98 protein-coding genes, 2 tRNA genes and 4 pseudogenes (2 of these 104 cut by a window edge) are annotated in these 115,056 nt (G+C 70.3%); 61 read left to right on the top strand and 43 right to left on the bottom strand.

Translation table 11 applies throughout. From position 1 onward, the window contains the following. Positions 1–238, top strand: the end of a protein-coding gene (locus OG251_RS16500) for a hypothetical protein (RefSeq protein WP_326677903.1). Its footprint begins 1,097 nt before the window's first position; only the last 238 of its 1,335 coding nucleotides appear in the window; its start codon lies off the left edge, out of view; the stop codon is at positions 236–238. A gap of 61 nt (positions 239–299) precedes the next feature. Here OG251_RS16500 and OG251_RS16495 read toward each other — a convergent pair whose 3' ends face one another. The 4 genes from OG251_RS16495 to OG251_RS16480 form a co-directional block, all read right to left on the bottom strand. After that, entirely contained in the window at positions 300–719 is a 420-nt protein-coding gene (locus OG251_RS16495; RefSeq protein WP_326677902.1) for an SHOCT domain-containing protein, read from the bottom strand. A 1,093-nt stretch (positions 720–1,812) separates the two neighbouring features. Then, a complete protein-coding gene (locus OG251_RS16490) occupies positions 1,813–2,664 on the bottom strand; it encodes a helix-turn-helix domain-containing protein (RefSeq protein WP_326677901.1) in 852 nt (283 codons plus the stop codon). A 25-nt stretch (positions 2,665–2,689) separates the two neighbouring features. Further along, positions 2,690–3,220, bottom strand: a complete 531-nt coding sequence (locus OG251_RS16485) for a DUF6879 family protein (protein ID WP_326677900.1) — start codon at positions 3,218–3,220, stop codon at positions 2,690–2,692. Beyond that, complete coding sequence (locus tag OG251_RS16480) at positions 3,189–3,452, bottom strand: hypothetical protein (protein WP_326677899.1); 264 nt, start codon at positions 3,450–3,452, stop codon at positions 3,189–3,191. Before OG251_RS16480 ends, OG251_RS16485 begins: the two co-directional genes overlap by 32 nt. 190 nt (positions 3,453–3,642) lie before the next feature. Here OG251_RS16480 and OG251_RS16475 point away from each other — a divergent pair, with 190 nt between their 5' ends. Both OG251_RS16475 and OG251_RS16470 read left to right on the top strand, forming a co-directional pair. Next, a complete protein-coding gene (locus OG251_RS16475; protein ID WP_326677898.1) occupies positions 3,643–3,855 on the top strand; it encodes a hypothetical protein in 213 nt (70 codons plus the stop codon). A 295-nt stretch (positions 3,856–4,150) separates the two neighbouring features. Beyond that, entirely contained in the window at positions 4,151–4,444 is a 294-nt protein-coding gene (locus OG251_RS16470) for a hypothetical protein (RefSeq protein WP_326677897.1), read from the top strand. 137 nt (positions 4,445–4,581) lie between these two features. Here the strand turns inward: OG251_RS16470 and OG251_RS16465 are convergent, their stop codons facing one another. The 4 genes from OG251_RS16465 to OG251_RS16450 all read right to left on the bottom strand — a co-directional run bounded on the left by OG251_RS16465 (position 4,582) and on the right by OG251_RS16450 (position 12,375). Then, positions 4,582–4,821 carry a helix-turn-helix domain-containing protein gene (locus OG251_RS16465; protein ID WP_326677896.1) on the bottom strand — a complete coding sequence of 80 codons (240 nt, stop codon included), beginning with the start codon at positions 4,819–4,821 and terminating at the stop codon, positions 4,582–4,584. 660 nt (positions 4,822–5,481) lie between these two features. Further along, positions 5,482–6,831, bottom strand: a complete 1,350-nt coding sequence (locus OG251_RS16460) for a hypothetical protein (RefSeq protein WP_326677895.1) — start codon at positions 6,829–6,831, stop codon at positions 5,482–5,484. A 58-nt stretch (positions 6,832–6,889) separates the two neighbouring features. Further along, positions 6,890–7,729, bottom strand: coding sequence for a hypothetical protein (locus tag OG251_RS16455; RefSeq protein ID WP_326677894.1), 840 nt, complete (start codon positions 7,727–7,729; stop codon positions 6,890–6,892). Continuing rightward, positions 7,726–12,375, bottom strand: coding sequence for an AAA domain-containing protein (locus tag OG251_RS16450; protein WP_326677893.1), 4,650 nt, complete (start codon positions 12,373–12,375; stop codon positions 7,726–7,728). Before OG251_RS16450 ends, OG251_RS16455 begins: the two co-directional genes overlap by 4 nt. A gap of 526 nt (positions 12,376–12,901) precedes the next feature. Between OG251_RS16450 and OG251_RS16445 the strand changes: the two genes are divergently transcribed. Further along, on the top strand, positions 12,902–13,153 hold the full coding sequence (locus OG251_RS16445) for a DUF7660 family protein (protein ID WP_326677892.1): 252 nt from the start codon (positions 12,902–12,904) through the stop codon (positions 13,151–13,153). Positions 13,154–13,171: 18 nt separating this feature from the next. Here OG251_RS16445 and OG251_RS16440 read toward each other — a convergent pair whose 3' ends face one another. Further along, a complete protein-coding gene (locus OG251_RS16440; protein WP_326677891.1) occupies positions 13,172–14,290 on the bottom strand; it encodes an IS110 family transposase in 1,119 nt (372 codons plus the stop codon). Between the two features lie 747 nt (positions 14,291–15,037). Further along, positions 15,038–15,544, bottom strand: coding sequence for a hypothetical protein (locus tag OG251_RS16435; RefSeq protein WP_326677890.1), 507 nt, complete (start codon positions 15,542–15,544; stop codon positions 15,038–15,040). 766 nt (positions 15,545–16,310) lie between these two features. Between OG251_RS16435 and OG251_RS16430 the strand changes: the two are divergent. Continuing rightward, positions 16,311–16,736 (top strand): annotated as a pseudogene (locus OG251_RS16430) (tyrosine-type recombinase/integrase); the annotation flags it as partial. A gap of 71 nt (positions 16,737–16,807) precedes the next feature. Here the strand turns inward: OG251_RS16430 and OG251_RS16425 are convergent. The 5 genes from OG251_RS16425 to OG251_RS16405 all read right to left on the bottom strand — a co-directional run bounded on the left by OG251_RS16425 (position 16,808) and on the right by OG251_RS16405 (position 21,579). After that, positions 16,808–16,880, bottom strand: a tRNA-Arg gene (locus tag OG251_RS16425). Positions 16,881–17,187: 307 nt separating this feature from the next. Further along, entirely contained in the window at positions 17,188–18,630 is a 1,443-nt protein-coding gene (locus OG251_RS16420) for a sialate:H+ symport family MFS transporter (RefSeq protein WP_326677889.1), read from the bottom strand. A 332-nt stretch (positions 18,631–18,962) separates the two neighbouring features. After that, positions 18,963–19,661: an N-acetylmannosamine-6-phosphate 2-epimerase gene (locus OG251_RS16415; protein WP_326677888.1), complete on the bottom strand. Its 699-nt coding sequence runs from the start codon at positions 19,659–19,661 to the stop codon at positions 18,963–18,965. Continuing rightward, positions 19,658–20,623: an ROK family protein gene (locus tag OG251_RS16410; RefSeq protein WP_326677887.1), complete on the bottom strand. Its 966-nt coding sequence runs from the start codon at positions 20,621–20,623 to the stop codon at positions 19,658–19,660. The genes OG251_RS16415 and OG251_RS16410 overlap by 4 nt, the downstream gene beginning before the upstream one ends. Next, positions 20,620–21,579 (bottom strand): dihydrodipicolinate synthase family protein, encoded by a 960-nt coding sequence (locus OG251_RS16405; protein ID WP_326677886.1) that lies wholly within the window; start codon positions 21,577–21,579, stop codon positions 20,620–20,622. The genes OG251_RS16410 and OG251_RS16405 overlap by 4 nt, the downstream gene beginning before the upstream one ends. Positions 21,580–21,752: 173 nt before the next feature. Between OG251_RS16405 and OG251_RS16400 the strand changes: the two are divergent. After that, a pseudogene (locus OG251_RS16400) lies at positions 21,753–22,433 on the top strand (FadR/GntR family transcriptional regulator); the annotation flags it as partial. A gap of 156 nt (positions 22,434–22,589) precedes the next feature. Here the strand turns inward: OG251_RS16400 and OG251_RS16395 are convergent. From OG251_RS16395 to OG251_RS16385, 3 genes are all read right to left on the bottom strand, one after another. Continuing rightward, entirely contained in the window at positions 22,590–24,029 is a 1,440-nt protein-coding gene (locus tag OG251_RS16395) for an exo-alpha-sialidase (protein ID WP_326677885.1), read from the bottom strand. A 66-nt stretch (positions 24,030–24,095) separates the two neighbouring features. Then, positions 24,096–25,106 carry an acetylxylan esterase gene (locus tag OG251_RS16390; RefSeq protein ID WP_326677884.1) on the bottom strand — a complete coding sequence of 337 codons (1,011 nt, stop codon included), beginning with the start codon at positions 25,104–25,106 and terminating at the stop codon, positions 24,096–24,098. A 297-nt stretch (positions 25,107–25,403) separates the two neighbouring features. Next, positions 25,404–26,135 (bottom strand): FadR/GntR family transcriptional regulator, encoded by a 732-nt coding sequence (locus tag OG251_RS16385; RefSeq protein ID WP_326677883.1) that lies wholly within the window; start codon positions 26,133–26,135, stop codon positions 25,404–25,406. A gap of 169 nt (positions 26,136–26,304) precedes the next feature. Between OG251_RS16385 and OG251_RS16380 the strand changes: the two genes are divergently transcribed. The 6 genes from OG251_RS16380 to OG251_RS16355 all read left to right on the top strand — a co-directional run bounded on the left by OG251_RS16380 (position 26,305) and on the right by OG251_RS16355 (position 35,127). After that, positions 26,305–27,900: an ABC transporter substrate-binding protein gene (locus OG251_RS16380; protein WP_326677882.1), complete on the top strand. Its 1,596-nt coding sequence runs from the start codon at positions 26,305–26,307 to the stop codon at positions 27,898–27,900. Positions 27,901–28,112: 212 nt separating this feature from the next. Further along, positions 28,113–29,063: an ABC transporter permease gene (locus tag OG251_RS16375; RefSeq protein ID WP_326677881.1), complete on the top strand. Its 951-nt coding sequence runs from the start codon at positions 28,113–28,115 to the stop codon at positions 29,061–29,063. A 1-nt stretch (position 29,064) separates the two neighbouring features. Then, a complete protein-coding gene (locus OG251_RS16370; protein ID WP_442818341.1) occupies positions 29,065–31,230 on the top strand; it encodes a dipeptide/oligopeptide/nickel ABC transporter permease/ATP-binding protein in 2,166 nt (721 codons plus the stop codon). Then, positions 31,227–32,234, top strand: a complete 1,008-nt coding sequence (locus tag OG251_RS16365) for an ABC transporter ATP-binding protein (protein ID WP_326677880.1) — start codon at positions 31,227–31,229, stop codon at positions 32,232–32,234. Before OG251_RS16370 ends, OG251_RS16365 begins: the two co-directional genes overlap by 4 nt. Beyond that, positions 32,231–33,163, top strand: a complete 933-nt coding sequence (locus tag OG251_RS16360) for a dihydrodipicolinate synthase family protein (RefSeq protein ID WP_326677879.1) — start codon at positions 32,231–32,233, stop codon at positions 33,161–33,163. The genes OG251_RS16365 and OG251_RS16360 overlap by 4 nt, the downstream gene beginning before the upstream one ends. A gap of 149 nt (positions 33,164–33,312) precedes the next feature. Next, entirely contained in the window at positions 33,313–35,127 is a 1,815-nt protein-coding gene (locus OG251_RS16355) for a class I adenylate-forming enzyme family protein (protein WP_442818340.1), read from the top strand. 102 nt (positions 35,128–35,229) lie between these two features. On the opposite strand, the gene OG251_RS16350 is transcribed toward OG251_RS16355, so the two are convergent. Beyond that, complete coding sequence (locus tag OG251_RS16350) at positions 35,230–36,507, bottom strand: M6 family metalloprotease domain-containing protein (protein WP_326677878.1); 1,278 nt, start codon at positions 36,505–36,507, stop codon at positions 35,230–35,232. Positions 36,508–36,770: 263 nt separating this feature from the next. Between OG251_RS16350 and OG251_RS16345 the strand changes: the two genes are divergently transcribed. Together OG251_RS16345 and OG251_RS16340 are read left to right on the top strand one after the other, a co-directional pair. Then, on the top strand, positions 36,771–37,433 hold the full coding sequence (locus tag OG251_RS16345; RefSeq protein ID WP_326677877.1) for a TetR/AcrR family transcriptional regulator: 663 nt from the start codon (positions 36,771–36,773) through the stop codon (positions 37,431–37,433). 285 nt (positions 37,434–37,718) lie between these two features. Beyond that, complete coding sequence (locus OG251_RS16340) at positions 37,719–39,251, top strand: MFS transporter (protein WP_326677876.1); 1,533 nt, start codon at positions 37,719–37,721, stop codon at positions 39,249–39,251. Between the two features lie 42 nt (positions 39,252–39,293). Here the strand turns inward: OG251_RS16340 and OG251_RS16335 are convergent, their stop codons facing one another. After that, positions 39,294–39,806, bottom strand: a complete 513-nt coding sequence (locus tag OG251_RS16335) for a MarR family winged helix-turn-helix transcriptional regulator (protein WP_326677875.1) — start codon at positions 39,804–39,806, stop codon at positions 39,294–39,296. Between the two features lie 177 nt (positions 39,807–39,983). Between OG251_RS16335 and OG251_RS16330 the strand changes: the two genes are divergently transcribed. Then, complete coding sequence (locus tag OG251_RS16330; RefSeq protein WP_326677874.1) at positions 39,984–40,766, top strand: dioxygenase family protein; 783 nt, start codon at positions 39,984–39,986, stop codon at positions 40,764–40,766. A gap of 214 nt (positions 40,767–40,980) precedes the next feature. On the opposite strand, the gene OG251_RS16325 is transcribed toward OG251_RS16330, so the two are convergent. Together OG251_RS16325 and OG251_RS16320 are read right to left on the bottom strand one after the other, a co-directional pair. Then, positions 40,981–41,994 carry a questin oxidase family protein gene (locus tag OG251_RS16325; RefSeq protein ID WP_326677873.1) on the bottom strand — a complete coding sequence of 338 codons (1,014 nt, stop codon included), beginning with the start codon at positions 41,992–41,994 and terminating at the stop codon, positions 40,981–40,983. Between the two features lie 190 nt (positions 41,995–42,184). After that, a pseudogene (locus OG251_RS16320) lies at positions 42,185–42,379 on the bottom strand (GNAT family N-acetyltransferase); the annotation flags it as partial. Between the two features lie 156 nt (positions 42,380–42,535). On the opposite strand from OG251_RS16320, the gene OG251_RS16315 reads away from it, so the two are divergent. Then, on the top strand, positions 42,536–43,531 hold the full coding sequence (locus OG251_RS16315; protein WP_326677872.1) for a sigma-70 family RNA polymerase sigma factor: 996 nt from the start codon (positions 42,536–42,538) through the stop codon (positions 43,529–43,531). A 191-nt stretch (positions 43,532–43,722) separates the two neighbouring features. On the opposite strand, the gene OG251_RS16310 is transcribed toward OG251_RS16315, so the two are convergent. Continuing rightward, entirely contained in the window at positions 43,723–44,823 is a 1,101-nt protein-coding gene (locus OG251_RS16310) for a helix-turn-helix transcriptional regulator (protein ID WP_326677871.1), read from the bottom strand. A 61-nt stretch (positions 44,824–44,884) separates the two neighbouring features. On the opposite strand from OG251_RS16310, the gene OG251_RS16305 reads away from it, so the two are divergent. Continuing rightward, on the top strand, positions 44,885–46,525 hold the full coding sequence (locus tag OG251_RS16305) for an MFS transporter (RefSeq protein WP_442818339.1): 1,641 nt from the start codon (positions 44,885–44,887) through the stop codon (positions 46,523–46,525). Between the two features lie 225 nt (positions 46,526–46,750). Here the strand turns inward: OG251_RS16305 and OG251_RS16300 are convergent, their stop codons facing one another. Both OG251_RS16300 and OG251_RS16295 read right to left on the bottom strand, forming a co-directional pair. Then, the gene (locus OG251_RS16300; protein WP_326677870.1) at positions 46,751–47,497 is read right to left on the bottom strand and encodes a DUF6227 family protein; all 747 of its coding nucleotides are present in this window, start codon (positions 47,495–47,497) and stop codon (positions 46,751–46,753) included. A 266-nt stretch (positions 47,498–47,763) separates the two neighbouring features. Further along, on the bottom strand, positions 47,764–48,852 hold the full coding sequence (locus OG251_RS16295) for a P1 family peptidase (RefSeq protein ID WP_326677869.1): 1,089 nt from the start codon (positions 48,850–48,852) through the stop codon (positions 47,764–47,766). A gap of 282 nt (positions 48,853–49,134) precedes the next feature. Here OG251_RS16295 and pflB point away from each other — a divergent pair, with 282 nt between their 5' ends. The 8 genes from pflB to OG251_RS16255 all read left to right on the top strand — a co-directional run bounded on the left by pflB (position 49,135) and on the right by OG251_RS16255 (position 57,928). Next, complete coding sequence (gene pflB, locus OG251_RS16290) at positions 49,135–51,393, top strand: formate C-acetyltransferase (RefSeq protein ID WP_326677868.1); 2,259 nt, start codon at positions 49,135–49,137, stop codon at positions 51,391–51,393. A gap of 236 nt (positions 51,394–51,629) precedes the next feature. After that, a complete protein-coding gene (pflA, locus tag OG251_RS16285) occupies positions 51,630–52,424 on the top strand; it encodes a pyruvate formate-lyase-activating protein (protein ID WP_326677867.1) in 795 nt (264 codons plus the stop codon). Between the two features lie 92 nt (positions 52,425–52,516). Continuing rightward, positions 52,517–53,659, top strand: coding sequence for an MFS transporter (locus OG251_RS16280; RefSeq protein ID WP_326677866.1), 1,143 nt, complete (start codon positions 52,517–52,519; stop codon positions 53,657–53,659). Then, the gene (locus OG251_RS16275) at positions 53,656–55,980 is read left to right on the top strand and encodes a molybdopterin oxidoreductase family protein (RefSeq protein ID WP_326677865.1); all 2,325 of its coding nucleotides are present in this window, start codon (positions 53,656–53,658) and stop codon (positions 55,978–55,980) included. Before OG251_RS16280 ends, OG251_RS16275 begins: the two co-directional genes overlap by 4 nt. A 6-nt stretch (positions 55,981–55,986) precedes the next feature. Next, complete coding sequence (locus tag OG251_RS16270; protein WP_073725788.1) at positions 55,987–56,589, top strand: 4Fe-4S dicluster domain-containing protein; 603 nt, start codon at positions 55,987–55,989, stop codon at positions 56,587–56,589. Then, positions 56,586–57,287, top strand: coding sequence for a Rieske (2Fe-2S) protein (locus tag OG251_RS16265; RefSeq protein WP_326677864.1), 702 nt, complete (start codon positions 56,586–56,588; stop codon positions 57,285–57,287). Before OG251_RS16270 ends, OG251_RS16265 begins: the two co-directional genes overlap by 4 nt. Next, positions 57,284–57,661: a hypothetical protein gene (locus tag OG251_RS16260; RefSeq protein ID WP_326677863.1), complete on the top strand. Its 378-nt coding sequence runs from the start codon at positions 57,284–57,286 to the stop codon at positions 57,659–57,661. The genes OG251_RS16265 and OG251_RS16260 overlap by 4 nt, the downstream gene beginning before the upstream one ends. Positions 57,662–57,700: 39 nt before the next feature. Next, positions 57,701–57,928 (top strand): hypothetical protein, encoded by a 228-nt coding sequence (locus OG251_RS16255; RefSeq protein WP_326677862.1) that lies wholly within the window; start codon positions 57,701–57,703, stop codon positions 57,926–57,928. A 105-nt stretch (positions 57,929–58,033) separates the two neighbouring features. Here OG251_RS16255 and OG251_RS16250 read toward each other — a convergent pair whose 3' ends face one another. The 5 genes from OG251_RS16250 to OG251_RS16230 form a co-directional block, all read right to left on the bottom strand. Then, on the bottom strand, positions 58,034–58,717 hold the full coding sequence (locus OG251_RS16250; protein ID WP_326677861.1) for an RcpC/CpaB family pilus assembly protein: 684 nt from the start codon (positions 58,715–58,717) through the stop codon (positions 58,034–58,036). 293 nt (positions 58,718–59,010) lie between these two features. After that, entirely contained in the window at positions 59,011–59,955 is a 945-nt protein-coding gene (locus OG251_RS16245; protein ID WP_326677860.1) for an S-methyl-5'-thioadenosine phosphorylase, read from the bottom strand. Between the two features lie 85 nt (positions 59,956–60,040). Beyond that, entirely contained in the window at positions 60,041–60,388 is a 348-nt protein-coding gene (locus OG251_RS16240) for an FmdB family zinc ribbon protein (protein WP_326677859.1), read from the bottom strand. A gap of 66 nt (positions 60,389–60,454) precedes the next feature. Then, positions 60,455–61,735 carry an MFS transporter gene (locus tag OG251_RS16235; RefSeq protein ID WP_326677858.1) on the bottom strand — a complete coding sequence of 427 codons (1,281 nt, stop codon included), beginning with the start codon at positions 61,733–61,735 and terminating at the stop codon, positions 60,455–60,457. A gap of 350 nt (positions 61,736–62,085) precedes the next feature. Then, positions 62,086–63,681, bottom strand: a complete 1,596-nt coding sequence (locus tag OG251_RS16230; RefSeq protein ID WP_326677857.1) for a potassium/proton antiporter — start codon at positions 63,679–63,681, stop codon at positions 62,086–62,088. 276 nt (positions 63,682–63,957) lie between these two features. Between OG251_RS16230 and OG251_RS16225 the strand changes: the two genes are divergently transcribed. Further along, positions 63,958–66,702, top strand: coding sequence for a penicillin acylase family protein (locus OG251_RS16225; RefSeq protein WP_326677856.1), 2,745 nt, complete (start codon positions 63,958–63,960; stop codon positions 66,700–66,702). Positions 66,703–66,849: 147 nt separating this feature from the next. Here the strand turns inward: OG251_RS16225 and OG251_RS16220 are convergent, their stop codons facing one another. Next, positions 66,850–67,443, bottom strand: a complete 594-nt coding sequence (locus OG251_RS16220; protein WP_326677855.1) for a 5-formyltetrahydrofolate cyclo-ligase — start codon at positions 67,441–67,443, stop codon at positions 66,850–66,852. Positions 67,444–67,537: 94 nt separating this feature from the next. Here OG251_RS16220 and galU point away from each other — a divergent pair, with 94 nt between their 5' ends. The 12 genes from galU (at position 67,538) to OG251_RS16160 (ending at position 77,806) form a co-directional block, all read left to right on the top strand. After that, a complete protein-coding gene (gene galU / locus OG251_RS16215; RefSeq protein ID WP_326677854.1) occupies positions 67,538–68,440 on the top strand; it encodes a UTP--glucose-1-phosphate uridylyltransferase GalU in 903 nt (300 codons plus the stop codon). Positions 68,441–68,444: 4 nt separating this feature from the next. Continuing rightward, positions 68,445–69,755: a molybdotransferase-like divisome protein Glp gene (glp, locus tag OG251_RS16210; RefSeq protein ID WP_326677853.1), complete on the top strand. Its 1,311-nt coding sequence runs from the start codon at positions 68,445–68,447 to the stop codon at positions 69,753–69,755. A gap of 125 nt (positions 69,756–69,880) precedes the next feature. Continuing rightward, positions 69,881–70,381, top strand: a complete 501-nt coding sequence (moaC, locus tag OG251_RS16205) for a cyclic pyranopterin monophosphate synthase MoaC (RefSeq protein ID WP_326677852.1) — start codon at positions 69,881–69,883, stop codon at positions 70,379–70,381. Next, positions 70,378–70,989, top strand: a complete 612-nt coding sequence (locus tag OG251_RS16200) for a MogA/MoaB family molybdenum cofactor biosynthesis protein (RefSeq protein ID WP_326677851.1) — start codon at positions 70,378–70,380, stop codon at positions 70,987–70,989. Before moaC ends, OG251_RS16200 begins: the two co-directional genes overlap by 4 nt. Before the next feature lie 17 nt (positions 70,990–71,006). After that, a complete protein-coding gene (locus OG251_RS16195; RefSeq protein ID WP_326677850.1) occupies positions 71,007–71,627 on the top strand; it encodes a GNAT family N-acetyltransferase in 621 nt (206 codons plus the stop codon). 157 nt (positions 71,628–71,784) lie between these two features. Next, the gene (locus OG251_RS16190) at positions 71,785–72,993 is read left to right on the top strand and encodes a gephyrin-like molybdotransferase receptor GlpR (protein WP_326677849.1); all 1,209 of its coding nucleotides are present in this window, start codon (positions 71,785–71,787) and stop codon (positions 72,991–72,993) included. Positions 72,994–73,079: 86 nt separating this feature from the next. Next, positions 73,080–73,153, top strand: a tRNA-Ala gene (locus tag OG251_RS16185). A 279-nt stretch (positions 73,154–73,432) separates the two neighbouring features. Next, positions 73,433–74,632, top strand: a complete 1,200-nt coding sequence (locus OG251_RS16180) for a serine hydrolase domain-containing protein (RefSeq protein WP_326677848.1) — start codon at positions 73,433–73,435, stop codon at positions 74,630–74,632. A 37-nt stretch (positions 74,633–74,669) separates the two neighbouring features. After that, on the top strand, positions 74,670–75,131 hold the full coding sequence (locus tag OG251_RS16175) for a GNAT family N-acetyltransferase (protein WP_326677847.1): 462 nt from the start codon (positions 74,670–74,672) through the stop codon (positions 75,129–75,131). A gap of 57 nt (positions 75,132–75,188) precedes the next feature. After that, positions 75,189–76,007, top strand: a complete 819-nt coding sequence (locus tag OG251_RS16170; protein ID WP_326677846.1) for a PP2C family protein-serine/threonine phosphatase — start codon at positions 75,189–75,191, stop codon at positions 76,005–76,007. A gap of 156 nt (positions 76,008–76,163) precedes the next feature. Then, a complete protein-coding gene (locus OG251_RS16165; protein WP_326677845.1) occupies positions 76,164–76,949 on the top strand; it encodes an SAM-dependent methyltransferase in 786 nt (261 codons plus the stop codon). 56 nt (positions 76,950–77,005) lie between these two features. Continuing rightward, entirely contained in the window at positions 77,006–77,806 is an 801-nt protein-coding gene (locus OG251_RS16160) for an alpha/beta fold hydrolase (protein WP_326677844.1), read from the top strand. 33 nt (positions 77,807–77,839) lie between these two features. Here OG251_RS16160 and OG251_RS16155 read toward each other — a convergent pair whose 3' ends face one another. Further along, the gene (locus OG251_RS16155; RefSeq protein WP_326677843.1) at positions 77,840–78,328 is read right to left on the bottom strand and encodes a GNAT family N-acetyltransferase; all 489 of its coding nucleotides are present in this window, start codon (positions 78,326–78,328) and stop codon (positions 77,840–77,842) included. A gap of 50 nt (positions 78,329–78,378) precedes the next feature. On the opposite strand from OG251_RS16155, the gene OG251_RS16150 reads away from it, so the two are divergent. The 7 genes from OG251_RS16150 to OG251_RS16120 all read left to right on the top strand — a co-directional run bounded on the left by OG251_RS16150 (position 78,379) and on the right by OG251_RS16120 (position 87,865). Further along, positions 78,379–79,194, top strand: coding sequence for an exodeoxyribonuclease III (locus OG251_RS16150; protein ID WP_326677842.1), 816 nt, complete (start codon positions 78,379–78,381; stop codon positions 79,192–79,194). 201 nt (positions 79,195–79,395) lie between these two features. After that, entirely contained in the window at positions 79,396–80,157 is a 762-nt protein-coding gene (locus tag OG251_RS16145; RefSeq protein ID WP_326677841.1) for a hypothetical protein, read from the top strand. Next, positions 80,154–82,514 carry a hypothetical protein gene (locus tag OG251_RS16140; RefSeq protein WP_326677840.1) on the top strand — a complete coding sequence of 787 codons (2,361 nt, stop codon included), beginning with the start codon at positions 80,154–80,156 and terminating at the stop codon, positions 82,512–82,514. Before OG251_RS16145 ends, OG251_RS16140 begins: the two co-directional genes overlap by 4 nt. Before the next feature lies 1 nt (position 82,515). Then, a complete protein-coding gene (locus OG251_RS16135) occupies positions 82,516–84,291 on the top strand; it encodes a vWA domain-containing protein (RefSeq protein ID WP_326677839.1) in 1,776 nt (591 codons plus the stop codon). 24 nt (positions 84,292–84,315) lie between these two features. Next, positions 84,316–84,993 carry a vWA domain-containing protein gene (locus tag OG251_RS16130; protein ID WP_326677838.1) on the top strand — a complete coding sequence of 226 codons (678 nt, stop codon included), beginning with the start codon at positions 84,316–84,318 and terminating at the stop codon, positions 84,991–84,993. Positions 84,994–84,995: 2 nt separating this feature from the next. Beyond that, complete coding sequence (locus OG251_RS16125) at positions 84,996–86,222, top strand: protein phosphatase 2C domain-containing protein (RefSeq protein WP_326677837.1); 1,227 nt, start codon at positions 84,996–84,998, stop codon at positions 86,220–86,222. Further along, positions 86,219–87,865 (top strand): hypothetical protein, encoded by a 1,647-nt coding sequence (locus tag OG251_RS16120; RefSeq protein ID WP_326677836.1) that lies wholly within the window; start codon positions 86,219–86,221, stop codon positions 87,863–87,865. Before OG251_RS16125 ends, OG251_RS16120 begins: the two co-directional genes overlap by 4 nt. A 56-nt stretch (positions 87,866–87,921) precedes the next feature. Here the strand turns inward: OG251_RS16120 and OG251_RS16115 are convergent, their stop codons facing one another. Both OG251_RS16115 and OG251_RS16110 read right to left on the bottom strand, forming a co-directional pair. After that, positions 87,922–88,623 carry a Crp/Fnr family transcriptional regulator gene (locus tag OG251_RS16115; protein WP_326677834.1) on the bottom strand — a complete coding sequence of 234 codons (702 nt, stop codon included), beginning with the start codon at positions 88,621–88,623 and terminating at the stop codon, positions 87,922–87,924. A 150-nt stretch (positions 88,624–88,773) separates the two neighbouring features. Further along, on the bottom strand, positions 88,774–89,457 hold the full coding sequence (locus OG251_RS16110; RefSeq protein ID WP_326681283.1) for a MerR family transcriptional regulator: 684 nt from the start codon (positions 89,455–89,457) through the stop codon (positions 88,774–88,776). Positions 89,458–89,625: 168 nt separating this feature from the next. On the opposite strand from OG251_RS16110, the gene OG251_RS16105 reads away from it, so the two are divergent. From OG251_RS16105 to OG251_RS16090, 4 genes are all read left to right on the top strand, one after another. Further along, entirely contained in the window at positions 89,626–91,161 is a 1,536-nt protein-coding gene (locus tag OG251_RS16105) for a flavin-containing monooxygenase (RefSeq protein ID WP_326677833.1), read from the top strand. Next, on the top strand, positions 91,158–92,114 hold the full coding sequence (locus tag OG251_RS16100; RefSeq protein ID WP_326677832.1) for an alpha/beta fold hydrolase: 957 nt from the start codon (positions 91,158–91,160) through the stop codon (positions 92,112–92,114). Before OG251_RS16105 ends, OG251_RS16100 begins: the two co-directional genes overlap by 4 nt. Further along, on the top strand, positions 92,111–92,995 hold the full coding sequence (locus tag OG251_RS16095) for an SDR family oxidoreductase (RefSeq protein WP_266805799.1): 885 nt from the start codon (positions 92,111–92,113) through the stop codon (positions 92,993–92,995). The genes OG251_RS16100 and OG251_RS16095 overlap by 4 nt, the downstream gene beginning before the upstream one ends. Positions 92,996–93,092: 97 nt before the next feature. Then, positions 93,093–93,290, top strand: a complete 198-nt coding sequence (locus tag OG251_RS16090; protein WP_326677831.1) for a hypothetical protein — start codon at positions 93,093–93,095, stop codon at positions 93,288–93,290. 128 nt (positions 93,291–93,418) lie between these two features. On the opposite strand, the gene OG251_RS16085 is transcribed toward OG251_RS16090, so the two are convergent. Together OG251_RS16085 and OG251_RS16080 are read right to left on the bottom strand one after the other, a co-directional pair. Further along, a complete protein-coding gene (locus OG251_RS16085) occupies positions 93,419–93,760 on the bottom strand; it encodes a DUF397 domain-containing protein (RefSeq protein ID WP_326677830.1) in 342 nt (113 codons plus the stop codon). Further along, complete coding sequence (locus OG251_RS16080) at positions 93,741–94,592, bottom strand: helix-turn-helix domain-containing protein (RefSeq protein ID WP_326677829.1); 852 nt, start codon at positions 94,590–94,592, stop codon at positions 93,741–93,743. Before OG251_RS16080 ends, OG251_RS16085 begins: the two co-directional genes overlap by 20 nt. 118 nt (positions 94,593–94,710) lie before the next feature. Between OG251_RS16080 and OG251_RS16075 the strand changes: the two genes are divergently transcribed. Then, complete coding sequence (locus tag OG251_RS16075) at positions 94,711–94,932, top strand: hypothetical protein (RefSeq protein ID WP_073725855.1); 222 nt, start codon at positions 94,711–94,713, stop codon at positions 94,930–94,932. Next, positions 94,929–95,384 (top strand): ATP-binding protein, encoded by a 456-nt coding sequence (locus OG251_RS16070; protein ID WP_326677828.1) that lies wholly within the window; start codon positions 94,929–94,931, stop codon positions 95,382–95,384. Before OG251_RS16075 ends, OG251_RS16070 begins: the two co-directional genes overlap by 4 nt. Before the next feature lie 101 nt (positions 95,385–95,485). Here OG251_RS16070 and OG251_RS16065 read toward each other — a convergent pair whose 3' ends face one another. Then, positions 95,486–96,631 (bottom strand): MarR family transcriptional regulator, encoded by a 1,146-nt coding sequence (locus OG251_RS16065; RefSeq protein WP_326677827.1) that lies wholly within the window; start codon positions 96,629–96,631, stop codon positions 95,486–95,488. A gap of 347 nt (positions 96,632–96,978) precedes the next feature. Then, the gene (locus OG251_RS16060) at positions 96,979–100,425 is read right to left on the bottom strand and encodes a S41 family peptidase (protein WP_326677826.1); all 3,447 of its coding nucleotides are present in this window, start codon (positions 100,423–100,425) and stop codon (positions 96,979–96,981) included. Between the two features lie 163 nt (positions 100,426–100,588). On the opposite strand from OG251_RS16060, the gene OG251_RS16055 reads away from it, so the two are divergent. Continuing rightward, complete coding sequence (locus OG251_RS16055; protein WP_266805814.1) at positions 100,589–101,161, top strand: TetR/AcrR family transcriptional regulator; 573 nt, start codon at positions 100,589–100,591, stop codon at positions 101,159–101,161. Between the two features lie 120 nt (positions 101,162–101,281). Then, entirely contained in the window at positions 101,282–103,519 is a 2,238-nt protein-coding gene (locus OG251_RS16050) for an MMPL family transporter (protein ID WP_326677825.1), read from the top strand. 252 nt (positions 103,520–103,771) lie between these two features. Here the strand turns inward: OG251_RS16050 and OG251_RS16045 are convergent. Further along, positions 103,772–104,119 (bottom strand): annotated as a pseudogene (locus OG251_RS16045) (SsgA family sporulation/cell division regulator); the annotation flags it as partial. A gap of 272 nt (positions 104,120–104,391) precedes the next feature. Between OG251_RS16045 and OG251_RS16040 the strand changes: the two are divergent. The 5 genes from OG251_RS16040 to OG251_RS16020 all read left to right on the top strand — a co-directional run bounded on the left by OG251_RS16040 (position 104,392) and on the right by OG251_RS16020 (position 109,034). Continuing rightward, on the top strand, positions 104,392–105,489 hold the full coding sequence (locus OG251_RS16040) for an energy-coupling factor ABC transporter permease (protein WP_326677824.1): 1,098 nt from the start codon (positions 104,392–104,394) through the stop codon (positions 105,487–105,489). A gap of 1 nt (position 105,490) precedes the next feature. Beyond that, on the top strand, positions 105,491–106,252 hold the full coding sequence (gene cbiQ, locus OG251_RS16035) for a cobalt ECF transporter T component CbiQ (protein WP_326677823.1): 762 nt from the start codon (positions 105,491–105,493) through the stop codon (positions 106,250–106,252). Beyond that, a complete protein-coding gene (locus OG251_RS16030) occupies positions 106,249–107,022 on the top strand; it encodes an energy-coupling factor ABC transporter ATP-binding protein (RefSeq protein WP_385893461.1) in 774 nt (257 codons plus the stop codon). Before cbiQ ends, OG251_RS16030 begins: the two co-directional genes overlap by 4 nt. Positions 107,023–107,088: 66 nt before the next feature. Continuing rightward, positions 107,089–108,252 carry a serine hydrolase domain-containing protein gene (locus OG251_RS16025; protein WP_326681282.1) on the top strand — a complete coding sequence of 388 codons (1,164 nt, stop codon included), beginning with the start codon at positions 107,089–107,091 and terminating at the stop codon, positions 108,250–108,252. Beyond that, positions 108,249–109,034, top strand: coding sequence for an SDR family NAD(P)-dependent oxidoreductase (locus OG251_RS16020; protein ID WP_326677821.1), 786 nt, complete (start codon positions 108,249–108,251; stop codon positions 109,032–109,034). Before OG251_RS16025 ends, OG251_RS16020 begins: the two co-directional genes overlap by 4 nt. 101 nt (positions 109,035–109,135) lie before the next feature. On the opposite strand, the gene OG251_RS16015 is transcribed toward OG251_RS16020, so the two are convergent. Continuing rightward, positions 109,136–110,335: a hypothetical protein gene (locus OG251_RS16015; protein ID WP_326677820.1), complete on the bottom strand. Its 1,200-nt coding sequence runs from the start codon at positions 110,333–110,335 to the stop codon at positions 109,136–109,138. A gap of 212 nt (positions 110,336–110,547) precedes the next feature. Between OG251_RS16015 and OG251_RS16010 the strand changes: the two genes are divergently transcribed. After that, positions 110,548–111,117 (top strand): MepB family protein, encoded by a 570-nt coding sequence (locus OG251_RS16010; RefSeq protein ID WP_326677819.1) that lies wholly within the window; start codon positions 110,548–110,550, stop codon positions 111,115–111,117. A 39-nt stretch (positions 111,118–111,156) separates the two neighbouring features. Here OG251_RS16010 and OG251_RS16005 read toward each other — a convergent pair whose 3' ends face one another. The 3 genes from OG251_RS16005 to OG251_RS15995 all read right to left on the bottom strand — a co-directional run bounded on the left by OG251_RS16005 (position 111,157) and on the right by OG251_RS15995 (position 114,037). Beyond that, positions 111,157–112,008, bottom strand: coding sequence for a DMT family transporter (locus OG251_RS16005; RefSeq protein WP_326677818.1), 852 nt, complete (start codon positions 112,006–112,008; stop codon positions 111,157–111,159). Further along, positions 112,005–112,541, bottom strand: coding sequence for a YbaK/EbsC family protein (locus tag OG251_RS16000; RefSeq protein ID WP_326677817.1), 537 nt, complete (start codon positions 112,539–112,541; stop codon positions 112,005–112,007). Before OG251_RS16000 ends, OG251_RS16005 begins: the two co-directional genes overlap by 4 nt. Positions 112,542–112,855: 314 nt before the next feature. Next, positions 112,856–114,037, bottom strand: coding sequence for a methyltransferase domain-containing protein (locus tag OG251_RS15995; RefSeq protein WP_326677816.1), 1,182 nt, complete (start codon positions 114,035–114,037; stop codon positions 112,856–112,858). A gap of 438 nt (positions 114,038–114,475) precedes the next feature. Between OG251_RS15995 and OG251_RS15990 the strand changes: the two genes are divergently transcribed. Both OG251_RS15990 and OG251_RS15985 read left to right on the top strand, forming a co-directional pair. After that, entirely contained in the window at positions 114,476–114,730 is a 255-nt protein-coding gene (locus OG251_RS15990; RefSeq protein WP_326677815.1) for a hypothetical protein, read from the top strand. Beyond that, positions 114,702–115,056, top strand: partial view of a DUF6879 family protein gene (locus tag OG251_RS15985; protein ID WP_326677813.1) — the 5' portion only. 161 nt of this gene lie beyond the right edge of the window; 355 of the gene's 516 nt are visible here — the first part of the coding sequence; it begins with the start codon at positions 114,702–114,704; its stop codon lies beyond the right edge, outside the window. The genes OG251_RS15990 and OG251_RS15985 overlap by 29 nt, the downstream gene beginning before the upstream one ends.

Below are 115,056 nucleotides of genomic sequence, written 5' to 3'. Positions count from 1 at the left end.
GATCCGCACCGGCCGGGCGGGAACCTGGACCCAGGCCCACCGCCGTCGGCTCTCTGCGGCCGCCCTGCTGGCCGTGGCTCTGGTCTTCGCGCTCTGGAACCACCCGACGGCTCTGGCCGTGCTGCTGCTGGTCATCATTCTGCTCGCTGTGCTGGCGTTGCTCGCCCTCCTCGCCGCCACCGGCCGCGCGACCACTGATGCCGAGCGGATGGCACAGCGGCCGGAGGGCGGCGATTGAACGGATGGCCGAACTCGCTCCTGGCCCTCGCTCTCCTGACCGGGCCTTGCCTCGTGTGCTGTTACGAGCGAAGGACTTTCTCCTTGGCCAGGCGGAACTCCTCGTCGGAGATGTCACCTCGGGCCCGGATCTCCGAGAGCTTGGCGAGTTGGTCCACCGCGCCGGCAGGCTCGGTGGTGCCGACCGCCTCGCGGATGTAGCGGTTCGTCTCTTCCATCTTGACCCTTGCGTGCTCCTGTTCGCGGCTGCCCATGTTCTTGCCCCGGGCGATGAGGTAGACGAAGACGCCCAGGAAGGGGAGGACGATCGTGAAGACCAGCCATCCTGTCTTGGCCCAGCCGTTCATGGAGTCGTCGCGGAAGATGTCGACGACGACGCGGAAGAGCAGGAAGAGCCAGATGACCCACAGGAAGATCCACATGACCGTCCAGAAGGCTCCGAGGACCGGGTAGTCATAGGCGAGATTCACATAGCTGCCCATTGCTTCTCCTGTTCGGTGTCGTCTGTGTCCGAGGTCGCAGTGCATGCGGGAGGGGGGCCTTCGGCCCCGGGTGAGCGAGCCGGCCGGAACCCGACGTCAGGCCGGGCCGGTCGGCCTTGCCGTGGGCAGAGGCGTCAATGGTCACCAGTGCCGCGATACGTGCAAGCAGACACGTCCCCTGGTCCGGCCCGGACCGCCCGAACGTGTCGAGTGTCATCCGGACGAGGGTCTCGAACCCCGGAGCGTTCGCTTCAGCGAGGGCGGCGACGCCTGCCGCTCCTCTCTCTTCCTCAGCCATCTCAGGCTCCTGGCAAGGTGGTTCGGGATTGACGGCCCAGTAACCGGTACCCAATCGTGGTCAAGGAGGGGGCGTTGGGGGAGGAGGCGGTTCGCGCTGTCCTCGCACGCCGAGCATCGCGATGGTGTGTGCCGCGGTGTTCGGGCTCGCCTCGGCGCCTTCGCGTACGGGACCGGGCCCGGTGCTGCCGCGTGACGGTCGATGCCGTCAGGGAGTTCCTCGACTCCACCGCCGAGCACTGACCCATCAGTCATGCTTTGTGTTGCTTATTTCTATTTATCCATCATAAACAGGGTGCGGGGACGCCGCATGGCCAAGGAGACGAGGCCCGGAGGGTGATGGCGGCCGATGCCGCGAGCCGGTGCGGACAGAGCATGACGGTGATCTCGACGGCCATCGAGCCCCGCCCTTCAGGGCTGGCTGTCCGGTGCGGCTGGGCAGACGGGTGCCGACTCCACCGTGCCTGGTCCTGCTGGTCCTGCGAGTGCCGCAGGGAAGGACGGGTCGGATGGTAGGGCCGGAGCGGACGGCCGCGCCGATCAGACCTGCCCGCCGGAGGAAGTGCTCGTGAGTCCTGCGGCGGTATGACCGTCGCCGGTAGGATCCGGGGCAGTGAAGGCACAAATTCTTGTGGTCTGGGTGCGTAAACCCGCAGGTCAGGAACTGTGCTCCCCGCAGGCGCGGGGATGGTCCCCAGCTCTACGACCTGATGGATGCCATCGGAGCCATGGTCCCTGCACTGCAGGGTTGCCCCCTTCGCCTTCGGGCGGAGGGGGCTCTTTCGCGCGTCTGGGGTCAGGCTAGGGCTTCGATGGCCTTCACAACGAGGGCTCGCGCCGCTGCCCCGTACACGGCGGTCCGTCGCATTTGCTCGAACGCCTTCGCGTAGAGCGCGATCTCGCTGGGCTGTGTGATGCGGACCTGTGCAGAAATCAGCTCGACCGAAACCAACGTGTCGTCGTAGACGTGAAAGGTCTCTCGCGGCCACTGCTCGCGGTGCGCGACCGCCGGGATAATGCCGAGCGACACCGCAGGCAGAGCGCCGGCAGTGAGGAGGTGTCCGAGCTGGGCTGCCATCGCGTCGGCGTCCCCGATCCGGTAGTGAAGGACAGCCTCTTCAACGAGGAGGACGAAGCGGTGGCCTCGCTCATGGATGATGCGCGAGCGCTCCACCCGGGCGCGGGCTGCTTCTGCGCTGTCGTCGACGGGCAGGTCGCGGAAGCGGGCACTCATCCCGAGCACAGCCGCCGCGTAGCCCTCGGTCTGGAGCAGGCCGGGAACCAGAGATGAAGAGTAGACACGGAACAGTTCGGTCTGGTGGAAGAACGTCACGGCACTGTCCTGGAGCTGCTTCAGCCCGCTGCGTGTCCGGTGGCGCCACTCGGTGTACATCGACTCGGCGTGCAGCGACTGTGCAATCAGGTCATCTGCCTGCTCGTCGACTCCGAGGGTGCGGCACCACAGCCGGATGTCCGTGGCCGTCGGGGCAGTGCGCGCGTTCTCGATCCGGGACGTCTTCGCGTGGTGCCAGCCGCACCCGGTGGCCAGCTCCACGACCGTGAGCCCTGCCGCCCTGCGAAGGTCACGCAGTCGCTGGGCGACGATTTCCCGCGCAGCCTGAGCAGAGGAGGACGGGGATGTGGTCATGTGCTGGCCTGTCCGGGTGCGGCCACTAGCGGATCTTGTACTGGTCGTGCGGTACAGCCCGGTCCCAGACTCTTTCGAAGGCTTCGCTGCAGAGCTTCACCGCTGCCGGGTCGCGGTTGATCTCGGGGCCCTGGGACGAGCCGTCACCGGCGAAGTGGTTCCACTGGACCAGCTGGTCGTCAAAGAGCCAGAAGTCGTTGCCGGGCAGGGCGATCCCCGATGTCTCGCGTCGGGGCAGCCACCGCACCTGTTCCCCGGCCGCGATGTTCGTGAAGGTGCCGGAGTGCTCGTAGCGGATGTACTCACTGACAGGCTCGGACACAATGCGGGCCCGACGCATGACGACGCCGCGGTCCACGGTGTCGGCGACAATATCGAGCCAGGGCCGCCACCAGGATGCCCGGTCTGCCGGGTCGTGCCGGTAGCCGGACCGCCACTCGGCGAACGGCCCCTTCTCGTAGTCGACGGCGTAGGCGTCACGCATTTCGAGGTGCACGGCGGACTGCTCGCACCCAGCTAGCAGGTCACGGAACGTCGTTGGCACGTTCGACGGCATCGCACGCCTTCCTGATCATGTCCGCCATCCTGGCGGGGATGCGGATGACGGCCTCGGTGTCCGGGATTCCTGCGGCGTGGCCGGGCAGTTTCAGCGCCGCGCATTCGGCTTCAAGTTTGGCTCTCGGCTTCCACCCCTGGAAGACGAGTTCCTTGTTCTCCTGGTCGACCCACACGGTCGGGCTCTCGTGGTCCCCGGTCTCGGGATCGATCCCGATGAACAGTAGCGACATGGTGCGACCTCCGGCTGGGTGGTGTGCAGTTGTGTGCAACACCGTTGAGCAGATTGGAACTTCGGTCAAAGGTGCGGGATAGCCACTGCCCCTGAAAGAGGGGTCGTGCGCACAGATCTGCACATGGCTGGTGTGCACGCACAGGCGGTCCCTACGGTCTGAGGTCCACTCCGATGACTCAGGGGGCCCCATGGCTGTGCAACAGCTACCGCCGGTCAGTGCACTGTCGGAACAGCAGCAGCGCGGTTGGCATTGCGTGTGGTGCCGGTCACCGCTCGGCAAGGACCTCGGTGTCGACCTCGGCGAGCAGCGCGTCACCCCCGCCACCGGTGCCGCGTACGCGTGGTTCCCCCGTGAGTGCGTGGACGCCCTGGCGTGCTCGGGGCGGAGGGCGGCCCGGTGATGGCGTCGACGCAGCGGCGGACCGCAGTCCCGCCCCCGGAGCGCGCGTATCTGGCGTACCTCGGGCACACCCTGGCGTGCGACGCCTGCCGTACGGGAGCGCAGTGCGCGACCGTCATACGGCTCGGCCGAGCGTGGAAGAAGGCACGGCGGTGAGCGCGCCGATCGGGTACGGGTACTGCTGGGCGGAGCGCCCCGGCACATTCGCCCGGTGCCCCCAGCCCCCCGGCCACACGGGTCCCCAGCGAGCACAGGGAGTGGCCGAACACCCCGGACCACGCGGGGAGGGGATCCGAGTGAAGTGTCACCACAGCGGCGGTGTCCACGACTTCGCGATCGAGACCGACGGCATGGCCCGGTGCCCCGAACACGGAGTCACCCTCCTGTGGCGCGGCGAACCGATCACGGACGTCGAGATGGCCGAGGCCGCGGCTTCCGGGGCCCGGCTCGATGACGTGCTGGCACTGGCCGAGCAGCTTCGCGGCGACACACACAGCACCCCCTGCCGCGCAGCACAGCAACCCCACCTCGCCGACGGCCACGACCACTGCCGGCGCCCCGACTGCGCCTGCCCCTGCCACACCACCTGAACGGAACCACCATGCACAGCGCGACGCTTCCCACCCCGACCGCGAACGACGAAGGCGGGCAGGGCTGCTCCGGATGCGGCACCACGAAAGGTGGCTGCCACGACCCGAACCGGCACGGACTCCGGTGACCGGCCGGGCTACTTCCGGACGAAGTCGGCGAGATCTGTGCCCAGGGCGTCGGCAATGAGGATGAGGCTGTCGACCAACGCGGCCGAGGGGCCCATCTCGATCCGGTTGTACGTGGCCCGGTCCATCCCGATGCGCAGGGCTACCTGCTCCTGCGTCAGGCCAGTGGTGAGCCGGGCTGCGCGGATGCGGTCTCCGATGGCCCGGCGGCGGGTGAGTACCCAGTCGGGTGGTGGAACGGAGCGCGGCACACAGTCACGCTCGCCCGACCATGATCGAATGTATGCAGGGCAGAACCTACATCTTGCGGCACATGCCATAGGCACGTAACCCTGAGCGGCCGACCCGAAAGGGCCCGGCATCGAATGCGGCGTCTGGTGTACGCGTCTCCGCCAGATTCCGCCGCATGGCGCTATGACTCGGTCATGGCGCCCCGCCCCGCACCCAAACAGGTGCGGGGCGGTCTACGTTGGACAGCAGAAGGCCCCCACCGACATAACCGGTGGGGGCCTTGCTTCTGTGGGACCAGCCTCCCCGCCGGTACACCACAGACTTTCGGGAGGCGCGTCTCAGGCGCGCGTGGGGAGACGTGCCTGCCCCTCCCTGCCCAGCAGCCTACGTGCTCTCACCTGCTATTTACCACTGTGCCCCCGGCAGGATTCGAACCTGCGACACCCGCTTTAGGAGTGGGATCGAATCCTTAACGGGTGGTGCTCGGCTGTCTTGAGTGGTGGTGTTCTGCGTGGTCAGCATGGGGCGGTGCGAGCCGTGGTCCTTGCACGAGCGGTTCCGTGCTACCACGTCCGCTCACGCATCGCTCACGCAAGCGTCTGTCGGGTCGACTGGTTGGTACTGGTCCGTGGGCTGCGGTGCCGCGGAGCCCTTGGGAAGCGCGTTGGCTCCGACGTGACTCAGGTCAGCACTCTCATAGCAAGCACAGATCCGTCAGGACTCATCGAGACGGGGCCGTGCCACTTGTTGTCCCATGTGTCGACAGGCCAGGTGTCTCGTCGGGCGTAGACCTCGCGGCGATACTGCTCCACCCTGCCCCCTTCGAGGTGGCGGAAGAGGCCTTCCGCGACCCCGGAGAACGCCTCGACGCGTGTTCTGTTCAGTCGGAAAACATGGTCTGTGCCGACGAACTGGATACCGAGGAGTTCCTCACGCGCGTCTTGAACACTCCCTGTGGCCGCATGGGCGAAGCCGGTGAAGTGCCGGTTGCCCTGCCGCTTGGTCAGATACTGGACGGTTGCCTCGCCGTCCCCGGCGAATGCGGTCAGTCCGGCGGCTGCTGTGCGTGCGAGGACATGCCCGAACCATCGGCGGCGCTCCGGCGTGACGTGGAAGCCGGGCTCCTTCTGGGGAGCTCTGTCGCCTTCGGTGGGCGGCTGGATGCCCGGGAAGAAATTCGCGTCTTCGGTGGAATAGTCAAGATTCCTCCCGGTATTCTCCGCCGAGTGGTTCAACCGTCCGTCCGTTCCGGCGGCATGCAGGGCGTGGATGGTGAGAGGGCCGTCCGCTGGGAGCTCCGTGCTGAATACCAGGCTCGGTGTCTCGTTCCATGAGCCGATGTGTACTGCCTCCACGTGTGCGGAGGCAGAGGCGAGCTGATCGTGAGACGTCGCAGCGTTGCTGTGGTTCCCCTTGGACTCGATCGGGAAGACGCGCGACGGCTCACCGGGCTTCCAGACCTCGGCGAAGAACCGCGGACGGTACCGATATCCAGCCCGGGGGCCCTTGTCCCTGCTGGTCAAGGCCCAGCCTGCACGCAGGGCTGTGTCGGCCGGGACGATCGACACTATGTGCTGCGGATAGCGACGGGTCAAGACCTGCTTGGCCAACGCAAGACCGAAGCCGATCCCAAGTTCGTCCGACTGGAGCGCCTTGTAGTAGTCCGCGTTTTCGCGGCCTTCAGCTGAGAGCTTCATGTAGACGTCCGAGCCCCCGGTCAGGGCTTGGCTGTATTTCAGGCTTCCCCAGTGCTCGGCGAGTCCACGGCCCGCCCCTCGCCTGGCGAGAGCCACTGCTCGGGCCAGTGTATGGAGCACATCCCAGGGGGCCAGCTGGAAGGAGCCGACTTCCCTTGTGGGGATGGCCTGGAGCTTCGGCTTGCGGCGTAGGGCGTCGAGTTCTTTCTCCTTCCTCTTCTTGTCCTCATCGGCGCCCGCGGCGTCCACGTTGCCGACGAGCGCCATGCTGGAGTGAGTCGCGACGTTCGACGGCCGCGAAAGTTCTGTCAGTAGGTCTGCTGCCTTCTTCAATTTGTCTCCCTGACAGGGGCACTTGAGTGCTGCAGGACAGAGGCACAGCCGGGCAGGGCTAAGTCGCTTCAGGCTGTGATTCGGCAAGGTCGTTGAGGACCGCATTGACCACGGGCCAGCACATGTTCAGCGTGTCCCGGTCGGGGGCGTGAGCCTCGCGGATTTCAGCGCGTGGATGGACGAAGTTGCGGTACCTACGAAGCTCGTGGCAGAAGCGCTCGACGTCAGCGCCGATCCAGCCCGCGTCGTGGCAGGTCTTGATCAGTGTGTCCAGGTTTACCTTGTCCGGAGACGTCCGGCCGAGCAGCGAGGCGTCGCGCTCTTGGACCACATGGACGAGAACGCCTTCGAGGAGGCTGCCAAGCATGATGATGGCGGCTACGTGAGCGCCGTTGGCGTAGCAGGTACGGGCCTCGTCCAAGCGGTGCTGGAGGAGTGTCGCCATGTCCTTGTTGTTGATGAGATCGGTCATGGCCGCGCTGAGTTCGACCGGACCCTGGTTGCCCGGGTAGTTGAGAGAGGGATCGCAAGCGACGATACGGGGCCGGCCGCCGGGGTTCTCCAGACGGGCTCCTTCGTGGACGAGGAAAGCATTGACGGCGGAGACCACCGCAGACAGCTGCTCGGGCTCGTCGAAGTATTCGCGCGGGTCCGCGAGTCGGAGCAGAACCTTTTCGAGGTCGGTCGGGTCCTCCCGACGTTCGGAAAGCCGGTCGAGTGTCCACTCCTTGCGATACTCGCCGTCGTACTCCGGAACCCTCTGCCAACCAGCGTGTTCCAGGAAGCGCGCGATCTCGAAACCCTTGCGGTAATAGAGGTGCTCGTCGCCGCAGATGACGCGGGCCAGTTCCTCCAGGGTGTTGCCGTCCAGGATGCCGATGGGGGACTGCTGGGTCATGCTGTGCCTTCCGCGGTGTCGTTGGTCTCGTCGACTTCTGTCGTCTCGAGAGCGGCGACCGGATCGGTCGCGTCGGGATGGTCGGAGGATTCCGCCGGACCCTCGGTCAGCCCTTCATCGGAGGAAAGGTCGAGCGGGGTCCATTGCGTGCCGGAGGATGCAGGGGCCGACCGGGACCCGTCATCGGTGCCACGGAAAGTAGCCGGACGGATGCCCAGCCGGTTCAGCTCCTCCCACAGGCCGGACAGGGCCTGGTCTGGGTCGAAGCGGAACTCGCTCTCGGGAAGGCGCCAGAACGTCCAGCCCACTCGCTGAAGTTCACGATCACGCTGTTCATCGTGCCGGATCTGCTCAGGCGTCGTGTGGTATCGGTCACCGTCACACTCCACGGCCAGACGCCCACGAGCGCCTAGGACGACGAGGTCGATGCGTTTGCTTCCAGCCGGGCACTGCGGGATGACGTGATATCCGCGAGCCTTCAGCCGCAAGTAGACGTGCTGCTCAAAGAGCGACTCGAACGGCTTCTGCGGGACCTCGGCGGACACCTCCCCGATATCGTCGGAGGCGGCAAGTGCGGCGGGCGGATTCTCCATGTAGGCAAGGAGGTTGAGGCGAAGGTCTCCTTGCTTGAGGCGGTCCGGCGGAACCGAGTAGAAGAGCCGCATCTGGTCCTGGGCTCGGGACGCAGCGACGTTGTAAGCCTGCCGCTCGCTGCGAGCACCGCCGGCAATGCGCGGTGGATCGCTGGCGACCATCGACAGCAGAATGACATGCCGCTCGTCTCCCTGGAACGACGCCGGGTTGCCTACACGGATCTTGTGGCGCTCGCGTACCGGTGCCGGAATACGCGCATTGATCAGCTGTTCCAGGAGCTTGACCTGCCCGATCGGTCCCTGGAGGGTGATGACCCCCATGGTCTTGTCCCGGTAAGCAGGGTCTTCCACGAGCCCGGCCAGACAGTCGACGATGGCCTCGGCTTCCTTCGGATTGCGGAGCCGGCTGTCGCGTCCCTGGGCCACGGCTCCTTCGACGAAGTGCGTCACGAGAGGGCTGAGGCGCTCACCGCCGTACTGGCGCAGCGGCTGAAGTTTGTTGTTGTAGAAGGTCTGCGAGGACCAGCCGATGATCTCGGGCATGCACCGAAAGTGCTCCTCCAGCCGGATCACCTTTGGGAAGAAGGTGGACAACAACTGGTAGAGGTTGGTCGCGGGGCCGTAGAGCGTGCGCAGCATCGGCGGCATGTCCGGCAGGTGGGAGACAAGCCGGTCATGGATCGCCTGGGTGCGACCCATGCCGCTGACCGGGGGCGCGCACTGCTTGTCGTCCCCGACGACGATCACGCGCGGGGCGAGCCATAGCAGGAACAGAGCATCCATTCCCGCCTGACTGGCCTCGTCGACGATGACCACATCGAACGCGTCCCGCTGGGGCAGTACCGTCTCGGCGACTTGCGAGATGGGCATGACCCAGGCGGGTACCGCCCCCTGCGCCGTCCGCATGGCGTCGTGCGCAGCAGCACGGTAGCGGCCCGCGTTTCGGCCCTTTCCCTTGCCGTACGAGGCCATGTGGTTGCGGTAAGCCTGAAGGGCGGACCGCTGCTCCTGAGTCATACGCTCAAGGCAATGCAACCGGCCCCAGGCTGCGGCAAGTTCGCCGGTTAGCGACTCCAGGTTTCTCTCGCACTGGGACAGTTCGCCTTCAAGCTGACGTTCGCGCCCCTGCGATCGCTGGCGGCGCACGAAGGCGGAAGCCGCTCCCCAGGCCCACGCCTCGGCCAGTGAGTCCAGTCGAGCCTCCCATACCGGATCGTCGGGGTGCCGCGTCAGATGGTCGGCGAGCAGAGGGTGCGCCGCGCGAACGCCTTCCAGAAGTACGCCGCACCGGCGTTGTCGATGCTCACGTCGATGCGCCTCCCGCAGTGCGTCGAGTTCCTTTGCGTAGCGGTCAATGTCCTGCTCCCGGACAGCCTGGGCGACGGCCAGTGCTTCTACGGCGGGGCGAGAGCCATCAAGCGGGGTACGGAGTTGCTCCTCCCAAGCGGCAAGCCGGCCGGTGGCCTCGTCCGCGGTCCGGCGGCTGGAGAGGGTGGACAGAGCGTTGGTGAACTCCTGCCATGCCGTACGTGATGTGAGAGCGATGTGCAGACCATGACGCACGAGCAGTCCGTCGATGTGCTCACGGGACGTGCCGAACGCGTTGACGTGCGCCAGGCGGGTGTGGGCCTCGGACAGCGTGGCCAGACGGAGTTCAAGCTGTCCTTCGGGAATGGGAGCTCCGGCCTGGGCCCAACGTTCGGCAAGCGCGGCAACCGTGGAGTGGGCGCGCAGGTGGGCAAGAACGGACTCGACGTCCTCCAGGGTTTCGGGCGAGTGGCCGCTGACGGTGCATGTGTCTAGTAGATCCTGAGCGGATTTCTGCGCCTTCGCAGCGCGGAAGCTGCCGCGAGCGCGCAGCTTGCCGCCCGAGGCGAGATGCTCGCGCAAGGCGATTCCTCTTGCGAGCATTTCATCGGCTCGGTCGGCGGGGAGGCGCTCAGGCAGGTGGACACGCTTCATGCCCTGCCCGTCCACCTGCCGCGTGATGGCGTCGAGCTGAGCTTCCACGTCGGAGACCCTCTGCCATAGCGCGAGGCCGTCGCGGGAGAGCCTGTCGGACAGGGCCTTGGTGATCCACTTGTCCGTATCCCACTGCCTGGCCGACGGTGGCAGTCCGAGGTGATGAAGAGCCGTGCGGCAGTTACCCGCGTGCGAGGCGAGTTCGTCGGTGACGGAGGCGTCGAGCTGGGCGAGGTCGTCGCGGATGGCAGTCTCCTCGGCGGACAGACCGTCATCGGTGACGCAACTGGCTGCGAGTGCATCGGCCAGGTCTTCCTGGGAAGGGAGAGAGCCCGGATCCGGCAGAGTGCCTTCTGCGCGTAGCTCGGTGGCACCGTCGCGCAGCAGACTGAGCAGTTCCCCCGCCTGCGCGGGAGACAGTGGCGGAACAGAGGCGGCCTGCCCTTGGTCCGGAACCAGGCCGATCCAGGAGTAATGCTCGGCGGCGTCGATGACGCGTTGGACGATTGCTGCAAGGGTGCCGGCGTACCCAGGAGCGATTTCCGGATGGCGATAGATCTCTGCCTCCCGAACCGCGATCACTTGCTCGGTGAGCGCGCTGATCCTTCCGCGCACTTCTTCCCGGCGTGCGGAGAGCCGACGAATCTCGTCCTGCAACTGTTCGGGGTCGCTGGTCGCGACCTGGTCGGTCAGGGAGTTGATCGTGCGTTCCAGTTCGTCTGCTCCGTCCTGCCGCGCGGAGCTGAGCAAGAGGACGCACAAGTCCCTCACCGCAGATGGCAGTTTGTCTCGCAGCACGGTCAAGGCTTGGTCTCGGGCGCTGGTCACCAGGACCCTCTGCCCCTGGGCGAGCAGGGCGGAGACCAGGTTGGCGATTGTGTGCGTCTTGCCGGTGCCCGGCGGCCCCTGCACCACTACGCCCGTGTCGTGCTCCAGTCGCCGCAGCACACTCCGCTGTCGCTCGTTCGTCTTGCCAGGAAAGAGCGGGTCATCTCCGAACAGCGGCGGGATCTCGCGAACGTCCCAGTGCGATCGTTCCTCGGAGTTCAGGGGCAGCACCAGCTGAGCCAGCCCCAGGGGGGCGTGCCCTTCGGAAGCTACGCTGTCCGCGATCCGGTCGTAGAAGCTCAACAGAGCGTTACGGTCCCGTGGACGCAGCACGAGCGCCGGAGCGTAGGTGAGCCGCGCGCCTGCCTCGGGCTCACGTGGCGGCTGCCACTCGGCGCTGAACGAGACAGGGCGCTGCAGCGCTCGGTCCTGCCACTGGGCCAACTGCTCGAGGACCTCTTGGCCCAGTAGGTGCAGTGACTGGGAGGCGATCTCTTCCGCGAGCGCGGCCGAACGTTCAGGGGCCCAGCCGTCATCGGTGTCGAGGAATGCTTGGTCCTCAAGCCGCACGGCTCCTTCGGCCGTCAGCCGGACCACGAGCTGGGCAGTCTTACGGTCTACTGACGTCTCCACCCGGTGGGTGAGTACGTGGCGATGCACGGCGTCACCGCTCGGGTCGCTCCACGTCAAGAGCCCAGTGGCCAGAACGAGTTCAAGTTGATCATCTTGCTGAATCAGCTTCTGGTGCCAGTGGTAGACCCGTTCGTATAGCTCCCGGAGGGCCCGTTCCGCATGCTCTCGCTCTGCCCAGCGTCGCCACCGCGTGAGCCAAAAACCATAGGCCCGCAGCACTTCAGCTGCTTCTTCCCGGCGGACGGTGTGATCCTCCGCTTCTTCCTCCCACTGCTGAGGGGTGTTCGTCGCTAGGGCGAGTTCCTGCCCCGGCCCCTCGACAGCGAGTGTCGGATCACCGCCGTCCGGGTCCTGGCACTGCTCAGCGGATACCCACCCCTCCAACACTTCAGGCAGGGGAGGCGGCGCCGTTTGCGGTACATGGTCGAGCGTGAGCAGCAGTCCATCGACCCGGTCTGACGGACGGCGCACGAAGGTCGGCAGATCGGACAGCCACAGGCGCTCCCGTGCGCGGCGGTCATCGCGTAGACGGTTGTGGCTGCTCTGCACGACCTCTTTGAGGAAACCGATCAGTCCAGTGGTCTGTCCAATGACGTCAGGATCGTTTGCGGCACGGCGTGGCACGTTCACCTGTCCCCTTTCGGCTGGTGGCGAACGCTCCAGGATGAGGTGGTCGGGCAGGAGGGGCAACGCATCGTGGGAGAATGGCGCGATCTACGCACTGTGTCGGCTGGATGTACACGGTGTAGCCATTTCGGCTACCAGGCGCCTTCCAGGAGGCTCTCGGTAGCCACTGAGGGCCCCTAACTACTGGTACGGATTAGAACCCTGGCCGGGTGGTTCAGCCGTCAGAGTGGCGGCTTTTGAACCCATTACTTCTTCGTCCCGGGCAACGGCCTCCCAAGCGGCGGCCACCGCGTCCCGAGCTGTTTCGCGCTGGTGCCGTCGACTGGTGCGGCGGACGGACAGAGTCGCTGACGTACGCTCCCGTCCGGCGTCGTTGATGTCAGCCGTGGATGTCAGAATCCCTCTGAGGTTGCTGCACTTCGTTGCTGTACAGCAGCGAGGCACCGTCGCTCCTCCTGGGCCCGGACCGTTGATGCTCCTATTGCTCGTCAAGCGTTCTGAGGCACGAGGCGCAAGGTACTTTCGCTGCATGCCACTGACTCCCGACGACGAAGTCCGCAGCCACGACGAACTGGTCTCCTTCGTTCGAGAACTGCGTCAGGACCACCTCCGCAGAGGGCACGAATGGGAGAACCAGAGCCTCGACCGCTTCCTTGAGGCTCTTGCGGCATGGATGCATGACTCGCCGGCCTGGTACCAGAACGTCGGGAAGGAACTCCCCGAAGGCGGGGACTGGACCTTCCTGGCCAGAGCGCTTCAGGCCGCCACTGTCTATGAGTGAAGTTCTCGCGTCTAACGGTCAGGCCGCATGGAGCCAGTCGCGGTAGGCGTGGGTGAGGTTGTCGTCTCGGCGGATTCCGCGTTCGAGGGTGGAGATGGTGGCGGGCCAGACGCCGAAGTGACGGGCGACGGCGGTGAGGGTGATGTTCTTGGACTGCCGCAGCGGCCGCAGGTCGGCGATGGCGGGGGCGGCGACCGTGGTGGTCAGGCAGCGGAAGATCTCCCGGGCGACGGCCCGTTTCAGCAGCCGGATGATCTCCTTCTTCGTGCGGCCGGCGGCGGTCTGTCGTGCCACGTAGTCGCGTGTGCGGGGGTCGCTGGATATGCGGACGAGGGCGATGCGGTAGGGGGCGGCGTTGGCTGCCCGGTCGCCTCCGCGTGAGAGGCGGTGCCGGTTGGTTCTGCCGCTGGAGGCCGGAACGGGTGCGACTCCGCAGAGGGCGGCGAAGGACGCCTCGGTCCGCATGCGTTCGGGATTGCCGCCTGCGGTGACCAGGAGCTGGGCGGCCGTGTCGGGGCCGACTCCGTAGGCGGCTCGCAGGCCGGGGTTGTGGACGCTCACCACGTTGTCCAGGGCCTGGTACTCGGCGGTCAGTTCCTTGATGCGCCGGGCGAGACCCTTCAGTGCGGTGAGGACCGCGGTGTGGACGGCGTCCCCGGCCGGCCGCAGCCGGGCCAGGGCGTCGGTGCGGTCACTCCCTTTGAGCTGCCCGTATTGGGCGCGGATGGCCTCGGGAGCGGCGACGAGGATGCTGTCGACCTGGTTCAGGGCGGCGGTGCGGGCCTTGACGGCGGAGCGGGCGGCGTTGTGCAGGGCGCGTATCCCGGCGACGGTGTCGTCCTTGGGGGCGCTGGAGGCCCGTCCGGACAGGGCGGCGCGGGCGGCGGCGTAGGCGTCGATGGGGTCGGACTTGCCGATGCGACGGCGTTCGGCCCGGTCGGGACGGTTGACCTCAACGACATGCTGCCCGCGCGAGACCGCAGCACGGGTGAAGCCGGCCCCGTAGGACGAGGTGCCTTCCACACCGATCGCCCTCACGTGGCCGTGGGCGTTCAGGAAGGCCAGGGCGGCGGCGTATCCGGCGGTGGTGGTGGCGAACTCGGCGTCCGCGAGGTGGCCGCCGTTGTCGCTGATCACTGCGACGTGAATGGTGTCGCATGGGAGTTGACCCCGCCGAACACGACCTGGTCCGCGGCGTCCTCCACAACCTCTGATGTCATGCTGATACTGCCTTCCCAGCCGAAGGTGGGCGCTGGCCGGGGGGCGCAGACAGGACATTGAGGGGGCTTCTGACCAAGCTCCTATCAGGTCATGTTCCGCCCGGCCGGAGCCATGAGAACAGGTCCCGGCGGCCGGACAGAACAACTTGAGGACAGCCCAGCAGGGCGTCAGTCAGTGCCCGAGCCACGGCCACCGGAACCTGAGTATCAGCATCAATGGCAGTGCCACTTGCTAGATTGCCTGGTGGATAGAGACCGGTCAGAGAACCTTCGAGGTCCGCAGTCAAGGGGGGTGGGCATAAAGGTCCCCGGGAGCCACCTCGGGACTATGTGCAGGCCGTAGATCCCCACCCCTCTCATCCTCCATGAGGCCAGCGGTCGGCACCTCCACTGAACGGCGGTCGTCCATCAGCGGAGACGGCGCACCGTGCCTGATAGGGATGAGGCCTGGCCTCATCCTTATCAGGTCGATCACTCAGACTCATCGGCCAGGCTCAGCCCTCTTCGCGCCCTTGCTCGCCAGCCGTCGAAGTTCAGCGTTGATCGAGGCTGTTCGCGCCTGTTGGTGTCAGCCGCTGATGCCGGACATCCAGTCCCCCTTCACAGCCTGCCCGTCCGTCGCTCGGACTCCGCCGGATCGGCAGCGGCTGCCGTCATAGGACATCTAGGGGAGAGCCAGCTCGTGCTCAAGCTGGCAATCGTCGTCTCGCAGATGGAGACGTCGAAGGTCTTGCAGAGCAGCGGCGGGGAATGGGTATCGCACCCACTTTGCTTGGTATTCTTTTTCGCCATGTCGGCGCAAGAGCACCTGCGCGGCCTCCAAGGCAGCGTGGCCAAGAGCGCTGCGGGGCTGCGTTGAGCTCCAACAGAGCGCGCCTTCTTCGTCTGGCGCGTCGAAGCTTGCTGACATGTCAGGGAAGCGGTAGATCGTGATGTCAACGTTTGAACCGTGCCCGCGAAGCACCCATCTGACTTCGCCCGGTTCGAGATCGAATGAAATCCGTTGGGTGCGGGTGGGCCCATAGAGACCGGCCACGCCATGAACCACGTCGGCAAGAGCGTCTGTGCAGTAGCTGACAAAGTGCTTGTGCTTCGAAGAAACGTCAGAAATGGAACACGTTGCCCAGCCGGAGCCGGTCAGTTCCCAACTGAACTGGAAATCACCCTTCACTTCTCCCCTCCCGTGATCGTCTACGAAGACGGTACAGCGGAGCGGTCGCGGTTCAGGGCGTCAAGGTGGAGCGCGCCACTGTACGAACGACCTTGACGCCCTGGGCCGTGACTGCTCGGCTCTGCCTGGGTCGGAGGTGGTCGGGATGGGAGCCCACCGTTCGCCACGTTCCGGCCGGCACTCGCGAACGGCGCCCCCACCATCCCGGTGTCTTTGCGCCCCCGCCGGAGGCATGTCCTTGAGCCGCAGGCTTGGTTCTCAGCTCATGCCCTCGGGCCTACACAGCGGGCGCGCGTCGGCGGCGGCAGCGACGAGCGGGCCGAAGGCAGGAGCGCGGGCGCAGCCAGAGCCGGGAAGCGCGCCCGGCGGAGCGGAGCGCAGCCGGGTGCCTTGATGAGGTAGAGAAACCTGTAACAGCCCTGGCCTATCGACCCGTTCGCGGCTGCGCGGAACCTGACGCCGTCTTGTCGCTCGGCGCGGAAGCTGATCCCATCGCGGGGATACGACGTCACCAATGGAGGCCAGAAATGGGCAATCTCGGCGGTGGTAGCGTCGCCTGGTTCGACCGTAAGTTCCGACACATCGAAGTACTTGATGCGTCGTGCCGGGATCAGATCCTGGATGCGCTGGCACCTTATCTAGCCTCTCCCGCATCTCTCACGTCCGCCGGATCACGGCCACCGGCGAATGCTCCCTTTCTGGATCCAGAAGACGACCTTTCGCTGAATAAACCAGGCGCACAGTTACTCCTCCGCCTGAAGGACTCGACGATGATCCCAAGGGTCGACGTCGTCGGGCTGTGCCGCTCCCGGCCATGTGCATTGCGCCCCTCCGCTGGCACAGGATGCGACAAGTTGACGCCAGGGTTCGTGCGGGGGAGTCGTGGCAAGAAGGTGGGCACGTGTTCGTCACCCGGACCGGTCGCCCGGTCGAGCCGAGGAACGTCTACCGCTCCTTCACCCGCGTCGCTGAAACCGCCGGTCTTCGGGTGATCCGGCTGCACGATGCCCGGCACGGCTGCGCGACTCTGTTGACTGCGGCCGGTGTCGCCCCTCGTGTCGTGATGGAGATCCTCGGTCACAGCCAGATCAGCATCACGATGGACGTGTACACGCACGTCGTCCAGGACACCCAGCGTGAGGCCATCAGCCACATGGACCGGCTGCTCAAGAGGCGTCCCGACCGTGAGTGACCGTAGCCGTTGATGTCAGCTGTGGATGTCAAAGGCCACCTAGGAACGTTCCTAGGTGGCCTTTGCGCTTGTGCCCCCGGCAGGATTCGAACCTGCGACACCCGCTTTAGGAGAGCGGTGCTCTATCCCCTGAGCTACGAAGGCGGGGCCGGGACCTGGAGGAGGCCTTGGGGGAGAACCAGTGAATGGATCTTCGTCAGGCGCTACAAGTCCGCCGGCCGGACGAGGTGTGCTGCCTTCTGCGATCTTGCTCTGGCAGACAGCGGGGCACACCGACGAACGACCAGGGACAGCGTAGCGGATCCGTGCCGGTGAAGGGCTTCCCCGTGGGGATATCGGCGGTGGATACGGGGCCCGCGTGGCTGACCTGCTGTTTCTTCGGGTGGGGTGGTTGAGGTCTGGGGTCGTCGTGGGCCGGGCGCCGTGGCCGGGCGTGTGGCGTGCCCGGCTGTCAGGGACTCTCCGAATCCAGTGGTGCCGCCAGGTGGTCGCGCTTCGCGTCCGGGTCCGTCAGGCGGTTCAGGCGGGCCGGTACGTCGAAGCCGACCAGGAGCACCACGATCACCGTGCTGGCGAAGGTCAGTACCGCCAGTGCCCGGCCGAGGTTCATCCCGGAGGCGAGATGGGCGCCGAGGACCGGTGCGACCGCTCCGCCCAGTGCGCCCACGTTGTACGTGAATCCGAGTGCCGCGCCCCGGCTCGCGGTGGGGAAGTGGCCGCCGATGTAGCGGGGCAGGAGGCCGGAGATGCCGAAGCTGGTGGCCTGGAGCACGAAGAGCAGGAGGCCCAGCAGCAGCAGGTTGTCCCGCACCGCGAAGACCGGATAGACGAAGGCCAGCGAGGCCAGCAGCGTCAGCGCGTACGCCTTTCTGGCGCCGATCCGGTCGCCGAGGAAGCCCGCCGCCCAGCAGCCGGCCATGGTGCCGAACCCCGCGAAGTAGAGGACATCGGTGACCTGGTCGGTGGTGTAGCCCAGTTCCGTCTTCAGATACGTGGGCAGCAGTGCCTGGATCGGCCAGGAGTACAGGAACGCGAAGAACAGCGTCACGATCATCGACAGATAGAGCAGCCGGCCCCTCTTGCCCCCGAGTTGCACGGCGAACGCGGCGAGCGTGAGCCCCGCCACCACCGACAGCACCGGCACCATTCCGGCGCCGCCCGGGGTGAAGACCAGGAAGAGCGAGACGGTCGCGACGACGATGAGGGCCGTGTTGACCGCGGCCCGGACGCGCGTCACGAAGAGCGGGCGGAACGGATTGGGCTTCGTGTTCTTGTCCGCGACCGACTCCGCCCACTCCTCGGCCTCGGGCAGCGCCCGCCGCATCCACAGGGCGACGGCGATGGGTATCAGGCCGAGGTAGAACATCCAGCGCCAGCCGAGCGAGGGCACGACCCAGTCGTAGACCTGTGCGGCGAGCACCGAACCGACGGAGAAGCCGGAGATCAGGAAGCCGCTGGCCCGGCTGCGGACCCTGGCGGGCCAGCTCTCCATGACGTACGTGGCGCTGGCGCTGTACTCACCGGCCATGCCCATGCCGATGGCGAGGCGGGCGGCGAAGAGGCTGTGGTAGTTCCAGGCGAAGCCGCAGGCGAAGGTGCCCAGCGAGTACAGCAGGATGCTCAGCACCATGGCGAGCCTGCGGCCGTACCGGTCGCCGACGGCGCCCAGCACGGCGCCGCCCAGCCAGCGCGTGATGAACGCGCCCGAGATCAGGCTGGCCGCCTGCACCGTGCTCAGGCCGAACTCGTCGCTGATCTCGGTGAGTACGAGAGTGATCAGCACGAAGTCGAAACCGTCGAGGACATAGCCGATCCAGGCGGCGAAGAAGGACTTCCACTGGGTACGGCTCACCTCGCGGTACCAGGGGAGCGCGGGGGGCGATGTGGTCGGCACGGTGCCTCCAGGGTGTGGGACGGCGCTCGCCGTTGAACAGCCGCCCCGCGTGGTGCGGGTGGGTCGGGCCGGTGGTGCCCGTCGTGCAGTGGGTGGTCGGTGCGAGCGGGCGGGGGCGGTGGGCCCGTCGTGAAGCGGGTGGTGGTGCGAGCGGGCGGGGGCGGTGGGCCCGTTGTGCAGTGGGTGGTGGTGCGAGCGGGCGGGGGCGGTGGAGTGGGTGGTGGTGCTAGTGGGGCCGAGCCCGCAGGCCGCCTCCCCCGACGCGGCCGAGGCGGTGGAATGCGATGTGGGCGCGGGCGGTGGTGGCCGTCGTGCAGTGGGTGGTGGTGCGGTCAGGGGCGGGTGATGCCTGCCACGAAGCGGCTGGTCAGTGCGGTCGGGGCGGTGATGGCGGTGCCGACGACGACACTGTGGGCGCCGCGGGCCAGGGCTTCGGCGGCTTCCTCGGGGGTGTTGATACGGCCTTCGGCCACCACGGGCACATCGATCGCCGCGGCGAGTGCGGCGACCAGGTCCAGGTCGGGGCCGGTCTGCTCTGGTGTGCCGGGGACGTAGCCGGAGAGGGTCGTGGAGACGAAGTCCGCCCCCTGCCCCGCCGCCGTGATGCCTTCCGCGAGGGTGGAGACATCGGCCATCACCAGGGCGCCGGCCCCGTGGACCGCCGCGGCCAGTTCGGCGAAGGACGAGCCGTCGGGGCGCGGGCGGTCGGTGGCGTCCGCGGCGACGACCGTCGCCCCCGCCTCGACCAGCGCCAGGGCGTGCCGGACGGTCGGCGTGATGTAGACGCCGGTGTCGCCGTCCTTCCACAGGCCGATGACCGGCAGGCGTACGGCCGCGACGATCGCGGCGACGACCTCCGGTTCATTGGCGCGGATCGCGGTGCCGCCCCCGGCGGCGGCCGACTCGGCGAGCCGGACCAGGGTGGCGGTCTCCCGCATCGGGTCGCCCGGCGGGGCCTGGCAGGACACGATCAGCCTGCCCTTGAGTGCGGCGGTCAATGGGGCGGTGGTTCGTTCGTGCGGTGTGTTCATCGGAGTGCTCCCGGGTGGTGGAGGGTGAGCGTGGTGGTGAGGGCGGCTGCGCCGAGTACCGCCGCGTCATGGCCGAACAGGGGGGCCACCGGGGTCAGTCCGCGCAGCGGGGGCATCAGTTCGGCGGTGAAGGCGGCGGCCAGGGCGTCCCCGTACAGCGGGCCGATCCGCGGGACCCCGCCGCCGACGACGACCCGGTCCGGGCCGAGCGCGTTGGCGAGCCCGCCGAGCACCCGGCCGACAGCGGCTGCGCCGGTGGTGATCGCGCGCACGGCCTGGGCGTCGCCCCGCGCGGCCCGGCCCGCGACCGTTTCGAGCCGGTCCACCGGAGTGCCGGTGAGCCGCTCGTAATGGGCGGCGATGCCGGGTCCGGAGGCGATGACCTCCAGGTGCCCGGTGGAACCGCAGGTGCAGGGCAGTCCCGCCGCCTGCGGGCTCGGCAGATGGCCGATGTGCCCGGCCATCCCGGAGGCGCCGTGCAGCATCCGTCCGTCGACGGCGACGGCGCCTCCGACCCCGGTGCCGATGGCGGCGAACAGCAGGGAGGCGTGTTCCCCGCCCAGCGCCGCGAGTTCGGGTCCGGCCGTGGCGCGGACGTCGTTGTCGCAGGCCACCGGGAGCCCCGTACGGTGCGCGAGCCCGGCGCCCAGTGCGGTGCCCGCCCAGCCCCGGATGGAGTCGGTGGCGCTGGTGACCATGCCGGTACGGGGATCGACGACTCCGGCGGCGGCGATCCCGAGCGCCGTGGCGGTCCGGTCCGGGTCGACCTCGGCGGCGGCCGCCGCGAGCGCGTCGAGCACGGCGGCGGAGCCGTCCCCGGCCGGGGTGGGCCGGGTGCGGCGGGCCAGTACGGTGCCGTCGGCGCCGAAGAGGGCGGCGTCGATCTTCGTACCGCCGAGGTCGAGGCCGATCACGACGGCTCCGGTGCCTTCGGGGCCGCCGGGCAGGGGGCCGGTGTTCATCGGACCGGCGGCAGGCCGGCGGCGCGCAGCCGCCGTGCGACCAGGACGAGCGACTCGGCGGACAGCGGAATCTGCGGGAACGCGGTGTCCCCGCACTCGATGACGCCGAGCAGCCGCAGCGCCGCCTTGAACGAGCCGAGCGCCGAGGAACTGCGCCCCATGTCGGCCTCCGGGCCGGCGTCGACCATGGCGAACAGGTCGGTCAGCCGCTCCTGTTCCTTCGCGGCCCGCTCCCAGTCGCCCGCCCGCGCGGCGTCGTAGAGCCGGACGAATCCGGCCGGGTCCACATTGCCGATGCCCGGCACGACCCCGTCCACGCCGGCCAGCAGGGCCGCGTCCACGGTCAGTTCGGACCCGGTCAGCACGCTGAACAGCGGCGTCGGGCCCTGTGCGCGGCCTTCCCGGCCGCCCAGCTCGACGAGCAGCCGGCGCAGCCCGCCCTCGTCGCCGCTGCTGTCCTTGAGGCCGGCCAGCGTGCCGTCCTCCGCCAGTTCGCGTACGAGCGAGGCGGAGAGCTTGGAGTGCACGGCGACCGGGATGTCGTACGCGAACAGCGGCAGGTCCACGGTGTCCCGCAGCCGCCGGAAGTGCCCGGCGATCTCCTTGCCGTGGGTGCGGGTGTAGAACGGCGCGGTCGCCACGAGCGCGTCCGCGCCCAGGCCCTTCGCGGACTTCGCGTGTTCCACGACCCGCGCGGTCGTGGTGTCGATGACTCCGGCCAGCACCGGAACCCGGCCGTCGGCCACATCGACCACGGTCTCCAGGGCCGTGGCCCGCTGCTCGTCGGTCAGATAGGCGACCTCACTGGTCGAGCCGAGCGCGAACAGCCCGTGCACGCCCCCGCCGATCAGATGCTCCACGAGCCGCCCGAGCGACGCGGTGTCGACCTCCCCGCCGGAGTCGAGCGGAGTGCAGACCGGCGGGACGACGCCACGCAACGGTGCGGTCAGAGACATGGTGAGGACTCCAGCTTCGTTGGTACGCCGACTTGGTGGGTACGCCGATCCGATCCGTGGCCCGAGGTGGCTGCCGGATCAAGACACAAGACGTAAGATGTCCTATGTCTGGCTTACCTTAAACAGATGCTCCTGCGACCGGTCAAGGGGCAATCGCACCTCAGGAGGACGTTGTGGCCCGCCCCACCACGGCCCAGTTCATCGAGCGTCGGATCAAGGAACTGATCCTGGAACGCAGACTCGCCCCCGGTGACGCGCTGCCCACCGAGGGCGAGTTGATGGATCTCTTCGGTGTCGGCCGGGTGTCGGTGCGCGAGGCCCTCAAGTCGCTCCAGGCCATGAACGTGGTCGAGATCCGGCGAGGCTTCGGCACGTTCGTCGGCTCGCTCTCGCTGGAGCCCTTCGCCGAAGGGCTCGCCTTCCGCGCCGCCGTCCGCTACCGGCAGGGTGAGCCGGGTCTCCTGGAGCTGATGAAGGTGCGGGAGGCGCTGGAGACCGGTCTGGTCGGCGCGGTCGCCGCCGGTATCCCCGACGAGGACCTCGATGTCCTGCACGCCCTCGTGGCCGAGATGGAGATCGAGGGCCGCGACGGCCGGGTGGCACGTTCCACCGACCGCGCCTTCCATCTCGCGCTCTACGCCTCGCTCGACAACCACCTGCTCAGCGAGGTGCTGGACGCGTTCTGGGCCGCCATGGACCGGGTACGGGAAGATCTCGACGACGGCCACCAGGACCCCGGGGTCACCTGCGCCCAGCACCGCGAGATCGTCGAAGCGGTCGCGGCGGCCGACGGGGAGCGCGCGGTACGCGCCATGCGCACCCACTTCGACGGCATCCGCAACCGTCTGGAACCCGTCCCGCGGACGGGGACGCGGCGCGGGGCGGAACCCAAACCCAAACCCAAACCCAAACCCAAACCCGCACCGGCACCGGCCGCACCCGCACCGGCCCCCGGCCCTGGTGCCCGTCCTTCGACGCTCAGCCCCTGACGCCCGGCGTACCGCCGTGGGTCACGGGGTGACGGTCACCGTCGCGCTGCCCGAGGCGCGCTTGTCGTTCGCCCGGTAGGTGGCGGTGAGCCTGACGCTTCCCGAAGCGCCCGCGGCGACCGTGACGGGGATCTTGATGTTGGCACCCTGGCCCGGGTTGAGCGCAGGGATGGTGGCCGGGCCCGCCGTCCATCCACTGGGCACCGCGAGATCGATCGTGCCCGCGTCACGGCGCACATCCATCCTGTTGACCACGCGGACGGTCACCTCCGTGCTCGTGCCCGCCTTCAGCGTGGCGGGCGGGGTGATCGTGATGTCGGCGCAGGTGCCGCCCAGCCACTTCAGGTCGAACGACGCGTAGGTGATGTGCTGGTAGTCGGCGCGCTCGTAGAGCAGTCCGACGCGTTCGCCGGGCAGCTTGGTGAGCGTCGAGTAGGCCGCGGCGCCCGCGTCGAGGACCTTGCTGATCGGCCAGGTCTTCCCGTTGTCGCAGGACATCTTCACGGTGAGGTTGCGCCGCGCCGACGCGTCGTCGGTGTTGCTGAACAGCAGCCATGACGACTGGGGGTCGGAGGCCGGCGCGTCGGGGGCGTAGCGGATGACCGAGGCGTTGTTCGCGGGGTCGGTCAGACCGGTGTCCTGGGTGAACGGGGTGTAGTTGACGCCGCCGTCGGTGGAGTACGCGATCGTGCGGTACGGCTTGGACCGGTTGTTGAGCATGATCCTGCCGTCGGACAGCTCGACGGTCTTGTTCTCGTCGCCGCCGGGGCCGACCGGGTTGCCCATCCTCCAGGTCGCACCGTGGTCGTCGCTGTAGGCGCTGACGGCGTAGTTGGCCCCGTTGTTCCGGATGGCGTACTGCTGGATCAGCCGGCCCTTGTACGCCCCCCGGCGCAGCTGGATGCCCTCGCCGGAGGCCGCGAACATGCCCGCCCACGCGGGGTTCTTGATCTGCTGGGTGATACGGCGGTGGGTCCACGTCGCACCGTCGTCGTCCGAGTAGCTGTAGTCCGCCTGGAGGACGTCCGGGTCGCTCTCGTCGTTCCCGGTGGCCGAGCCGAAGAAGCCCTGGTTCACCCCGGCCGCGTAGAACAGGAAGATACGGCCGGTGGTGCGGTCCACCAGCAGGCTCGGGTCCCCGAAGCCCTTGGGGGCGGCCTCCTTGCGGACCACCTGCTGGGACTGCCAGGTGACACCCCCGTCCGTGCTGCGGCGCAGCACGATGGAGATGTTGGCCGGCAGGTCCCCCAGCGTGGGGCGGGCGTCGTAGGCCGCGAGCAGGGTGCCCTTGACCGAGGTGGTCAGCGCGGGGATGCGGTAGTGGGGCGAGCCCACCCCGTCGACGGTCAGGTCCTGGGAGGACGGTTCACCGGCGGCGGGGGCGGCGCCGTGCGCGGTGCCGGTCGCGGTGACCACCAGAAGGGCGGCCGACAGCAGGGCGAGGGAGACTTTTCGCTGCATGGACGATCTCTCTTCTCGTAAGGGATTCAGAGGGATTCGGAGGGGTTCAGGCAGGCTCGGCCTCGGTCAGGGGTGGCCGGGCCGCCCGGACCGGGGGCCGGCGAACAGGGAACGCACCCAAGCCAGTTGCTCCCGCTGCTGATACGCCGCGCCGCCCTCGTGCCCGTTGAACCCGTAGACGCGGACGTCCTTGGGTCCCGCGTAGTGGTTGTAGGCGGCGAAGCAGGTGGAGGGCGGGCAGATGTCGTCCATCATCGCGAGGGAGAACAGCGCGGGCGCGGTGGCGCGGGTGGCGAGCAGCGCGGCGTCGAAGTACGACAGGGTGTGGAACACCGTCTCGGTGCGGTCACGGTGCAGGCGGAGGTATTCGGCGATCTCGGTGTACGGAGGGCGCCCCGCGATCGCCGCCGCCCGGGGGAAGTCGCAGAGGAACGGAACGTCCGGCAGCACGCCCGCCAGTCCCGGCACCAGGCCGGACACGGCCAGGGCGATGCCGCCGCCCTGGCTCACCCCGGTGACGACGATCCGTTCCGGGTCGACCTCGGGGTGGTCGCGCATCGCCTCGACGCAGCGCACGGCATCGGTGAACACCCGTCGGTAGTAGTACGTTTCCGGGCTCTCGATGCCGCGGGTGACGAAACCCGGTACGGCTCCGGCCGCGCCCGGGTCGGTATCGGCGGTGCTCCCGCCGGCCGCCGACCAGCCCTGGCCGCGGGTGTCCATGACCAGATGGGCGTATCCGGCCGCCGCCCAGAGGAGGTCCTCGTGCGGCAGCCCCCGCCCCCGGCCGTATCCCAGGAACTCGACGACGCAGCCGAGCGGTCCGGTGGCCCCGGCGGGCAGGCGCAGCCAGCCGTGGACCGGCCGCCCGGCGAAACCGGGGACGGTCACGTCGTACGTACGGACCTGGGTGATCCCGGTGTCGACGGCGGTGAACAACGGCTTCTCCACCGCGTCTCGGCCGTCGGCGGGGACCTCGCTCAGGGTGCGTTCCCAGAAGGCGTCGAAACCGTCGGGAACCGGCAGCTCCGGCCGGTAGGCGCGGCACTCCGCGGGCGAGAGGTCCGTCAGAGGCATGGAGGTGCCCTCCTGGAGGGAAGCGGGGTGATGATGACCACCGGTCACGACAGAAGACGTCAGATGTCCTGTTGGCACACGGACCCTAGGCACCGCTGAGGCGACCGTCAAGGGCTCCGGCCGACTGTGCGGCGACCGATACGGCGACCGATACGGCGACCGGAGCGGCGGCCGGTGCGGCAGCCGGTGAGGCGGCCGGGGTGTGCTGGGGATGTGCCGGGGATGTGCCGGGGATGTGCCGGGCCGGCTCCTGTCCGGAGCGGGCCCGGCCGCGTTCTCCTCCGGGGCGGCCCGGGGTCAGCCCTGGGCGCTGTCGCGGGCGCGGGCTTCGGAGATCCGGCGTCTGACCGGGGCGTAGTGCTCGCCCAGTGAGGTGATGAAGCCGGGGATGTCGCCCGCCCGTGCGGCGTCCACGATGTTCTGGTGGGCGGTGATCGTTTCCGTCTCGTCGGCCTGTGTGAAGCCGTCCAGGTGCGGCGCGACGATCGCGTACACGTCCCAGAAGGCCATCGAGAGCTGGCCGATCAGATCGTTTCCGAGCGGGGCGACGAGCAGGGCGTGGAAGGCGCGGTCCGCCTCCACGAAGCCGGTCCCCTCCTGGGCCCCGGTCGCGCGCATGGTGGCCACCAGGCCGTCCAGGGTGTCGAGCTGTCCGGGGTTGAGCAGGGAAACGATCCGGTCCGCCATGCCGCGCTCGAACAGCTCGCGTACGTCGACGAGGTCGGCCAGCACCTGGACGTCGTCGTCCGGGGAGAGCAGCCCGCGGAAGGTCAGGCTCTCCACCAGGGCGGACAGGCTCAGCCGCCCGACGTACGTGCCGTGCCCGTGGCGCACCTCGACGATGTCCAGGGCGTTGAGGATCTTGACCGCCTCGCGGACGCTGGAGCGGCTGGCGCCGAGCGCCTCGCACAGGGCCGGCTCGGTGGGCAGTGGGTCCCCGGGGCGCAGCTTCTCCTCAAGGATGTAGCGCTTGATGCCGTCGACGACTTCCTGCCGGAGCAGCTGCCGGCCGGGCCTCGTACCGGACATATGTGAACTCCCCACCTCTTGACCCCTCTCGATTGTCAAGCTACGTTCCAACGCTATCAAGGCATCAGACATCTGACGTCTCATGCTTCAGCTGGAAATGATCCCCCGTGATCGTGTCTCGGCTCTGTGTTCCGCCCTTCGTCCGACCTTCAATATCCCTGGAGGACCCGTGCCCGAGCTGAGATCAGCCGGTTTCGAGCGCCGCACGTTCCTGCGTTACACCAGTGCCGTCGGTGCGGCGGCCGCCATCACGGCGGGGCTCTCCGCCTGTGGCGGTCCGTCCTCGACCGCCGACGGCGCGGCGGGCAAGGGGGACGGCAACGGCACCATCGAGGCAGGGCTGTCGTACCCGCTCTCGACGGGCTTCGACCCGATGATCACCTCGGGCGCGACTCCGTACGCCGCCAATATGCACATCTTCGAGGGCCTCGTCGATCTCGACCCGGCAACGCTCGTGGCCCGCCCGGCGCTCGCCACCGAGATGCCGAAGAAGATCAACGCCACCACCTACCGGGCCACGCTCCGTGCCGGAGCGACGTTCCACGACGGATCGCCGGTCACCGCCGACGATGTGGTGTTCAGCTTCGAACGCATCCTGGACGAGAAGAACGCGTCGCTGATGGCACAGTTCGTGCCCTTCATCGACACCGTCGAGGCGGTCGACGCCACGACGGTCGAGTTCAAGCTCAAGTACGCCTTCGCGCTGTTCCCGTCGCGCATCGCCGTCGCCCGGATCGTGCCGAAGAAGATCGTCGAGGCGGACGTCAAGGGATTCGACGCCAAGCCGGTCGGCTCGGGACCGTACAGGTTCATCGAGGCGACTCGTGAGGACAAGATCGTCTTCGAGAAGTACGCCAAGTACAACGGCCCGCACCCGGCCAAGGCCGAGAAGATGGTCTGGCGCCTGATGTCGGACCAGTCGGCGCGCGTCAGCGCCATGGAGTCCGGCCGGGTCCAGGCCATCGAGGACGTCCCCTACATCGACGTCAAGCGGCTCGCGGGCTCCACGAAGACCGAGTCCGTGCAGTCCTTCGGCCTGCTCTTCCTGATGTTCAACACCGCGGACAAGCGGTTCGCCGACAAGCGGGTCCGGCAGGCACTGCACTACGCGCTGGACACCGAGAAGATCATCAGCACCGCCATGGTCGGCAACGCGGCGGCCGCCACCGGCTACGTCCCGGCGACCCACCCGGACTACCACAAGGCCGCCACCGTCTACACGCACGACGTGGCCAGGGCGAAGAAGCTGCTCGCCGAAGCGGGCGTCAAGAACCTCTCCTTCACCGTCCTGACCACCGACACCGGCTGGGTCAAGGACATCGCCCCGCTGCTCAAGGAGAGCTGGGCGGCGGCCGGAGTCGAGGTCACCCTCAACATCGCGCAGTCCCCGGCCCAGTACGCCAAGATCGACAGCGGTGACTTCGAGGTCCTCGTGGCCCCCGGCGACCCCTCGGTCTTCGGCAACGACGCCGACCTCCTGATGCGCTGGTTCTACTACGGCTTCTGGCCGGAGAAGCGCTACGGATGGGGCAAGTCCCCCGCGTACAAGCAGGTCAGGCAGACCCTCGACAAGGCCGCCCAGGCCGCCGACGAGGAGACGCGCAGGAAGCTGTGGGGCGAGGTCACCGATCTGGTCGCCGACGAGGCCGCGCTCTACCCGATCCTGCACCGCAAGCTGCCCACCGCCTGGAACGAGAAGGCGCTGCCCGGCTTCAAGCCGCTGCCCACCACGGGCCTGTCCTTCGTGGACGTCAGCCGCGCCTGACCGCGACCGGTCCGGGCCGCCCCGCCCGCGCCCGACCGTCATCGGCCGGGGCCGCCCTCCCTCGGCCTTGAGCGTTGCCGGTCGGGGCCGCCCCGCCCGGCCTTGACCGCGACCGGTCCGGGCCGCCCCGCCCGGACCCGACCGACACCGGTCCGGGCCGCCCTTCCCGGTGGCCCGGACCCGCCGTCCGCCCAATCGCAAGGAACCCGACGATGGTTGCTTTTCTCCGGCTCGCGCTGCGCCGCGTCGCGATGATGCCGGTGATGATCCTCGGTATCGCGCTGCTGGTCTTCGTGGTGCTGCAGTTCTCGCCGGTCGACCCGGCCTTCAACGCGCTCGGGGAGAGCGCCACCCCCGAGGCCCGCGCGGCCTTCGCCGAGGCCAACGGGCTCAACGACCCGCTGCCCGTACGGTACGTCGACTTCCTGGGCCGGCTGCTCCACTTCGACCTCGGGATGACCGTCCCGCCGAGTCAGCCCGTCGTCGACCGGATCACCGCCGCCTTCCCGCTCACGCTCCAGCTGACCCTGCTCGGCCTGGTCCTCGCGGTCCTCCTCGCCGTCGTCGGCGGCGTCCTCGGCGCGATGTACCGGGACCGCTGGCCCGACCAGCTGTTCCGGGTGCTCTCCATGGCAGGGGTCGCCATCCCCTCGTTCTGGCTCGGCGTGCTGCTCATCCAGCAGTTCGCGCTGAACGTCCGGATCTTCCCGACCGGCGGCTACACCAACCCCGCCGACTCGTTCAGCGGCTGGCTCACCACCATGGCCCTGCCCGCGTTCTCGCTCGCCGTGCCCGTCGCCGCCTCGCTCGCCCGCCTCGTACGCACCTCGATGGTCGCCGAACTCGACCGCGACTACGTGCGCACCGCACGCGGCAACGGGCTGCCGGTGTTCCTGGTGGTCCGCTCGGTGCTGCGGAACGCGCTCGTCACCCCGCTGACGGTGCTCGGCGTCAAGGTCGGCTATCTGCTCAGCGGGGCCGTCGTCATCGAAGCGATCTTCGACCTGCCCGGCATGGGCAAGCTCATCCTCGAAGGTGTCACCGGCGGCGATGTCGCCCTGGTCCAGGGCACCGTACTGACCATCGCCATCGCCTTCCTGGTGGTCAACGTCATCGTCGACCTGCTCTATCTGCTGGTCAACCCGCGCATCAGGACGGTGTGACATGTTCGCCACGGGCCGTCTGGCCAAGAAGCTCACCCGACCGGGCATCGCCTTCCGCGCCCTCCCGGTCACCTCCCGCGTCGCCCTCGGCGTACTCGTAGTCGTCGTACTCGGCGCCGTATTCGCCCCCCTGCTCACCCAGGACCCGCTGACCACCGGCACCCCCGTGCAGGCACCCAGCGGTGAGCACTGGTTCGGCACCGACCGGGCGGGGCGCGATGTGTTCGCCCGCGTCGTGCACGGCTCGCGCTACTCGCTGATCATCGGCCTCGGCGCGACCGCCGTCGCCCTGGTCGTGGGAGCCGTCCTCGGCTCGCTCGCCGCGACCTCGCGCAAGCTCGGCGACGAGTCCGTGATGCGCACCCTCGACGTCGTGATGTCCTTCCCGCCGATCGCCCTCGCGGCCGTCCTGGTCGCCGTCTTCGGCACCAGCGTCCCGGTGATCATCTTCACCATCGCGTTCGTCTACAGCCCGTCGCTCGCCCGCGTCGTCCGCGCCAATGTGCTGTCCCAGTACGGCGAGGACTACGTCGCGGCCGAAAAGGTCATCGGCGCCCGCCGCGGCTACATCGTGCTGCGCCATGTCGCGGTCAACTGCATGGCGCCGGTGCTGGTGTTCGCCACCGTCATGGTCGCCGAGGCGATCATCTTCGAGGCGAGCCTCTCCTTCATCGGCGCCGGCGTGCAGGACCCCGACCCCAGCTGGGGAAGCGTGCTGGCCTACGGCCGGCAGATCCTCCTCGCGGGCGGCTGGTGGGCCACCTTCTTCCCCGGCCTCGCCCTGCTGATCACCGTGCTCGCGCTGAACATCCTCTCGGAGGGACTCACCGACGCCTCGGCCGCGCCGAAGAAGGCCCGCGCCACGACGGAGAACTCCGGCGCCGCCACGGAGATTTCCAGCGCCACCGTGGAGACCTCCTCCACCACCGCGGACACGTCCGGCGCCCCCGTGGACACGTCCGGTGCCCCCGTGGATGTCGATGCCGCCCTCACCAAGCTCGCCCGGCGCATCAACGCCACCGAGCCGTCCATCACGCCGGTACGTGAGGACGCCGCCGAACTCCTCGTCGTACGCGACCTGGCGATCCGCTTCCCCGACCGCTACGGAACCATCCCCGTCGTCGACTCCCTCGACTTCACCGTCCACGAGGGCGAAACCCTCGGCCTGGTAGGCGAGTCGGGCTGCGGCAAGTCCATCACCAGTCTCGCCGTGATGGGCCTCCTCGCCCGCAACGCCGAGGTCAGCGGTGAGATCCTCTACCGCGGCCGGGACCTGCTGAAGCTCCCGCCCAAGGAACGCCGCGCCCTGATGGGACCCGAGATCGCGATGGTCTACCAGGACGCGCTCTCCTCCCTCAATCCGTCCGTCCTGGTGGGCACCCAGCTGAAGCAGCTCACCTCGCGCGGGGGCACGAAGACCCCTGCCGAGCTCCTCGAACTGGTCGGCCTCGCCCCCGAACGCACCCTGCGCAGCTACCCCCACGAGCTGTCCGGCGGCCAGCGCCAGCGTGTCCTGATCGCCATGGCACTGTCCCGCAGCCCCCGTCTGCTGATCGCGGACGAACCGACCACCGCCCTCGACGTCACCGTCCAGGCCCAGGTCGTCGAACTCCTCGTCCGGCTGCGGGACGAGCTGGGCTTCGCCATGGTCCTGGTCTCCCACGACCTCGCCCTGGTCGGGGACCTGTCGCACCGTGTCGCGGTGATGTACGCGGGCCGCCTCGCCGAGATCGGTGACACCCGCTCCGTCCTCACCGACCCCACCCACCACTACAGCCGCGGCCTCCTCGGCTCGGTCGTCTCCCTGGAGGCGGGCGCCGAGCGGCTGCACCAGATCCGCGGTGTCGTCCCGGCACCCCAGGGCTTCGGCGAGGGCTGCCGGTTCGCCTCGCGCTGCGGCGCGGCGACCGAACTGTGCCGTACCACCACCCCCGCACTCACCACACGCACCACCAACGCCCTCGCACTCACCGGACCCACGCTCACCACCCCCGCGCTCACCACCCCCACGCTCACCACCCCCGCGCTCACCGGACCCAACACCTCCGGACCCACCACGACCCCCGCACTCACCGGACCCGCCGTCCCCGGCGGCGCGCACGACCACGGCTTCGCCTGTCACCACCCGGCGAGGGCCGCCGCACAGCTGGAAGGGAGCGCCCTGTGATCAGGCTCGACGGCGTCCACGTACGCCACAAGGCACGCAGCGGAGGCGTCTTCCGGCGCGATGCCGTGCACGCCCTCACCGACGCGACCCTGGAGGTCGAGCGCGGCGAGATCGTCGGCCTGGTCGGCGAGTCCGGCTGCGGCAAGTCCACCCTCGCCAGGGTTCTGACCGGACTCCAGAGGCCCACCGAGGGCCAGGTCCGCTTCCATGGCCGCGACCTCTGGGAGATGACGGCGACCGAGCGCCGTGACGACTTCGGCTCGGCGGTCGGCGTGGTCTTCCAGGACCCGTCCACCGCCCTCAACCCCCGGCTCACCGTCCGTCAGATCCTGCGCGACCCGCTGGATGTGCACCGGCGCGGCACCCGCGCCTCGCGGGAGGCCCGGGTCGAGGAACTCCTCGACCTGGTCGGCCTGCCCGGTCACACCCTCGCCGCGCTGCCCGGTCAGCTCTCCGGCGGTCAGCGCCAGCGCGTGGCCATCGCCCGCGCCCTGGCCCTCGAACCGGAACTGATCGTCGCCGACGAACCGACCTCCGCCCTCGACGTCTCCGTACGCGCCCAGGTCCTCAACCTCCTGGTCGACCTGCGCGAACGCCTGGGCCTCGGCATGGTGTTCATCTCGCACGACATCCAGACCGTGCGGTACCTCGCCGACCGCATCGCCGTCCTCTACCTCGGCCGCATCGTCGAGGAGGGCCGGGCGGCCGATGTCGGGGGTGCCCCCGTGCACCCGTACACCGAGGCCCTGCTCTCGGCGACGCCCAGCCTGCTGGAGACCACCGAACGCATCGTGCTCACCGGCCCCGTGCCCTCCGCCACCAACCCGCCGTCCGGCTGCCCGTTCCGCACCCGCTGCTGGAAGGCGGACGACGCGTGCGCCACGGTCTTCCCCGTCGGGACCGTCGGGCCCGGCGAACACCGCTGGCACTGCGTCCACCCCCAGACCCCCGCGTCCCTCACCGGGGACCCGGCCCCCGCACCATCCGCAAGGAGCACCGCATGACCGCCCGCACTCCCCTGTACTCCGGCGTGATCCCGCCCGTCGTCACCCCGCTCACGGCGGACGGAGACATCGACAGGGCCTCCCTGGAGCGGGTGGTCGGCCATCTCCTCGACGGCGGTGTCGGCGGACTCTTCGCCCTCGGCAGCTCCGGCGAGACCGCCTATCTGACGCCGACGCAGCAGGACGAGGTCATCGAGGTGATCACCGGCGCGGCGGCGGGCCAGGTGCCCGTCATCGTCGGAGCCATCGAGACGACCACCAACCGGGCCATCGAGCGGGCCGGCGCGGCGGCCGGACTCGGCGCCGACGCGGTGGTCGCCACCGCCCCCTTCTACACCCGCACCCACGGCAGTGAGATCGACCGCCACTTCCGGGACATCGCGGCCGCGGTCGACCTGCCGCTGCTCGCGTACGACGTGCCGGTCTGCGTCCACAGCAAGCTCGACCCGGAACTGCTGCTGCCGCTCGCCGCCGACGGGGTGATCGCCGGGGTGAAGGACTCCAGCGGCGACGACGGCTCGTTCCGCCGCCTGGCCATCGGTGCCCGCGAGCTGCCGGGCTTCTCCCTGCTCACCGGCCATGAACTGGTGGTCGACGCGATGATGCTCAGCGGCGCCGACGGCTCGGTACCGGGTCTGGGCAATGTGGATCCGCACGGCTATGTGCGGCTGTACGAGGCGGCGGTACGGGGTGACTGGGAGACGGCGAAGGCCGAACAGGACCGGCTGGTCGCGCTGTTCGACATCATCCGCGCCGCTCGCCCCGGCACGGCGTCGGCCACCGCCGCCGGCCTCGGGGCGTTCAAGACGGCCCTGATGCTGCTCGGCGTCATCACGACGAACGTGATGAGCCCGCCGATGCGCAGCCTGGACGCGGAGGAGACGGCGACGATCGCCGCCTGCCTGAAGCGTGCGGGCCTGGACGTCTGACCCCTCGCGGGCGGGACGGGCCGGGGGAGGGGAAGGCGTGATGGAGGGCGGGCCGAGGGCCGACGGAGGCGCGAACGGCTCCCTTGACGGGGCAGAAAGGCGGGCATAGCGTCGCCGGGTTACTGAGCAAGCGCTTGGAGAGGTCGTCCGTGCCGCACACCGACCCGCTGCCCGTCCCGGATCCCGCCGCCCGGCCCACCGGCCCCGCGCCTGCCCCGTCGCCCCCCGCGCCCGCCCCGCCCGACCCCTCCGCCACCTCCCGTATCGAAGCCTCCCTCACCGCTCCCGGTGCCCCCTTCGCCGTCGTGCGCGCCGAGCACGGGCCGCTGGTCTACGCGGACGGGCCGCGCACGCTCCGGGAGTTCGTGGAGACCACCTGGGCGTACGGCGACCGGCCGTTCCTGATCGCGGGGGAGCGCAGCTACTCGTACGCCGAGTTCTTCGCCGCCTCCTGCGCCCTGGCGCGGCGGCTCAGCGACACCTACGGGCTGCGCCCCGGGGACCGGGCCGTCGTCGCGATGCGCAACCACCCCGAGTGGCAGATCGCGTTCTGGGCGGTGCAGCTGGCCGGTCTGGTGGCGGTGCCGCTCAACGCCTGGTGGACCGAGGACGAGTTCGCGTACGCCCTCGCCGACTGCGAGCCGAGCGTGCTCCTGGTCGACGGGGAGCGGCTGCCCCGGGTGGCGGGCTGGGCGGAGAGGACCGTGGCGCGTGTCGTGCTCTTCCACGGGGAGGCGCACGCCGGGAGCGGTGCCGAGGCGCGTGTCGAGCGGTACGAGGACTTCCCCGCACCCGATCCGCTGGCCGCGCCGCCCGATGTGGAGATCCGGCCCGAGGACGACGCCACGATCATCTACACCTCCGGCACCACCGGGCGCCCCAAGGGTGCCGTCGCCACCCATCTCGCCCAGGCGGGGGCGGCCCTCAACCCGCGCTTCCACGCCGCGGCCTCGGCGCTGGGGCGCGGGCTCATCCCCGGGATGGGGCCCTCGCCGGTCACCCTGATGACGTTCCCGTTCTTCCACGTCGCCGCGTTCACCGGTTTCTACGCGGCGATGGCGGCGGGCGGCGCCCTCGTGCTGATGCGCAAGTGGGATGTGGACGAGGCGCTCCGGCTGATCCGTGCGCACCGTGTCACGCACTACGCCGGAGTACCGGCCACCGCCCTCCAGCTCCTCGCCGCCGCCGAGGCGACGGGCGACGGTCTGGAGAGCCTGGCGATGCTCAACACCGGTGGCGCCGCCGCCCCGCCCGACCTGGTCGCCCGGCTCACCGCCCGTTACGGCGAGCGGATCGAGCCCCGTAACGGCTACGGCCTCACCGAGACCAGCGGCGGGGTCATGGCGAACTTCGGCGCCGACTACCGTGCCCACCCCGGCAGCGTCGGCCGCCCGACCCCGACCACCGAGGTGCGGATCGCCGGACCGTCGGGCGGGGCGCTGCCCGAGGGCGAGGTCGGTGAGCTGTGGCTGCGCGGTCAGGCGCTGGTACGGGGTTACTGGCGCGACGAGGAGGCGACGGCCGCGGCGTTCACCGGCGGCTGGTTCCGTACGGGTGACCTCGCCGTGCTGCGTGACGGGCGGGTCGCGGTGGTCGACCGGATCAAGGACATGGTGATCAGGGGCGGCGAGAACGTGTACTGCGTCGAGGTCGAGGCCGCGCTGCACGACCACCCCGATGTCGAGGACGCGGCGGTGCTCGGTGTGGAGCACCCGGTGCTGGGGGAGGAGGTCGCGGCCGTCGTCCGGCTGCGCGCCGGTGCCACGGTCACGGCGGGCGGGCTGCGGAAGTCCGTCGGGCGGGGCCTGGCCGCGTTCAAGGTGCCGGCCCATGTGCTGTTCACCGATGAGCCGCTGCCCCGCAACGCGACCGGCAAGATCCTCAAGCGGGAGCTGCGCGGCCCGGTCCGCGACCTGGTGGCGGGCGCGGAGCCGGAGAAACCGTGGCTGCGGAAGAGACCGTAGAGCGGAAGAAACCGAAGGTGCGGGGGAAACAGAAGGCGCGGGGGAAACAGAAGGTGCGGAAGGAGGTCCGGAGGGTCCGGAAGGCGCACACGGCTCCCGAGGTCAGGGGCGGGTGACCCGTATCCGGTAGTTGCCCGCCGAGTCCTCGTCGAGCACGGATATGCGTATGCCGTTGGACCGGTCGGTGAACGTCTCACCGGGCCGGAACGGCGCGTCGGACAGCTCCGCGTGCACATTGGGCCGCCGGGTGCAGCCGCCGCTGTCCTTGGTGCTGTCCGCGACGGAGACCGGTCCCTGGCCGGTGTCCACGTCGGAGCTGACCTTGTAGATCAGGACGCCGGGCCGGCAGACCGCCTCGTCGTTGCCCGCGGGCGTCCGTACCTCCACCGCGTAGCCGGACTGGGCGCTCAGCGGCACGAAGGCGAGCTTGGGGCCGCCCGCGGTGGCCAGCGGGCCGAGGGTGTGGTCGCTGGTGCCAGGCCCGGACGCGCAGCTGATCTGGCTGTTGTCGAGCCAGCCGAGCTTCCACTTGTGCCAGCCCAGGAAGTCGTTGTTGGCCCCCCAGTCCTCGGACATGATGTCCCAGTGCCCGACGGAGCCGCCGCCCTCCATGGTGTAGAGGTCGGGCAGCCCGAAGACATGGCCGTTCTCGTGCGGCAGGACGCGGTAGCCCGTCTCGGCGTACGACCCGGAGCCGTCGTCCTGGCGGCTGTAGACGAACGAGGTGTTGGCGAGCGGGACCCCGTCCGCGTACGGGGCGTCGTCGTTGCCGGAGAACGTCACCGACAGCACGGTGTCCAGCGCCGAGGGGCCGGCGTTCGGGGTGACCAGCACGTTGACCAGGTCGTACGCGGAGAAGTCCACCTTCGCGTCGGCGGTCGCGACGAGGTCCTTGACGAGCTTGCGGTAGCCCGGTTCGTACGGTGAGCCGCGCTCTATGCCGTACTCCGAGAACGGCAGCGGCATCCTCAGCCAGGTCTTCACCGGGGCCTCGGGACGGTAGTCGAGCCGGCCGTAGGAGCTGGTCCGGAACCAGTCCGAGGTCTGCGGGAAGAACTCCGCGAACCGGTCCGCCGCCGGTTCGGTCCCCGGCGCGTCCGGGAAGTCGATCATCAGGGTGAGGGCCCTGACCCGGCCGGTGGAGCGGGCGTAACCGGGTGGGGTCGGCATGCCCTCCGACATCTGTACGCCCATGGTGGCCGGGATGCGGCAGGGGCCGTGGCCGGCCTCCTGCGCGGTGGACACCGGGCCCGCCGAGGCGCGGCTGGGGACGGGCAGGGTGGAGCTGGCCGTGGCCATGGCCGCGATGACCAGGGCGGTCGCTCCGGCGAGTGCGGCGGGGCGACGGTGTCTGCGTATCCGGTGGCGGGGCTGCTGCATTTCAGGCGCCTTCGGGTCCGCGGCAGCCGGCCGACCCCTGGCTGCGCTCTGGCGATCAGCCTCTGCCGGGCCGTGCGGCGCCGCTCGCTGGGTGCCGCCGATCGGAGGTATTTCCCGACCGAAGGGTGTGGCGTAGGTCACATGATGGCCGGAAATAACCGGGGAGCACCTCCCCGTTTGCATCTGTGTCCCCATGAAGCGGGGAAATGGTCCCCGGTTACGCCGAGGGGTCGTCCGGATACTCAGAGGGAAGGGCCGTAGTCGTGCAGACCGTCGACGAGACCACCGCATCGGCAGCCCCGCGCCGTACGCCCCGTCCACGGGCCGACGCGCTGCGCAACCGGGAACGGATCGTGACGGCCGCACGCGAGATGTTCGTCGAGTTCGGGCCGGATGTGCCGCTCGACGATGTCGCGCGCCGGGCCGGAGTCGGCAATGCCACGCTCTACCGGAACTTCCCCGACCGGGCGGCACTGACCCATGAGGTCGTCCTCGCGGTCACGTCCCGGACCACCGACCGGGCCGAGGAGGCCGTCGCGGCGGAATCCGACCCGTTCGCCGCGCTCAGCCGCTTCGTGCACGCTGCCGCGGACGAACGGATCGGCGCCCTGTGCCCGATGCTCTCCGGCGTCTTCGACAAGGACCACCCCGAACTGCTCGCCGAGCGCCGGCGCCTCGAAGAGGCCGTCGAAGGGCTCGTGCGGCGCGCCATGTCCGCGGGGCGGCTGCGTACCGACATCGCCGTCGGTGACGTACTCGTCGCCCTCTCCCAGCTCACCCGGCCACTGCCCGGCATCGCCTGCCCGGACATCGACCGGTTCACCCACCGCCATCTGCAACTGTTCCTGGACGGCCTGGAAGCCCCGGCCCGCTCGGAGCTGCCCGGATCGGCGGCGACCTTGGAGGACCTGCGGCGTCGCTCCTGACGCCGTGCCCATCTGACCCTTCCGGCCCGAGAGCCGTCGCCCGGCCCGATCGCGATCCCGGTCCCGATCCGGATTCCTGCGGCGTGCGGCCTCCGTGCCCCTTGACGACCTCATGACGTCACGTACCGCGTAGGCGCATGCCCGCGCACGCGTACGGGTGGCGCACGCCCGCGTGCCTGCCCGACCCCCGCTGACGATCCGACGACCTCGCTCCCACGCGACCTCACCCTCACGACCCACGCGACGTCTTCCCACGTCCTCGCACGTCCTTAGGTGGCTACTCCCATGTCAAAAACGGCCGACACCCTGCTTCCCGACCCAAGTCGCTGGAAGGCACTGGCCTTCATCGCGCTCGCCCAGCTGATGGTCGTCCTCGACGCGACCATCGTGAACATCGCGCTGCCCTCCGCCCAGACGGATCTCGGCATCTCCGAGGGGAACAAGCAGTGGGTCATCACCGCCTACGCGCTCGCCTTCGGCGGACTTCTGCTCTTCGGCGGGCGCATCGCCGACCTCTGGGGCCGTAAGCGCACCTTCGTCGTCGGCCTGATCGGCTTCGCGCTGGCCTCCGCGCTCGGCGGGGCGGCCCAGGGCGAGGCGATGATGTTCGGCTCCCGCGCCCTCCAGGGTGTCTTCGGCGCCCTCCTCGCACCGGCCGCGCTCTCGCTGCTCGCCGTGATGTTCACCGATGCCCGGGAGCGCGCCAAGGCCTTCGGCATCTACGGCGCGATCGCCGGTGGCGGTGGCGCGGTCGGCCTGATCCTGGGCGGCTTCCTCACCGAGTACCTGAACTGGCGCTGGACGTTCTTCGTCAACATCCCGTTCGCCGTGATCGCCGCGGCGGGCGCGTACTTCGTCATCCGTGAGCCGTCCGGCAGCCGCAACCGCTCGCCGCTCGACATCCCCGGTGTGGTCCTGTCCACGCTCGGCCTGGTCGCCCTGGTGTACGGCTTCACCCGCGCCGAGTCGGCCGGCTGGTCCGACACCCTGACCGTCTCCATGTTCGTCGCGGCCGTGGCGCTGCTGCTGGCCTTCGTCGTGACCGAGGCGCGGGTGAAGTCGCCGCTGCTGCCGCTGCGCGTCCTGACCGAACGCAACCGGGGCGGGGTCTACCTCTCGCTGGGTCTCGCCGTCATCGCGATGTTCGGCCTCTTCCTGTTCCTGACCTACTACCTCCAGGTCGTGAAGGGGTACTCGCCGGTCAAGACCGGCTTCGCGTTCCTCCCGATGATCGCGGGCATGATCACCGGATCGACCCAGATCGGCACCCGGCTGATGACCCGTGTGCCCCCGCGTCTGCTGATGGGGCCGGGCTTCCTGGTCGCCGCGGTCGGCATGCTCTTCCTGACCCAGCTGGACATCGACACCAGCTACGCGAGCGTCATCCTGCCCGGCCAGCTGCTGCTCGGCCTCGGCATGGGTACGGCCTTCATGCCCGCCATGTCCCTGGCCACGCACGGCATCGAGCCGCGTGACGCCGGTGTGGCCTCCGCGATGGTCAACACCTCGCAGCAGGTCGGCGGAGCCATCGGCACCGCGCTGCTGAACACGATCGCGGCCGGTGCCACCACGGCGTACGTCGCCGATCACGCCGCCCGCGCCACCGACCCGAAGCTCCTGGAGCTCCAGGCCATGGTCAGCGGTTTCGCCAGCGCGATCTGGTGGGCGGTCGGCATCCTCGTTGTCGCCTCCGCCATCGCGACGGTGATGATCAACACCGGTCGTCCCGGAATGGGCTCGTCCGGTGCGACCGGCCCGGACGGCGGTGCCGAGGCCGGTGCCGAGGAGGAGTTCAGGATCCCGGTCGTCGCGCACTGACGGACGAGGGTCCCCGAAGGACGTGATCTGCCCTGGTGCCGCTCAGCGGAGCCAGGGCAGATCCGCGTCCGTACCCTCCGGCTCCAGACCGGTGGCGAGCACCCGCATGATGTCCCCGAGGCTGTCCACCTGCTCGGGCGTGAGCCGTTCGAACATCGCCTGCCGTACGGCGGTGACATGGCCCGGTGCCGAGCGGCGGAGCATCTCGTGGCCCTCGTCGGTGAGCACCGCGTTCTGGCCGCGCTTGTCGGACGGGCATTCCTCGCGCCGCACCCAGCCGCTCCTCTCCAGCCGGGCGACGGCGTGCGAGAGGCGGGACCTGGTGATCTTGGCGTTCTTGGCCAGCTCGGTCATCCGCATCCGGCGCCGGGGCGCCTGGGAGAGCTGGACGAGCAGTCCGTAGTAGATGTGCGGCATGCCGGCATCGCGCTGCAACTGGCGGTCGAGGTGGTCCTCCAGGAGCGTGGTGGCATGCAGATAGGCGCGCCAGACGCTCTGCTCTTCGTCGGTGAGCCAGCGCGGCTCGCCGGTGGATGCCGTGGTCATGTACTCCACTGTACGACCTTTTCTTGAAAGTTGAACTAGATAGAGCTAAGGTCTCCAGACGTAGGAGCTTGAAGTTTCAAGAAGCTTCGCCCGGGTTATGCAGGAATCCTGAAGAAGGAACCCTTGAGTATGGCCTCGCCCCGCCCGGCGGGGGGCGGTCTTGAGCAGCAGTGGATGGGGAATGCCATGACGGACACCGCGGAGCGCATGCCCGCCCTCTACCTTTCGCACGGCGCCCCGCCGCTCGCCGACGACCCCCTCTGGCCCGGCGAGCTGGCCGCCTGGTCCGCCGGGCTGCCCCGCCCCCGCGCGATCCTGATGGTGTCCGCGCACTGGGAGGAGGCCCCGCTGGCGCTGGGCGCCACCGACACCGTGCCGCTCGTCCATGACTTCTGGGGTTTCCCCGAGCACTACTACCGGGTGCGGTACGCCGCCCCCGGCGCCCCGCACCTGGCGGAGAGCGTGCGCAAACTGCTGCGGGGCGCCGGTACGCCGGTGCAGGACATCCCGGACCGCGGGCTCGACCACGGGGCGTACGTGCCGCTGGTGGAGATGTTCCCGGACGCCGGCATCCCCGTGCTCCAGATCTCCATGCCGACGCTGGACCCGCAGAAGCTGATGGACATCGGGCGCAAGCTGGCCCCGCTGCGCGACGAGGGCGTACTGATCGTCGGCAGCGGCTTCTTCACCCACAACCTGGCGGCCCTGCGGCACCAGGGCGGCGGCGTGCCGGGCTGGTCGGCCGAGTTCGACGACTGGGGCGACCGGGCACTGCGCGAGCAGGACGTCGACGCCCTGCTCGACTTCGAGAACAAGTCCCCCGCGGGCAGACTGGCCCACCCGCGCACCGAGCACTTCGCGCCCCTGTTCGTGACGCTCGGTGCCTCGGAGGGCGAGCTGGAACAGGGGCGCAGCGTGATCGACGGGTTCTGGATGGGGCTGGCCAAACGCTCGGTGCAGTTCGGCTGAGCCGGGCGGGCGGGCCTGGCGGTCCCGGCGGGTTCGGTTGCGGTCCGGCCGACCGGCCTGGCGGGTTCGGTTGCGGGCGGGCCGAACGGTCCCGGCGGGTTCGGATGCGGTTGGGCCGGGAGGTCCGGGCGGGTTTGGTCGCGGTTGGGCCGGGCGGCCCGGCGGGTTCGGTTCCTGGCCGGTGCTGCTTGCCCCGCCCCGGCCCGCACCGGTCCTACAGGGCGGGCGGGTTCAGTTCGATCGAGCGGAGGGCGGCCGCGAGCGCCGTCTCGTCGCCGATGTCCAGGGCGGTGTCGGTGAACTTGATGGTGTGGTCGTTCCCGTGCGCCGCCGCCCGCTCGAACAGCTCCTCGGCCGTGGTGGCCGCCGGTGTGAAGGGGGCGGGCGTGGCGGGCGTGTACGCGGCGGTGACCGCGGCGCTCGCGGCCCAGGCGCCCGCCAGGCTCGGTGCCCACAGCTCGCGGGGGAGCGCGGGCAGGGTGCGCAGGACGGCGTTGGGGGCGGTCGCCGCGTGCACCAGCATGATCGGCTCGCCGTGCCCGTGCGTGGCGTAGCGGTGGGTCGAGGCCCGGACCAGTTCTTCGAGCGCGGCGCGGGCGGCGTCCGGGCCGGCCGGGGGCCGCTCCGGCCAGCGCGGGAACGCGGTGAGCTGCCCCAGCCGGACCAGGATGCCGCCGCTCTGCTCCGCCACCGCGGGCACCGCCTCCAGCGCCGCGGCGGCGCTCGGTGCGGGAGCGAGATGGGCCAGGCCGGGCAGCGGCTGATGCCGGGCGGCCCAGTAGCCGAGCCCGTGGGCGAGCTCCCGGACGCGGGGTGCGGTGGCCTCCCCCTCCAGCAGGGTGCGTACGGAGTGGCCGACCCGGATCGCGGGGTGGGTGGCGCCCGCCGCGATGCCGGGCAGCAGCCGCGGCCACCACTCGGCGAGTACGTCGCGCCAGGGGCGTTCGGCCGTCTCCCGCTCGAAGTACGCCGTCCAGTCGGCGATGCGGCGCGGGTCGCCGAGCGCCTCCCGCCAGTTCTCCGCCGTCACCGGGGTGAAGGTGTCCGGCATGTCCTCCAGCTTCGCTCCGTAGTGGTCGAGCCAGCGGTGCACGGTCGGCGCCTGGCCGTGCCGTACCAGCGCCTCCACGGCCATCGGGGCGTGATTGCTGAGCCAGCCGTCACGTTCGGGGCCCGAGAGATGGAGGCGCTCCAGGGCTTCGTCGAGGGTGCCTGTGGTGTCGTCCATGCGGCTTCACGCTAGGGGCGCGCGGGGCCCGGCGGATCGGGCTGCGGTCCCGGTCCCGGACGACCGGGTACTAGGTCGTGCGCGGGAAGGGGCCCGGCCCGGGGACTAGGTCCTCGGGCGCCGGGAACGCGGTCATCGTGCGCCCCGCCCGCGCGCCGTCAGTGAACGCGCCGTCACCGACAATGTGGACATCCTGAGCAACCAGTGGACGGTGCGGGCCGTCTTCAGGGGTGGGAGCGCGGCCAGGGGCGGGGCGGCGCCGCTCCGGGGTGGAGGCAACCGTGTCGCATGTGAGCGCGGTCTCACGTACGTAATGGTGGTAGATGTCCGTGAGTGCCTTCGGATCGGCCTCCACACCGGGCCTGACCTGCACTTCCGTGGCCATGGAGGTATCCGTCCTCCTGTCGGCGGCCGACAGGGTACTGCATGATCGCGAAAATGAATGCGTGCCATGGGAATTCTGTCCGGATTCCAGTCGTTGTTTCCATCGGATGCAGGGCACCCGAAAGGGTGTCGCGACCTACTCAGCAAGGGAGCACGCATGGCAACCCGTGCCGTCGCCCGTCGTTCGTCCACCACCGGTGGGACCGACCGGGCAAGCAGTGTTCGCGCCACAGGCGAGATCGCCGATCGCGACCTGGTCGGCATGTACCTGGACGAGATCGCGCGCACACCACTGCTCGACGCCGCAAAGGAAGTCGACCTCTCGCAGACCATCGAGGCGGGCGTCTACGCCCAGCAGATCCTCGACGGCGAGGTGGAGAGCGAAGCCGGTGGAGCGAAGCGCGAGGAGCTGGAGGCGCTGGTCGCCGAGGGCGAGCGCGCCAAGGACATATTCATCCGTTCCAACCTCCGCCTCGTCGTTGCCGTGGCCCGCCGCTACCCGCGGGCGGGGCTTCCCCTGCTCGACCTGATCCAGGAGGGCAACGCGGGCCTGGTGCGCGCGGTCGAGAAGTTCGACTACGCCAAGGGCTTCAAGTTCTCCACGTATGCGACGTGGTGGATCCGTCAGGCCATCACGCGCTCCATAGCCGACCAGTCCCGCACCATCCGGCTCCCCGTCCACCTGGTGGAGGAGCTCGGCCGGATCCGCCGTGTGCAGCGCGAGTTCAACCGTGAGCACGGGCGCGACCCGGAGCACTCGGAGATAGCCGCCGAGCTGGACTCCAACACCCAGCGGGTGAGCAATGTCCTGGACTGGGCCCGTGACCCGGTCAGCCTGAACATGTCCGTGGACGACGACGGCGACACGCAGTTCGGTGATCTGCTGGAGGACACCTCCGCGATCTCGCCCGAGCAGTCCGTGATGACCTTGCTGCGCAGCGAGGAGCTGGAGGACATGATCGGCAAGCTGGACAACAGGACGGCGTCGATCATCCGTATGCGCTACGGCATCGAAGACGGACGCGAGCGGACCCTGACCGAGGTGGGCAAGGAACACGGCCTCACACGGGAGCGGATCCGGCAGATCGAGAAGCACGCATTGCTCGAATTGAAGCGAATGGCTCACGACACGGGCTTTGACGCTGCGGCGTGAGCCAATAACCCGTAACCTCCCAATCAAGCCGGTTCGCACCGGCCCGATGACCGGCTCACGCCGGTCGCCCGACCGGTTCCTACCGGTCCCATGAGCTGAGTCCCGGCGCCCACCCCCCCCCGGCGCCGGGGCTCATCCATGTGTGGGGCTCGCTCACGTGCCGGGTGGGGCCACCGGCCGCATGGGGCGGGTCAGGCGGTCGCGGGACTCGGGCCCGGCGCCGCGGCGCGGGTCAGCCGGGCGCCCAGAGCGTCGACGTACTCCACCAGCTGCGGCGGCCCGTGCACCCAGAACTCGCAGTCCACCAGGGCGAGCCGCAGCGCCAGCCACTCCAGTGAGTCCGTGGAGACGGCGTGCAGCCGGCAGCCGAGCGCCCCGGTCGGCTCCGGTGTCCCGAGCCTCGAAGGCAGCCGCGCCGCCACGAACTCCGCGGGCGCCTCGAAGCTCACCTCGAAGCGCAGCTCCGGCTGCATCCGGGCCATCGAGCGGGCGAGGAACTTCGCGGCGTCGCCGCCCCCGTGGCTCTCCCCGCCTCTGCGGCTCTCCCCGGCCCCCGTGCTGTCCGTGCCGCTCGCGCCGGCCTTGTTGCCCGTGCCGCTCGTGTCGCCCGTGCCGTTCTCGCCGTCCCCGTCGGGCAGCGGCCGTGCGGTGAAGCGGGCACCCGTCGCGAACGGCTCACTGACCCGGTCGACCCGGAACGTACGCCAGTCCTCGCGCAGCAGGTCGTACGCGACCAGATACCAGCGCTGCCCGGTGCTCACCAACCGGTACGGCTCCACCTGCCGCTTCGTCTCGGTGCCGTCCCCCGTCCGGTAGGTGAACCGCAGCCGCTCCAGCCCCGTGGCCGCGGAGGCGAGCGTCGTCAGGGTCTGCGGATCGATGCGGGAGCCGTCGCCCCGGGTCAGCGGGACCGTGGCGTGCTGAAGGGACGAGACCCGGTGCCGCAACCGCGAGGGCAGCACCTGTTCCAGCTTCGCCAGAGCGCGTACGGACGCCTCCTCGACGCCCTCGATGGCATGCCCGGCGCCGGCCCGCAGCCCCACCGCGATGGCCACCGCCTCCTCGTCGTCCAGCAGCAGCGGCGGCATGGCGGCGCCCGCGACCAGGCGGTAGCCGCCGATCGAGCCGCGCGTGGCCTCGACCGGATAGCCGAGGTCACGCAGCCGGTCGATGTCACGGCGGATCGTGCGCGCGCTGACGTCGAGCCGCTGGGCCAGTTCGCTGCCCGGCCACTCACGCGGCGTCTGGAGGAGCGACAGCAGATTCAGCAGTCGTGCCGGGGTATCGGTCATGAGCCCAGGATGCCCGTCCATCAGGTCATGAACTGGCCTAATGGATGGTTAGCTTCTCGCCATGCCTTCTTCCGAATCACTGTCGTCCACGGCGACCGTACCCACGGAGCCGACGGGGCCGACGGCCCCGGTGGCCCCCGCCGACCGGCGCCGCTGGTTCGCGCTCGCCATCGTGATGACCGCGGCCTTCATGGACCTGGTCGACGTCACGATCGTCAACATCGCCATTCCGAGCATCAAGCAGGACACCGGCGCCTCCTTCACCTCGATCCAGTGGATCACCGCCGGATACGCCCTGGCGTTCGCCGCCGGGCTGATCACGGGCGGCCGGCTCGGCGACATCTACGGCCGAAAGCGGCTCTTCCTCATCGGCATAGCCGGATTCACGCTCGCCTCCGCCCTGTGCGGCTTCGCCGTGAACCCGGAGATGCTGGTCGCCTCCCGCATCCTTCAGGGCGGCATGGCGGCGCTGATGGTGCCGCAGGTGCTGTCGATCGTGCACGCCACCTTCCCGGCACACGAGCGCGGCAAGGTCTTCGGCCTCTTCGGCGCGATCGTCGGGCTGGGCGCGGTCTCCGGGCCGCTGCTGGGCGCGCTGCTCACCGAGTGGAACCTCTTCGGTCTCGAATGGCGGCCGATCTTCCTGATCAACCTGCCCGTCGGCATCGCGGGGCTGATCCTGGGGCGGAAGTTCATCAGCGAGTCCAAGGCGCCGAGGGCGCTCCGCCTCGACCTGGTGGGCGTCGTCCTGGTCACGCTGGGCCTGCTGATGCTGCTCTACCCGCTCACGCGGGGGCGCGAGCTGGGCTGGCCGGTGTGGGGTCACGTGTCGATGGCCTGCAGCCTGTTGGTGTTCCTGGCGCTGATCGCGTACGAGCGGCAGAAGGCCCGTACGGACGGTTCACCGCTCATCGAGCTGTCGCTGTTCCGGGTCAAGAGCTTCGCCGCGGGTGTGGCCGTGCAGCTGACCTTCGGCATCGGCCTCGGCATCTTCTTCCTCGTCTGGACGCTCTACATGCAGATGGGTCTGGGCTGGAGCGAACTGCGGGCCGGTACGACGGGCATCCCCTTCTCCATCGCCGTCTCGGTGGCCGCCGGGATCTCCGTACAGAAGCTCGTGCCCCTCTTCGGCCGCAAGGTCCTCCAGGCGGGCGCGCTGCTGATGATCGCCGGGCTGCTGCTCTACATCTGGGAGGCCGATCGGTACGGCATGGGCATCACGTCCTGGCAGATGGCCCTGCCGCTGGTGGTCATGGGCGTGGGGATGGGGCTGATCGTGGCTCCGCTGACGGACGCGGTGCTCTCCGAGGTGCCCAAGGAACACGCGGGGTCGGCGTCCGGGCTGATCAACACCGTTCAGCAGATGGGTACGGCGCTGGGCCTGGGGCTGGTGTCGGTCGTCTTCTTCGGGGCGATCAGCGACAGCCTGGCCCCGGAGGCGATGGGTCCGGCGTTCGTGGACGCGTTCCAGCAGTCGCTGTGGTGGGTGGCCGGAGTGCTTGCGGTGATCTTCCTGGTGATGTTCGCGCTGCCGGCCAGGCCGCGGGTCCATGTGGAGGGTGCGGGAGACGACGTGGCGGACGGCTCGGGGGACGACGGGACGGGCGCGGACGGTGCCGGGAGCGGTGCTGATCACGGCACTGCGGACGGTGCCGGTTCCGGTGCCGGTGAGGCCACGAAGGAACCGGCACTGACGGGCTGAGCCGCCGGGACGCCTGACGCCTGAAGGCCGAGACGCCGGGACGTGCGGACGCCGGGACGTCTGGAGGCCGAGCCGCGGGACGCCGGGACGTGGAGACGTCGAGATGCCGGGGCCGCCGTGGCCGGTCCCGTCGGCCGGCCCCGTCGGCCGGCCCCGTCGGCCGGTCCCGATGGACGGGATGCCCGCGTGACCCGAGCGATCGGGGAGCGCGGGCATCCGTGTGCGTCAGCAGATCCGGGCGCGGTGCTCCATGGCCGAACGGGCGGCGTGCTCGGCGCCGTACACCTCGCACATGTGGCGGCCGTCCGGGGTCGCCGTGTGCTCGACCTCCCACAGGCTCGTCTCGCTGCCGTCCAGGAGCAGGAACGCGTGCTCGTAGAGCGTGAATCCCGCGTCCTGCCCGTCGACACGACACTGGCGCCCGAAGATCTGGGTGATGTGGTGGGCGAAGGCGGCCCGCAGCAGCCGGGCGGTCTCCTCGCCCGGCCGGTCGCTGTTCTCCGCGCGCCGCAGCACGCGGCGGGCGTGGTCCGCCGAGTTGTCCGGGGCGTACGTCCGGGGCACCTGGGCCGGGGGAGCGGCCATCAGGACGGTGAGGATCTCCAGGTCCGGCTGCGGGCCGTCGTCGCCGAAGACCGGGCCGTCCGAGAAGCTCCCGGCCAGCCGGGTGGCGGCGATGTGGGCGTCTGCCTCTTCGTCGTACAGCTCATGGCGCCGCGGGACCGCTATGTCGCGGCCGCCGCTGTGGATCAGCTCCCACAGGCTCAGAGCGGAGCCGTCGGAGAGGAGGTAGGTGTGCCGGTAGGTCTCACGGTGCAGTACGGCGCTGTGGTGCGAGGAATGCAGTGAACTGCTGTGTGCCAGAGCCGTACCGAGCCGGTCGACCGTGCTGTCGGGCAGGTCGAAAGAGTTGAGGGCCCGTCGCAGGAGTCGGTCGAGGTGCTGCTCGGTTGTCTCGTACGGATCGCTCAAGGTGCTGTCTCCAGGCCGTCGCCGCGTGTTACTTGATGCGTGCATAACGTAGTCCCTGGGTCTGACATCGTGACCGGGGTTCGTAAAAACGTTGGGCGCACGCGAAAAGTTCCCTGACTATTTCGGGAGGTTCGGGTGAACTTCCTTGCGGGGGTGGTGAGTCGGGGGCGCGCGACGGGGCGCGTCCCGTCGCGCGGTTTGTACCGCTTACTCCGGTTAAGTCGACTGTGTGCGCTTGTGTGCACTGTCGCGGGTGGCCGCTCCCGTCAGCCGCCGTAGAGATCCGTGTACGAGAGGAAGGCGCCCCCGGGGCCTTCGACGCCCTCGGCCGCGCGCACCGCCTTCGCGATGGCGCGGGCCAGTACGTCGGCGCCCGCCGCCAGGATCTCGTTCAGTGCGACCGGGTTCTCCGGCGGCAGCGGTACCCGCCCCGTGGACAGGGCGAAGACCGTGTCCCCGTCGGTCAGCAGATGTACGGGGCGCACGGCGCGGGCCAGCCCGTCGTGCGCGGTGCCCGCCAGCTTCTGCGCCTGGGCCCGTACGAGGGCCGCGTCGGTGGCGACGACGGCGATCGTGGTGTTGAAGGGCGGGGCGCCGCCCCCGGTCGCCTCCAGTGCCTCCTGCGCCCGCGCGAGCCGTAGCTGCGCCGCGGCGTGCGTCTCGGGCGACGGGTGCGCGGGCGGCTCCCCCGCGCCGTACTCCGCGTAGAGCACCCCGGTCCGCGGGTCCAGCACCGAGCCCGCGGCGTTCAACGCGACGAGCGCGGCGACGGTGACCCCGGAGGCGAGCCGCACGCTCGCCGTGCCGATGCCACCCTTGAGTTGCCCGGCCACCGCGCCGGTACCCGCGCCGACCCCGCCCTCGGCGACCGGGGCGCCGGACGGCGAGGCGGCCGCGGCCGTCACCGCGGCGCGGCCGGTCGACGCGTCGGGGCGGGCCCGCCAGTCGCCGCCCCGGCCCAGGTCGAAGAGGCAGGCGGCCGGCACCACCGGCACGACCTGGTCCGGGCGGGGGCCGACCTTGACGCCGCGGCCCTGTTCCTCCAGCCAGGCCATCACGCCCGACGCTGCGTCCAGGCCGTACGCGCTGCCGCCCGTGAGGACGACCGCGTCGACGCGCTGCACCAGGTTGCGCGGGTCCAGCGCGTCCGTCTCCCGCGTGCCCGGCCCGCCGCCGCGTACGTCGACGGCCGCCACGGCGCCGCCCTCGGGGGCCAGGACGACGGTGGTTCCGCTCAGCGCGCCGTCACCGGTCACCCGGGCGTGGCCGACGCGGATTCCGGCCACATCGGTCAGCGCGTCCAGCGGCTCCGGCGTCCCCGGTGGCTCGGGAGGGTGCGGGTCCTCGTGGGTCATCGTCTGCTCCTCGGGGCGGGGGGAGGGTTTATGGGAATGAACGTACAGGCGGGGTGCGCGGTAAGAGTCTCGAAATTCTTGTGAAAGTTTTCACAAGTGAACTATGGTCCAAAGTCCCGGACAAAAGCGCAGATCAGATGGTGTTTGCGTGCGGTCGTTCGGTCTCGAAGGGGACCTTCGGCCCTTCCTCGGGGACCAATGCTGTCGCTCGGAAGGCGAAATCGGGAGTGGAATGGACACAGGAAAAAAGAGGCGCACGGACGGAATCGGAAGGTGCGGGCCATGACGGCAGCTGCTGCGGAGACGACGACGGACAGCGGAGCCTGGGACGGCTTCAGGGGCGGGCTGTGGCGCGACGCGATCGACGTCCGCGACTTCGTCCAGCAGAACTACACCCCGTACGACGGCGACGGTTCCTTCCTCGCCGGTCCCACCCCCCGGACGACGGCCGTCTGGGAGAAGCTCCTCGCGATGTTCCCGGACGAGATGGCCAGGGGCGTCCATGACGTGGATGTGAGGACCCCGTCCCGGATCGACGCGTTCAGGCCCGGCTACATCGACGCCGAGCGCGACCTGATCGTCGGACTCCAGACCGATGCCCCGCTCAAGCGCGCCATCATGCCCAACGGCGGCTGGCGGATGGTCGAAGGCGCCCTCGACGCGTACGGCTACGAGGCCGACCCCGAGGTCAGGGAGATCTACACGCATCTCCGCAAGACCCACAACGAGGGCGTGTTCGACGCCTACACCCCCGAGATCCGCGCCTGCCGTTCCTCCGGCATCATCACCGGGCTGCCCGACGCCTACGGCCGGGGCCGCATCATCGGCGACTACCGCCGCGTCGCCCTCTACGGCGTCGACCGCCTGATCGCCGCCAAGGAGGCCGACAAGGCCGCGCTCGGCGAGGAATGGGCGACCGAACACGTCATCCGGGACCGCGAGGAGACCTCCGAGCAGATCAAGGCGCTGAACGAGCTGAAGGCCATGGCGATGTCGTACGGCCACGACATCTCCGGCCCCGCCCGCACCGGTCGTGAGGCCGTGCAGTGGCTGTACTTCGGCTACCTCGCCGCCGTGAAGGAGCAGAACGGCGCGGCCATGTCGATCGGCCGCATCGACAACTTCCTCGACATCTACCTCCAGCGCGACATCGGGCGCGGGCTGCTCACGGAGGAGCAGGCGCAGGAGTTCATCGACGACTTCGTCATCAAGCTCCGCATCGTCCGCTTCCTGCGCACCCCGGAGTACAACGACCTGTACTCCGGCGACCCGACCTGGGTCACCTGGTCGATGGCCGGTGTCGGCGAGGACGGTCGCCCGCTTGTCTCCCGCACCACGTTCCGCGCCCTGCAGACCCTCTACAACCTGGGCCCGGCCCCCGAGCCGAACCTCACGGTCTTCTGGTCGCAGCGGCTGCCCGCCGGGTTCAAGGAGTTCGCCTCGCGGGTCGCCATCGACACCTCGGCGATCCAGTTCGAGTCGGACGAGCTGATGCGCCCGAAGTACGGCGACGACACGGCCATCGCCTGCTGCGTCTCCGCCATGGCGGTCGGCAAGCAGATGCAGTTCTTCGGCGCCCGCGTGAACGTCGCCAAGGCGCTGCTGTACGCGATCAACGGAGGCCGGGACGAGCGCTCGGGGAAGCTCGTGGTGGACGGCTTCGAGCCGATCACCGACGAGTACCTCGACTACGAGACCCTCGCCGAGCGGTACGACGCGATGCTGGACTGGCTGGCCAGGACGTATGTGCACGCGCTGAACGTCATCCACTACATGCACGACAAGTACGCCTACGAGCGGCTGGAGATGGCCCTTCACGACCGCGAGATCCTGCGCACCATGGCCTGTGGAATCGCCGGTCTCTCGGTCGCCGCCGACTCGCTCTCCGCGGTCAAGTACGCCCGGGTGAAGGTGATCCGGGACGAGACGGGTCTGGCCACCGACTACGAGATCCAGGGCGGCTACCCCGCGTACGGCAACAACGACGAGCGCGTCGACGCCATCGCCCGCGGGCTCGTCCACGACTTCATGGAGAAGATCCGCAAGCACCCCACCTACCGGGACGCGGTGCACACCCAGTCGGTGCTGACGATCACCTCCAACGTCGTCTACGGCAAGAAGACCGGCAACACTCCGGACGGCCGCCGCTCCGGCGAACCGTTCGCCCCCGGCGCCAACCCGATGAACGGGCGCGACGAGCACGGCTACATCGCCTCCGCCCTGTCGGTCGCCAAGCTGCCGTACGACGACGCCGAGGACGGCATCTCGCTGACGAACACCATCACGCCGGACGCGCTCGGCCGGACCCCCGAGGAGCGGATCGCCAACCTCGCCGGTGTACTGGACGGCTTCATGGCCGCCGACGGCTTCCACATGAACGTCAACGTGCTCAACAAGGCGACCCTGGAGGACGCCATGGAGCACCCGGAGAACTACCCCCAGCTGACCATCAGGGTCTCCGGATACGCGGTCAACTTCGTGCGGCTGACCCGCGAGCAGCAGCTCGACGTCATCAACCGCACCTTCCACGGCTCGCTCTGACCCCGGCCCCGGGGCCGGGCCCGGTCCCGGGCCCCCGGCTTCGGGACACCGGCTCCGACCGAGCCCCCTGAACCGCGCGACGCCGGACGCCCCTCCCCCGTAGGGCCCCGGCGTCGCGCGCCTCCACCCAGCCCCACGCGCCCCCGACGTACGCACCTCCCGCACCTCGCACCCCCCCGACGTACGCACCTCCCCGCCCCACACGCCGCCAGCCGTCCGTACAGGAGGCCCCTGCCATGGCTCCGCTCCTCGACAACCCCCTCACCCCCGCCACCCCGGCGGGTGCGGCCACCCACCGGCCGATCTCCGGATCGGTCCACTCCTGGGACCTGTCGACGGGTGTCGACGGGCCCGGCACACGGTTCGTCACCTTCCTCGCGGGCTGCCCGCTGGCCTGCCTCTACTGCCACAACCCCGACACGATGCGGATGCGCAGCGGTACGCGTATGTCGGCGGACGACCTGGTCGCCGAAGCGGCCAAGTACACGACGTTCATCCGGGCGGCGGGTGGCGGGGCCACCATCAGCGGCGGCGAGCCGCTGCTCCAGCCGGTGTTCGCCGGTGAGCTCTTCCACCGGTTCAAGCACGAGCTCGGCCTGCACACGGCCCTGGACACCTCCGGCTTCCTCGGCGCCCGTGCCACCGACGCGCTGCTGCGCGATGTCGACCTGGTCCTGCTCGACATCAAGTCCTGGGACCGCGACACCTACCGGAGAGTCACCGGCCGGCAGCTGGAGCCGACCCTGGACTTCGCCCGACGCCTGGCCGACCTGGGCAAGGAGGCGCACATCCGCTTCGTGCTGGTGCCCGGACTGACCGACGACCCGGACAACATCGACGGCGTCGCCTCGTTCGCCGCCTCCCTCGGCAATGTCTCCCGCGTCGACGTCCTGCCCTTCCACAAGCTGGGCGAGGCCAAGTGGCAGGCGCTGGGTATGCCCTTCGCACTGCACGACACCCCCTCGCCCACCCCTGAACAGGCCGCCTCGGCCCGGTCGCTCTTCGAGGCCCGCGGGCTGCGGGCCGTCTGACACGGCGGGCCCTGCGCCATTCCGGGCGACGCGCTCACCCCTCGGTCGGTCAAAACAGGGCTAATCACCCCATACGGTTCTACGGTGGCCGGGTGACCGAGCCACCAGAAGCCTCCGCCGCAGCAGAGCGGCCCACCCTCGGCGGGCCCACCACGGGCGGTACCGACTCCGGGCCCGGCGCCCCCGGGGCATCGAGCGCCGCCCCCGTCGTCCGGTCCGTCACCAACCGGGCGACCCTGGCCGGAGTGGCCGTCTCCGTCCTGCTGATCCTCGCGATCGTGTTCGGCAGCCGGATGCTCCTCAACTTCGACTCGGCCCTCCTTCCGTACGCCGTGGCCACCGTCTTCCTCGCCTTCGGGGTCGCGTACCGCTACACGGTCTGGATCTCCGCGCCCGGTGCCCGCCGCCTGTTCACACAGGGCTGGCGCAGCCTCTTCTCGGTCGAGAACTTCCGCAGGGCCCCCACCGCCCTGCCGAAGATGATCGCCACCTATCTGGGCTTCCAGAAGTTCCTCGGCGCCAGGTCGCACGCCCGCTGGGCCGCCCACCAGCTGATCTTCTGGGGCTGCATCCTCGCTTCCCTGATCACCTTCCCGCTGACCTGGGGCTGGTTCACCTTCACCTCCGGAAGCGGATCGGGCCCCGGCTACGAGATGCGGATCTGGGGCTTCAAGATCCTGGGCTTCGACTCGCTGAACATCCTCGGCTGGCTGATGTTCCACGGCCTGGACATCGCCGCCGTGCTCGTCATTCCCGGCGCCTCGTACTTCCTCTGGCGCCGGATGAAGGACCGCGGGGCCATCACCGGCCAGCGCTTCGCCTATGACCTGGTGCCGCTGATCGCGCTGATCGTCATCTCCGTGACGGGTCTGCTGCTCACCTTCTCCTCGATCTTCCTGCACGGTGGCGGCTACGAGTTCCTGGCGATCCTCCACATGGTCTCGGTGGTCTTCACCCTCATCTACATCCCGTTCGGGAAGTTCTTCCATATCGTCCAGCGCCCGGCAGCGGTCGGCATGCAGCTGTTCAAGTACACCGGCCGCAAGGACGACAAGGTCTTCGCCTGCCGCCGCTGCGAGGAACCCATCGACACCGGGCCGTACGTCGAGAACCTTCGCGGCACCATGCGTGACCTCCGGCTCGGCTTCGACGAGTGGGCCGAGTACTGCCCGCGCTGCAAGCGGGTGCTGCGCGGCAGCGCCTACCTCTCCCAGGTGAAGAAGGGCTTCAAGTGACCGCGGATCCGCGAGCTGCCGACCGCCGTACGTATCTCCCCCTCGACCCTTCGCTCGCACCGCCCGGCACCCGCGGCTTCCGGGACGCCGGCGGGATCCCGGCCGACCAGTGGCACGCCGACCAGAACGGCGAGACGCTCGTCCCCACCCACTGCTGCTTCTGCGGAGTCCAGTGCGGGATGTATCTGCGGGTCGACCGCGGCGGCAAGGTCTTCGGCGTCGAACCCCGCAACCACGACATCAACCGGATGCGGCTGTGCCCCAAGGGCATCAACGCCTACCAGCAGGTCAACCACCCCGACCGGCTCACCGCCCCGCTCATGCGCCGCTCCCGTGACGAGGACTTCCGCGAGGTCTCCTGGGACGAGGCCCTCGACTTCACCGTCTCCGAGATCACGCGCATCCAGCAGGCCCACGGGAACGACGCCTTCGGTCTCCTTGGCGGTGCCAGCCTCTTCTCCGAGAAGACGTACCTGGTGGGCAAGTTCGCCCGGGTCGCCCTCAAGTCCCGGCACGTCGACTACAACGGCCGGCTCTGCATGGTCAGCGCGGCGGGCGCCAACAAGCTGGCCTTCGGCATCGACCGGGCCGGCAACCCGTTCTCCGACATCCTGCTCACCGACTGCCTGCTCATCGCGGGCTCCAACGTCGGCGAGTGCTTCCCCGTGATGACCCAGTACGTGTGGGGAGCCCGGGACCGGGGCGCCAGCCTCATCGTCATCGACCCCCGCGAGACCGCGATCGCCCGCACCGCCGACATCCATGTCGCGCTCAAGCCGGGCACCGACTCGGCCTTCTTCAACGCCGTGCTCAACGTGATCATCGAGGAGGGCCTCACCGACGAGACCTATCTCGCCGCCCACGCCACCGGCTGGGCGGAGGTGAAGGCCACGGTCGCCGCCTACCCGCCGTCCCGGGCCGCCGGGATCTGCGGGGTGCCCGCCGAACAGATCGTCCAGGTTGCCCGTGCCTTCGCCCGCGCGCCCAGGGCCATGGCCTGGCACGCCCGGGGGATCGAGCACCACTCGCAGGGCGTCGAGAACTGCCTCAGCGTGATCAACCTCTGCACCGCCACCGGACACATCGGCAAGCCAGGCGCCGGCTACGGCACCATCACCGGCCAGGGCAACGGGCAGGGCGGCCGCGAGCACGGCCAGAAGGCCGACCTCCTCCCCGGCGGACGCTCGATCATGAACGAGGAGCACCGGCGGCAGATCTGCGAGATCTGGGGCATCGAGGAGTCCGAACTCCCGCCCGCCGGTACCTCGATGATGGAAATGGTCTGGCAGATGCAACGCCGCGAGATCCGCGGCCTGATCGGCATCTGCAACAACCCCTTCGTCTCCCTGCCCAACTACAAGGTCGTCAAGGCGGGGTACGACGCCACCGAATTCCATGCTCAATTCGACTTCTTCCTTTCCGAGACCGCGGCCAACGCGCATGTCGTCTTCCCTGTCACCACCTGGGCCGAGGACGACGGGGTGATGGCCAACGCCGAGGCCCGGGTGGTCAAGCACAACAAGGCCCAGGACCCGCCCCCCGGCGTACGGACCGACACCTGGGTGATGTGCGAACTCGCCAAGCGGCTCGGCGCGGGCGACAAGTTCGCGTTCGCCGACTCCCGCGAGGTCTTCGACGAACTGCGGATCGCCTCCGCCGGGACGGTCAACGACTACTACGGCATCACCTACGAGCGGCTGGAGGAGACCGGCGGGATCGTCTGGCCCTGCCCCTCCACCGACCACCCCGGCACCCCCCGGCTCTTCGAGGACGGGAAGACCTACCACCCCGACGGCAAGATCCATATGCAGGTCGTCGAATGGCACCCGCCGATGGACCCGTACGACGACGAGCACCCCATGGCCCTCACCACCGGACGCACCGTCGCCCACTTCCTCTCCGGCAACCAGACCCGCCGGCTGGGTGCCCTCGTCGAACAGACCCCGCGCCCCTGGGCCGAGATCCACCCCTCCCACGGCTTCCGCAACGGGGAACCCGTCCGCGTCGTCACCCGGCGCGGCAGCGAGGTCTTCCCCGCCCTGGTCACCGAGGCGATCCGCCCCGACACCGTCTTCATCCCGTACCACTGGCCGGTCCCCACCGCGGCCAACGCCCTCACCATCGACGCCCTCGACCCCCGTTCCAAGATCCCCGAATACAAGGTGTGCGCCTGCCGTATCGAGCACGCCGAGAAGATCGACGAGGTGCCCGCGCCTCCGGTCGCCCCCGGCCATATCGCCTACCCGGAGACCCAGGTCTCCCGTACCGACCCGTTGCCTCCCACGGCCCCGCAGGGCCGTGGCACCTCGGAGAGGAGCTGAGGCCCCATGATGGGCAGAACGATCTTCATCGACCCGGGGCGCTGCATCGGCTGCCAGGCATGTGTCTCCGCCTGCCGCGAATGCGACTCGCACCGCGGCAAATCGATGATCCACCTCGACTACACCGACGAGGGCCGGTCCGTCGCCTCCCTTCCCACGGTCTGTATGCACTGTGAGGACCCGGTGGCCCCCTGCGCCGAGGTCTGCCCCGCCGACGCGATCCTGGTCACCGCGGACGGTGTGGTGCAGCAGGCCGACACCACCCGCTGCATCGGCTGTGCCAACTGCGTCAACGCCTGCCCCTTCGGTGTCCCGAAGATCGACCTCCAGGCGAAGCTCCAGCTGAAGTGCAACCTCTGCTACGACCGGACCGCCTACGGCCTCGCCCCCATGTGCGCCACCGTCTGCCCCACCGGAGCGCTCTTCTACGGGACCCTTGAGGAGCTCCAGGCCGAACGCCCCGGCGTCCAGGTCGCCGACAGCTTCGTCTTCGGCGAGTCCGAGGTCCGCACCGGCGTGGCGATGGTCGTCCCCGCGGACAGGGTCCAGTGGCCCGTACCCGGCGGCCTGCCCGTCGTCGAGATCAACGGTAAGGACGTCCGCCGATGAGCGTCACCGAACAGCAGCCGGGTGGCGACCGGCACAACGGAGGAGACCCGCGCGAGGCGCTGCACGACCGGATCGCCGCCGACTCCCTGACCACCCGGCGCGACTACCTCCGGATCGTCGCCACGGTCTCCGGCGGTCTCGCCGTCGGGGGACTGGGGGTGGCCTCCGGAATCCTGCACCGCCACGGCGACGCGGAGGACGGCAAGACTCCCGAGCCCAAGAAGGTCACCCAGCAGCTGCTGCCCGGCGAGTCCATCTCCTTCCGCTATCCGGGCGAGGAGGACCGGGCCGTCGCGGTACGGCTGAACGACGGCACCCTTGTCGGCTACTCCGCGGTCTGTACCCATCTCGCCTGTGCCGTCCTCTGGCGCAAGGACCGGGGCGCGGACGGCGAGCTCTACTGCCCCTGCCACGAGGGAGTCTTCGACGCCCGGTCCGGAGAGGTCACCGCCGGACCACCGCCCCGCGCCCTGCCCAAGGTGGCGCTCACCGAGCAGACCGACGGCAGTGTCTGGGCCATCGGCACCACCCGCTCCGGCGAGAGCATCGAGCACGGGCTCTGCCGCCAGCTCGGCGCGGAACGCCCGGACCTCGCAGCCCGCATCGGCTGCCCCGACGTCAGCGGCGGCGCGGAGTCACCGCCCCGTGCGGCCGACGCCGGTGCGACCGAGGCCGACACCTCCGGCAGGCGAACATGAGCGAACCCCAGCAGCCCTCCGGCCCGCAGTACCCGGAGTACCACCCGGGCAGCGCCCGCCCCGAGCTGAACCGCCCCCTCCACGAGCGCTATCCGCAGATCCGCGCCACCAGCGGCTACGGAGACCCACGGGTCCGGCACACCGGCCCCGGCCCCGGAGCGGGCACCGACCAGGAACCCGAGCGCTCCTCGAAACTGACGGCCCGCCTCACGCTCGCCATGACCGTGGTCGTCGGCCAGCTCTGGGGTCTGACGGTGATCATCGACGAATGGATGGAGGGCAACACGGGGACGGCCTGGTGGGGGGCCGGCTTTCTCTGCCTCTCGTTCCTCGTCGTGCTGGGTCTCTGGCTGATCGACCCCAAGGACCGCTGACCGCCGTCACCCCGCCGAGAGCCGCCGTACTCTGGAAACATGAGCACCGCCCCCGCCCCCGGACCGCGAGATTCGAAGCAGCAGCCGCACCAGCAGGCAAAGCCGCCGCAGGAGCCGAAGCCCAAGCCGGCTCTGATCTTCGACGATCCACTGGACCAGCAGTCCGCGGACGATACGGACCGGGGGTGGGGCGAGCGGCCCGCGACCGGTGGCAGCGCCGCCGACCTCGCGCGCTTCCTCGACGAGAAGCCGCCCCACCACATCTGAGCTGTGTCACCTGTGCCGCGAGGGGAGCGGACCGCTCCGCGACCTGGGGCGGGCGCAGGTACCCCTGTCCCCTCAGTCAATTCGACAGGGTGAAGTGACGGGGCGTCAGTAGGCATGGGACACCGCCACGGCCAGGTGCCCCGACGCGCTCGCCCCCGCCAGCGCCACAGCCGTCTCGCGCCGCACGGACAGCACCACCAACGCACCGTCGCCCGCCTCCGCGCCCGCCCCGCCGCCCGTGTCCGGCAGGCCGGTGCCCCCGGCGGCGGTCCGTGGCACCTTCGTCACCCGTACGTCCTTCGCCACCACCCGGGCGTCGCCGCCCGCTTCCTCGGACGCGATCACATCGACACGGTCTCCCGGCCGCAGCAGCCGGACCGTCGCCGCATCCGTGATCCGGACTGGTGCGGAAACCAGCCGTACCGACTGCCGTCCGGTCTCCGGGGGCGGACCCGGAGGAGCGGCTTTACCCTCCTCGCCGCCCAGCCCCGAGGCGGCGAGCGCGGCAGCCGTCAGAGCGAGCCCCGCGGCCATCGCGCGCCGCTGCCTGCGCACCATGCACCGCAGCCGGTGAGCACCGCCGCCGCGCACCCGCAGCGGCGCGAACGGCGGCACCCCGAACGGGGCGGGCGCGGAAACCGGCGGCCACGGTGTACGCGTACGCGCGCCGGAGCCGAAGCGGGCAGCTTCGGAGGGAGCGGAGGGAGCGGAGGGATGCGAGGAGTGAGCAGGGCCGTCGGCGGGATGCGCCGGGGGAGCGGGACGGGCGGGGGAAACGGGCGGGAACATGGCGCCACCTGGAATCGAGCGAGGGGAGCCCGGCCGGATGTCCCGGCCGAACTCCCCTCACGATCCACGCTCAGCCGGAATCCCGCTGAGCCCTGTGGACAATCCCCACGTTGTGGAAAACTCCGGCACCCGCACGGGTCACCCAGGCACCGAAAGGCCACCCAGGAACCCGTACGCGCCCCCCACGAACCGGCACGCGTCCCCAGGAACCCGCATGCATCCCCGGAACCGTTACGCACCCGCACGCGTCCCCGGCCCCGCGCCCACACGCGCCCGGTCCCCGGCCCCGCGCCCTACGGCAGTGCGATGCCCGTGTCGATCCCGTCCAGCGCGTGGGCGCACGCGCAGTCGCGGCTCTCGTTCACCGGCAGCCCGGCCACCGTGTCGAACAGCACCGAGCGCAGCCGGTCCACGTTGGCCGCGAACACCTTCAGCACGTCTTCGTGGGAGACGCCCTCCCCGGCCTCGGCGCCCGCGTCCAGGTCCGTCACCAGGGTCATCGTCGTGTAGCAGAGCCCCAGTTCGCGGGCGAGAACGGCCTCCGGGTGCCCGGTCATCCCCACCACGGACCAGCCCATCGACGCATGCCAGCGCGACTCCGCCCGGGTCGAGAAACGCGGCCCCTCGACGACGACCAGGGTCCCGCCGTCCACCGGCTCCCAGTCGCGCCCGCGAGCCGCCGCGAGCGCGGCCCTGCGGCCCTCGGGGCAGTACGGGTCGGCGAAGCCGAGGTGCACGACGTTGGGCACGGCTCCGTCGGCCCGGGTCTCACCGTCGTAATACGTCTGCGGACGGGCCTTGGTGCGCTCCACCAGCTGGTCCGGTACGAGCAGGGTCCCGGGGCCGAACTCCGGCCGCAGACCGCCGACCGCGCACGGTCCGAGCACCTGCCGCACCCCGACGGAGCGCAGCGCCCAGAGGTTGGCGCGGTAGTTGATGCGGTGCGGCGGCAGGTGGTGGCCACGTCCGTGGCGGGGCAGGAAGGCGACCCGGCGGCCGCCGATCTCGCCGAGGAAGAGCGAGTCGCTGGGCTGCCCGTACGGGGTGTCCACGGGGACCTCGGTGACGTCCTCCAGGAAGGAGTAGAAGCCCGAGCCGCCGATGACACCGATCTCCGCACCGGGGAAAGCACCCGGAACGCCCGAAGACCCCGTCGTGCCCGCGTCCGTGCCCGTACCCGCGCCCGCCTCCGTACCCGTGCTCGTACCCGTATCCGATTGCGCCTCTGCGTTCGCCATGCGGTCACAGTATCGGGGGGAAAACGCCGGGACCCCGCCGAGTCGATCGGCGGGGTCCCGGTGAGACGTGTGGACGTACGCGGGCTCAGGCGGCCGACGTACCACTCGACGAAGTCGACGTGGAGGAAGACGACGACGAAGAAGACGAGGACGACGAAGACGAAGCGGTCGACTTCGAGTCCGAACCCGTCGAGGACGACGAGGCGGATGCGGAGTCGGACGACTTCGAGGTCGCCGGTGTGCTGCTCGACGAAGAGCCACGACTGTCGTTCCGGTAGAAACCGGAACCCTTGAAGACGATGCCGACCGCAGAGAACACCTTCTTCAGGCGTCCGTCGCAGCTCGGGCATACGGTCAGGGCATCATCGGTGAACTTCTGCACCGCCTCGAGGCCCTCGCCACACTCGGTGCACTGGTACTGATAGGTCGGCACTTGCTCCTCCTGGCACTCTCACTCAATGAGTGCTAACGACGGTCCATACTGACGTATTCCGCTGGATCAGTCCACCGTGACCGGCTCGCGGTGACCGATCCCACGTGCGACGGTGCGTCCCGCGGGGCTCGGATCGAGCCGGGAACGCAGGGCCAGCAGCGTCGCCAGCGCCAGTACGGTCCCCACCAGCGGCACCAGGAATCCGGTGCTCGCGCCGTGGGCGTCCGCGAGTTGTCCGGCCACGGTCACCGCCGCGGCCTGGCCCAGCGCCACCGCGCCCGTCAGCCAGGTGAACGCCTCGGTCCGGGCGGAGGGCGGCACCAGCGCGTCGACCAGGGTGTAGCCGCTGATCAGCGCGGGAGCGATGGAGAGGCCGACCAGGAGTCCGAGCCCGGCCAGCAGCGGCACGGAGTTCACGGCCCACAGTCCGGACGCGGTCAGGGTCAGCGCCAGGTAGCCGACGATCAGACGGCGGCGCGGGCTGATCTTCCAGACGATGGCACCGCAGGCGATCCCGGCCAGCATGTTGCCCGCCGCGAAGATCCCGTACAGCATGCCGTTGACTCCGGGGTGGCCGATCTCCTCGGCGAACGCGGTCAGTGAGACCTGCATTCCGCCGAACACGGCACCGATGCCCAGGAAGGCGATCGCGAGCACCCGGACGCCGGGTACGGAGAGCGCCGAGACACGCGGTCCGGCCGCGTCGGCCGCGCTGCGGGGGTCGGGCTGGGTGGAGCGCTGTGCGGCGAAGAGCAGGCCGCCGATGAGCGTCAGCGCGGCTTCCGTGATCAGCCCGGCCGCCGGGTGCACGCCGGTGCACAGCGCGGTGGTGAGGACCGGTCCCAGCACGAACGTGAACTCGTCCGTGACCGACTCGAAGGCGGCTGCCGTGGACATCAGCGGAGAGGCGGGCCGACCGGGAGCGGCTCCCAGTACGGCCGCCCAGCGGGCCCGCACCATCGGCCCGATCTGCGGAATGGAGGCACCGGTCGGCACGGCTGCCAGGAACAGCGCCCACAGGGGCGCGTCCGCCAGTGCGAGCGCCGTGAGCGCTCCCACGGACACGGCGTGCACCAGGACGCCGGGCAGCAGCACCGCGCGCTGCCCGAAACGGTCGGCGAGTTTGCCGCTCTGCGGGGCGAACAGGGCCATCGAGACGCCGGAGACGGCGGCGACAGCGCCTGCGCTGCCGTAGGACCCGGTGGTGTGCTGGACGAGGAGAACGATGCCGATGGTCAGCATCGCGAAGGGCTGCCGTGCGGCGAAGCCCGGGAGGAGGAAGGTCCACGCACCGGGGGTGCGCAGCAGTTGCCCGTATCCGGGGCGGTCGGAGACCGTGGACGCCACGGTCCTTGCCTTTCTGCCGCCTGGTGGCGGCGCCTCCCGGGGAGCCCTTGTGGGGTTCGTACGGAGGCTGCGCCGAGAGCTGTCCTCTTCGCGCGGAACTGCGGTAGATGCCGGGCGCTCGCTGCAAGGGGCGAGGGCGCCACGACCGCCATACGGGTCGCGCCAGCTCTGCTTCAGACAGAGTTGGTCGATCAGATTTCCTTCATGCTACAGGCAGGAGTCCTCGCCCACCTGCGATTGCGTGCAAGGTCACGGTGCCTGCCTGTGATCAGCACCGTGATCCCTGCGGTCAGCGCTGTGGCTCTGTGATCAGTGCCGTGCTTCTGCGATCAGCACCGTGCTCTTTGTGATCAGTGCCGTGCTTTCGAATCGGAGGAACCGCCCGTTCCGCCCGAGCCTCCGGACCGGCTGCCCCCACGTGATCCGCCGGAACCGCCGGACCGGCCGGTTCCACGTGATCCGCCCGAGCCTCCGGACCGGCTGCCCCCGCGCGACCCGCCGGCGCCGTCCGGGCCGCCGCCCGTCCCCAGCCATCCGGCCAGCTTGCCGCCCTCGCCGACCGCCCGCAGCCGGGCCTCCGTCGCGTCCCGCACCGGATCGGTCGCCACCACCAGCAGTTCGTCCCCGCGCCGCAGCACGGTGGCCGGTGCCGGGACGAAGCTCTTCCCGTCCCGTACGACCAGCGTGACCGCGGCCCCGGCGGGCAGCCGGAGCTCGCCGACCTCCACGCCGTGCATCTTCGACCGGGCCGGGATCTCGACCGACAGCAGATGCCCGCGCAGCCGCTCCAAAGGCGCCGACTCGATGCCCAGGTCGGCGGTCTCCGACGGGTCGTCGGCGATCTTCAGGGCCTTCGCGAGCCAGGGCAGGGTCGGCCCCTGGATCAGTGTGTAGACGATGACGAGCACGAAGACGATGTTGAAGACCCTGGTGCTGCCCTCGATTCCGGACACCATCGGAATGGTCGCCAGGATGATGGGTACGGCGCCGCGCAGCCCGGCCCAGGACATCAGGGCCTTCTCGCGGTGCGGCAGCCGGAACGGCGCCAGGCTCAGGAAGACCGACAGCGGCCGGGCCACCACGGTCAGCACCAGACCCACCACCACCGCGGGCCAGAAGTCGTCGACCAGGTCGTGCGGCGTGACCAGCAGCCCGAGCAGCACGAACATGCCGATCTGGGCCAGCCAGCCGAGTCCGTCGGCGAAGCCGCGGGTGGCGGGCCAGTGCGGCAGCTTGGAGTTGCCGAGGACCATCGCGGCCAGATAGACGGCGAGGAACCCACTGCCGTGCGCCATGGCACCGGCCGCGTACGCGGACACCGCGATGGCCATCACGGCGATCGGGTAGAGGCCCGACGCGGGCAGGGCCACATGCCGCAGCCCGAAGGAGCCGAGCCAGCCGACCGCGAGGCCGATGGCCGCGCCGATCGCCAGCTCCAGGGCTATCTCGCCGACCAGTACGTACCAGTGCTCCACGGGGCCGACCGCGGAGAACGCCACCACCAGGATGACCACAGGGGCGTCGTTGAACCCGGACTCGGCCTCCAGCACGCCGGTGATCCGGGACGGCAGCGGCACCTTGCGCAGTACGGAGAACACGGCGGCGGCGTCGGTGGACGAGACGACCGCGCCGATGATGAGCGCCTGCCGCCAGTCCAGCCCGACGAGATAGTGCGCCGCCGACGCGGTGACGCCCACGCTGATGCCCACGCCGACGGTCGACAGCATCGCGGCTGCCGGCAACGCGGGTTTGACTTCCTTCCACTTCGTACCGAGTCCGCCCTCGGCCAGGATGACGACCAGGGCGGCATAGCCGATCACCTGGGTCAGCTCGGCGTTGTCGAACTTGACGTCGAAGATGCCGTCCTGCCCTATGGCGATCCCGATGCCGAGGTACAGGAGCAGGCTGGGAAGCCCGCTGCGCGAGGAGATCCGTACCGCCGCCACGGCGACGAGCAGGACGAGCGAGCAGACGAGCAGGAGTTCGTTGAGCGCGTGGACAGTCAGGGTCCGTTCCTTCCCTGCGTACGCCTGCCGGATCGGCCTCCGGTGGCCAGTACTTCGTTACCTTACCTAATCTTTAACGTTTTCTTGACGCGTTCGAGTGTTCGTACGAGCGCAACGCATTTGGAGGCATCCCGATACCGCGTCCGAGTGGCTTCGGCGCTGCGCCTATGGTTGCTCCTGCACTCCCAGGACCACCCTGCCCCTCGAAGGACAGCGATGCCCGCCAATACAACCGCCTCTTCCGGCCCTTCCGACGCGAAGAAGCCCGGCAGGAAGAAGGGGCGACGTGCCCGCCTGCTCGTGATCGTCCTGGTGCTGGCGCTTGTCGCGGGTGTCGGGTACGGCGCGTACTGGTCCGTGTCCACCGTGCGGGCCTCGTACCCGCAGACGACCGGCTCGATCAAGCTCGACGGTCTCTCCGAGAGCGTCGAAGTCAAACGCGACAGTTATGGAGTCCCGCAGATCTACGCGGACTCCGACGCCGACCTCTTCCGCGCCCAGGGCTTCGTCCAGGCGCAGGACCGCTTCTGGGAGATGGACGTCCGCCGTCATATGACGTCCGGCCGGCTCTCCGAGATGTTCGGTTCCGGACAGGTGGAGACCGATGCCTTCCTGCGCACGCTCGGCTGGCGCAAGGTCGCGCAGAAGGAGTACGACTCCGTCCTGGACGAGGACACCAAGAAGAACCTCCAGGCGTACGCGGAGGGCGTCAACGCGTATCTGAAGGGCAAGGACGGCAAGGACATCTCCGTCGAGTACGCGGCGCTGGGCCTGACCAACGACTACAAGCCCACCGAGTGGACCCCGGTCGACTCGGTGGCCTGGCTCAAGGCGATGGCCTGGGACCTGCGCGGCAACATGCAGGACGAGATCGACCGTTCGCTGTTGACCAGCAGGCTCGACGAGGACCAGATCAAGGACCTCTACCCGGCCTACCCCAAGGACCACGAGCCGATCGTCGGCGAGGGCGCGGTCTCCTCGGCCACCGGCAAGTTCGACCCGGCTGCCCAGCCCTCCTCGGACGGCATCGGCTCGGACACGGCGGCGGACGCCACGGAGGGCCTGAACACCCAGCTCTCCGCGCTCTCCGACACCCTCGACAAGATCCCCGCGCTGCTCGGCCCGAACGGCAGTGGCATCGGATCGAACTCCTGGGTCGTCTCCGGGAAGTACACGACGACCGACAAGCCGCTGCTGGCCAACGACCCGCACCTGGCGCCGATGCTGCCCTCGCTCTGGTACCAGATGGGGCTGCACTGCCGGACGCTCTCGAAGTCCTGCCAGTACGACACCGCGGGTTACACCTTCTCCGGCATGCCCGGTGTGATCATCGGTCACAACCAGGACATCGCCTGGGGCTTCACCAACCTCGGCGCGGACGTCACGGACCTCTTCCTGGAGAAGGTCTCCGGCGACGGCTACCAGTACGACGGCAAGGTGAAGCCGTTCACCACCCGCGAGGAGACCATCAAGGTCGCCGGTGGGCGGACCCGGCACATCACGGTGCGGGAGACCAACAACGGGCCACTCGTCTCCGACCGCAGCAAGGAGCTGGCGAAGGTCGGCCAGAAGGCCCCCGTCACCAACGCCGCGCCCGACCGCGCGGCCGGTTACGCGGTCGCCCTGAAGTGGACCGCGCTGGACGCCGGCAAGTCCATGGACGCCGTCTTCGAGCTCAACCGCGCCAAGGACTTCACGACCTTCCGGGCGGCGGCCGAGCACTTCGAGGTCCCCTCGCAGAACCTGATCTACGCGGACGTCAAGGGCAACATCGGATACCAGGCACCCGGCCGGATCCCGGTCCGTGTCCAGGGCGACGGCACGATGCCGAGCCCCGGCTGGACCTCGGAGTACGGCTGGAAGAAGGACCCGATCCCGTTCGACGAGCTGCCCTACGAGTACAACCCGAAGCGCGGCTACATCGTCACCGCCAACCAGGCGGTCATCGACGAGAAGAAGTACCCCCACCTGCTCACCAAGGACTGGGGCTACGGCACCCGCAGCCAGCGGATCAACGACCTCATCGCGTCGAAGATCAAGGGTGGCGAGAAGATCTCGACCGACGACATGCAGAAGATGCAGATGGACAACACCAGCGAGATCGCCGCGCTGCTGGTGCCCGAGCTGCTGAAGATCAACATCTCCGACAAGAGCGTGCGCGAGGCACAGAAGCTGCTGGAGGGCTGGGACTACACCCAGGAGTCCGACTCGGCCGCCGCCGCGTACTTCAACGGCGTCTGGAGCAACATCCTCAGGCTGGCCTTCGGCAACAAGCTGCCCAAGGAGCTGCGGGCCAAGGGCGACTGCCTCAACGTCCGCCCGGCCGTCAGTACGGGCCCGGTGGACGAGCAGCACAAGCTCGTACGGGAATGCGGCCAGCGCGACCCGGACTCGGCGCAGCCGGACGGCGGCGACCGCTGGTACCAGGTGGTCCAGAACATCGTGGACGACCAGGACAACGAGTGGTGGAAGGTGCCCGCCAAGGGCCGCGACGAAGCGCTCGACAACCGCGACGACCTCTTCGCCCAGGCCATGGAGGACGCCCGCTGGGAGCTGACCGCCAAGCTCGGCAAGGACATCAGCACCTGGAGCTGGGGCCGGCTGCACCAGCTGACGCTGAAGAACCAGACCCTCGGTACCGAAGGCCCCGGTCTTCTCCAGCGGGCCCTCAACCGCGGCCCCTGGAACCTCGGCGGCGGCGAGGCCGCGGTCAACGCCACCGGCTGGAACGCGGCGGGCGGCTACGAGGTCATCTGGGTGCCGTCGATGCGGATGGTCGTCAACGTGGGGGACTGGGACAAGTCCCGCTGGATCAACCTCTCCGGCGCCTCCGGGCACGCGTTCAGCGCGCACTACACCGATCAGACCGAGAAGTGGGTCGACGGCGAACTGCTCGACTGGTCCTTCGGGACGAACGCGGTCGGCCAGGCCACGGTCGACACGCTGACGCTCAAGCCGTAGGGGAGCGGGCGGGGGAGCGGCGCTGAAGCCGTCCCTCCCCCGCCGGGCTCACCACCGGCCGGCCCGTGAACCTGGCGGGCCGGACCGCCTCCGTGAGGCGGACCGGCCGTGAGAGTGCCCGCCTGCGAGACGGCCCGGCCGGGTCGCTCAGGCGGTGAAGCGGCGCGTTCCGGCCGGGGTCACCACGGCGTCCACGGGGTGGTCGTGCGGTTCCCGCGGGACCTGCGCGACCACCTCGTCGTCGTACAGCAGGACGACCAGTGCCGGGTGCGCCCCGGCCGCCGACAGCCTGGCCAGCACCCGGTCGTAGCTCCCGCCGCCCCGGCCCAGCCGCATCCCGTGCGCGTCCACCGCGAGACCGGGCAGCAGGACGGCGTCGGCGTCGAGGACCGCGGCGGGCCCGAGACGGGCCCCGTCCGGCTCCAGCAGCCCGCGCCCGGCCGGTACGAGACGCTCGGCGCCCTCGTACGGCGCCCAGTCCAGATCGTTGTCCGGCAGGAGCACCGGAAGCAGCACCCGTACGCCCCGCGTGCGCAGCGCGTCCAGCAGCGCGCGGGTGCCCGGTTCGCGTCCTACGGAGACATACGCGGCGACCGTGCGGGCCTCGGCCAGCTCGGGGAGGCGCAGTGCGGCGGAGGAGAGAACCGCGGCGGTGCGGGCGACGTCTTCCATGGTCAGGAGCGCTCGCGCGGCGAGTCGTTCGCCCCGAAGGGACACCTTTCCGGACTTGTCAGTATTCAAGGGTGACTCGCCTGATTCTCGTATGGGCATATTTAAGGCCAAAGTTAACCGAAGGATCATCTTCCGCCCATGCGCACCAGTTATCGTTCTGCGCATGAATCAGCCGTCCCCCAGGATCAGCAAAGCCGTTATTCCGGCAGCCGGTCTTGGCACCCGCTTCCTTCCGGCGACCAAGGCCACTCCCAAGGAGATGCTGCCGGTTGTCGACAAGCCCGCGATCCAGTATGTCGTCGAGGAGGCCGTGGGCGCGGGCCTCTCCGACGTGCTGATGATCACCGGGCGCAACAAGCGTCCCCTTGAGGACCACTTCGACCGCAACTACGAGCTGGAGTCCGCGCTCACCCGCAAGGGAGACGCCGAACGGCTGTCCAAGGTCCAGGAGTCCAGCGATCTCGCCACCATGCACTACGTGCGTCAGGGCGACCCGCGCGGTCTGGGGCACGCCGTCCTGTGTGCGGCGCCGCACGTCGGGGACCAGCCGTTCGCGGTGCTGCTCGGTGACGACCTGATCGACCCGCGCGACCCGCTGCTGGCCCGGATGGTGGAGATCCAGGAGCGTGAGGGCGGCAGCGTCATCGCGCTGATGGAGGTCGACCCGGCCCAGATCCATCAGTACGGCTGTGCCGCGGCGGACGCCACCGTCGACGGCGACGTCGTCCGCATCACCGACCTGGTGGAGAAGCCGGACCCGGCCGACGCGCCCAGCAATCTGGCGATCATCGGCCGGTATGTCCTGGACCCCGCGATCTTCGACATACTGCGTCACACCGAGCCGGGCCGCGGAGGCGAGATCCAGCTCACCGACGCCCTCCAGCTGCTCGCCGCCGACGAGAAGATCGGCGGGCCCGTGCACGGCGTCGTCTTCAAGGGCCGCAGGTATGACACCGGTGACCGCGGCGACTATCTGCGTGCCATTGTCAGACTCGCGTGCGAACGTGAAGATCTGGGACCGGACTTCCGGACCTGGCTCCGCAGATACGTCACCGAGGAGATGTAACACCTTGAGCAGCACGATCTGGTCGGTGGACGAGCACCTGGACGACATTCTCGGCGCGGTGAGGCCGCTCGAACCCATCGAGTTGCAGCTGCCCGACGCGCAGGGCTGTGTCCTCGTCAAGGACGTCGTCGTGGAGATCGCCCTGCCGCCCTTCGACAACAGCTCGATGGACGGCTACGCGGTCCGGGTGGCCGATGTCGAGGGCGCCAGCGAGGAGTTCCCCGCCGTCCTCACCGTCATCGGCGATGTCGCGGCGGGCAGCGCCGGACTGACGGGCGATCAGGTCGTGGGGCCGGGGCAGGCCGCCCGCATCATGACCGGCGCACCGCTGCCCGCGGGCGCCGAGGCCGTCGTCCCGGTCGAGTGGACCGACGGCGGCACGGGCGAAGGCCCGGCCGCCGCCATGCGCGCCCACAGCGACGCGCCCGAGGGCGCCGGCGGCGAGGTCCACGTCCACCGGCCGGTCGAGGCCCGTGCCCACGTCCGGGCCCGCGGCAGCGATGTCCAGCCGGGGGATCTGGCCCTGCGCGCCGGTTCGATCGTCGGCCCGGCACAGATCGGGCTGCTCGCCGCGATCGGCTGCGCGACCGTGGTCGTACGGCCCCGCCCACGGGTCGTCGTCCTGTCCACCGGCAGCGAACTGGTGCAGCCGGGCGAGACGCTGACCGGTGGCCAGATCTACGACTCCAACAGCTTCGCGCTGACGGCCGCCGCCCGGGACGCCGGCGCCATCGCCTACCGGGTCGGGGCGGTGGCCGACGACGCGGAGACGCTGCGGGCCACGATCGAGGACCAGCTGATCCGCGCCGACATCGTGGTCACCACGGGAGGCGTCAGCGTCGGCGCCTACGACGTGGTCAAGGAGGCCCTGTCCTCCGTCGGGGACGAGGACGAGCCGGGCAGCGGCATCGACTTCCGGAAGCTCGCCATGCAGCCGGGCAAGCCGCAGGGCTTCGGCTCGATCGGCCCGGACCACACTCCGCTGCTGGCCCTGCCGGGCAACCCGGTCTCCAGCTATGTCTCCTTCGAACTGTTCGTACGGCCCGCGATCCGCGCGCTGATGGGCCTGAAGGATGTCCACCGGCCCACGGCACGGGCCACGCTGAAGGCCGACAAGGCGCTCTCCTCACCGGCCGGCCGCCGCCAGTTCCTGCGCGGTACGTACGACGCCGAGGAGGGCACCGTCACCCCCGTCGGCGGTTCCGGATCGCATCTGATCGCCGCCCTCGCCCAGGCCGACGCACTGATCGTGGTGCCCGAGGACGTCACCTCCGCCGCGCCCGGCACGGATACCGAGGTGATCCTGCTCCGCTGATCGCCGCCCGGTGGCGGTACGGTGTCTGCCGCTGTGCCTTCCCGGGGGACACCCCCCGGGCCCCCGGCCCGCACCCCGGTGCGGACCTGGCGGGCCACCGGCGCCCTACCGCTAGGCGGAGTTAGTTGAGTACGCAGAACAGGCTGACGCACATCGACGAGGTGGGCGCGGCCCGCATGGTCGATGTGTCGGACAAGGACGTCACCACGCGCGTCGCCCGGGCCAGCGGCCGGGTCCTCGTCTCGCCGCGCGTCATCGAACTGCTCCGCGGCGAGGGAGTCCCCAAGGGCGACGCCCTCGCGACGGCCAGGATCGCCGGGATCATGGGAGCCAAGCGCACCCCGGACCTGATCCCGCTCTGCCACCCGCTCGCCGTCTCCGGTGTGAAGGTCGACCTGAGCGTCGCCGACGACGCGGTGGAGATCCTGGCCACCGTGCGGACCACGGACCGTACGGGCGTGGAGATGGAGGCACTGACCGCCGTCTCGGTCGCCGCGCTCACCGTGATCGACATGGTCAAGGCGGTGGACAAGAGCGCGGTGATCACCGACGTGCGGGTCGAGGCGAAGTCGGGCGGCAAGTCCGGCGACTACCGGCGCTCCGCGCCGGAGGGAGCGGGCGCATGACGGCGTCCGCCACACCTCCGCCCGAACCGACACCCTCGTCCGGAGCGGCCTCTCCGCCCGGGGCGGCCCCTTCGCCCGGTGCCACGGAGCCCCCGCTCGGCGGCGCACCGGTGACCCCGTACACCGCGCTCGTGGTGACCGCGTCCAACCGCGCGGCGGCCGGTGTCTACGCGGACAAGGGCGGCCCGCTCATCGCGGAGGCGCTCACCGGCCTGGGCTTCGCCGTCGACGGTCCGCGGGTGGTGCCCGACGGCGATCCGGTGGAGGAGGCCCTGCGGGCCGGGGCCGCCGCCGGGTACGACGTGATCATCACGACCGGTGGTACGGGCATCTCGCCCACCGACCGGACCCCCGAGGCCACCCGCCGCGTCCTCGACCACGAGGTCCCGGGCATTCCCGAGGCGATCCGTGCCGAGGGCCGCGACAAGGTCCCCACCGCGGCCCTCTCCCGCGGTGTCGCGGGAGTCGCCGGCGGCACCCTGATCGTCAACCTGCCGGGTTCCACCGGCGGGGTGCGCGACGGACTCGCGGTGCTGGGCCGGCTGCTGGTGCACGCCGTCGACCAGCTGCGCGGCGGCGATCACCCCCGACCGGGGAGCCCGAGCTGAACGCTTTGACCTGGCCGGTGATCCTGACCGACGGCGAGATCGTCCTCCGCCCGATCAAGCTGCGCGACCAGCGGATGTGGCGCGAGGTCAACCGGCGTAACCGCGAATGGCTGCGCCCCTGGGAGGCGACCGTCCCGCCGCCCGCCCCCGGTGGTCCGATGGCGCAGCGCCCCACCTATCGCCAGATGGTCCGTCATCTGCGCTCCGAGGCGAACGCGGGCCGGATGCTGCCCTTCGCCATCGAGTACGAGGGCCGGCTCGTGGGGCAGCTGACGGTGGCGGGGATCACCTGGGGCTCGATGTGTTCCGGACACGTCGGCTACTGGGTCGACCAGAGTGTGGCGGGCCGCGGTGTGATGCCCACGGCCGTCGCCCTCGCCGTCGACCACTGCTTCCGCACGGTCGGTCTGCACCGTATCGAGGTGTGCATCCGCCCCGAGAACAGGCCCAGCCGAAGGGTCGTGGAGAAACTCGGATTCCGCGCGGAAGGGCTGCGGCCGCGCTATCTCCACATCGACGGGGCGTGGCGGGACCACCTGATCTTCGCCCTGACGGCCGAGGAGGTGCCCGACGGGCTGCTCCGGCGCTGGCGTCAGGCGTGGCCGAGAACACCTCATGGCCCTGAGGAAATGAAATAAGTGTTCGAATTTGATCGAGACGTGACCACTAACGAGTTCACAAACATCACTCGTTGATCTAAACAATCACAAAAAAAGTCCGTGACATCAGCCGGATCGTGCGACACACCGATCCAATTGGCGGATACCTCCGCGCAAACCCCTCTACGGTGTGAGCGTGAGCAGCAGCGGCCTGATCTACGCAGTCATCGTCGGGGCCTGGGCCGCCTACTTGGTGCCGATGTGGCTCCGCAGGCAGGACGAGCTCAACGAAGCCCGTCCTACGGAACGCTTCAGTACCGCCATCCGGCTGCTGTCCGGACGGGCGGCAATGGAGCGCCGATACGCCAAGGAGCTGCGGGAGCGCACCGCCGAGGAGGCGGGGCCCGACGTCGACCCGGACGCGGAAACGGACCGAATGGAATCCGTGGACGTCCGGGCCTTTGCCGCGCCTCCGGCGCATACCGAAGCCCGGATGCACGATCCGGCGCACGCTCCCGATCGTTCTCCCGGCCATCCGGCGGACCGCCAGGCGCCCGACCACCACATTTCCGGCCACCAGACGTCCGAGCGGCAGGTATCGGAGCGTCAGGCGAAGGACCGTCCCGAGTCGGCGCGCCCGCCCCAGCAGCGCGCGCGTACCAGCGGTGCCGACGCCGAGCGCGCCCGCCGGGCCCAGCGCTCGCAGGTCCTGGCCCGCCGCAGACGTACCACCGTCGTCCTGTTCCTGGCCTTCACCCTCGGCGCGGTCGTCGCGGCGGTCGGCGGTCTCCGCTTCCTGTGGGCGCCCGCCGTGCCCGCCGTGCTGCTGAGCACGTACATCGTGCATCTGCGCTCCCAGGAGCGGCGCCGGTTCGCGTTCACCATGGACCGCCGCCGGGCCGAGGTCGCGGCGCAGCGGCTGCGGGAGAACCGCCCGCGCAGGCATCAGCCCTCGGCGCCGGCCCCCGCCGAGCCCGACGAGGAACCCGAAGCGCACCGCGCCCAGCCGGAACCCGCACCCACGGTCTCCCCGCAGGAGGCCGGACGCCGCGCCCTCGTCGAGCAGACGGACCACGCGGAGTGGGTGGACCAGCAGCGCGAACGCGGGCGGGTCCAGGGCGACAGCTGGGAGCCCGTCCCGGTCCCGCTCCCCACCTACGTCACCGCCCCGGTGGCTCCGCGCGCCACGGGCGGCGTGGAGGTCGGCGACCCGGAGACATGGAGCGCGGCCCGCTCCAGCACGGCCGAGCCCAGCCAGACGGGCACTTCGCACCCCACCGTTCCCCCGGTGGACCCGGCGCCCCGCCAGCGTACGAACCAGTCCCGCCGCACCCGCGACCGCGGCAGGACGCCGCTCTTCGACCAGTACGACGACGAGGACCGGCCCCGTGCCGCCAACGAGTGAGACGCCTCGAACCCCGACTCGGCTGACCAGCGGGGACCGGATTTCCGAGCACCCCTGTGGGGGTGCTAAAGTTTCACTCGTTGCAAGGGCCTGTGGCGCAGTCTGGTAGCGCACCTCGTTCGCATCGAGGGGGTCTGGGGTTCAAATCCCCACAGGTCCACATTGCACAGCTGTTCTTGAGGTAACTCGGGAATGGTGACGAAATCCCGTCCGATCGTTCAGATCGGGCGGGATTTCGTCGTTCCGGGAGCCCTGGGTTCCGAGACCGGATCCGGCTCGGTGGTTCCGGAGCCGGCGTACCTCTCAAGTGGCTTGCTCCGTGGTCCGGGTACTGCGGTTGTCCGACGCGGAAGTCCTCATCCGGGCCGATGCCCCGCGGCGCGGGTGTTGAAAAGGTGGCTCCGGCAAGCACGCGTTTGTCCGACCGAGGGGAAGATCCGTGTCACGTCGTTCGACCTGCGCCGTCGTCGCAGCACTCTGTCTGGCGTTAGCCGCGCCGACCGCTTCCGCCGCTTCCGCTCCTGCCGCTTCCGCTTCTGCCTCGCGGCACGGTGCGGATGCCCGGCAACTCGCCCTGGAGGCGCTGACCGGCGCCAACGCGGTGTCCGCCATCGCCGAGGTCCGTGACCGCAGCGGGGTGTGGCGGGGGACCACGGGGGTGTCCGATCTGGTGAGGGAGGCGCCCGTGCGGGGTGACGGCCGGTTCCGCATAGGCAGCGTCACCAAGATGTTCGTCGCCGCCACCACCCTCCAACTGGTCGGCGAGGACCGGCTCGGGCTGGAGGACTCCGTGGAGAGTCATCTGCCGGGACTGGTCCCCGGCGGGCAGAACATCACTGTCCGTCAGCTGCTCAACCATCGCACCGGGCTGTTCGACGTCATCAACGAGTCCACCGAGATCTTTCCCGCCCCCGACGACCCGGACGGCTTCCGGAACTGGATCGCGCAGGGCGGGCTGAACCGCACGTTCACCCAGCGCGAGCTGGTGACCAAATCCGTCGCCCACCCGCCCCACTTCGAACCGGGTGCGCAATGGGCGTACTCCAACACCAACTTCAGCATCCTCGGGCTGATCATCGAAGAGGTCACCGGACACTCCTACGCACAGGAGATCCGGCGGCGGATCCTGCGCCCGCTCGGGATGACGAGGACCAGCCTGCCCGGCTCCTCCGCGACGATCCCCGGCCCGCACGCCCACGGGTACTGGACCACCGTCGACGGCGTCGGCACCCCGGACGTCGTCAAGACCGATATCGACGTCACCCGTCACAACGCCTCGTGGGCGGGCTCCGGCGGCGAGATGATCTCCACCACCGACGACCTGGTCCGCTTCGAGAAGGCCCTGCTGCGCGGGAAACTGCTGCGGCCGGAGCAGCAGCGCGAGATGACCACGATGCTCCGTACCGATCCGGACTCCGACCGGCTGGAGTACGGCATGGGCCTGGCCCGCACCCGCCTGTCCTGCACCTCGGTGACCGGGCACTCCGGCGCGGTCCTCGGCTACGGCACCCACCTCTGGGGCACGGCCGACCGGCAGGTCGCCCTGTCCTACACCCCGCGCGGCGACACGAAGGAGCAGGCGGCGCAGAAGAAGGCGATCGGCGGGTTCCTCGAAGCCGCCTTCTGCGGCTCCCGCTGATCCCGGACTGTCAGTGCCGGGTGCCAGACTCGCGCGTATGAGAAACGACGTGCGGCTCAGGGATGTCGAGGAAGCCGACCTGGAAGTGTTCCTCGCGTACGAGCACGAGGCGGAGGCCGTGCGCCGGTCGGCGTTCGCTCCCCGCGAGCGGGAGGCGTTCATGACCCACTGGGTCACGAAGGTGCTCGGGGATCCCACCGTTCTCGTGCAGACCGTCACCGTGGACGGCGAGCCCGCCGGGAACATCGTGGCCTGGTGGGACGAGCACCGGCGCTTCACCGGATACTGGCTCGGTGCCCGCTACTGGGGCCGGGGCATCGGAACCGAAGCGCTGACCCGGTTCCTGGAACGGGAGCCGAACCGCCCGCTCTTCGCGGACCCCGTCGCCGGGAACACCGGCTCGGTCCGGCTGTTGGAGAAATGCGGCTTCCGGCGCGTCGAGACGGTACGCGACGGTGAGCGCGAGCACATCGTGCTCGTGCTCGACGGCGCCTCCTGACCGTGGGCGGGCGGTCCGGGGCCCGGGGCGCGGGCCGGCTCTGGCATGATCCGGGCGATGACCCGGATTCCGGACTGTGTCGTGTGTGGTGGAACGGTCGCCCCTGACGGGCGCTGCTGGCATTGCGGTGCGGTTCAGCCCGCCTTCCGCTCCCATCTGGAGCTCACGGCGGACGACGGCGCGGCAGGGGTGAGCGACCGGGGCAAGCGGCGCGAGATCAACGCCGATGCCATGGCGCTGACCAGGGCGGGCGGCTGGACGGTCGGGGTCGTCTGTGACGGTGTGTCCATGTCTCCCCGGTCCGAGCGGGCCGCTCAGGTCGCGGCGGAGGTCGGCGCGCACGCGATCGTGGAGGGGCTGGCTGCGGGCATGGTGCCGGAAGTCGCGCTCGGTGGGGCCGCCGCCCGTGCCGGGCGCGCGGTCGCGGCCCTCGCGGCGTCGGTGGATGCCGCACCGGCGTGTACGTACGTCGCGGGCATCGTCGGACCCGAGGGCATCTGGAGCGCGTGGATCGGCGACAGCCGTGCCTACTGGCTGCCGGACCGGGGGCCGGGCAAGCGGCTGACGGAGGACGACACCGGTGAGCACGACGCTCTCGCGGCCTGGCTGGGGGCGGACGCCGACGCACCCGTGGCCCGTATCCGCAGCTACCGGCCGCGGGAGCCGGGCTGCCTGCTGCTCTGCACGGACGGGCTGACCCGCTGTCTGCCCGACCCCGAAGGGCTGCGGGCCGTGCTCTCCGGTCGGCGTACCGGGTCCCCGCCCGACGGCCAACTCCTCCACGGCGCACGCGCGTTGGTCGGGCACGCTCTCGATGCCGGTGGGCATGACAACATCACCGCGCTGCTCATCCCCGTCCCGGCCGACGGTGTCTGAGCCGCTGCGCGAGCCCTTCGGGGGACGAGGGCACGGACGGGCTCCACAGGCCCTCGCCTACGCTGGTGCAGCTCACCCGTGTTCCCGGTGCCCGCGGGGCATCCCGCACCGGGGCGAGCCCATCCCGCCCGCGATTGCCGCACGGAGGAGCGTCCTGTGACCGCCGACCTGCCCCACCCCCGGATCGACACCGGCAAGCCGCACCCGGCGCGCGTCTACGACTGGCTCCTGGGCGGCAAGGACAACTATCCCGTGGACCAGGAAGTGGGCGAGAAGCTGCCCGCCGAGGCGCGGGCCAACGCGGCGCGGAACCGGGCCTTCATGCACCGGGCCGCCGGCTGGCTGGCGCACCGGGGCATCGACCAGTTCCTCGACATCGGCACCGGCATTCCCACCGCGCCGAATCTGCACCAGATCGTCCAGGCCATCACGCCCTCGGCGCGGATCGTCTACGCCGACAACGACCCCATCGTCCTGCGCCATGCCGAGGCCCTGCTGATCAGCAGCCCCGAAGGTGCCACCGACTACCTCCACGCGGACGTCCGGCAGCCCGAGGCGATCCTCGAACGCGCCCGTGAGCTGCTGGACTTCGACCGGCCCGTCGCCCTGTCGCTGATCGCGCTCATGCATTTCCTCCCGGACGAGGAGGACCCGTACCGCCTCACCCGTACGCTCGTCGGCGCACTGGCCCCGGGCAGCTTCCTGGTGTTCTCGCACGGCACCGCCGACCAGCACCCGGAGCTGCGGCAGGAGACCGAGAAGGCGTACCGCAAGGGGGCCATCGCCCTGCGGATGCGTACCCGCGCCGAGGTCGAGCCGTTCTTCGAGGGACTGGATCTCGTCGCGCCGGGGCTGGTGCCCGCCGCCGAGTGGTATCAGGAGGAGCCCGCGCCGGAGAAGGAGCGCAGCGGGTTCTACGTGGGGGTCGCACGCGTGCGCTGAACCACGGGCGCCATCACCGGGAGTGCGGGACCGCGGCGGTGGGGAAGGTGGACGGTATGGAATTCGTGACCGGGCAGGGCACCTCTCTCGCGTACGACGACCGGGGGCCGTCCGACGGCCTGCCGGTGGTTCTGGTGCACGGGCACCCGTTCAACCGGACGATGTGGAATCCGCAGGCCGAGGCGCTGGTACGGGCCGGGCACCGGGTGATCGCGGCGGATCTGCGCGGATACGGCGACAGCGAGGTCGTCCCCGGCCGTACCCTCCTGGCCGACTTCGCCGACGACACCGCCGAGCTGCTCGACCACGTGGGTGTCGGCCGTGCGGTGGTCGGCGGGCTGTCCATGGGCGGGCAGATCGCCATGGAGTTCCACCGGCTGCACGGGGCACGGGTGGCCGCGCTGGTGCTCGCCGACACCTCACCGGTCGCCGAGACCGAGGACGGCAGGGTCCTCCGCAACCGGATGGCCGACCGGCTGCTCGCCGAAGGGATGGACGGCTACGCCGCCGAGGTCATCGGCAGGATGGTCGCCCCGTACAACGTGACCGGGCTGCCCGACGTCGCCGCGCAGGTCCTCGGCATGATGCGGGCGACCGCCCCGGAGGGGGCCGCGGCCGCGCTGCGGGGCCGGGCGGAGCGGCCCGACCACCGCGAGTCGCTGGCCGGGGCCCGGGTGCCCGTCCTGATCGTCGTCGGCGCGGACGACACCTACACGCCGGTCCCGGACGCGGAGGCCATGCACCGGCTGGTTCCGCACTCCGAGCTCGTCGTCGTCGGAGGGGCCGGGCACATGCCCAACCTGGAGCGGCCCGAGGAGTTCAACGCCGCGCTGCTGGAGTTCCTCGCGCGGCTGTGAGTGGCCCGGCCGCGGCCGCGGTGGCCGCGGTCGTCAGGACTCCTGGAGCGGCTTGGCGAAGCACCTGCTGCTCTCGTACGTGCGGTAGTGGCCGAATTTCGCGCACGGCAGGTAGCCGCTGGAGGTGTAGAGGGCTATCGCCTCGGGCTGCCGGTCGCCGGTCTCCAGGACCATCCGCGTGCGGCCCGCCGCCCGCGCGTCGGCCTCCAGCGCGGCGAGGATACGGCGGGCCAGCCCGTGGCCGCGCGCTTCGCGTATGACGTACATCCGCTTGATCTCGGCGTCGCCGTCGGAGTAGCCCTCCGCGTTCCGTTCCTGGGGGCGCCAGCCGCCGGTGGCCACGGGGCGGTCCATGGTGTCGTAGGCGAGGAGGTACAGGCCGTTCGGCGGATCGAACATGGTGGCGTCGAGCGGTGTGGCATCGCCCTCGGCGTCCCCGTAGAGCGCGGTGTATTCGAGCTGCACCTGGCCGTTGAGTTTGACGGCGTCGGGGTGATCGAAAGGCCGCTGCTGGATATTCATGCGAGGTATGGTACATGTATGCGGCACTTTGATGTCGATATGGTGCCTGAATGCTCAATGTGACCACCGTAAATGTCAATGGACTCCGGGCCGCCGCCAAGAAGGGCTTCGTCGAGTGGCTCGCGACGACCGACGCCGATGTGATCTGCCTCCAGGAGGTCCGGGCCGAACCGCAGCAGCTGCCCGCGGAGGTGCGCGAACCGGAGGGCTGGCACACCGTGCACGCTCCCGCCGCCGCCAAGGGGCGGGCAGGGGTCTCCCTCTACACGCGGCAGGCGCCGGAGCGGGTGCAGATCGGCTTCGGCGGCTTCGGGGCCGCCGGGGGCGAGGAGTTCGACACGAGCGGGCGGTACGCCGAGATCGACCTGCCCGGCATCACGGTCGCCAGCCTCTATCTGCCCTCCGGCGAGGTCGGCACCGAGCGGCAGGACGAGAAGGAGCGCTTCATGACCGCCTTCCTGCCCTACGTGCGGGGGCTCAAGGAGCGGGCCGCCGCCGACGGGCGGGAGGTGGTGGTCTGCGGCGACTGGAACATCGCCCACCGGGAGGCGGACCTCAAGAACTGGAAGTCCAACAAGAAGAACTCCGGCTTCCTCCCCGAGGAGCGGGAGTGGCTGACGCGGGTCATCGACGAGGCCGCCTATGTGGACGTGGTGCGGGCACTCCACCCCGACGTCGAGGGGCCGTACAGCTGGTGGTCCTACCGCGGGCGGGCCTTCGACAACGACGCCGGGTGGCGCATCGACTACCAGCTGGCCACCCCGGGGCTCGCCGCTCGCGCGGTGAAGGCATGGGTCGAGCGGGCCGCCACGCACGAGGAGCGGTGGAGTGACCACGCGCCGGTGGCCGTCGTGTACGAAAGGTGAGGCGCGGGGTGTTCCCGGTGGATTCGCGGTGTTTCCCGGCGTGGTGAACTCCCGTGATCGGTAGGTGAGTTCAGGCCATATCCGGCTGTGCGTCACCTGTCGTAGACCGCGTGCGGGTTCGTGTCGTACTACTGAGGCAGCTGATCCGAGGCTGCTTCGGGAGGTACGCCCATGCCGGGTGACGCCACACATTGCTGGATCATGGTTCTCGATATCGAGAGCTTCAGTACGCGCTCCGACCCGGTTCAGCGGTCGTTGCGGGGCGCGATGTACCAGGCGCTCGAAACCGCGCTGAAGCGATCCGGTGTGCCGACGGCGGACATCTCGTTCGAGGACCGCGGCGACGGTGTCCTGATGATCGTCTCCGGAGCGGTGCCCCCGGCCGGGCTCGTCGGGCCGTTCGTCCGGGAGCTGGACGAGGAACTGACCGAGTACGCACGGGTGTTCAGCGAGGAACACGCGCTGCGCTGCCGGCTCGCCCTGCACCAGGGGCTGGTCACCGAGGACCCGCAGGGCTGGTCGGGCGACGCGGTCAACACCGCCTGCCGCCTGGTGGACGCCGGTCCGCTGCGCGAGGTGCTGACCGCCGCCGCCTCGGCCCGGATGGTCTTCGTCGTCTCCGACGAGATCTACCGCGGGCTCGTCAGACACGCCCACCGCGGGATCGATCCGGCGGCGTATCTGCCGATGCCGTTCGCGGACAAGCACGGCCGGACGATCGAGAGCTGGGTGACCGTGCCGGGGCTGCCCGCGCCCCCCGGGCTGTCGGCGCGTCCGGCGGCGGGGCCGGAGCGTCGGGCGACGGCGGGCCTCCCGCCCGAGCACCGTCCGCCCGTACCGCGGGCGGTGGACGCCGGAGCCCCGGCACCGACCGTGTCCGTCGTCGCCGGGGTGGTCCACGGTGATCAGTTCACGGGCAACAAGACCGTCACGTACGGGACAACGTCCCCCGAGCGGCGATGACGACGCCGAGCGGGGGAGCGGCCGCCGCCGGTGCCGCTGCGGGGAGCGGACCGGCCGGCGGTACGGGGGGCCCGCCGGGCGGTGCGGCCGGAATGGGCGCACCGCCCGGACCGGGCCAGGGCGGAGGGCAGGGCGGCCACGGACCGGGTCCGGGCCGGCCCGGCGGCGGGAGGGGGCAGGCGCCCGGCCCGGGACCCGCAGCGGGCGGTGACAACGCCGCCGGTCAGGGCGCGCCCCAGGGCGACGGCGCGCCCGACACGTCCGGACCCGCCGACGCGACACCCGCGGGCGCCGGGCCCGAGGCATCCCGGGCCACCGGGCAGCTGGGCCAGGGGTCCACCCGCCACGGCCACCTCCAGAACGCCTTCGCGAACGTCCAGGGCGACGTGGTCGTCGGGAACAAGTACGTGCTCGTCGACGGTGGCCGCATGGCGCCGCGCCTCCTGTCGCCGCTCGTCGACGAACGGGTGCGGCACGCCTACCACGAGCCCGCCGAGTTCGCGGAGGCCCGCGAAGCCCTCCAGCGGCAGAAGATCATCATCCTGCGGGGCCCGCCCGGCCACGGCAAGAGCGCCCTGGCGGTACGCCTGCTCCAGGGCAGGTGCGACGGGCCCATCCACCACCTCGACAGCGGCATCGCCTTCGCTTCCCTGGCCGACTGGCTGGAGAACGGCGGACGCGGGATCGAACCGGGCGCGGGCTTCCTGCTCGACCATCCCGCCGACATCGGCAACCTCAGCGGTGAGGTCTACGAGAAGGTCCAGGGCGCCCTCTCCGAGGCGCGTGCCTGGATGGTGCTGACCGTGGCGAGCACCGAGGTCGCGGACAGTGCGCTGCTGTCCGGAGTGCTGGACCTGGGAGAGGCCCCGGACCGGCGCGCCATCGCGCGCTCCCACATCCGGTGGCGGCTGGGCGGGCGCACCGCCGACGCCCTGCTGAGGCAGACGGACTTCTCCGACTTCCTGGCCGATCTGCTGGCCGGGGAGCCCTCGTGCCGTACGGCCGCCAGTGTGGCCCTCGTGATCTACGAGGAGTACGACTACGAGTCCGCGCGGCTCGACGAGGCCCGGACCAAGGCGCGTTGCACCCGTCTGGCCGAGGAGGACTTCGAGATCTGGGCCGAGGGCCTGCCGGACCGGCCGGCCCGCTGCTTCGCCCTCGCCCTGGCCGTACTCAACGGTCTCCCGCAGGAGAACGTCGCCCAGGCGGCACGCGCGCTGGAGCGCCTGCTGGAGGACGAGGGCCCCTACCTCCGCGCGCCCGGCGCCGACGGACGGTTCCCGCACCTCCGGGACCCCTTCGCACAGCCGCGCCGGAGACGGCTGGCGCGCCTGCGCGCGCACACGGTCAGCAAGGTGCGGCGGGCGGGCCGCACGGTCCTGAGGGACGGCGAGCCCGGTGACGCGCTGGAGTACAAGGACCCCAGCTACCCCGCGCTCATCATCCGGCACGCCTGGAACCAGTACGGGATCCAGCAGGAACTGCTCGACTGGATCACCGCTCTCGTCTCGGACCGGTCCGAGCAGGTGCGCGTCACCGCCGCGGTCGCGCTGGGGGTCATCCTGACCGAGTCGTACACCTACGTCTGCGACCACCTCCTCTACGCGTGGGCGTACAGCGAGGACGACAATCTGCGCGACGCCGTCGCCTACGCCCTGTCCGTCGGCTGCGGCGACGCCTGGGTCAAGAAGCGGGCGGCCGCCCTCGTCGAGAGCTGGCTCGCCGATCGCGACGAGCCGATGGGGCAGGCGACCGCGGCACGGGTGCACGGGACGGGGGCGGTCGGGGAGGACCCGGAGGAGCAGCTCGCGCGGCTCGCGGTGGTGGACCACTGGACCGTGGCGGTGGCTGTCGGACGGAGCTTCACGGACCTGCTCGCCGACGACGACCGGCGGGCCGTGAAGACCCTCCAGGTGCTGCGGGACGGTGCCGAGAAGCACCTGGCAAGGCCCTCCACCCTGCTGGCCTTCCTCATCATCTGTTCCCAGCTGGTCGTGGACGGGGAGGAGCGGCGGACCGGTGCCGACGAGCCGGCCTGGCCGACCCTGCTGGTCTGGGCCGATGAACGGGAGGAGATCCGCGACGCGTTCGTCGGTCTGTGGCGCGACGCGCTCAACCACCTCTTCCTCCGCGACCAGGCCGAGTCCGTGCTCCGGGGCTGGGCGACGCTGGCCGAGAAGGACGCCGAGCTGCGCTCGGTGCTGCTGCTGATGATCGGTGCGATCGCCTACCGGGACGAGCGGTCCGGCCGGACCCTGCGCCGGTTCGCCGTCAACTGGACCGACCCCCGGGAGCTGGCCCCGCTGCCCGTCGTGGCCGCGGCCATGCACGCCCAACTCGACCTGGAGAACGTGTGACATGACGCTTTCCCTCATCCTCAACGACCGGAAGCCGACCGAGCGCAGGCGCGTGGGGAAACTGTCCGGTCTGCCGCCCAGCTTCGCGGTCGTCTACCCCGTCGAACACGGCCCGTGGGAGATGGAGACGAGGCGGGACCGCACGGCGACGCAGCGCATCCTGCACGCGAACCGGATGTGTTACGTGGTCGACCTGAGCGATCACCGGCGCACCGGCCGGCTCTCCAACACCCCGCTGACCTGTAGCGACGGCGGTCATCGATTCGAGGCGACGTTCGATGTGGGGTTCCGTGTCCATGACCCCGTGCGACTGGTCCAGGGCAACGTCGCGGACGCCCTCGCCGTGGTCTATGGCTATCTGACCACCCGGATGCGGGGATACGCGGCGCAGTTCGCCATCGACCGTGCGGTGGAGGCGCAGGACTACATGAACCGGGCGTTCGCCGCGGAGATGGCGTTGGCCGAGGGGATCACGATCTACCACTGCACGGTCCTGCTGGAGCCGGACGCGGCGGCCCGCGGTTTCGTCCAGAAGGTCCGCGAGGCCCAGCGCGACCAACTGCTGGGCCACGAGGTCCATCGCTCGGCCGAGGACCGGGCCCTCAGCGAGGAGCGGCTCACGGACATCGCGGAAGAGGCGCGCAGAGCCCGCGAACAGCGGGAGCGCGCGGCGCTCGCCGAGGTGCGGATGGATTTCCGGGGTCTGGTCCTGGAACACCTGGCCAAGCACCCGGCCGAGACCGAGCAGGCCATGAACCTGCTGCTGCGGATGGAGGAGGCGAAGGTCGCCCGCGGGGACATCCGGGAGGAACGCCATGTCGAGCTGGTCAAGTACCTGATCGAGAAGGGCGTGGTCACCGAGGTCGACCTGCCGTGGCTCCGGCACGGTGCGCTGGAGAGCGGCTCCAGTGGGGGCCTGGTGCCGATGCCGACGCCGCGGCAGCTGCCGGGGCCGGGGGGAGCGGCGGGGGGTGCGCGGCCCGACGCGGCGGGGGGCGATCGGTCCGGCGGGGCGGGGACGGTGACGGACCCGCCGCGGCCCACGGCGCCCGCTCCCACCCGCTGGGGCGGCAGCGGCCCGGCCGGGAGCCGGGCGCGGGGCCGGGGCGGTCCGTCGGCCACCGGTCTGGTGCCGGTCTACGTCGTGCTGGATGTCTCCCCGGGTACGGAGGCCTGCCGGATCGACCTGGGGAACGCCTTGAGGTCGCTCCAGACCGTTCTGGGCAACAGCCCCGATGTGGCCTCCGCGATCCGGCTCTCGGTGCTCACGTACGCGGAGCGCGCCGAGGTGCTGGTGCCGCTGGTGGAGATGACCTGGGGGACCGGCGTACCGGATCTGCGGGCGGGCACGGAGTGCCGGTACCGGCCGGTGTTCCAGCGCCTCCTGGAGCTGCTGCCGATGGAGACCGAGCGGCTCAAGGAACAGGTGGAGCGGGTGTACCGGCCGGTCGTCTTCTTCCTGACGACCCGGCCGCCCGAGGACGGCGGCGAGTGGCCGGCCGTCCACGCCGAGCTGATGCGGCACCACTACCACCCCCACCTCATCGTCTGCGGGATCGGTGCGGCTGCCGAACCCTCCCTGGTCGGGCGTCTCGCGAGCCGCCCCGAACTGGGTGTGGTGGCGGTGCCGGACTCGGATCTCGTCAGGTCGTCGGTGCAGTTCTCCGTACTCCTGCAGAACACCGTGCTGAGCATCGGACGCAGTGCGCTGGCGGGCGCGATGGAACTTCAGCTGTCGTGCCCGGAGGGGCTGACCCCCGGCACGGCTCTCTCGTAGCAGGACGAAGAAGGGAACACGCTCATGGCTGAGACACGGGGGCAGTTGCTGCCGGTGTACGTGCTGGCGGACGAGTCGGGATCGATGAACCCGTACGTGGGTGACCTCAATGCGGGAATGGCCTCGCTGCACCAGTCGCTGATCGGTGAACCGATGGCGGCGGCCAAGGTGCGGTTCTCCGTGCTGGGCTTCTCCAACAGCGTCACCGAGCGGCTGATACTGGCCGATCTGAGGTCCGAGAACGAACTGCCCCGGCTCGTGGCGAACGGCGGTACGAGTTACGAGGCGGCGTTCGCGGCGCTCCTGTCGCGCATCCCGCAGGACGTGCGCACGCTCAAGAGCCAGGGCTACCGGGTGCACAGGCCCGCGGTGTTCTTCCTCAGCGACGGTCAGCCCAACCACGGTGAGGACTGGCAGGCGACGCACCGCAAGCTCGTCGACCGGACGGTGACCGCGGCGGCGCCCAACATCATCGCGTGCGGCATCGGTCAGGCGCAGGCGGAGACCATTCTCGGCGTCGCCACCCAGGCGCAGTTCGCCTTCGTCTCCATGCCGGGTGCGCAACTCGGCCCGGCCATCGCGAAGTTCTTCACCGCCCTGACCAAGAGTGTGGTCGAGTCGGGCAACGCGATGGCGGCGGGCAGTGCCGAACTGGTGGTGGAGAGGCCCGAAGGCTTCCGGCTCGCGATCGACGAGGTGTGAGCATGCGGTTCGGGCGGAGGAAGGACGAGCGGCTGCCGGACGACGGCGCGGGAGTGCCGGAGGCGCGGTGGCCGGACGCACAGGGGCCCGGTGGGCCGGGGCCGGACGCACCCGGGCCCGGTGAACGGCGTCCCGGCGGGACGGAGCCGGACGGCGGCCCGGACGCGGCTGGCTCCCGCGATGCCCCGGAGTACCCCCGGGCAGGCACGCGGCGCTACGGGGAGCCGGTGTACGTCCCGCAACGGCAGCCGTACGTACGGCAGCCGCCTTCGTACGCCGGCGGGGAGCAGCCCGTGCGGCCCGAGCCGCCCGCGCAGCCCGGTCGGCCCGGTCCGCCGCTGCCCGGCCGGTGGGACCGGATCGTCGTCGGCCGCGCCGCTCCCGTATTCGAGCCGAAGCCGCCGCCCGTCGATCCCTACCGCCCGGACACGGTGTACGACGGCTGGTCGACCCCGCGGATCACGGTGCGGCTCGCCTCCGTACGCGGGGACGCGCACCGTTTCGACGGGAGGCCGCGGCAGGACGACCTCGCCATCGCCGTGCATCTGCCGTCCGGGACCGTGGTGTTCGCGGTGGCGGACGGGGTCTCCAGCGCGCCGCTCTCCCACGTCGGCGCGGCGCTCGCCAGCCGGGCCGCCGTGCGCTATCTGCTGACCGAGCTGGACAAGGGCGGGACCGAACCGGACTGGGAGCGGGTGCTGAGCGCCGCCGCCTGGCAGCTGTTCCTGCGCACCAGCGGGGGCGCCGACCCGACGGACGCCCAACGTCACGAGACCCAGAGGCAGTTGGCGACGACGCTGGTGGCGGGCACCGTCGAGGCGCTGCCCGACGGGCAGCTCAAGGTCGGCATGGTGCAGATCGGGGACACCGCGGCGTGGCGGCTCCGGCACGGCCGGTACACACCGCTGCTCGTCCCGAAGGGCGGCGAGGACGAGGACATCGTCACCTCGTCCGTCGTGGCGCTGCCCCGTGTTCCGGCCGGTCCTGCCGTGCACCGGCATGTGCTGCCGCCGGACGCGACGCTGCTCGTCGGTACGGACGGTTTCGGCGACCCGCTCGGCGACGGTACGGGCCAGATCGGCCGGATGCTGGCGGAGCAGCTGTCGAGGCCGCCCCGGGAGCCGCGCACACTCGCCCATCTGCTGGACTTCTCGCGCGAGACCTTCGACGACGACCGGACCCTGCTGGCCGTGTGGCCGCGCCACCGGCTTCAGGAGCCGAGGCCGTGAGCGATTCCCGGATTCAGCAGACCGAAGTGTCCGTGGACCGGCTGGTCAGGAATCGCGAGCTGGGGTCGGGCGGCGAGGGCACGGTCTGGGCCGTCAGCAATCTCGTCATCAACAAGAAGTGGCCCATCGCCTACAAGGAGTACAAGCCGGGAAGCCGTTCCCGGCTGCGGGCCGACGTGCTGCGGGCCATGGTGGACTACCTCCCCCGGCAGCCGGAAGCGACGGCGGAATGGCTCAGCGAGCACACCTCGTGGCCCGCGATGCTGGTCAGCGACGCCGAGGGTGTCTGCGGATATCTGATGCGCGAGATCCCGGAGCGGTTCTTCATCCGGCCGGGAACGGGGGCGGACGCGAAGGCCGCGGGTTTCGAGTTCCTGCTCAACCCCGACAGGTACCTTCAGCGGATCGGTGTCGCGATCAGTCCGCGCCAGCGGTTCCAGCTGCTGCTGGACTTCGCCCGGACGCTCGACCGGCTGGACGACATGGATGTCGTCCTGCGGGACCTCTCCCCCAAGAACGTGCTCTTCTCCCTCCGGGAGACGCCGGACTGCTTCCTGATCGACTGCGACTCCATGGTGCTCGGCAACCGAGGGGCCCTACCGCCGACGCAGACGGCAGGGTGGAGCCTGCCCGCGGGGGAGGGGACCGAGACGTCCGAAGGCGTCGTCTACAAGTTCGCGCTGCTCGCCGTGCGGCTGTTCTCGGGCTCGCAGGACGGTGTGGACGTGTCGGTGCTGCGGTCGGCGGACGATGCCGTCGCCGACCTCGCGGAGCGGGGCCTCTCCGAGAATCCCGCCGCGCGGCCCACCATGGCGCAGTGGCTCGTGCCGCTGGCCTCCGCGGTCGAGACGGTGCCGGCCGTCCTGACACAGGGGGCGGTGCCGCAGGCTGCCACCACCGCGCCGCCGGGACCCGTGCCGTCCGGGGCCCCGCCCCATCAGCCGCCCCATCAGCCGCCGCTTTCCCCGCAGACCCCCAAGGGGCGTTTCCGGCAGTGGGCGTTCGCACTGGCCGCGGTGGCGGTCTTCGGCGCCTGGGCCCTGGACGTGGGCCCGTTCGCGGACGGCTCGGGCGGTGCCGGGGGAGGAACGGTCGCCGAATCCTCCGCGGGGGCGGGCGAGCTCGGGTCGTCGTCGCCGGACTCGGGCTCCGGCTCCGGCTCCGGCTCGGGAACCGACTCCGGGGCCGGGTCCCGGGAGGAGCAGGCCACGGCGCTGGACGCCCTCGTCCGTGAGAACGACGGGAACCGGGGAGGTGTGGCGAGCGCCGTCGGCAAGCTCATGAAATGCCCCGGCTCCGGTGAACGGGAAGCGGTGGTCCGGGTGTTCGACGAGGCGGCCGAGGAGCGGGACCGGCTCGTGCGGGAACTGGGCGAGCTGTCCGTGGACGAACTTCCCGCGCAGGTCACCGAGGACCTGCGCAGCGGCTGGGAGGCATCGGCCGCCGCCGACCGCTCGTACTCCGGACTCACGTCGGGTCTGGGCGGCGACTGCACGGCGGAGCAGGTCACCTCCTCGGCGGCGTGGGACGAGGCGGGGGAGCACAACGCGCGTGCGACACGGGCGAAGAAGGACTTCGTCGCGGGCTGGAACCCGGTGGCGGAGGAGTACGGACTGCGGACCCTGGCCTGGGACCAGGTGTGACGCCGGGCCGGGACGACGCGTGCCGCCGGGGCGCTGCGACGCGTGCCGCCCGGCCGCTACGGGTGGCCGCTCTGCCGCTTCAGGGCGTCCGGGTCGTCGATCACCAGCCGGTTGCGGCCGGTGCTCACCCATCCCGCGGCGCGCCACTGCTCGAAGACACGGCTGACGGTCCGGCGGGAGCTCAGCACGAGTCCGGCCAGGTCGTCCTGGGAGAGGGGGAGAGCGATCTGTACGGACCCCGAATCCGTACGGCGTCCGTAGGTCCCGGCGAGATCCAGCAGCAGTTGGGCGAGTCTGGCCTGGACGGCTTCGGAGCCCGCCGCGGCCCGGTGCCGGTCGGCCTCCCGCAGCCGGGCCGAAAGGACCTGCTGCCGGGCACCGGTGATGGCGGGCAGGGCGTCGGCGGCGGCGTTGAACGCGCGGGCCGACACGACCAGGACCTCCACCCGGGTCAGCGCGGTCAGCGTGGCCGACCGGGGGCCGCCGTCGAGACCCGCCTGCTCGCCGAGCAGATCGCCGGGGTCGCGCAGGGCGAGAACGGCGAGATAGCCGTCGGCCGAGTGGGCGGAGACCTTGACGCAGCCGCTCCGGACCACGAGCAGATGGTCACTGATCTCGTTCTGCCGGAGCAGTTGGGCGCGGGCGGCGAACGTGCCGATCCGGCCCACCCGGGACAACTCGGTCCGGGCGGACTCGTCCAGCAGGGACCAGAAGGGAGCGGTGCCGGTGCGGCGCGTGTGCGAAGAAGGTGTGGTCACGCATCCCCCGTGGGTGAACGTACGGCGCGCACGACGGCCGGTACGGGCAGCCCCCGCGAGGGTGTGCGGGGGCGGGCGGCCCGGGGGCGCCGGTGATGGATGGCTCATCGTGCAAGGCGAGGCGACAGCGGGTCAACCAAGGGTCGCCTCTCAGCGCCCCGGAGATCCGGACCCGGCCGGTCCGTCCTCCGTCGCCGCCCTCGGGGGCTGGGTGCCGTCCTCGCGGCGCAGCCGGCGGTCCAGGGCCATGGACAGTTCCGCGTCCACCACCGCGCGTGCCAGCGGGCGGAGTTGGGCCGGTTCGGTCTCCGCTGTGTGGGCATGCAGTACCCGGACGAAGATTTCGGCGAGAGCGTCCGCGTGCTCGCGGACGCGGCGGCCCGAGGAGAGCACCGTGGAGAGCGGCACCCCTTCCCGTACCAATTCCGCCGACACTTCCAGCAGACGCCGGCTGATGTGGACGATCTCGTCCCCGTCGGTGGCGAGATAGCCCAGGTCGAGGGCGGTCGCGAGGTTCTCCGGGGTGACCTCGCCCTCGAAGTAGTCGGCGAGCTGTTCCGGAGTGAGCCGGACCGGGGTCTCCTCGGTCGGTTCGCCCAGGCCCAGCACTTCGGCCACATCGCGTCCGCTCTCGAAGGTGGCCGCGAGATCGGCGATACCGTTGAGGGTGTGGCCTCGCTCCAGCAGACCCGTGATGGTGCGCAGCCGGGCCAGATGGTGGTCGTCGTACCAGGCGATACGGCCTTCTCGGCGGGGTGGCGGGATCAGGCCGCGTTCCCGGTAGAAACGCAGGGTCCGCACGGTGATGCCGGCCTCCTTGGCCAGCTCCTCCATGCGGTATTCACGGTGCTCAAGTCCTTCGGCCACAGGGGCACCCTATGTTGTACCGCCGGTAACTTTCCTTGGTTCGCCCCCTACCCATCAGTACGGGGCTGCTCTACTCTCCCAACAGTGCCAGTGATTGCTGGCGGAGTCGTGTGACGTAATGCGGGAGGCGGCACCATGGCCCAGCACGAGCATGTACGCGTGGCGGTGATCGGATCCGGATTCGGGGGCCTCGGGGCCGCGGTCCGGCTGCGCCGTGAGGGCATCACGGATTTCGTCGTCCTGGAACGGGCCGGTTCCGTCGGAGGCACCTGGCGCGACAACAGCTATCCGGGCTGTGCCTGCGATGTGCCGTCCCACCTCTACTCGTTCTCGTTCGCACCCAACCCCGACTGGCCGCGCACCTTCTCCGGACAGCGGCACATCCGGGCGTATCTGGAGCATGTCGCCGACACCTTCGGGCTCCGCCCGCATCTCCGGCTCAACCATGAAGTGACCATGATGCGCTGGGACAACGACGAGCTGCACTGGGTGATCGAGTCCGCCAACGGGACCACGATCGTCGCCGATACCGTCGTCTCCGCGACCGGGCCGCTCTCCGACCCCAAGATGCCGGACATCCCCGGGCTCGCCGAATTCCCCGGCAAGGTCTTCCACTCCGCGCAGTGGGACCACGACTACGACCTGACCGGCAAGCGGGTCGCGATGATCGGCACCGGCGCCTCCGCCATACAGATAGTCCCGGCGATCCAGCCGAAGGCCGGCCGGGTGACCCTCTTCCAGCGCACCCCGCCCTGGGTCATGCCGCGCATGGACCGGACCATAAGCGGCGCCGAACGCTGGCTGCACCGCACGATCCCCGTCACCGGCACCGCCCGCCGCGGACTGCTGTGGGGCATACGGGAGTTGCAGGTCAGCGCCTTCACCAAGCACCCGGACCAGCTGGGCCTGGTGGAGAAGATAGCCAAGTCCAACATCGCCCGGTCCATCAAGGACCCCGCCCTGCGGGCCAAGCTGACCCCCTCGTACCGCATCGGCTGCAAGCGCATCCTGCTCTCCAGCGCCTACTACCCGGCGCTCGCCCAGCCCAATGTGGATGTGGTCGCCTCCGGACTCACCGAGGTGCGCGGCTCCACGGTCGTCGCGGCCGACGGTACGGAGACCGAGGTCGACGCGATCATCTTCGGCACCGGCTTCCACGTCACGGACATGCCGATCGCCGACCGGGTCGTCGGCGCGGAGGGCATCACCCTCGCCGAGCACTGGAAGAACGGCATGAAGTCGCTGCGCGGCGCGACCGCGGCCGGTTTCCCCAACTGGATGACGATCATCGGGCCGAACACCGGGCTCGGGAACTCCTCCATGATCCTCATGATCGAGTCCCAGCTGAACTACATGGCCGACTACCTGCGTCAGCTGGACGTCCTGGGCGGCCGGGCGGCACTCGGTGCGCGCACCTCGGCCGTCACGGCGTGGAACCACCGGGTCCAGGAGCGGATGAAGCGGACCGTGTGGAACACCGGCGGCTGCACCAGCTGGTACCTGGACGCCGAAGGACGCAACACGACGGTCTGGCCGGGCACGACGAGCGAGTTCCGCAAGGAGACCCGGGCCGTGGACCTGGCGGAGTACGAGGTCATCCGGATTCCGCGGCACACCGTCCCCGCCCAGGCCCGCGCCGCGGCGCCCGTCGCCGAGGAGATCGCGGGATGAGCCGGCTGCTGCGACGTGAGGCGGCACGTCAGGTGCCCGCCGCCCCGGTACCCGAACGGGTACTGACCGCCGTCTCGGCCGACGGCTCCCGCATCCATGTCGAACTGCACGGCCCCGAGGACGCCCCCGCGGTGGTGCTCGCGCACGGCTGGACCTGTAGTACGCACTTCTGGGCCGCCCAGATCCGGGACCTGGCCGTCGACCACCGGGTCATCGCCTACGACCAGCGCGGTCACGGCCTGACCCCCGCGGCGGCGGGACCCGGCGGATACAGCACGCACGCGCTGGCCGACGACCTCGAAGCGGTGCTGGCGGCCACCCTCGCACCGGGACGCAGAGCGGTGCTCGCCGGGCACTCCATGGGCGGGATGACGCTGATGGCCGCCTCCCGGCGACCGGGGCTGCGCGAGCACGCCGCCGCCGTCCTGCTGTGCAGCACCGGCAGCTCGCGGCTGGTCTCCGAGGCGCTCGTCGTACCGATCCGGCCAGGAGGTGTCCGGACCCGGGTGACCCGCGCGATCCTGGGAGCGAGGGCGCCGCTCGGACCCGTCACGCCGGTCTCCAGGAAGGTCCTGAAATACGGCACGATGGGTCCTGGTTCGGCCCCGGAACGGGTCGAGGCATGCGCCCGCATCGTGCACGCGTGTCCGAGAAAGGCCCGGGTGGCCTGGGGGCACGTGCTCGCGGAGCTGGACCTGGACGCGGGCGTGCGGGGGCTGCGGGTACCGACCGCGGTGATCGCGGGCACGGCCGACCGGCTGACCCCGCCGGTCCACGCGCGCGCCATCGCCGCCGCGCTGCCCCAGTGCCTCGGCCTGACCGAGCTCACCGGCATGGGGCACATGACTCCGGTCGAGGCCCCGGAAGCGGTCACGGCCCGGATCCGGGAACTTGTCGTGCGGTACATCGCGGTGGACGGGGCCGGTACGGCCGAGAAGGAGGAGGTCGCATGAGCGGCAGGCGGAGTCTCGAAGGACAGGTCGTCGTCGTCACGGGCGCGGCGCGGGGCGTGGGCGAACTGCTGGCCCGCAAACTCTCGGCGCGGGGCGCGACGCTGGCGCTGGTCGGCCTGGAACCGGACGAGCTGAAGAAGGTCTCCGAGCGGCTGCACGGGGAGAGCGACCACTGGTTCGCCGATGTCACCGACCATGTGGCGATGGCGCGGGTCGCCGAGGAGATCAAGGCACGCTTCGGCAAGATCGACGTCGTCGTCGCCAACGCGGGCGTCGCCTCGGGCGGGCCGTTCGTCGACTCCGACCCGGAGGCGTGGCGGCGGGTCATCGAGGTCAACCTGATCGGTGGCGCGGTGACCGCGCGGGCGTTCCTGCCGGTACTGATGGAGAGCCGCGGGTACTTCCTCCAGATAGCGTCACTGGCCGCCATCACTCCGGCGCCGATGATGACCGCCTACTGCGCGTCCAAGTCGGGCGTGGAGGCGTTCGCGCACAGCCTGCGTGCCGAGGTCGGCTACCGGGGCGTCCGCGTCGGGGTCGGCTATCTGTCCTGGACGGACACCGACATGGTGCGGGGCGCCGACGAGGACGACGTGATGCGTGAGCTGCGCCAGCGGCTGCCCTGGCCGTCGAACCGTACGTACCCGCTGGGTCCGGCCGTGGATCGGATCGTGGCCGGCATCGAACGGCGCTCCCCGCATGTGTACGCCCAGTGGTGGCTGCGCGGGATGCAGTCGGTGCGCGGCTACCTGCCGTCGCTCATCGGGGTGGTCGGGCAGCGCGAGATGAAGAGGTTCGGGCCGCGGCTTGAAGGTGTCTCCAAGGGGCTGGTGGGGGCCGGGGGAGCGGCGGACCAGGACGCGCGCACGTTGCGTAGGTGATCGAAATGCGGTGAATGTCGTGCCGTGCGAGGCTGGGCGGGGCCCTTCAGGGGGCCTCCCCCCCCACGTACCCACGCACCCCACAGGAGTGAACGGCATGGGCATCGCAGACCAGTTCAAGGACAAGGCGCAGAAGCTCGCCGACGAGGCCAAGCGGAAGATGGACGAGGGCAAGGACCAGGCGACGGAACGGTCCGCCGACGCCTCGGACCAGGGCGCGGACTCGTCGTCCGGCGGCCTGCGGGACCGGGCCGAGGGTGCGGCGGACGACCTCCGTGAGCGCCGCGACCGCTGACCCGGTTCGCGTCTTCGCGCGCTGTCCGTGATTTCGCCAACCGCATCCGGGTCCCCGGGTGCGGTTGGTGCGCGCGCCTGGGTGAATCGCGGGCGCCTGGAAGCTACTTCAGGAAGCCCACAGCGGTGTCAGGACGCCTTGACGGACTCCACGAACGGTGACCAGGCGGACGCGTGGACGACGAGCGCCGGTCCCTCGGGGCGCTTGGAGTCGCGGACGGGGACGAGGCCTTGGTGGCCATCCGCGACTTCGAGGCAGTCGCCTCCGGAAGAGTTGCTGTGGCTGCTCTTGCGCCAGGTGGCGAAGCCCTCGGCGACTTCGAGGCAGTCGCCTCCCGAGGTGTTGCTGTAGCTGCTCTTGCGCCAGGTGGCGAAGCCTTCGGCGACTTCGAGGCAGTCGCCGCCACTGCCGTTGCTGTAGCTGCTCCTACGCCACGTGGCGGCGCCGAGATCAAGACGGGTGCTGGCCATGGCGGTACTCCTCAGCCGCCTTCTCGATCAGGGCAAGGGACACCTCCGGCGGCAACGCGGCGGCCCTCAGCCGATCGTATGCCTTGCGGTACTGCATCACGATGGCCGGATCATCGATGATCTGGCCGTGGTACGGACCCTCGGTGTAGAGCAGCGGTGGTTCGTTGTCGAAGTTCAGCAGGAGGAGCGGCAGCTCGGTGAGGGGACGGGTTGGGCCGTTCCACGGAAGGATCTGTGTAACGACACGACCGCGCCGCACCAGGGCGGTGATCTGGTCCAACTGCTCGGCCATTTCCACTGGCGGGACGATGGAGTGGCGCACGAGCGACTCGTGCAGGACCACCCAGTACTCGGGCTTCTTGGGGTCGTCGAAGAGCCGGGCCCTTTGCAATCGAGCGTTGATCTTGGCTTCGACCTCCTCCGCTGTGTCCAGAGAATGCGTGGAGCGGACGACGCCCTGGGCGTACGAACGGGTCTGGAGCAGGCCAGGGATCAGCGTGCCGGACCATTGGTCGATGGTCCGCGCCCGCGTCTCCGCTTCCGCGACCGGAGCGAAGAACGCTGCGTGAGCCCCCTGTTTGGCCTGCCGCACGTCCTCGCACCGCCGCTGGAAGAACCCGTCCGTCCCCAGTACCCGGTCCACGTGCTGGGCCAGATCCACCGGCATCCGGCGATGGCCGTGCTCGATCTCGCTCAGGTACGTGATCCCGTAGAAGCTGCCGTCCACCAGCTTCTCCAAGGTCAGGCCCGCCTGCTCCCGTTTGAAGCGGAGTTCCTTGCCGTAGAACTGCGGGACCCCGGCCGAGCCGTCGATCTCCTTGCGCGTAGCCACCTTTGACCACCTTTCGCGCTGTGCGTTGTGGAGCGGGAAACCCTTTCAAGGTAGGGGTCCGTACGGCAACGTGTGAGGCGTTCGTCACAGTGTGCAACGAAAGGTGGATGCTCCCCCCATGGACGACACTCAGGACACCCCCGGCTACGACATCGGCGCGGACGTCGACGCGCTGCGTACCGCGCTCGCGGTCCACGGCATCACCCTGCCGTCGCTCGGCGTCGATCCGCTGACCCTCGCCGGGTGCGCCACCCGGCCGCAACTGGTCGCGCTCGGCAACTGCAATGTGGCGACCGCGCGCCGGATGGCCGAGGTGCTGCGGTCGGCGGCCGGTGGATGACCCCGCTGCCGTTCACGGTGCATCTGCTCGCCGTGCCGAAGGCCGTACCGGAGGTCCGGCGCACCCTTCGGGAGTGGTGCGGGGGTGCGGATTCGCCCGATCTGCTGCTCTGCGTCAGTGAGTTGCTGGCCAACGTGATCGTGCATCTCGGCGAGGGCACACCGGTCACGCTCCGGGTCAGCGGTACCCGCTCCGGCCGTGTCCGGGTGGAGTTGAGCGACCCCGAGCCGGGTGCCTGGCCCGCCCTGCGGGCTGCGGCGGACGGTGAGGAGTCGGGGCGGGGGCTGACGCTCGTGGACGCGCTGGCGTTGCGGTGGGGCGTCGAGCGGCGGCCGTACGGGAAGACGGTCTGGTGCGAACTGGGGGCGCCCGCCCGGTGGGGCGGGACGGATCGCGAACCAGCCGGTCCCGACAGCAGATCCGCAGCGGGTGTCGCTCCCGGCACCGGCTGACGGCGGGCGGGCCGCCCCGTGCCGTTCGTACGCTCGTCGCCGGACCGGAGAACGTCCCTCGCCGGGGCGGTCGCCGGTCCGGCGCCGTTTCTTCGGACTCTTCAGACGGTCTTCAGGAGCCCTCTGATGTGCCCGGCGAGCAGCCGGGCGTCGGGCCTTGGGGGCGAGGCCGGGGCGGCGACGGCTCCCTGGCCGGACCGGCGGCAGGGGCCGCAGAGGCCGTCGGGGAGGGATTCGGGGCGACCCGGGGCCCCGCATTCGGTGCACTCGACCAGCAGGCGGTGCGGGGCGGTGCCCGGTGCGGGAGGTGCGGGCGTGGCTGGCAGGAGGGGCGGGAGCTTCCTGATGAGCCGGTCGCGGACGAGGCCCACGGGGGAGTCGACGCCGGTCGGGAGCCCGCGGGAGAGGGCCTGGAGGAGGTAGTCCGCGTCCACCCCTCGGTCGAACCAGCGCTGCGCCAGGTCCTGCAAGGTCTCGCAGTCGGCGGCGGAGAGCGCCAAGCGGGGTTCGCGACGCCCGAGTTGTGCCAGGGCCAGGTAGGCGGGGGAGGCGCCGACAAGGGGCGACTGCGGCGGTGCGCCCAGTGCCGTGGGCGAGGTCGGTGCCGGGCTTGTGTCCGGCGCCGGTGCCGGTGCTTCCTGCTGTTCAGGCTGCGGTACGGCCTCTTCTTCCGCTTCCTTCTCGGGGCCCGGCTCCGGCTCTGGCACCTGCTCCCGCTTAGGCCCCGGATTCTGTGGTGGCACGAGTGCGGCGGCGATGACCGGCGGGGCGGGAGCGGGCTCTTCAGCGGGCACCCAGGGCGGGGGCGCGGTCTCGGGGGCCGTTGCTGCCAGGGGTGCCTCGATGGTCTCCGTCGCCAGGAAGGTGTTCCACCACTCGTTGTCGCGGGCGGTACGTGACCAGAAGGTCCGGGAGACCCAGCGGACCTGGTCGCCCTCGCCCGCCGGGCGGCGTACCCGGCGCAGGTGCCCGGCAACCGACAGGGCGGTCAGGGCCGATGCCACGGCTTGTTGGCCGTAGAGCGGGAGCTGTTTGGCCAGGGTCTTGACATCCATCGCCGAGCCGTCGGGAAGACGCTCGACAAATCCGGCGACATAGCGCTCGCGCGCGGGCAGCAGAGCGAACTCAGAGCCGGTGGGCGTGTGTTGGCCGGGCGTCGAGCGCTTGCCGTAGCCGGGCTTGGCCTTCGGGTACGTAAGTGAGCGTGCGGGTGCACGGAGGGCAGGGCTAAGGTTCCGGGTAGCCACGGGATCGACGCTGCTTTCGATCTTGAGGTGAGACCCCGGCTTGGTGCTCGATACACCTCGTCGGGGTCGTTTCGTTGGGGGCACCGTAAGCAGCCGCGTGATCGCGCCGCAAGCTGCCCTGATTAGTCATACTTGCTGGCCGTGACAGGGAAGGGAGGGGAGGGAGGCTTTCCCAACTTCCCTTCTCTTCCCTACCGGTAAAGGAAAAGCTCGAACCTTGAAGCTCGTGTCCCGGCGCCCGAAGCCCGAAGCTCAAGCCTCGGGCCCGCGCCCTCCTCACGTATACCCGAAAAGGTGAACAGCCCCTCCCGAAGCCCGAAGCCCGAAGCCCGAAGCCCGGGGCTTTCCTACCTCGGGGGCAACGGCGGGCGTCGCAGGTCCGGGGCCGTGGTGTACGTCGGCGGGGTCGCCGCCGGGTGTTTCGCCAGCAGGTCCAGTGCCACGCGCACCGCGTCGTCCAGCACCGCGTGTCGGCCCTCCGCCCAGTCGAGCGGGGTGCGCAGCGCCTCCAGGTCGGGCTCGACGCCGTGGTTCTCCACCGACCATCCGTACGTGTCGAACCACGCCGCGTTCATCGGCACCGTGATCACCGTGCCGTCGCCCAGCCGGTGGCGCCCGGTCATGCCGACCACGCCGCCCCAGGTGCGCTGGCCCACGACCGGTCCCAGCTTCAGCAGCCGGAACGCGGCCGTGATCATGTCGCCGTCGGAGGACGTCGCCTCGTCGGCCAGCGCGACGACCGGGCCCCGTGGCGCGTTCGACGCGTAACTGACCGCCTGGGCGTTGCGCGTCAGGTCCCAGCCGAGGATTCTGCGGGTGAGCTTCTCGACGACCAGTTCGCTGATGTGGCCGCCCGCGTTGCCCCGTACGTCCACGATCAGCGCCGGGCGTGACACCTCCAGTCGCAGGTCCCGGTTGAACTGGGCCCAGCCCGAGCCGCCCATGTCGGGGATGTGCAGGTAGCCGCACTTGCCGCCGCTCAACTCCCGTACGACCTCCCGGCGTTTGGCCACCCAGTCCTGGTAGCGCAGCGGCCGTTCGTCGATCAGCGGCACGATCGCGATGCGGCGTGAGCGGCCCTCGTCGCCCGCCGGGCGGAACGTCAGCTCCACCGTCGTGCCGCCCGCAGCCGTCAGCAGCGGGTACGGCCCCGTCACCGGGTCCACCGGGCGGCCGTCGACATGGGTGAGGGCGGCGTCCTCCCTGATCCCCGTACCCGCCAGCGGTGAACGCGCCTTGGAGTCCGAGGAGTCGCCGGGCAGGATGCGCTGGATGCGCCACGCCCCGTCACGGCACACCAGATTGGCGCCGAGCAGCCCGATCGCCCGCTGGTAGTGCGGCGGGCCCTCGTTGCGGCGGGCGGGTGCCACGTACGCGTGCGAGGTGCCCAGTTCGCCGAGCACCTCGCGCAGCAGGTCCGCGAACTCGTCGGGGGAGGCGACCCGTTCGACCAGCGGGCGGTACTGGTCGAGCACCCCGCCCCAGTCGATGCCGCACATGTCCGGCTCCCAGAAGTAGGAGCGGATGATCCGGCCCGCCTCGTCGTACGCCTGGCGCCATTCCGCCGCCGGGTCGACATCGTGCAGGATGCGGCGCAGGTCGAGATAGACGGTGGAGTCGTTGTCGCCGGGCTCGTTGGACGGGACGGCGCGCAGTTCGCCGTCGTCCATGACGACGAGCCGGCTCGCGTCGCCGCTGACCGCGAACCAGTCGAGGTGATCGACCAGTTCGGTCCTGCGGGCCTTGGCGATGTTGAAGTGCTCCAGGGTGGGGCGGCCCGACATGTCCGCCGGGTTGGCGAAGGTCTCGCCCAGCGCGCCCGAGATCGGCCAGCGCAGCCAGACGAGCCCGCCGCCGCTGACCGGGTGCAGCGCCGAGTACTTCGACGCGGAGACCGGGAACGGTGTCACCCGGCTCTCCAGGCCCTCGAACTCGACGGTGACCGTCGCCCCCTCCCCCGTACCGCCGTCGGGAAGGTCCACCGGGTCCAGGCCGCCCGCCGCCGGGCGCCCGTCCGGGGAGAGCGCGAACGGCGACGGGGTGGCCGAGGATAGCGGGACCAGATAGGGGCGGCAGCCCAGCGGGAAGGAGAGGTCGCCGGTGTGGACGTCGTACACCGGGTCGAAGCCCCGCCAGGACAGGAACGCGAGATAGCGGCCGTCGCCCGTGAAGACCGGGTTCTCGTCCTCGAAGCGGCCATTGGTGACATCGACGATCACCGGTGCGCCCGGCCCGGAGATCCGGGCCAGTTTGATCTGGCGCAGGGAGCGGCCGACCCCGGGGTGCGACCAGGTCAGCCAGGCGCCGTCGGGCGAGAAGGCGAGGTCGCGGACCGGGCCGTTGACGGAGCGGATGAGTTCGGTGACGTCGCCGGTGGCGTCCGTCGCGCCCACGACGGTGTCGGCGGCGTCCGTCGTGTTCCCGGCACCGTCCGTGGCGTCCGTGGCGTCCGTGGCCTCCGTGCCGTCCGTGGCGTCCGGGGCGTCGTACTCCTCCGTACCTGACGTAGCCGTACCCGTACGCGTACCCTCCTCCGGCTCCCGTTCCTCCGCCGTGTCCAGGAGCAGCAGCCGCCCGTCGTTCGACGCGACCGCCAGCCGTTCGCCCGCCGGGTCGGAGATCAGCTCCTGCACCCGGCCCAGCTTCCCGGAGGCCAGCCGTCGCGGTTCGCGGTCGCCGCTGGCCCGGGGGAGATAGGCGATCTCGATCGCGTCCTCGCCGTCCGCGTCCGTCACGTACGCCACCTGACCGACGCTGCCCAGCATCTCCGGCAGCCGGACCCGGACCCCCGGGGTGTCGGTGATCGTGCGGGCGGGGCCGTCGCGGTGGGTGAGCCAGTACAGGCTGCCGCGTACGGAGACGGCGCTCGCCCGGCCCGTCTCGTCGACCGAGAGCGAGTCGACGTTGCTGGCGGCGGGCACCTGGTACGTACGCCGTCCGGTCCGTGGGCCGCCGAGCCGTACCTCCAGCTTCCGGGGCCGGGCGTCCGGTGACTGGAGGTCCTCGACCAGCCACACATCGCCGCCGCACTGGTAGACCACCCGGTGCCCGTCGCTGGAGGCGTGCCGGGCGTAGAAGGCGTCGTGGTCGGTGTGGCGCCGCAGATCGCTGCCGTCCATCAGGCAGGAGTACAGATTGCCGACACCCTCGTGGTCGGAGAGGAACGCGATCCGGCGGCCGACGAACATGGGCGAGTCCAGCTGGCCGCCGATGTCCGGCAGCAGCCGTTCGCCGTGCAGCCACAGGCGCCCGGTCGCACCGCCCCGGTAGCGCTTCCAGGCGGCCGGTTCGTGCGGCGGCCTGCCGGTGAGCAGGAGCGAGCGCCGCTCGCCGTCGATGTCCGCGACCGCGATGTCGGAGACCGGTCCCCAGGGGAGCCGGCCGCCGGGACTGCCGTCGGTGGGGACGCTGTAGGCCCAGGAGAAGTACGAGAACGGCTGGTTGTGCGAGGACACGGCGAGGATCTGGGACGTGTCGCCCGGATCGGGGCTCCAGCCGCAGACCCGGGCGTCGGTCGAGCCCCAGTAGGTGAGCCGGCGGGCGGGGCCGCCCTCGACGGGGGCGACATGGATCTCGGGGTCCAGCGTTCGCCAGGTGGTGTAGGCGATGCGGGTGCCGTCGGGCGAGAAGCGTGGATGGCTGACCCTGGTGCGGTCGACGGTGATCCGCCAGGCCCGGTCGGGCCGGTGTCCTGCCGGGGCGAGGGGGGAGACCCAGAGGTCGTCCTCGACCGCGAAGCAGAGCAAGTCCTGGTGGAGGTGCGGGAAACGGAGATACGCGACGTCGTCACTCACCCTCCAATGCTTTCCGCGCGAACGGCCCGAGGCAACTTGTGGTGCAGCACACAAGCGAAACGTTTTCGTTTCGCTGGGTGGTGGGAGTACGGTCAGGTGTACGAAACGGTTTCGTTCGATGGTGAGCGAATCCGGCGGAGCGGAGCGAGGGAGGTCGGCACACATGGCACGCACCAGGCTCACACCGGAGCGTGAGAGTGAGCTCTACGCCGCCGTCCTCGACCTGCTGCGCGAGGTCGGTTACGACGCCCTGACCATGGACGCCGTCGCCGCCCGTACCCGGTCCAGCAAGGCCACCCTCTACCGCCAGTGGGGCAGCAAGCCCGAACTGGTCGTGAAGGCACTGCGGCACAACAAGCCGGTGAGCCTCGGCGAGATCGACACCGGTTCGCTGCGCGGCGACTTCCATGTCGCGCTGAGCCGCAACGACGACTGTCAGATGGAGAAGGACTCCGCGCTGATGCGGGGCCTGAGTCAAGCCGTCCATGACAATCCCGATCTGCACAAGGCGCTGCGCGAGCTGCTGATCGAGCCGGAGATGACCGGTCTCGACCTGCTGTTGCGACGGGCCGTGGACCGGGGCGAACTGCGCTCGGACAATCCGGCGCTGAAGTACATCCCGCACATGCTGATCGGCGCGCTCGCCGCTCGGCAGCTGGTCGAGGACCGCGCCGTCGACCAGGCGTTTCTCATCGATTATGTCGACTCCGTGGTCCTCCCCGCCCTCGGCGTCTGACGTCCCCGCCCCGCCCGCACGGCCCTCTCCCCGACGCTCCACCTGACACGCCGCTCTCGTCGTCGGGCTGGTTCCTCACGCCCATTTCCACTCACACGACCTGACCGGGAGTACGCCCCCGTGGCCACATTCCTCTACAAGCTCGGACGGCTCGCCTTCCGGCGCCGCCGCTATGTCGCCCTCGTCTGGGTGGCGCTGCTGGCACTCGCCGGATTCGGTGCCGCCTCCGCTTCCACCGCCACCTCCAGCTCCTTCTCGATTCCGGGTACGGAGGCCCAGAAGGCCTTCGACCTGCTGGAACAGCGCTTCCCGGGCAGCAGCGCCGACGGCGCGACAGCCCGCGTCGTCTTCACCGCACCCGACGGACAGAAGGTGACCGACGCCGCCAACAAGGCCGAGGTCAAGGACATCGTCGGCGAGCTGAAGTCCGGCTCGGACCAGATCGCCTCGGTCGCCGACCCGTACACCGCCAACGCCGTCAGCAAGGACGGCTCCACGGCGTACATCTCGGTCTCCTACAAGGTCAACTCGATGGAGCTGACCGACCCGACCCGTGAGGCCCTGGAGGACGCGGGGGCGGCCGCCGAGAAGAGCGGGATGACCGTGGCGATCGGCGGTGACGCGCTCCAGGTGATGCCGGAGACCGGCGCCACCGAGATCATCGGGGTCGCCATCGCCGCGGTGGTGCTGGTCATCACGTTCGGCTCGCTGATCGCCGCCGGGCTGCCGCTGCTCACCGCGCTCATCGGCGTCGGCATCGGGGTCTCGACGATCACGGCGCTGGCGAACGTACTGGACCTGGGCTCCACCACCTCGACGCTCGCGATGATGATCGGCCTCGCGGTCGGCATCGACTACGCGCTCTTCATCGTCTCCCGCTACCGCGCCGAACTGGCCGAGGGCCGGGAGCGCGAGGAAGCCGCCGGGCGGGCCGTCGGCACGGCCGGTTCCGCGGTCGTCTTCGCGGGCCTGACCGTGGTCATCGCCCTGGTGGGCCTGGCCGTCGTGAACATCCCGATGCTGTCGAAGATGGGCTTCGCCGCCGCCGGTACGGTCGCCATCGCCGTCCTCATCGCGCTCACCCTGGTCCCGGCGATGCTGGGCTTCGCGGGCAAGCGGGTCATGGGGCGCAAGGCGCGCAAGGCCGCCGAGGCGGAGAACCGTCCCGATGCCAAGCCGAACATGGGCACCCGGTGGGCGCGGTTCGTGCTGCGCAGGCCGGTGTGGGTGCTGCTGGCCGGTGTCATCGGCCTCGGCGTCATCGCCGTACCGGCCGCGTCGCTGGAGATGGGCCTGCCGGACGACGGCTCCCAGCCGAAGAGCACCACGCAGCGTCAGGCGTACGACGCGCTCTCCGACGGCTTCGGCCCCGGGTTCAACGGGCCGCTGATGGTCGTCGTCGACACGAAGAACAGCTCGGACGGCAAGACCGCGGTCAACCAGGTCTCCCAGGAGATCGAGTCCATGCCGCACGTCGTCGCCGTCAGCCCGGCCGCCTTCAACAAGGCGGGCGACACCGCGACCATCACCGTCATCGCACAGGACCGGCCCAGCTCCGTCGAGACGGAGAACGTGGTCCACGCCATCCGTGACGCGGGTGCCGACATCAAGAGCGACTCCGGTGCCGAGGTGCTGGTCACCGGTGCCACCGCGATGAACATCGACTTCTCGCAGAAGATGAACGACGCGCTGCTGCCCTACCTGGCGCTCGTCGTGGGTCTGGCCTTCCTGCTCCTGATGCTGGTGTTCCGCTCGGTCCTGGTGCCGCTGAAGGCGGCCCTCGGCTTCCTGCTCTCGGTCGTCGCGGCACTCGGCGCGGTCGTCGCGGTCTTCCAGTGGGGCTGGCTCGGTTCGCTCTTCGGCGTCGAGCAGACCGGCCCGATCATGTCGATGATGCCGATCTTCATGGTCGGTGTGGTCTTCGGTCTCGCCATGGACTACGAGGTCTTCCTCGTCACCCGGATGCGGGAGGCGTACGTCCACGGGGAGAGCCCCGGCCAGGCCATCGTGACCGGCTTCAAGCACGGCGCACGGGTGGTCACGGCCGCGGCCGTGATCATGATGGCGGTCTTCGCCGGCTTCATCGGAGCCAGCGAACAGATGATCAAGATGATCGGCTTCTCGCTCGCCATCGCCGTCTTCTTCGACGCCTTCGTGGTGCGGATGGCGATCGTGCCCGCGGTGCTGGCGCTGCTCGGCAAGCGTGCCTGGTGGCTGCCGCGCTGGCTGGACCGCGCGCTGCCCAACGTGGACGTGGAGGGCGAGGGCCTGCGCAAGCAGCTCTCCGACGCTCCGGAGTCCTCGCAGGGCGGGTCCGGCGGCGACGGCGACGGTGAGCGTGAGCTGACCCGCGTCTGAGCGGTGTCCGAGCCGGTGTCCCGGGTCCGCTCAGGCGGACCCGGGGCCCGGATCATCCCCTGAACCCCGGGTCCGCGTCCGAGCGGAGCGCGGCCCCGGAAGCGCCGGTTACCTGTGGGGACGGGGGCCGGGGCGAAGACGAAAGCCCCCGTGCGAGCGGCACGGGGGCTTTCGTCATGTCCGGCGGTCGGTATCAGCTGGTACCAGCTGATACCGGAGGGAATCGGCCGGTGGCGGCCGGTATCAGCCTCGGGTGGCCGGCTGTGCGGGCGCGGTCTCGCTGTGGGTCCGGCCGAGGAAGCGGATCAGTGTCGCGTTGTCGAACTGGAACACCTCGACACCGTCCGCCGAGTGCAGTTCCACGATCAGCTGGGCCCGGCCGCACGGCCAGACACGGACGGCGCCGCGCTCGGCGGGGGACCGGAGGCCCCGTTCCAGCAGGTCGCGGCCGAACGCCCAGTCGCTGCCGCCGGGCAGGGTGACATGGACGGTGCGCGGGTCGACGGCCGCGTCGTAGCGCAGGGCGACGGGGACGGGGCGGGTGAGCGGGCCGTCGGTGATGAGCCGGGCGCGGGCATGTTCTTCAATCACGGGGGACATGAGCCGGCTCCTCCTATTTATAGAACTTTGCACTCCAATGTCCCACATTTTGGACCAGGGGCACGCCGAGTGCGCGAGGGACGGGCCCGGGTGCGGTGGGTACGGGCCCCGGTGTGGGCGCGCGGATCCGGGTGCGCGAGGCGCGGACCTGGGTACCGTGAGCAGTTGTGACCTGTTCGCTCTTGCATGGTGTTCGCAACAGGGTCCTATCATTGACGGGTTCATGACCCCGCCCGCAGGAACGCGGAAACCGCAGGAAGCGGAGCCACCTCATGCATGTACCCGACGGATTCATCAACGCACCCGTCTCCGTGGCCGCGGGAGTCGTCGCCGCGGGCGCCGTCGCCGTCAGCCTCCGAGGTGCCCGCCGCGAACTGGACGAGCGCACCGCCCCCCTCGCGGGCCTGGTGGCCGCCTTCATCTTCGCCGTGCAGATGCTGAACTTCCCGGTCGCGGCGGGTACCAGCGGCCATCTGCTGGGCGGGGCGCTGGCCGCGATCCTGGTCGGGCCGTACACCGGGGTGCTCTGTATCGCCGTCGTCCTGCTGATGCAGGGCATCCTCTTCGCGGACGGCGGCCTCACCGCGCTCGGGGTGAACATCACGGTGATGGGCGTGGTCACCGTGATCGTCGCGTACGCCCTGTTCCGGGGCCTGACCGGGATCCTGCCGCGCACCCGCCGCTCGGCCACGGTCTCCGCCTTCGTCGCCGCCCTGGTCTCCGTACCCGCCGCGGCCTGCGCCTTCACGCTCATCTACTGGATCGGCGGCACCACCGACATCCCGATCGGCAAGGTGCTCACCGCGATGGTCGGGGTGCATGTGCTGATCGGTATCGGTGAGGCCGTGATCACCGCGCTGACGGTGGGCGCCGTCATCGCCGTACGCCCCGATCTCGTGCACGCCGCCCGCGGGCTCGCCGCCCCGCTCAAGCTCCGCGTCGACGGCGAGCTGATCGACGCCCCGTCCGCGGCGCCGTCACCGTCCGGAGCCCTGTCCCCCTCCGGCGCCGCCACCCCGGCCGCCGCCCGGTCCACGCGCAAGGTCTGGGCCACCGGCCTGGTCACCGCCCTCGTCCTCGCGGGCTTCGTCTCCTTCTACGCCTCCGCCAGCCCCGACGGCCTGGAGAAGGTCGCCGCCGACAAGGGCATCGACAAGAAGGCCGAGGAGCACGCAGCCTCGGACTCCCCGCTCGCCGACTACGGCGTCAGGGACGTCACCGACGCCCGGATCTCCGGGGGCCTCGCCGGAGTGATCGGAGTGAGTGCCACGGTCGTCGTCGGCAGCGGCGTCTTCTGGGCCGTACGCCGTCGCCGTACCCACGGTTCCGACACCCCCGCCGCCGCCCACCACGCCGGGGAGAACGCCTGACATGGGCGCCGGTCACGCGCACAAGCTCTACCGGCACGGGCACTCGCCCGTCCACGGCCTGCCCCCGCACTGCAAGCTCGCCGCCGTCTTCTGCTTCGTCGTCGTGGTCGTCTCCACGCCGCGCGAGGCGGTCTGGGCCTTCGCGCTGTACGCGGCCCTGCTCGCCGTCGTCGCCGCGGTGGCCCGCATCCCCGCCGGTTTCCTGCTGAAGCGGCTGCTCATCGAGGTGCCGTTCGTCGCGTTCGCGCTGCTCATGCCCTTCGTGGTGCCCGGCGAGCAGACCGGCGTCCTCGGTGTCTCCGTCAGCGTCCCCGGTCTCTGGGGCGCCTGGAACGTCCTCGCCAAGGGCACCCTCGGCGTCGCAGCCTCCGTGATCCTCGCCTCCACCACCGAACTGCGGTCCCTGCTGCTCGGCCTCCAGCTGCTGAGAATGCCTCCGCTGCTGGTCCAGATCGCGTCCTTCATGATCCGGTACGGGGACGTCGTCACCGGTGAGATGCGGCGCATGTCGATCGCCCGCCGCTCACGGGGCTTCGAAGCACGCGGCGTACGCCATTGGAGTGTCCTCGCCAAGTCCGCGGGCGCCCTGTTCATCCGGTCCTACGAGCGCGGCGAGCGCGTCCACCTCGCGATGGTCAGCCGCGGCTACACCGGCACCATGCCGGTCATCGACGAGGTGACGGCCTCCCGGACCCAGTGGGCGTACGCCTCGGTGCTGCCCGCGTTCGCCCTCGTCATCTGTCTGCTGGGATGGTCCCTATGAGCAGCCCGCCCACCGCCCCCGCGCCGTCCCTCGAAGTCAGCGGACTCGCCTACGCCTACCCCGACGGCCACCAGGCCCTCTTCGGCGTCGACCTCACCGTCGCCCGCGGCGAACGGGTCGCGCTCCTCGGCCCCAACGGAGCGGGCAAGACCACCCTCGTCCTCCACCTCAACGGCATCCTCGACGCGGGCGCGGGCACCGTGCACGTCGCCGGACTCCCCGTCGCGAAGCGGAACCTCGCCGAGATCCGCCGCCGCGTCGGCATCGTCTTCCAGGACCCCGACGACCAGCTGTTCATGCCGACCGTCCGCGAGGACGTCGCCTTCGGGCCCGCCGCCGCGGGGCTGCGCGGCCCCGAACTGGAGGAGCGGGTCCGCTTCGCGCTCCGGCAGGTGGGCATGGAGGAGTACGCGGGCCGCCCGCCGCACCACCTGTCCTTCGGGCAGCGCCGCCGCGTCGCCGTGGCCACCGTGCTCGCGATGCGGCCGGAGATCCTCGTCCTGGACGAGCCCTCCTCCAACCTCGACCCGGCCTCGCGCCGCGAACTCGCCGACATCCTGCGCTCCTTGGACGTCACCGTGCTCATGGTCACCCACGACCTGCCGTACGCCCTGGAACTCTGCCCGCGCGCCGTCATCCTCAGCGAGGGCGTCATCGCCGCCGACGACCGTACGCAGGATCTGCTCTGCGACGATCAACTGATGCGCGCACACCGGCTGGAGCTGCCGTTCGGGTTCGATCCGCGTTCCGTGTCCGTGAACAGGGGTTGACCCGCTACGCGTCCGGCCCGCCGCGCGATGCACCATGGGGGGATGAGCGGGAGCGCAGGAGCAGGCGTGGACGTACGGGGCATGGTGGCACCCGGATTCGAACCGGTTGGGGACGCTTTCGTCCGTAACTTCGAACAGCGCGGAGAGCGCGGTGCGGCCGTCACGGTGTACCGCGCCGGGCGCAAGGTGGTCGATCTGTGGGCCGGTACGCGGGATGTCGACGGCACCGAACCGTGGGCCGTCGACACCGTGCAGGTCGTCCGCTCGGCCGGTAAGGGCATCGCCGCCGCCGTACCGCTGCTGCTCCACCAGCGCGGGCAGGTCGACCTGGACGCCCCGGTCGGCACGTACTGGCCGGAGTTCAAGGCGAACGGCAAGGAACGGGTCCTCGTCCGCGACCTCCTCGCCCACCGGGCCGGAGTGCCCGCCCTGGACCGCGCGCTGACCCCCGAGGAGGCCGCCGACGGGACGTCCGGGCCGCGTGCCGTCGCCGCCCAGCGCCCGCAGTGGGAGCCCGGCACCGACCACGGCTATCACGCCCAGACCTACAGCTGGCTCATCGGCGAACTGGTGCGCAGGGCCACCGGCCGGACCATCGGCCGCTGGATCGCCGAGGAGATCGCCCGCCCGCTCGGCCTGGACTTCTGGTTCGGGCTCCCGGCCGACGAGGCCCACCGCATCGGCCGCATCGGACCGGTCGAACCCCCGCCCGTCGAGGTCAACGGCGGCACCCTGCGCGTGCGACCCAAGCGGTCCGTCGCCGACGCCTACCGTGACCCGGACTCCCTCACCCGCCGGGCGTTCGGGGCCATCGACCCGTTCCCCGACGAGAACGACCCCGGCTACCGGGCCGCCGAACTCCCCGCCTCCAACGGCATCGCCACCGCCCGCGCACTGGCCCGCTGCTACGCCGCGATGATCGGCGAGGTCGACGGCCACCGGCTGTTCGCCCCGGCCACGCTCACCCTCGCCCGCACCGAGGAGTCGGCGGGACCGGACCGGGTCCTGGTCGTGAACACCCGCTTCGGCCTCGGCTACATGCTGCACGGCCCGGCCGCCCCGCTGCTGGCCCCCGGCTCCTTCGGACACCCCGGGCGGGGCGGCTCGCTGGGATTCGCCGACCCCGAATCGGGCATCGCCCTGGGCTATGTGACGAACGGTCTGCAGAAGGGAGTCACCGCCGACCCCCGTGCCCAGGCACTGGTCAGAGCAGTACGGTCGGCCCTATGACTCCTGCACGTTTCGATGGTCACAGTGTCCTCATCACCGGCGCCGGCCAGGGCATCGGCGCGGCGACCGCCCGCCGCCTGGCCGCCGAAGGCGCGGCCGTACTCGTCACCGACCTGGACGCCGCCCGCGCGGGGAACACGGCCGCGGAGATACGCGAGGCGGGCGGCACCGCCGAGTCGCTGGCCTGCGACGTGGGCGACCGCCGGGCGGTCGAGGCGGCCGTCGCCCACGCGGTCACCGCCTTCGGCCGCCTGGACGTGCTGGTCAACAACGCCTACTCGGCCGGAACGGACACCGCGCTCTTCGAGGACGAGACGGACGAGGCCTGGCAGCGCGACCTCGACATCACCCTGACCGGCCCGTACCGCACCTCCCGCGCCGCCCTGCCGCACCTGGTGGCCTCGGGCCGGGGCGCGATCGTCAACATCGGCTCGGTCAACGGCGAACAGGACTTCGGCGGCCACGCCTACAGCGCCGCCAAGGCGGGCCTCGCCAGCCTGACCCGCACCCTGGCGGGCCACGCGGGCCCGCGAGGCGTCCGCGTCAACCTGGTCGCCCCCGGCACGATCCGCACCGCCGCCTGGGCGGGCCGCGACGCCGACCTGGACCGGATCAGCGCCCTCTACCCCCTCGGCCGCATCGGCGAACCCGACGACATCGCGTCCGCCGTCGCCTTCCTCGCCTCCCACGAGACGTCCTGGATCACGGGCACGACCCTGCGCGTCGACGGCGGCCTGCTCGCCGTGAACACGGGCTTCCGGAAGGCGGTCTCGGAGGGGTAGGGGGGGGCGGCCGGACGCGGCAGGACCAGGTCGCCGCAGGGCCGGGGTCGCCGTACTGGGTGCGACGATGCTCGCGGGCCCGCGCGGGACCGGCGATCGGCCTACTCGCGACCGGGGCCCACGATGTCCGCGAGCAGACCGTAGTACTCCGCGGGCCGGGTCTCGAAGTCCACCCAGGCGGAGAGACCGGCCGGGCCGTCGTCCGGCCCACGCAGCAGATCGACCGAAGCCTGTGCGAACTGCGCGGCCCTGCCCCTTCGTTCGGCGTCGTCCAGCAGCAGGCGCAGCTCGGCCACCGCGGCCAGGGCACGGCGGCGTTCCGCCCGCCCCGCACGCCGCATCTCCGTCCACCCGGAGGCCGGTGCGGCGACGGTCAGCAGCCGGTCCAGCCGCACGGACAGGTCCCTGCCTGCCTCCGCCGCGTTCCGGGCCGGGGGTCCGGCCTCCACCAGCACCCGCAGTGCGACGAGCAGCGCCGTGGACCGGGGCTCGGGCCGGTTCACGTCCATCCGTACCTCGACGACATCACGCAGGTCGTCGGCGATCCGCCGCGCGGTCGCAACCGCCCACACGGCCGTGGGCTGTTCCACGCCGGGAAGCCGCTCCAGCCCCCACGCTCCGGAGTCGAGCACCTCCCGCACGGTCCGGATGCCGCCCGTCTCCAGCACCTCGGCCCGAAGCCCGCTTCCGGCCGCATCCGTCAGGCGCGAGGCGGGGATCCGGCTCAACTCCTCGTTCACCCGTTCTTCATGCACCGGGGCCCATGCCTTCCGCACCGCCTCCACGGCCCGCGAGTGGTCCCGGTCCACCAGTGCGGCAGCCTCCTCCAGCCGCCTCGCCCGGCGAATGGCTTGCGGTCTCGCACCGCTCGCCCGGGCCAGTGCACTGATGTTTCCCCCGACGACGCCGACGACGGTCAGGGGGAACCCGAACGCGACCAGCGTGTCGGAGAGCTCGATCCGGTCATCCGCCTCGATGTCCTCGTCGAGTGAGTACAGGTCACCGGTGTCCTGGCCCTGGGCGACCACGAATCCGGTGTCCCAGCCGAGGCCGGAACCGCCGTCGTAGTTCGGTGCCTTCAGGATGGAGTCCCGCTCGGCATCGCACCGATAGGGGCCTTCGCGCTCGCGAAGGTCGAAAGGATCCGTCCAACGGACGGTGCACGCCCCGTCGGCCTTCTCGTCGAGCACTGTCAGGTCGATCTGTTTGAGCTCGGGCATGCCCGGCGCGGTCGCGTACAGGACGGCGGATCCCGCGATCAGCACCAGGCCGAGTGCCAGCACCCAACGGAACCACGGCATGTGTTTCATTGAGGCCCCCTCGCGTCGTATCGGCGGTATGTCCCGCACGAGCAGTTTGCGCCGTCTCCGTCCGGATGATCAAGGAACGGAATCGGCAGTTGTGCGGCGCTTTTCCTTCCTGCCCCCGGCAATCCCTGGGACATGGAAGGTGTCCCGTGCGCGATGGCCCTGGGGGTGCGGGCCGAACAACCGGACGATGGCAGCATGGAGCAATGACGACGAACCACGAGGAACCCCCGGAAATCCCTTCCTCGGACCCTGCGCCCTGGTCCTCCGGGGCCCCGCTCCACGACGATCTCCTCGCGGCGAAGGAGCGGGTGTACGACCCCTGCGGATTCCACTGCTCACGGCCGGTGGCGGAGGCGGAGAGCGCCGAGTACGGGGCGTACGGATTCACGCTGGACGGTGCCTCCGTCAGGTTCCGCGCGGCCAGGACGACCCCGAAGAAGGCCGGTCAGTTCGTCACCCTGTGGAAGAGGTCCGGGGACGGCCCGATCCAGCCCTTCGACGCCGAGGACGGCATCGACCTGTTCGTCATCAGCACCCGCGACGACCGGCGCTTCGGCCAGTTCGTCTTCCCGCGTGAGGTGCTCCGCGACCGGGACATCGTGTCGAGGAACGGTACGGGCGGGAAGCGCGGGTTCCGCGTCTACCCGCCATGGGCGACGACGACGAACCGCCAGGCGGGCAGTACGCAGACCTGGCAGCTGAACCACTTCCTGACGGTCGGCGAGGACGGTCCGGTCGACACCGGGCGCGCTCGGGCGCTGTATCACCCCTGAGGCGCGCGCCGACCCGCGTCGGTCGCCCGCACGGGGTGCTCAACTCGTGTGCAGCATCAGGCCGATGCCGACCACCATCAGACCGGCGGCGGCGATGCGCGGGGTGCCGAAGCGTTCCTTGAAGAACAGGGCGCCTATGGCCGCGCCGACGATGATCGAGGACTCCCGCAGGGCCGCGATCGGGGCGAGCGGGGCCCTGGTCTGGGCCCACAGGACCAGGCCGTACGCGATGACCGACAGGGCCGCGCCGAGCAGTCCCCGTGCCGCGTACGGCTTCAGCTGGGGGACGAGTGCGGTGCGGCGGCGCCAGAACGCGTACGCCGGGATGGCCAGGCCCTCCAGGATCATCAGCCACGCGATGTAGCCGAGCGGGGTGCCCGAGGCGCGTACCCCGACACCGTCCACCGTGGTGTAGCCGGCGATCGCCAGACCCGTCGCGAGGGCCGCCAGGATCGCCGGCCAGTGGGGGCGTTTCCCGGAGCCGCGGATGCCCCACAGGGCGAGCCCGACCAGGCCGGCCGAGGCGACCGCGACGCCTGCCGTGGCCCAGCCGTCGGGGCGTTCGCCGACGAAGACGGCGGCCAGGACCGTCACCACGAGCGGGGCCGTGCCCCGGGCGATCGGATACATCTGGCCGAAGTCGCCCAGCGTGAACGACCGCATCAGCAGCAGCATGTACGCCACATGCAGGGCGGCCGAGACGAAGAGGTACGGCCAGGCCTCCGCCGCCGGGAACGGGACGAACAGGGCGGCCACCGCCCCGATCAGCAGGCCGCCCCCGGAGATCAGCGTGAAGGAGACCAGCTGATCCTTGATCGCGTGCGCGATGGCGTTCCACGAGGCGTGCGTGACCGCGGCTATCAGGACCGCCAAGGCGACCAGCGGGGTCACGCCGTCTGCTCGCGCACATCCACCACGGTGGCGCCCGCGTGGCCGATCAGGGTCTTGGGGTCGAGCGGGAACACCGTGTGCGGGGTGCCCGCCGCCGCCCAGACCACCGCGTGGTTCAGCAGCCCGCGGTCCGCCAGCACCCGGGTCCTGGTCACATGGCCGAAGGGCGGTACGCCCCCGATCGCGTACCCCGTCGTCTCACGGACCAGGTCGGCCCCGGCCCGCTTGACCTTCCCCGCGCCCAGTTCGCTCCGTACGAGCTCCACGTCGACCCGCGACGACCCGTCCATCAGGACCAGGACCGGCACCCCGTCCGCCTCGAAGATCAGCGACTTGACGATCTCGCTGAGCTCGCAGCCCACCGCCGCGGCGGCCTCGGCGGCGGTGCGCGTGGCGTCCGGGAAGCGGCGTACCTCGACCTGGAGCCCCAGCTCGCGCAGGGCCTCGGCGAATCGGGGGTGGGCTTCGGAGGAGGAGAAGGGGGAGGCGGAGGTCGCAGGCGCGGTGTCGGGCGCGGTGTCGGGAGTGCTCATGCGCGCCACGCTACTGAACCGGACCTGGCGGACACCAGACGGATTCCGGAGTAACGCACTCCGGTTCATTTCGGTGACTTCCGGTCAAACTTGGCCGGATAGGTACCCGTGCCGGCCCGGGATGGCGAGGTGCTCCACAGGGCGGCCACCGCGCCGGTCAGCAGGCTGCCCTCCCCGATATCAGGGTGGACGAGAAGAGCTGGTCCTTGATGGTGTGTCCGAACATTGGGTACTCCCAACAAGACCGTAGAACTCAGGTGGAAGCCCCGTCCGACGCCTCGGGCTGAAGCCCACGGACGGGGCGGTCCTGCTGATCAGCCGCTCGTGGGGACGCGCTTTTCGGGGGTGTCCAGCCACGGAGTCCCACCTGAGGCTGTGACCGTCAGACCGAATCGTTCCGGGCCGGGACGGTCATGCAGCGCCCACCAGTCGTGAGCCGCTTCCACCTCGCGCCAGAGCCGACGGCGGCCTTGCTGCCACACCGTCCACTGGGTGTCGGACTTCCCGTCCCAGTCCACGGCGGCCCACGACGTGGCATCGGTCGTGGCGAGCCACAGGCGGGATACCACCCCTTCCACATACGGGTTGTCGTGCCACGTCCACCACACGTCACGGAGCTGCAGCCCCATGGCGAACCGTGCGGCGAGTTCGTCTCCGGTCACCTGCCACGGAGGCAGGTTGGTGGTCGACTCGTCGGGCTGGTGGTCGTCGCGCACCACGTCCCGGAAAATCCGCAGGTTGGTCCGCTGCTGCCGCATGAGCATGAACGCACTGTGCGGAGAGAACCGGCCCGAAGCCGTCCCATCATCGTCCACTGTCATGCGCAGCAGTCCGTAGCAGATCCACGGCGACTCCCACGGAGCGAGGATGACGCCCCCTGGCTTCACCTGCGTGAGCCACGGGCGAGGGACGGACCGCACGGAACACGTGGCTACGAGCCGGTCATAAGGCGCGCCGTCCGCGTGCCCCATAGCGCCGTCCCCGGCGATGACTTCCACGCCGAGCCCCGACTTCCGCAGACGTTCCTGGGCTTTGGACGCCAACACGGGGTCCACTTCGACGGTCGTCACGTTCTCCGAGCCGGCGACGTAGGCCAAGAGACCCGCGTTCCACCCTGTTCCGGTGCCGATCTCCAGGACTCTTTGTTCCGGCGCCACATCGAGCATGTGCAGCATCCGGAACACGATGGACGGAGCCGAAGCGGATGACGACGCCCACCGATCTCCGTCCGTGGGCTCCTCACCGTCGTTGATCTGCGTCACTACGGAGTCATCGGCGTACACCGCCCGAAGCCACGCTTCCGGATCGTTGGCACGGTCGCATGGCTCCAACTGATCACCCAAATAGACACGTTCAGGGATAAAAGCGGATCGAGTGACGGACCATGCCGCTCGCTCCCACTCAGGGCGCAACGGCGTATCCATGCCGTGGTTCACTGAGCCGAGCAGATCACGGATGGCGATCTGCTCGGACGTTGCGAGATTCGGCGTCGTCACCTACTCGTCCTTCCTGTGCTTCGGCGGGTCCTTCGGCTTGGCTGTGTCGCTCGACGGCTTGGACGTGCCCGGGTCCTTCCCGCCTGAGTGCTGCCCGCTGCCACCGCTTCCGCCCTTTCCCGTTCCCCATCCCATGCCGTTGCTCCTCTTGTTGGTTACGGACTTTCCGCAGGACCCGCCCGATGGTCTTCCGTCTCCACGGAGGACCGCTGGGTGGATTTGCTGCGCCGGGCCGGCCGGGACCGCTGGTGACAGATCCTCATCGGAGGTCAGGGTCGGCGATGCGAGTCGACGCTAGAAGTACGCCGATCCGGGGCGCTACGAACTTGCACGGGTTTGCACATCAATTTCTCGGCATGAAGGCGGTATTGACGCTGTCTCTGCTGTTCAGCGAAGCTCGTGCAAGCCCGAGCAAGCACCTAGACCAGGGAGCCAGCCATGGCCGTAGAGTTCGTCGGCATCGACCCGAACACCGATCGGGATCACTGCCCGACGGTGTGGGCGGACACGGAAGCTCAGGAGATCTTGTTGCAAGGATGGAAGCCGGACGCCAGGGCTCAGGCCCAGTGCGAGGCGACCAGCCCGGCGAACGGATCGGTCCCCGAGGGCGAGGCCATCGTGCGGCTCCCCGCCCGCATGATTCCGGTGATCAGGGGGGCCTGCGATGCCGTCGAGCGCGCCCAGCTTCGCTGAGCTGCTCGGCCGGTGCGAGCGGTCGGCCGTCCACCTGGAGATGCGTGACTCGTACGCGACCACCGACCGGTTCGACGAGTGGAAGCGCGGCGTGCGGTTCAACTGGGCGGACCGCGCGTCCTGGTGGCACCCGTACGACCAGTTGATCACGGACTCCGTGGCGCGGGGTGTGTCGATCCGTCGGGCCCGCATCATCTGCGAGCCGGTGACGGAGTACATCCGCTGGGAGCATTACGTGACCCACGCGAACGTGACGGCGGGGGAGGAGGTCCGATGGCTGCCGCGACGACGGGCCACGGACATTCCCCTCCCTGGAAACGACTTCT

It is taken from the genome of Streptomyces sp. NBC_01237, from assembly GCF_035917275.1.
Taxonomy (GTDB): Bacteria; Actinomycetota; Actinomycetes; order Streptomycetales; family Streptomycetaceae; genus Streptomyces.
The sequence above is the reverse complement of the archived record's forward strand: the minus strand, read 5'-3'. Positions and strand labels throughout refer to the sequence as shown.

Coding starts and splice junctions, on each gene's coding strand:
- OG251_RS16495 (WP_326677902.1), bottom strand. CDS start 719: ATGGGCAGCTATGTGAATCTCGCCTATGACTACCCGGTCCTCGGAGCC.
- OG251_RS16490 (WP_326677901.1), bottom strand. CDS start 2,664: ATGACCACATCCCCGTCCTCCTCTGCTCAGGCTGCGCGGGAAATCGTC.
- OG251_RS16485 (WP_326677900.1), bottom strand. CDS start 3,220: ATGCCGTCGAACGTGCCAACGACGTTCCGTGACCTGCTAGCTGGGTGC.
- OG251_RS16480 (WP_326677899.1), bottom strand. CDS start 3,452: ATGTCGCTACTGTTCATCGGGATCGATCCCGAGACCGGGGACCACGAG.
- OG251_RS16475 (WP_326677898.1), top strand. CDS start 3,643: ATGGCTGTGCAACAGCTACCGCCGGTCAGTGCACTGTCGGAACAGCAG.
- OG251_RS16455 (WP_326677894.1), bottom strand. CDS start 7,729: ATGACCCAGCAGTCCCCCATCGGCATCCTGGACGGCAACACCCTGGAG.
- OG251_RS16445 (WP_326677892.1), top strand. CDS start 12,902: ATGCCACTGACTCCCGACGACGAAGTCCGCAGCCACGACGAACTGGTC.
- OG251_RS16415 (WP_326677888.1), bottom strand. CDS start 19,661: ATGAACACACCGCACGAACGAACCACCGCCCCATTGACCGCCGCACTC.
- OG251_RS16410 (WP_326677887.1), bottom strand. CDS start 20,623: ATGAACACCGGCCCCCTGCCCGGCGGCCCCGAAGGCACCGGAGCCGTC.
- OG251_RS16405 (WP_326677886.1), bottom strand. CDS start 21,579: ATGTCTCTGACCGCACCGTTGCGTGGCGTCGTCCCGCCGGTCTGCACT.
- OG251_RS16395 (WP_326677885.1), bottom strand. CDS start 24,029: ATGCAGCGAAAAGTCTCCCTCGCCCTGCTGTCGGCCGCCCTTCTGGTG.
- OG251_RS16390 (WP_326677884.1), bottom strand. CDS start 25,106: ATGCCTCTGACGGACCTCTCGCCCGCGGAGTGCCGCGCCTACCGGCCG.
- OG251_RS16385 (WP_326677883.1), bottom strand. CDS start 26,135: ATGTCCGGTACGAGGCCCGGCCGGCAGCTGCTCCGGCAGGAAGTCGTC.
- OG251_RS16375 (WP_326677881.1), top strand. CDS start 28,113: ATGGTTGCTTTTCTCCGGCTCGCGCTGCGCCGCGTCGCGATGATGCCG.
- OG251_RS16370 (WP_442818341.1), top strand. CDS start 29,065: ATGTTCGCCACGGGCCGTCTGGCCAAGAAGCTCACCCGACCGGGCATC.
- OG251_RS16360 (WP_326677879.1), top strand. CDS start 32,231: ATGACCGCCCGCACTCCCCTGTACTCCGGCGTGATCCCGCCCGTCGTC.
- OG251_RS16350 (WP_326677878.1), bottom strand. CDS start 36,507: ATGCAGCAGCCCCGCCACCGGATACGCAGACACCGTCGCCCCGCCGCA.
- OG251_RS16340 (WP_326677876.1), top strand. CDS start 37,719: ATGTCAAAAACGGCCGACACCCTGCTTCCCGACCCAAGTCGCTGGAAG.
- OG251_RS16330 (WP_326677874.1), top strand. CDS start 39,984: ATGACGGACACCGCGGAGCGCATGCCCGCCCTCTACCTTTCGCACGGC.
- OG251_RS16325 (WP_326677873.1), bottom strand. CDS start 41,994: ATGGACGACACCACAGGCACCCTCGACGAAGCCCTGGAGCGCCTCCAT.
- OG251_RS16315 (WP_326677872.1), top strand. CDS start 42,536: ATGGCAACCCGTGCCGTCGCCCGTCGTTCGTCCACCACCGGTGGGACC.
- OG251_RS16310 (WP_326677871.1), bottom strand. CDS start 44,823: ATGACCGATACCCCGGCACGACTGCTGAATCTGCTGTCGCTCCTCCAG.
- OG251_RS16305 (WP_442818339.1), top strand. CDS start 44,885: ATGCCTTCTTCCGAATCACTGTCGTCCACGGCGACCGTACCCACGGAG.
- OG251_RS16295 (WP_326677869.1), bottom strand. CDS start 48,852: ATGACCCACGAGGACCCGCACCCTCCCGAGCCACCGGGGACGCCGGAG.
- pflB (WP_326677868.1), top strand. CDS start 49,135: ATGACGGCAGCTGCTGCGGAGACGACGACGGACAGCGGAGCCTGGGAC.
- pflA (WP_326677867.1), top strand. CDS start 51,630: ATGGCTCCGCTCCTCGACAACCCCCTCACCCCCGCCACCCCGGCGGGT.
- OG251_RS16270 (WP_073725788.1), top strand. CDS start 55,987: ATGATGGGCAGAACGATCTTCATCGACCCGGGGCGCTGCATCGGCTGC.
- OG251_RS16265 (WP_326677864.1), top strand. CDS start 56,586: ATGAGCGTCACCGAACAGCAGCCGGGTGGCGACCGGCACAACGGAGGA.
- OG251_RS16260 (WP_326677863.1), top strand. CDS start 57,284: ATGAGCGAACCCCAGCAGCCCTCCGGCCCGCAGTACCCGGAGTACCAC.
- OG251_RS16255 (WP_326677862.1), top strand. CDS start 57,701: ATGAGCACCGCCCCCGCCCCCGGACCGCGAGATTCGAAGCAGCAGCCG.
- OG251_RS16250 (WP_326677861.1), bottom strand. CDS start 58,717: ATGTTCCCGCCCGTTTCCCCCGCCCGTCCCGCTCCCCCGGCGCATCCC.
- OG251_RS16245 (WP_326677860.1), bottom strand. CDS start 59,955: ATGGCGAACGCAGAGGCGCAATCGGATACGGGTACGAGCACGGGTACG.
- OG251_RS16225 (WP_326677856.1), top strand. CDS start 63,958: ATGCCCGCCAATACAACCGCCTCTTCCGGCCCTTCCGACGCGAAGAAG.
- galU (WP_326677854.1), top strand. CDS start 67,538: ATGAATCAGCCGTCCCCCAGGATCAGCAAAGCCGTTATTCCGGCAGCC.
- OG251_RS16200 (WP_326677851.1), top strand. CDS start 70,378: ATGACGGCGTCCGCCACACCTCCGCCCGAACCGACACCCTCGTCCGGA.
- OG251_RS16175 (WP_326677847.1), top strand. CDS start 74,670: ATGAGAAACGACGTGCGGCTCAGGGATGTCGAGGAAGCCGACCTGGAA.
- OG251_RS16170 (WP_326677846.1), top strand. CDS start 75,189: ATGACCCGGATTCCGGACTGTGTCGTGTGTGGTGGAACGGTCGCCCCT.
- OG251_RS16160 (WP_326677844.1), top strand. CDS start 77,006: ATGGAATTCGTGACCGGGCAGGGCACCTCTCTCGCGTACGACGACCGG.
- OG251_RS16155 (WP_326677843.1), bottom strand. CDS start 78,328: ATGAATATCCAGCAGCGGCCTTTCGATCACCCCGACGCCGTCAAACTC.
- OG251_RS16150 (WP_326677842.1), top strand. CDS start 78,379: ATGCTCAATGTGACCACCGTAAATGTCAATGGACTCCGGGCCGCCGCC.
- OG251_RS16145 (WP_326677841.1), top strand. CDS start 79,396: ATGGTTCTCGATATCGAGAGCTTCAGTACGCGCTCCGACCCGGTTCAG.
- OG251_RS16140 (WP_326677840.1), top strand. CDS start 80,154: ATGACGACGCCGAGCGGGGGAGCGGCCGCCGCCGGTGCCGCTGCGGGG.
- OG251_RS16135 (WP_326677839.1), top strand. CDS start 82,516: ATGACGCTTTCCCTCATCCTCAACGACCGGAAGCCGACCGAGCGCAGG.
- OG251_RS16130 (WP_326677838.1), top strand. CDS start 84,316: ATGGCTGAGACACGGGGGCAGTTGCTGCCGGTGTACGTGCTGGCGGAC.
- OG251_RS16125 (WP_326677837.1), top strand. CDS start 84,996: ATGCGGTTCGGGCGGAGGAAGGACGAGCGGCTGCCGGACGACGGCGCG.
- OG251_RS16110 (WP_326681283.1), bottom strand. CDS start 89,457: ATGGAGGAGCTGGCCAAGGAGGCCGGCATCACCGTGCGGACCCTGCGT.
- OG251_RS16105 (WP_326677833.1), top strand. CDS start 89,626: ATGGCCCAGCACGAGCATGTACGCGTGGCGGTGATCGGATCCGGATTC.
- OG251_RS16100 (WP_326677832.1), top strand. CDS start 91,158: ATGAGCCGGCTGCTGCGACGTGAGGCGGCACGTCAGGTGCCCGCCGCC.
- OG251_RS16095 (WP_266805799.1), top strand. CDS start 92,111: ATGAGCGGCAGGCGGAGTCTCGAAGGACAGGTCGTCGTCGTCACGGGC.
- OG251_RS16090 (WP_326677831.1), top strand. CDS start 93,093: ATGGGCATCGCAGACCAGTTCAAGGACAAGGCGCAGAAGCTCGCCGAC.
- OG251_RS16085 (WP_326677830.1), bottom strand. CDS start 93,760: ATGGCCAGCACCCGTCTTGATCTCGGCGCCGCCACGTGGCGTAGGAGC.
- OG251_RS16075 (WP_073725855.1), top strand. CDS start 94,711: ATGGACGACACTCAGGACACCCCCGGCTACGACATCGGCGCGGACGTC.
- OG251_RS16070 (WP_326677828.1), top strand. CDS start 94,929: ATGACCCCGCTGCCGTTCACGGTGCATCTGCTCGCCGTGCCGAAGGCC.
- OG251_RS16055 (WP_266805814.1), top strand. CDS start 100,589: ATGGCACGCACCAGGCTCACACCGGAGCGTGAGAGTGAGCTCTACGCC.
- OG251_RS16040 (WP_326677824.1), top strand. CDS start 104,392: ATGCATGTACCCGACGGATTCATCAACGCACCCGTCTCCGTGGCCGCG.
- cbiQ (WP_326677823.1), top strand. CDS start 105,491: ATGGGCGCCGGTCACGCGCACAAGCTCTACCGGCACGGGCACTCGCCC.
- OG251_RS16030 (WP_385893461.1), top strand. CDS start 106,249: ATGAGCAGCCCGCCCACCGCCCCCGCGCCGTCCCTCGAAGTCAGCGGA.
- OG251_RS16020 (WP_326677821.1), top strand. CDS start 108,249: ATGACTCCTGCACGTTTCGATGGTCACAGTGTCCTCATCACCGGCGCC.
- OG251_RS16015 (WP_326677820.1), bottom strand. CDS start 110,335: ATGCCGTGGTTCCGTTGGGTGCTGGCACTCGGCCTGGTGCTGATCGCG.
- OG251_RS16010 (WP_326677819.1), top strand. CDS start 110,548: ATGACGACGAACCACGAGGAACCCCCGGAAATCCCTTCCTCGGACCCT.
- OG251_RS16000 (WP_326677817.1), bottom strand. CDS start 112,541: ATGAGCACTCCCGACACCGCGCCCGACACCGCGCCTGCGACCTCCGCC.
- OG251_RS15990 (WP_326677815.1), top strand. CDS start 114,476: ATGGCCGTAGAGTTCGTCGGCATCGACCCGAACACCGATCGGGATCAC.